At 54.6% G+C, this 113736-nt stretch carries 110 protein-coding genes, 4 tRNA genes and 4 pseudogenes (1 of these 118 cut by a window edge); 71 read left to right on the forward strand and 47 right to left on the reverse strand.

Translation table 11 applies throughout. The annotated features are described in order from the left end of the window. Positions 1-23 precede the first annotated feature (23 nt). A tRNA-Val gene (locus AAIG26_RS07750) sits at positions 24-99 on the reverse strand. Between the two features lie 256 nt (positions 100-355). Here AAIG26_RS07750 and gltX point away from each other — a divergent pair. Further along, the gene (gene gltX, locus AAIG26_RS07755) at positions 356-1771 is read left to right on the forward strand and encodes a glutamate--tRNA ligase (protein ID WP_343180407.1); all 1416 of its coding nucleotides are present in this window, start codon (positions 356-358) and stop codon (positions 1769-1771) included. Positions 1772-1860: 89 nt separating this feature from the next. On the opposite strand, the gene AAIG26_RS07760 is transcribed toward gltX, so the two are convergent. The 5 genes from AAIG26_RS07760 to AAIG26_RS07780 all read right to left on the reverse strand — a co-directional run bounded on the left by AAIG26_RS07760 (position 1861) and on the right by AAIG26_RS07780 (position 7895). Next, positions 1861-2460 carry a nitroreductase family protein gene (locus AAIG26_RS07760; RefSeq protein ID WP_343180408.1) on the reverse strand — a complete coding sequence of 200 codons (600 nt, stop codon included), beginning with the start codon at positions 2458-2460 and terminating at the stop codon, positions 1861-1863. Positions 2461-2792: 332 nt separating this feature from the next. Further along, positions 2793-3035 carry a DUF1158 family protein gene (locus tag AAIG26_RS07765; protein WP_017458712.1) on the reverse strand — a complete coding sequence of 81 codons (243 nt, stop codon included), beginning with the start codon at positions 3033-3035 and terminating at the stop codon, positions 2793-2795. Between the two features lie 73 nt (positions 3036-3108). After that, positions 3109-5016: a methyl-accepting chemotaxis protein gene (locus AAIG26_RS07770; protein ID WP_045513846.1), complete on the reverse strand. Its 1908-nt coding sequence runs from the start codon at positions 5014-5016 to the stop codon at positions 3109-3111. 211 nt (positions 5017-5227) lie between these two features. Then, the gene (locus tag AAIG26_RS07775; protein WP_343180409.1) at positions 5228-6346 is read right to left on the reverse strand and encodes a YbdK family carboxylate-amine ligase; all 1119 of its coding nucleotides are present in this window, start codon (positions 6344-6346) and stop codon (positions 5228-5230) included. An 85-nt stretch (positions 6347-6431) separates the two neighbouring features. Then, a complete protein-coding gene (locus AAIG26_RS07780; protein WP_020454637.1) occupies positions 6432-7895 on the reverse strand; it encodes a PLP-dependent aminotransferase family protein in 1464 nt (487 codons plus the stop codon). Between the two features lie 232 nt (positions 7896-8127). On the opposite strand from AAIG26_RS07780, the gene AAIG26_RS07785 reads away from it, so the two are divergent. The 5 genes from AAIG26_RS07785 (at position 8128) to AAIG26_RS07805 (ending at position 11884) form a co-directional block, all read left to right on the forward strand. Then, the gene (locus AAIG26_RS07785; protein ID WP_045513853.1) at positions 8128-8976 is read left to right on the forward strand and encodes a transporter substrate-binding domain-containing protein; all 849 of its coding nucleotides are present in this window, start codon (positions 8128-8130) and stop codon (positions 8974-8976) included. A 45-nt stretch (positions 8977-9021) separates the two neighbouring features. Continuing rightward, positions 9022-9663 (forward strand): amino acid ABC transporter permease, encoded by a 642-nt coding sequence (locus AAIG26_RS07790; protein WP_045513856.1) that lies wholly within the window; start codon positions 9022-9024, stop codon positions 9661-9663. Positions 9664-9677: 14 nt separating this feature from the next. Beyond that, positions 9678-10343: an amino acid ABC transporter permease gene (locus AAIG26_RS07795; RefSeq protein ID WP_020454634.1), complete on the forward strand. Its 666-nt coding sequence runs from the start codon at positions 9678-9680 to the stop codon at positions 10341-10343. Continuing rightward, on the forward strand, positions 10336-11097 hold the full coding sequence (locus tag AAIG26_RS07800; protein ID WP_020454633.1) for an amino acid ABC transporter ATP-binding protein: 762 nt from the start codon (positions 10336-10338) through the stop codon (positions 11095-11097). Before AAIG26_RS07795 ends, AAIG26_RS07800 begins: the two co-directional genes overlap by 8 nt. A 280-nt stretch (positions 11098-11377) precedes the next feature. Beyond that, positions 11378-11884: a DUF4760 domain-containing protein gene (locus AAIG26_RS07805; protein WP_343180410.1), complete on the forward strand. Its 507-nt coding sequence runs from the start codon at positions 11378-11380 to the stop codon at positions 11882-11884. Between the two features lie 192 nt (positions 11885-12076). Here AAIG26_RS07805 and AAIG26_RS07810 read toward each other — a convergent pair whose 3' ends face one another. From AAIG26_RS07810 to AAIG26_RS07825, 4 genes are read right to left on the reverse strand one after another with little or no spacing between them, the layout of a single operon-like run. Then, positions 12077-12844 carry a GGDEF domain-containing protein gene (locus AAIG26_RS07810; RefSeq protein WP_045513869.1) on the reverse strand — a complete coding sequence of 256 codons (768 nt, stop codon included), beginning with the start codon at positions 12842-12844 and terminating at the stop codon, positions 12077-12079. Further along, positions 12838-13254 carry a DUF1987 domain-containing protein gene (locus AAIG26_RS07815; RefSeq protein WP_020454630.1) on the reverse strand — a complete coding sequence of 139 codons (417 nt, stop codon included), beginning with the start codon at positions 13252-13254 and terminating at the stop codon, positions 12838-12840. The genes AAIG26_RS07810 and AAIG26_RS07815 overlap by 7 nt, the downstream gene beginning before the upstream one ends. Then, positions 13247-13828 (reverse strand): SiaB family protein kinase, encoded by a 582-nt coding sequence (locus AAIG26_RS07820; RefSeq protein ID WP_238328383.1) that lies wholly within the window; start codon positions 13826-13828, stop codon positions 13247-13249. The genes AAIG26_RS07815 and AAIG26_RS07820 overlap by 8 nt, the downstream gene beginning before the upstream one ends. A 5-nt stretch (positions 13829-13833) precedes the next feature. Then, positions 13834-15042 (reverse strand): SpoIIE family protein phosphatase, encoded by a 1209-nt coding sequence (locus AAIG26_RS07825; protein WP_020454628.1) that lies wholly within the window; start codon positions 15040-15042, stop codon positions 13834-13836. Between the two features lie 517 nt (positions 15043-15559). Here AAIG26_RS07825 and AAIG26_RS07830 point away from each other — a divergent pair. The 3 genes from AAIG26_RS07830 (at position 15560) to AAIG26_RS07840 (ending at position 19761) form a co-directional block, all read left to right on the forward strand. Beyond that, complete coding sequence (locus AAIG26_RS07830) at positions 15560-15946, forward strand: hypothetical protein (RefSeq protein WP_045513878.1); 387 nt, start codon at positions 15560-15562, stop codon at positions 15944-15946. A gap of 464 nt (positions 15947-16410) precedes the next feature. After that, entirely contained in the window at positions 16411-17496 is a 1086-nt protein-coding gene (locus AAIG26_RS07835; protein WP_343180411.1) for a YncE family protein, read from the forward strand. A 51-nt stretch (positions 17497-17547) separates the two neighbouring features. Then, the gene (locus AAIG26_RS07840; RefSeq protein ID WP_343180412.1) at positions 17548-19761 is read left to right on the forward strand and encodes a TonB-dependent siderophore receptor; all 2214 of its coding nucleotides are present in this window, start codon (positions 17548-17550) and stop codon (positions 19759-19761) included. A gap of 8 nt (positions 19762-19769) precedes the next feature. On the opposite strand, the gene AAIG26_RS07845 is transcribed toward AAIG26_RS07840, so the two are convergent. Then, positions 19770-20666: a LysR family transcriptional regulator gene (locus tag AAIG26_RS07845; RefSeq protein ID WP_020454624.1), complete on the reverse strand. Its 897-nt coding sequence runs from the start codon at positions 20664-20666 to the stop codon at positions 19770-19772. A 96-nt stretch (positions 20667-20762) separates the two neighbouring features. On the opposite strand from AAIG26_RS07845, the gene AAIG26_RS07850 reads away from it, so the two are divergent. Beyond that, on the forward strand, positions 20763-21287 hold the full coding sequence (locus AAIG26_RS07850) for an N-acetyltransferase family protein (protein WP_343180413.1): 525 nt from the start codon (positions 20763-20765) through the stop codon (positions 21285-21287). Positions 21288-21310: 23 nt separating this feature from the next. On the opposite strand, the pseudogene AAIG26_RS07855 reads toward AAIG26_RS07850, so the two are convergent. From AAIG26_RS07855 to AAIG26_RS07870, 4 genes and pseudogenes are all read right to left on the reverse strand, one after another. Continuing rightward, positions 21311-21598 (reverse strand): annotated as a pseudogene (locus tag AAIG26_RS07855) (type II toxin-antitoxin system RelE/ParE family toxin). Between the two features lie 61 nt (positions 21599-21659). Further along, positions 21660-21899, reverse strand: coding sequence for a type II toxin-antitoxin system RelB/DinJ family antitoxin (locus AAIG26_RS07860; RefSeq protein WP_343180414.1), 240 nt, complete (start codon positions 21897-21899; stop codon positions 21660-21662). A gap of 76 nt (positions 21900-21975) precedes the next feature. Beyond that, the gene (locus AAIG26_RS07865) at positions 21976-23385 is read right to left on the reverse strand and encodes a glutamine synthetase family protein (RefSeq protein WP_343180415.1); all 1410 of its coding nucleotides are present in this window, start codon (positions 23383-23385) and stop codon (positions 21976-21978) included. A gap of 123 nt (positions 23386-23508) precedes the next feature. Further along, the gene (locus tag AAIG26_RS07870) at positions 23509-23982 is read right to left on the reverse strand and encodes an NUDIX domain-containing protein (protein ID WP_020454620.1); all 474 of its coding nucleotides are present in this window, start codon (positions 23980-23982) and stop codon (positions 23509-23511) included. Between the two features lie 158 nt (positions 23983-24140). On the opposite strand from AAIG26_RS07870, the gene AAIG26_RS07875 reads away from it, so the two are divergent. Next, on the forward strand, positions 24141-24401 hold the full coding sequence (locus AAIG26_RS07875; protein ID WP_017458690.1) for a DUF2534 family protein: 261 nt from the start codon (positions 24141-24143) through the stop codon (positions 24399-24401). Between the two features lie 294 nt (positions 24402-24695). After that, on the forward strand, positions 24696-26636 hold the full coding sequence (locus tag AAIG26_RS07880; RefSeq protein WP_045513896.1) for a methyl-accepting chemotaxis protein: 1941 nt from the start codon (positions 24696-24698) through the stop codon (positions 26634-26636). Positions 26637-26674: 38 nt separating this feature from the next. On the opposite strand, the gene AAIG26_RS07885 is transcribed toward AAIG26_RS07880, so the two are convergent. Further along, positions 26675-27061, reverse strand: coding sequence for a VOC family protein (locus tag AAIG26_RS07885; RefSeq protein WP_020454618.1), 387 nt, complete (start codon positions 27059-27061; stop codon positions 26675-26677). A 97-nt stretch (positions 27062-27158) separates the two neighbouring features. Here AAIG26_RS07885 and AAIG26_RS07890 point away from each other — a divergent pair, with 97 nt between their 5' ends. The 4 genes from AAIG26_RS07890 to AAIG26_RS07905 all read left to right on the forward strand — a co-directional run bounded on the left by AAIG26_RS07890 (position 27159) and on the right by AAIG26_RS07905 (position 31476). Further along, positions 27159-27929 carry a DeoR/GlpR family DNA-binding transcription regulator gene (locus AAIG26_RS07890; protein ID WP_343180416.1) on the forward strand — a complete coding sequence of 257 codons (771 nt, stop codon included), beginning with the start codon at positions 27159-27161 and terminating at the stop codon, positions 27927-27929. Positions 27930-28036: 107 nt separating this feature from the next. Continuing rightward, positions 28037-29434 (forward strand): phenylalanine transporter, encoded by a 1398-nt coding sequence (gene pheP, locus AAIG26_RS07895; protein ID WP_097407714.1) that lies wholly within the window; start codon positions 28037-28039, stop codon positions 29432-29434. A gap of 117 nt (positions 29435-29551) precedes the next feature. Further along, on the forward strand, positions 29552-30532 hold the full coding sequence (locus tag AAIG26_RS07900; RefSeq protein ID WP_097407716.1) for a LacI family DNA-binding transcriptional regulator: 981 nt from the start codon (positions 29552-29554) through the stop codon (positions 30530-30532). 74 nt (positions 30533-30606) lie between these two features. Then, on the forward strand, positions 30607-31476 hold the full coding sequence (locus AAIG26_RS07905) for a DMT family transporter (protein WP_343180417.1): 870 nt from the start codon (positions 30607-30609) through the stop codon (positions 31474-31476). On the opposite strand, the gene AAIG26_RS07910 is transcribed toward AAIG26_RS07905, so the two are convergent. Further along, positions 31465-32262: a PhzF family phenazine biosynthesis protein gene (locus AAIG26_RS07910; protein ID WP_343180418.1), complete on the reverse strand. Its 798-nt coding sequence runs from the start codon at positions 32260-32262 to the stop codon at positions 31465-31467. The genes AAIG26_RS07905 and AAIG26_RS07910 overlap by 12 nt on opposite strands. Before the next feature lie 66 nt (positions 32263-32328). Continuing rightward, positions 32329-33753 carry an MFS transporter gene (locus AAIG26_RS07915; protein ID WP_343180419.1) on the reverse strand — a complete coding sequence of 475 codons (1425 nt, stop codon included), beginning with the start codon at positions 33751-33753 and terminating at the stop codon, positions 32329-32331. Between the two features lie 108 nt (positions 33754-33861). On the opposite strand from AAIG26_RS07915, the gene AAIG26_RS07920 reads away from it, so the two are divergent. Further along, the gene (locus AAIG26_RS07920; protein WP_343180420.1) at positions 33862-34734 is read left to right on the forward strand and encodes a helix-turn-helix transcriptional regulator; all 873 of its coding nucleotides are present in this window, start codon (positions 33862-33864) and stop codon (positions 34732-34734) included. On the opposite strand, the gene AAIG26_RS07925 is transcribed toward AAIG26_RS07920, so the two are convergent. Together AAIG26_RS07925 and AAIG26_RS07930 are read right to left on the reverse strand one after the other, a co-directional pair. After that, on the reverse strand, positions 34731-35096 hold the full coding sequence (locus AAIG26_RS07925; RefSeq protein WP_020454610.1) for an MmcQ/YjbR family DNA-binding protein: 366 nt from the start codon (positions 35094-35096) through the stop codon (positions 34731-34733). The genes AAIG26_RS07920 and AAIG26_RS07925 overlap by 4 nt on opposite strands. Next, positions 35086-35676: a TetR/AcrR family transcriptional regulator gene (locus AAIG26_RS07930; RefSeq protein ID WP_045513910.1), complete on the reverse strand. Its 591-nt coding sequence runs from the start codon at positions 35674-35676 to the stop codon at positions 35086-35088. The genes AAIG26_RS07925 and AAIG26_RS07930 overlap by 11 nt, the downstream gene beginning before the upstream one ends. A gap of 177 nt (positions 35677-35853) precedes the next feature. Between AAIG26_RS07930 and AAIG26_RS07935 the strand changes: the two genes are divergently transcribed. Next, positions 35854-36969 (forward strand): MBL fold metallo-hydrolase, encoded by a 1116-nt coding sequence (locus AAIG26_RS07935; protein WP_170956388.1) that lies wholly within the window; start codon positions 35854-35856, stop codon positions 36967-36969. Between the two features lie 38 nt (positions 36970-37007). After that, the gene (locus AAIG26_RS07940; protein WP_045513916.1) at positions 37008-37349 is read left to right on the forward strand and encodes a RamA family antibiotic efflux transcriptional regulator; all 342 of its coding nucleotides are present in this window, start codon (positions 37008-37010) and stop codon (positions 37347-37349) included. A gap of 41 nt (positions 37350-37390) precedes the next feature. Here the strand turns inward: AAIG26_RS07940 and AAIG26_RS07945 are convergent, their stop codons facing one another. Then, on the reverse strand, positions 37391-37783 hold the full coding sequence (locus AAIG26_RS07945; protein ID WP_020454606.1) for a YfeC-like transcriptional regulator: 393 nt from the start codon (positions 37781-37783) through the stop codon (positions 37391-37393). 1 nt (position 37784) lies between these two features. Continuing rightward, positions 37785-38144, reverse strand: a complete 360-nt coding sequence (locus tag AAIG26_RS07950) for a YfeC-like transcriptional regulator (RefSeq protein WP_044489437.1) — start codon at positions 38142-38144, stop codon at positions 37785-37787. Positions 38145-38364: 220 nt separating this feature from the next. Here AAIG26_RS07950 and AAIG26_RS07955 point away from each other — a divergent pair. The 3 genes from AAIG26_RS07955 (at position 38365) to AAIG26_RS07965 (ending at position 40960) form a co-directional block, all read left to right on the forward strand. After that, positions 38365-38440: transfer RNA gene (locus AAIG26_RS07955), tRNA-Ala, on the forward strand. 40 nt (positions 38441-38480) lie between these two features. Beyond that, positions 38481-38556, forward strand: a tRNA-Ala gene (locus tag AAIG26_RS07960). Positions 38557-38764: 208 nt separating this feature from the next. Next, positions 38765-40960 carry an EAL domain-containing protein gene (locus tag AAIG26_RS07965; protein WP_097407725.1) on the forward strand — a complete coding sequence of 732 codons (2196 nt, stop codon included), beginning with the start codon at positions 38765-38767 and terminating at the stop codon, positions 40958-40960. 39 nt (positions 40961-40999) lie between these two features. On the opposite strand, the gene AAIG26_RS07970 is transcribed toward AAIG26_RS07965, so the two are convergent. Then, a complete protein-coding gene (locus AAIG26_RS07970; protein WP_020454603.1) occupies positions 41000-42187 on the reverse strand; it encodes a NupC/NupG family nucleoside CNT transporter in 1188 nt (395 codons plus the stop codon). A 353-nt stretch (positions 42188-42540) separates the two neighbouring features. Here AAIG26_RS07970 and AAIG26_RS07975 point away from each other — a divergent pair, with 353 nt between their 5' ends. Next, positions 42541-43779 (forward strand): Nramp family divalent metal transporter, encoded by a 1239-nt coding sequence (locus AAIG26_RS07975; protein ID WP_044489435.1) that lies wholly within the window; start codon positions 42541-42543, stop codon positions 43777-43779. A 41-nt stretch (positions 43780-43820) separates the two neighbouring features. Here the strand turns inward: AAIG26_RS07975 and ypeC are convergent, their stop codons facing one another. Beyond that, positions 43821-44141 (reverse strand): DUF2502 domain-containing protein YpeC, encoded by a 321-nt coding sequence (gene ypeC / locus AAIG26_RS07980; protein ID WP_017458671.1) that lies wholly within the window; start codon positions 44139-44141, stop codon positions 43821-43823. Between the two features lie 123 nt (positions 44142-44264). Further along, a complete protein-coding gene (mgrA, locus tag AAIG26_RS07985; RefSeq protein WP_045513936.1) occupies positions 44265-45263 on the reverse strand; it encodes an L-glyceraldehyde 3-phosphate reductase in 999 nt (332 codons plus the stop codon). Between the two features lie 172 nt (positions 45264-45435). Here mgrA and AAIG26_RS07990 point away from each other — a divergent pair, with 172 nt between their 5' ends. Then, entirely contained in the window at positions 45436-47094 is a 1659-nt protein-coding gene (locus tag AAIG26_RS07990) for a thiamine pyrophosphate-binding protein (protein WP_343180421.1), read from the forward strand. On the opposite strand, the gene AAIG26_RS07995 is transcribed toward AAIG26_RS07990, so the two are convergent. Then, positions 47095-48330 carry an ion channel protein gene (locus AAIG26_RS07995; protein ID WP_160269296.1) on the reverse strand — a complete coding sequence of 412 codons (1236 nt, stop codon included), beginning with the start codon at positions 48328-48330 and terminating at the stop codon, positions 47095-47097. A 179-nt stretch (positions 48331-48509) separates the two neighbouring features. Between AAIG26_RS07995 and glk the strand changes: the two genes are divergently transcribed. Further along, positions 48510-49475: a glucokinase gene (glk, locus tag AAIG26_RS08000; protein ID WP_020454598.1), complete on the forward strand. Its 966-nt coding sequence runs from the start codon at positions 48510-48512 to the stop codon at positions 49473-49475. On the opposite strand, the gene AAIG26_RS08005 is transcribed toward glk, so the two are convergent. Next, positions 49472-50200, reverse strand: coding sequence for a LytTR family DNA-binding domain-containing protein (locus AAIG26_RS08005; RefSeq protein WP_020454597.1), 729 nt, complete (start codon positions 50198-50200; stop codon positions 49472-49474). The two genes, glk and AAIG26_RS08005, sit on opposite strands and share 4 nt — an antisense overlap. A 12-nt stretch (positions 50201-50212) precedes the next feature. Next, positions 50213-51898, reverse strand: a complete 1686-nt coding sequence (locus AAIG26_RS08010) for a sensor histidine kinase (RefSeq protein WP_071925212.1) — start codon at positions 51896-51898, stop codon at positions 50213-50215. 390 nt (positions 51899-52288) lie between these two features. Here AAIG26_RS08010 and alaC point away from each other — a divergent pair, with 390 nt between their 5' ends. Next, entirely contained in the window at positions 52289-53530 is a 1242-nt protein-coding gene (alaC, locus tag AAIG26_RS08015) for an alanine transaminase (RefSeq protein ID WP_045513945.1), read from the forward strand. Between the two features lie 74 nt (positions 53531-53604). Here the strand turns inward: alaC and ypdK are convergent, their stop codons facing one another. The 3 genes from ypdK to AAIG26_RS08030 form a co-directional block, all read right to left on the reverse strand. Then, complete coding sequence (ypdK, locus tag AAIG26_RS08020; protein ID WP_099458783.1) at positions 53605-53676, reverse strand: membrane protein YpdK; 72 nt, start codon at positions 53674-53676, stop codon at positions 53605-53607. Positions 53677-54218: 542 nt separating this feature from the next. Further along, on the reverse strand, positions 54219-54350 hold the full coding sequence (locus AAIG26_RS08025) for a hypothetical protein (protein WP_313626395.1): 132 nt from the start codon (positions 54348-54350) through the stop codon (positions 54219-54221). Positions 54351-54410: 60 nt separating this feature from the next. Then, positions 54411-55052, reverse strand: coding sequence for a hypothetical protein (locus AAIG26_RS08030; protein WP_343180422.1), 642 nt, complete (start codon positions 55050-55052; stop codon positions 54411-54413). A gap of 295 nt (positions 55053-55347) precedes the next feature. Here AAIG26_RS08030 and AAIG26_RS08035 point away from each other — a divergent pair. From AAIG26_RS08035 to hutH, 4 genes and pseudogenes are all read left to right on the forward strand, one after another. Then, positions 55348-55530 (forward strand): annotated as a pseudogene (locus AAIG26_RS08035) (hypothetical protein); the annotation flags it as partial. Between the two features lie 155 nt (positions 55531-55685). Next, positions 55686-55781: pseudogene (locus AAIG26_RS08040) on the forward strand (hypothetical protein); the annotation flags it as partial. A gap of 27 nt (positions 55782-55808) precedes the next feature. Then, positions 55809-56153 (forward strand): annotated as a pseudogene (locus AAIG26_RS08045) (hypothetical protein); the annotation flags it as partial. Beyond that, positions 56150-57676 carry a histidine ammonia-lyase gene (gene hutH, locus AAIG26_RS08050; protein WP_343180423.1) on the forward strand — a complete coding sequence of 509 codons (1527 nt, stop codon included), beginning with the start codon at positions 56150-56152 and terminating at the stop codon, positions 57674-57676. The pseudogene AAIG26_RS08045 and the gene hutH, both read left to right, overlap by 4 nt. 233 nt (positions 57677-57909) lie before the next feature. On the opposite strand, the gene hutG is transcribed toward hutH, so the two are convergent. Genes hutG through hutU form a run of 3 tightly spaced genes read right to left on the reverse strand, consistent with a single transcriptional unit; the run spans position 57910 to position 61637 of the window. Beyond that, positions 57910-58710, reverse strand: a complete 801-nt coding sequence (gene hutG / locus AAIG26_RS08055; RefSeq protein ID WP_097407733.1) for an N-formylglutamate deformylase — start codon at positions 58708-58710, stop codon at positions 57910-57912. Then, positions 58703-59911: an imidazolonepropionase gene (hutI, locus tag AAIG26_RS08060; protein WP_343180424.1), complete on the reverse strand. Its 1209-nt coding sequence runs from the start codon at positions 59909-59911 to the stop codon at positions 58703-58705. Before hutI ends, hutG begins: the two co-directional genes overlap by 8 nt. Before the next feature lie 49 nt (positions 59912-59960). Beyond that, positions 59961-61637 (reverse strand): urocanate hydratase, encoded by a 1677-nt coding sequence (gene hutU, locus AAIG26_RS08065; RefSeq protein ID WP_020454589.1) that lies wholly within the window; start codon positions 61635-61637, stop codon positions 59961-59963. Between the two features lie 483 nt (positions 61638-62120). On the opposite strand from hutU, the gene AAIG26_RS08070 reads away from it, so the two are divergent. Genes AAIG26_RS08070 through AAIG26_RS08090 form a run of 5 tightly spaced genes read left to right on the forward strand, consistent with a single transcriptional unit; the run spans position 62121 to position 67032 of the window. Further along, the gene (locus tag AAIG26_RS08070; RefSeq protein ID WP_343180425.1) at positions 62121-63218 is read left to right on the forward strand and encodes an ATP-binding cassette domain-containing protein; all 1098 of its coding nucleotides are present in this window, start codon (positions 62121-62123) and stop codon (positions 63216-63218) included. Continuing rightward, entirely contained in the window at positions 63215-63859 is a 645-nt protein-coding gene (locus AAIG26_RS08075) for an ABC transporter permease subunit (RefSeq protein WP_343180426.1), read from the forward strand. The genes AAIG26_RS08070 and AAIG26_RS08075 overlap by 4 nt, the downstream gene beginning before the upstream one ends. Before the next feature lie 3 nt (positions 63860-63862). Next, on the forward strand, positions 63863-64543 hold the full coding sequence (locus tag AAIG26_RS08080) for an ABC transporter permease (protein WP_343180427.1): 681 nt from the start codon (positions 63863-63865) through the stop codon (positions 64541-64543). 33 nt (positions 64544-64576) lie between these two features. Then, a complete protein-coding gene (locus AAIG26_RS08085; RefSeq protein ID WP_045513091.1) occupies positions 64577-65458 on the forward strand; it encodes an ABC transporter substrate-binding protein in 882 nt (293 codons plus the stop codon). A 14-nt stretch (positions 65459-65472) separates the two neighbouring features. Beyond that, positions 65473-67032 carry an aromatic amino acid ammonia-lyase gene (locus tag AAIG26_RS08090; RefSeq protein ID WP_233500402.1) on the forward strand — a complete coding sequence of 520 codons (1560 nt, stop codon included), beginning with the start codon at positions 65473-65475 and terminating at the stop codon, positions 67030-67032. 377 nt (positions 67033-67409) lie between these two features. On the opposite strand, the gene AAIG26_RS08095 is transcribed toward AAIG26_RS08090, so the two are convergent. Beyond that, positions 67410-67964, reverse strand: a complete 555-nt coding sequence (locus AAIG26_RS08095) for a HutD family protein (protein ID WP_343180428.1) — start codon at positions 67962-67964, stop codon at positions 67410-67412. Continuing rightward, positions 67961-68722: a histidine utilization repressor gene (gene hutC, locus AAIG26_RS08100; RefSeq protein ID WP_020454582.1), complete on the reverse strand. Its 762-nt coding sequence runs from the start codon at positions 68720-68722 to the stop codon at positions 67961-67963. Before hutC ends, AAIG26_RS08095 begins: the two co-directional genes overlap by 4 nt. 110 nt (positions 68723-68832) lie before the next feature. Here hutC and AAIG26_RS08105 point away from each other — a divergent pair, with 110 nt between their 5' ends. Further along, the gene (locus AAIG26_RS08105) at positions 68833-70200 is read left to right on the forward strand and encodes a formimidoylglutamate deiminase (RefSeq protein WP_343180429.1); all 1368 of its coding nucleotides are present in this window, start codon (positions 68833-68835) and stop codon (positions 70198-70200) included. Positions 70201-70320: 120 nt separating this feature from the next. On the opposite strand, the gene AAIG26_RS08110 is transcribed toward AAIG26_RS08105, so the two are convergent. Both AAIG26_RS08110 and AAIG26_RS08115 read right to left on the reverse strand, forming a co-directional pair. Beyond that, positions 70321-70392: transfer RNA gene (locus AAIG26_RS08110), tRNA-Arg, on the reverse strand. A 75-nt stretch (positions 70393-70467) separates the two neighbouring features. Then, on the reverse strand, positions 70468-71409 hold the full coding sequence (locus AAIG26_RS08115) for a formate/nitrite transporter family protein (protein WP_343180431.1): 942 nt from the start codon (positions 71407-71409) through the stop codon (positions 70468-70470). Between the two features lie 306 nt (positions 71410-71715). On the opposite strand from AAIG26_RS08115, the gene mlaA reads away from it, so the two are divergent. Next, the gene (mlaA, locus tag AAIG26_RS08120; protein ID WP_017458648.1) at positions 71716-72471 is read left to right on the forward strand and encodes a phospholipid-binding lipoprotein MlaA; all 756 of its coding nucleotides are present in this window, start codon (positions 71716-71718) and stop codon (positions 72469-72471) included. Positions 72472-72534: 63 nt separating this feature from the next. Here the strand turns inward: mlaA and fadL are convergent, their stop codons facing one another. Continuing rightward, complete coding sequence (gene fadL / locus AAIG26_RS08125) at positions 72535-73896, reverse strand: long-chain fatty acid transporter FadL (protein ID WP_020454579.1); 1362 nt, start codon at positions 73894-73896, stop codon at positions 72535-72537. A gap of 378 nt (positions 73897-74274) precedes the next feature. Between fadL and AAIG26_RS08130 the strand changes: the two genes are divergently transcribed. The 4 genes from AAIG26_RS08130 to sixA all read left to right on the forward strand — a co-directional run bounded on the left by AAIG26_RS08130 (position 74275) and on the right by sixA (position 78871). Then, a complete protein-coding gene (locus AAIG26_RS08130; RefSeq protein ID WP_020454578.1) occupies positions 74275-74559 on the forward strand; it encodes a YfcZ/YiiS family protein in 285 nt (94 codons plus the stop codon). A 162-nt stretch (positions 74560-74721) separates the two neighbouring features. Beyond that, positions 74722-76029 carry an acetyl-CoA C-acyltransferase FadI gene (fadI, locus tag AAIG26_RS08135; protein WP_343180432.1) on the forward strand — a complete coding sequence of 436 codons (1308 nt, stop codon included), beginning with the start codon at positions 74722-74724 and terminating at the stop codon, positions 76027-76029. Further along, positions 76029-78176 carry a fatty acid oxidation complex subunit alpha FadJ gene (fadJ, locus tag AAIG26_RS08140; RefSeq protein ID WP_343180433.1) on the forward strand — a complete coding sequence of 716 codons (2148 nt, stop codon included), beginning with the start codon at positions 76029-76031 and terminating at the stop codon, positions 78174-78176. The genes fadI and fadJ overlap by 1 nt, the downstream gene beginning before the upstream one ends. Positions 78177-78385: 209 nt before the next feature. Continuing rightward, positions 78386-78871: a phosphohistidine phosphatase SixA gene (gene sixA, locus AAIG26_RS08145; protein ID WP_020454575.1), complete on the forward strand. Its 486-nt coding sequence runs from the start codon at positions 78386-78388 to the stop codon at positions 78869-78871. A gap of 58 nt (positions 78872-78929) precedes the next feature. On the opposite strand, the gene smrB is transcribed toward sixA, so the two are convergent. Next, complete coding sequence (gene smrB / locus AAIG26_RS08150) at positions 78930-79481, reverse strand: endonuclease SmrB (protein WP_020454574.1); 552 nt, start codon at positions 79479-79481, stop codon at positions 78930-78932. A 166-nt stretch (positions 79482-79647) separates the two neighbouring features. On the opposite strand from smrB, the gene prmB reads away from it, so the two are divergent. Genes prmB through AAIG26_RS08180 form a run of 6 tightly spaced genes read left to right on the forward strand, consistent with a single transcriptional unit; the run spans position 79648 to position 84184 of the window. Continuing rightward, positions 79648-80580, forward strand: coding sequence for a 50S ribosomal protein L3 N(5)-glutamine methyltransferase (gene prmB, locus AAIG26_RS08155; RefSeq protein WP_044489696.1), 933 nt, complete (start codon positions 79648-79650; stop codon positions 80578-80580). 37 nt (positions 80581-80617) lie between these two features. Beyond that, a complete protein-coding gene (aroC, locus tag AAIG26_RS08160) occupies positions 80618-81703 on the forward strand; it encodes a chorismate synthase (protein ID WP_343180435.1) in 1086 nt (361 codons plus the stop codon). 2 nt (positions 81704-81705) lie between these two features. Next, the gene (gene mepA / locus AAIG26_RS08165; RefSeq protein WP_045513066.1) at positions 81706-82530 is read left to right on the forward strand and encodes a penicillin-insensitive murein endopeptidase; all 825 of its coding nucleotides are present in this window, start codon (positions 81706-81708) and stop codon (positions 82528-82530) included. Continuing rightward, a complete protein-coding gene (locus AAIG26_RS08170; RefSeq protein ID WP_020454570.1) occupies positions 82530-83342 on the forward strand; it encodes a sulfite exporter TauE/SafE family protein in 813 nt (270 codons plus the stop codon). The genes mepA and AAIG26_RS08170 overlap by 1 nt, the downstream gene beginning before the upstream one ends. After that, positions 83339-83878, forward strand: coding sequence for an elongation factor P hydroxylase (locus AAIG26_RS08175; protein WP_343180436.1), 540 nt, complete (start codon positions 83339-83341; stop codon positions 83876-83878). Before AAIG26_RS08170 ends, AAIG26_RS08175 begins: the two co-directional genes overlap by 4 nt. 27 nt (positions 83879-83905) lie before the next feature. Next, on the forward strand, positions 83906-84184 hold the full coding sequence (locus AAIG26_RS08180) for a YfcL family protein (protein WP_020454568.1): 279 nt from the start codon (positions 83906-83908) through the stop codon (positions 84182-84184). Positions 84185-84227: 43 nt separating this feature from the next. On the opposite strand, the gene mnmC is transcribed toward AAIG26_RS08180, so the two are convergent. Beyond that, a complete protein-coding gene (gene mnmC / locus AAIG26_RS08185; RefSeq protein ID WP_343180437.1) occupies positions 84228-86228 on the reverse strand; it encodes a bifunctional tRNA (5-methylaminomethyl-2-thiouridine)(34)-methyltransferase MnmD/FAD-dependent 5-carboxymethylaminomethyl-2-thiouridine(34) oxidoreductase MnmC in 2001 nt (666 codons plus the stop codon). 156 nt (positions 86229-86384) lie between these two features. Here mnmC and fabB point away from each other — a divergent pair, with 156 nt between their 5' ends. From fabB to AAIG26_RS08200, 3 genes are all read left to right on the forward strand, one after another. Continuing rightward, a complete protein-coding gene (gene fabB, locus AAIG26_RS08190; protein WP_020454566.1) occupies positions 86385-87599 on the forward strand; it encodes a beta-ketoacyl-ACP synthase I in 1215 nt (404 codons plus the stop codon). Between the two features lie 370 nt (positions 87600-87969). Continuing rightward, positions 87970-89151, forward strand: a complete 1182-nt coding sequence (locus tag AAIG26_RS08195) for an MFS transporter (RefSeq protein ID WP_045513060.1) — start codon at positions 87970-87972, stop codon at positions 89149-89151. 120 nt (positions 89152-89271) lie between these two features. Further along, positions 89272-90702, forward strand: coding sequence for a 6-phospho-beta-glucosidase (locus AAIG26_RS08200; protein ID WP_343180438.1), 1431 nt, complete (start codon positions 89272-89274; stop codon positions 90700-90702). A 31-nt stretch (positions 90703-90733) separates the two neighbouring features. Here AAIG26_RS08200 and flk read toward each other — a convergent pair whose 3' ends face one another. Continuing rightward, complete coding sequence (flk, locus tag AAIG26_RS08205; RefSeq protein ID WP_072051661.1) at positions 90734-91741, reverse strand: flagella biosynthesis regulator Flk; 1008 nt, start codon at positions 91739-91741, stop codon at positions 90734-90736. Between the two features lie 111 nt (positions 91742-91852). Between flk and pdxB the strand changes: the two genes are divergently transcribed. The 15 genes from pdxB (at position 91853) to hisP (ending at position 106058) form a co-directional block, all read left to right on the forward strand. Then, a complete protein-coding gene (gene pdxB / locus AAIG26_RS08210) occupies positions 91853-92989 on the forward strand; it encodes a 4-phosphoerythronate dehydrogenase PdxB (RefSeq protein ID WP_343180439.1) in 1137 nt (378 codons plus the stop codon). A gap of 64 nt (positions 92990-93053) precedes the next feature. Then, positions 93054-94067, forward strand: a complete 1014-nt coding sequence (locus AAIG26_RS08215) for an aspartate-semialdehyde dehydrogenase (protein ID WP_343180441.1) — start codon at positions 93054-93056, stop codon at positions 94065-94067. Then, positions 94067-94879, forward strand: a complete 813-nt coding sequence (gene truA / locus AAIG26_RS08220) for a tRNA pseudouridine(38-40) synthase TruA (RefSeq protein WP_017458628.1) — start codon at positions 94067-94069, stop codon at positions 94877-94879. The genes AAIG26_RS08215 and truA overlap by 1 nt, the downstream gene beginning before the upstream one ends. Before the next feature lie 27 nt (positions 94880-94906). Further along, on the forward strand, positions 94907-95566 hold the full coding sequence (locus tag AAIG26_RS08225; RefSeq protein ID WP_020454559.1) for a DedA family protein: 660 nt from the start codon (positions 94907-94909) through the stop codon (positions 95564-95566). 103 nt (positions 95567-95669) lie between these two features. Next, on the forward strand, positions 95670-96584 hold the full coding sequence (gene accD / locus AAIG26_RS08230; protein ID WP_343180442.1) for an acetyl-CoA carboxylase, carboxyltransferase subunit beta: 915 nt from the start codon (positions 95670-95672) through the stop codon (positions 96582-96584). Positions 96585-96654: 70 nt separating this feature from the next. Next, on the forward strand, positions 96655-97926 hold the full coding sequence (folC, locus tag AAIG26_RS08235; protein ID WP_343180443.1) for a bifunctional tetrahydrofolate synthase/dihydrofolate synthase: 1272 nt from the start codon (positions 96655-96657) through the stop codon (positions 97924-97926). Next, positions 97916-98617, forward strand: a complete 702-nt coding sequence (gene dedD / locus AAIG26_RS08240) for a cell division protein DedD (RefSeq protein WP_020454556.1) — start codon at positions 97916-97918, stop codon at positions 98615-98617. Before folC ends, dedD begins: the two co-directional genes overlap by 11 nt. A gap of 210 nt (positions 98618-98827) precedes the next feature. Further along, the gene (cvpA, locus tag AAIG26_RS08245) at positions 98828-99316 is read left to right on the forward strand and encodes a colicin V production protein (RefSeq protein WP_020454555.1); all 489 of its coding nucleotides are present in this window, start codon (positions 98828-98830) and stop codon (positions 99314-99316) included. A gap of 180 nt (positions 99317-99496) precedes the next feature. Continuing rightward, positions 99497-101014: an amidophosphoribosyltransferase gene (purF, locus tag AAIG26_RS08250; protein ID WP_017458622.1), complete on the forward strand. Its 1518-nt coding sequence runs from the start codon at positions 99497-99499 to the stop codon at positions 101012-101014. A gap of 92 nt (positions 101015-101106) precedes the next feature. Next, the gene (locus AAIG26_RS08255; RefSeq protein WP_020454554.1) at positions 101107-101688 is read left to right on the forward strand and encodes a UbiX family flavin prenyltransferase; all 582 of its coding nucleotides are present in this window, start codon (positions 101107-101109) and stop codon (positions 101686-101688) included. 274 nt (positions 101689-101962) lie between these two features. After that, the gene (gene argT, locus AAIG26_RS08260; protein WP_017458620.1) at positions 101963-102745 is read left to right on the forward strand and encodes a lysine/arginine/ornithine ABC transporter substrate-binding protein ArgT; all 783 of its coding nucleotides are present in this window, start codon (positions 101963-101965) and stop codon (positions 102743-102745) included. A gap of 266 nt (positions 102746-103011) precedes the next feature. Then, complete coding sequence (hisJ, locus tag AAIG26_RS08265) at positions 103012-103794, forward strand: histidine ABC transporter substrate-binding protein HisJ (RefSeq protein ID WP_343180636.1); 783 nt, start codon at positions 103012-103014, stop codon at positions 103792-103794. A gap of 83 nt (positions 103795-103877) precedes the next feature. Beyond that, entirely contained in the window at positions 103878-104564 is a 687-nt protein-coding gene (locus AAIG26_RS08270) for a histidine ABC transporter permease HisQ (protein ID WP_097400372.1), read from the forward strand. Further along, positions 104561-105277, forward strand: coding sequence for an ABC transporter permease (locus AAIG26_RS08275; RefSeq protein WP_020454550.1), 717 nt, complete (start codon positions 104561-104563; stop codon positions 105275-105277). Before AAIG26_RS08270 ends, AAIG26_RS08275 begins: the two co-directional genes overlap by 4 nt. Positions 105278-105284: 7 nt before the next feature. Further along, a complete protein-coding gene (gene hisP / locus AAIG26_RS08280; RefSeq protein ID WP_017458616.1) occupies positions 105285-106058 on the forward strand; it encodes a histidine ABC transporter ATP-binding protein HisP in 774 nt (257 codons plus the stop codon). A 6-nt stretch (positions 106059-106064) separates the two neighbouring features. Here the strand turns inward: hisP and AAIG26_RS08285 are convergent, their stop codons facing one another. From AAIG26_RS08285 to yfcG, 4 genes are all read right to left on the reverse strand, one after another. Continuing rightward, positions 106065-106616: a hypothetical protein gene (locus AAIG26_RS08285; protein WP_343180444.1), complete on the reverse strand. Its 552-nt coding sequence runs from the start codon at positions 106614-106616 to the stop codon at positions 106065-106067. A 66-nt stretch (positions 106617-106682) separates the two neighbouring features. Next, on the reverse strand, positions 106683-107174 hold the full coding sequence (locus AAIG26_RS08290; protein ID WP_020454548.1) for a GNAT family N-acetyltransferase: 492 nt from the start codon (positions 107172-107174) through the stop codon (positions 106683-106685). Positions 107175-107242: 68 nt separating this feature from the next. Beyond that, a complete protein-coding gene (locus AAIG26_RS08295; protein WP_343180445.1) occupies positions 107243-108139 on the reverse strand; it encodes a TIGR01777 family oxidoreductase in 897 nt (298 codons plus the stop codon). Positions 108140-108259: 120 nt separating this feature from the next. Further along, positions 108260-108889, reverse strand: a complete 630-nt coding sequence (gene yfcG, locus AAIG26_RS08300) for a GSH-dependent disulfide bond oxidoreductase (protein WP_097407092.1) — start codon at positions 108887-108889, stop codon at positions 108260-108262. Between the two features lie 139 nt (positions 108890-109028). On the opposite strand from yfcG, the gene yfcF reads away from it, so the two are divergent. The 3 genes from yfcF to yfcD are packed head-to-tail and all read left to right on the forward strand — an operon-like array spanning position 109029 to position 110880. Beyond that, positions 109029-109673 carry a glutathione transferase gene (gene yfcF / locus AAIG26_RS08305; RefSeq protein WP_020454545.1) on the forward strand — a complete coding sequence of 215 codons (645 nt, stop codon included), beginning with the start codon at positions 109029-109031 and terminating at the stop codon, positions 109671-109673. A 55-nt stretch (positions 109674-109728) separates the two neighbouring features. Then, positions 109729-110280: a phosphodiesterase gene (yfcE, locus tag AAIG26_RS08310; RefSeq protein WP_020454544.1), complete on the forward strand. Its 552-nt coding sequence runs from the start codon at positions 109729-109731 to the stop codon at positions 110278-110280. Between the two features lie 54 nt (positions 110281-110334). Beyond that, positions 110335-110880 carry an NUDIX hydrolase YfcD gene (yfcD, locus tag AAIG26_RS08315; RefSeq protein ID WP_343180446.1) on the forward strand — a complete coding sequence of 182 codons (546 nt, stop codon included), beginning with the start codon at positions 110335-110337 and terminating at the stop codon, positions 110878-110880. Here yfcD and AAIG26_RS08320 read toward each other — a convergent pair whose 3' ends face one another. Then, a complete protein-coding gene (locus tag AAIG26_RS08320) occupies positions 110881-111900 on the reverse strand; it encodes a LacI family DNA-binding transcriptional regulator (protein WP_020454542.1) in 1020 nt (339 codons plus the stop codon). A gap of 233 nt (positions 111901-112133) precedes the next feature. Here AAIG26_RS08320 and AAIG26_RS08325 point away from each other — a divergent pair, with 233 nt between their 5' ends. The 3 genes from AAIG26_RS08325 to AAIG26_RS08335 form a co-directional block, all read left to right on the forward strand. Beyond that, the gene (locus AAIG26_RS08325; protein ID WP_343180447.1) at positions 112134-112577 is read left to right on the forward strand and encodes a PTS sugar transporter subunit IIA; all 444 of its coding nucleotides are present in this window, start codon (positions 112134-112136) and stop codon (positions 112575-112577) included. An 81-nt stretch (positions 112578-112658) separates the two neighbouring features. Further along, on the forward strand, positions 112659-112931 hold the full coding sequence (locus AAIG26_RS08330) for a PTS sugar transporter subunit IIB (protein ID WP_020454540.1): 273 nt from the start codon (positions 112659-112661) through the stop codon (positions 112929-112931). A 52-nt stretch (positions 112932-112983) separates the two neighbouring features. Beyond that, positions 112984-113736, forward strand: the 5' portion of a protein-coding gene (locus AAIG26_RS08335) for a PTS ascorbate transporter subunit IIC (protein ID WP_020454539.1). 639 nt of this gene lie beyond the right edge of the window; only the first 753 of its 1392 coding nucleotides appear in the window; the start codon lies at positions 112984-112986; its stop codon lies beyond the right edge, outside the window.

Consider the following 113736-nt stretch of genomic DNA (forward strand, 5'->3'; position numbering starts at 1 on the left):
ACACTGCGGAAGCCACAAAATCGTGGTGGGTGATGACGGGATCGAACCGCCGACCCCCTCCTTGTAAGGGAGGTGCTCTCCCAGCTGAGCTAATCACCCCCGCTGTGTGGAGTCGCATTATAGGGAGAGTTGAAAATGAGTCAACGCATTTTCAAAAGAAATTGTTCGTTCGTCGTAAAATTAGACAAACCGCTGCGTAAAGCGTCGCGAGAGCATGATTTCTAAACAAAATAGCCTGATAACCCCCTCATTGCGGCAACAACATTGAGGAATCAGCCCACAGTGATAGAATATCGCCCACTTTCATTTTAGCTATTGCCGACGGTCGGCATCTTTATAAACGTAAGGCCATTTCATGAAAATCAAAACTCGCTTCGCGCCAAGCCCCACCGGCTACCTGCACGTTGGCGGCGCGCGCACTGCTCTTTACTCCTGGCTATTTGCACGTAATCACGGCGGTGAGTTTGTGCTGCGTATTGAAGACACCGATCTCGAGCGCTCCACTCCGGAAGCAATTGAAGCCATCATGGATGGCATGAACTGGCTGAATCTGGAGTGGGACGAAGGCCCGTACTTCCAGACCAAACGCTTTGACCGCTATAACGCGGTTATCGATGAAATGCTGGAAGCGGGCACCGCCTACAAATGCTACTGCTCGAAAGAACGCCTTGAGCAGCTGCGCGAAACGCAGATGGCAAATAATGAAAAACCACGTTATGACGGCCGTTGCCGCCACGATCATTCGCACCATGCTGATGACGAGCCGTGCGTCGTGCGTTTTGCCAACCCGCAGGATGGTTCTGTTATTTTTGACGACCAGATTCGCGGCCCGATTGAGTTCAGCAACCTCGAACTCGACGATCTGATCATCCGCCGTACTGATGGATCTCCAACCTATAACTTCTGCGTTGTGGTTGATGACTGGGATATGGAAATTACCCACGTTATTCGTGGTGAAGACCATATCAACAACACGCCGCGTCAGATCAACATTCTGAAAGCGTTGAACGCACCGGTTCCGGTATACGCGCATGTGTCGATGATTAACGGCGACGACGGTAAAAAACTCTCCAAACGCCATGGCGCGGTCAGCGTAATGCAGTATCGCGACGATGGTTACCTGCCGGAAGCGCTGCTTAACTACCTGGTACGTCTGGGCTGGTCGAGCGGCGATCAGGAGATCTTCTCCCGCGAAGAGATGATCAAGCTGTTCTCTCTTGGCGCGGTAAGCAAATCCGCGAGTGCGTTCAACACCGACAAGCTGCTGTGGCTGAACCATCACTACATCAATTCGCTGGATCCCGAGTATGTGGCGACGCACCTGCAGTGGCACATTGAGCAGGAAAATATCGACACCCATACCGGTCCGCAGCTGTTTGAGCTGGTGAAACTGCTCGGCGAGCGTTGCAAAACGCTGAAAGAGATGGCGGCAAGCTGCCGTTATTTCTATGAAGAGTTTGACGAGTTCGACGCCGATGCGGCGAAAAAACACCTGCGTCCGGTTGCGCGTCAGCCGCTGGAAGTGGTGCGTGACAAGCTGGCTGCTATCACCGACTGGACGGCGGAAAACGTTCACCACGCGATTCAGGCGACCGCCGATGAGCTGGAAGTGGGCATGGGCAAAGTGGGTATGCCGTTGCGCGTTGCCGTGACAGGTGCGGGTCAGTCTCCGGCGCTGGATGTCACCGTTCACGCCATTGGCCAGGCGCGCAGCATCGCGCGTATCAACAAAGCGCTGAGTTTTATTGCTGAGCGTGAAAGCCATCAGTAAGTTTTACCTGCTGTAAATAAAAAGCCGCCTTTATTAAGGCGGCTTTTTTATGGCTGTCAGCTTACTGCACGCAGCGTGAATTCCGTGGATTAACGGGCAACCACAAAGCGTTTGGCGTCATCCATAAAGGCTTTATCGCCAGCCGGGGCCACGATCGAACCGAAGTTCATATGGCCGCGCAGTTTCCAGTTCGCCGGAATACCCCAGGTGCGCTGCACATCGGCGTCAACCAGTGGGTTATAGTGTTGCAGGTTCGCGCCGATGCCTTTCTCGGTCAGCGCCAGCCACACGGCGTACTGTGCGATACCGGTGCTGTGTTCAGACCATACCGGGAAGTTATCGGCGTAAGCCGCAAACTGCTCCTGCAAGCCTTTCACCACATCCTGATCTTCAAAGAACAGCACGGAACCCTCCGCTGCGGCAAAGCCGTCCAGCTTGTCGGAAGTGGCTTTAAAGCTCTCTTCCGGCACGATTTTTCTCAGCTGCTCGCGAGTCAGCTCCCAGAACTGCACATGTTCTTTACCTAACAGGATCAGCGCGCGGGAACTCTGTGAGTTAAACGCCGAAGGTGCCTGACGAATCGCTTCTTTGATGGTTTCAATGACCACATCTTCTGCCACCGGCAGATCTTTACCCAGGGCATAGATAGTGCGGCGTTGTTTTGCTAAAGCGAGAAAATTGTCTGACATAGTCACTCCTGAAGTTGGCTGTACATCCGCTACGTTGTTACCTGCGGACTGTGGAAACAAAGCGCTAAAAAGTTTCTGTAATGGGTTCATGGTTAACCTGGCCTGCAACGAAAGTTTTGATTAATTTTACGGCCAACCTGCGGGCCAGTTCCGTTTGTAATGGGCTGTTTTGCCCTGATGAAACGAATGATAGGCCGGTGACGGGGAAAGAAAAAGCTGAACTATTTGCGCGTAGTGTTCAAAAAATTAGAATGACTTTTGAATAGTTATCGAGGGTAAAAGGCGGGGAGATTCCCCACCTTACACGCGCAGGGAGGGGGAACAGCGCGTTTTCAGGCAGCGAGCCAGCGCTTCCAGATAAAGCGCACAACAAAAAACTCCACCGTGCCGAGCAACAAAAACCACAGGCAGTAAAGAATGATATAAAGCTGCGTCAAATCCAGCAGGTGGAAGCGCTGCACCAGGCTTTGCGCCAGTTGCAACCCAAGCGCAGGGGCAGGAAGCAGCAGCACAGAGAGAAAAGCCATCAGCAGAATACCTGCCAGCGTAAGCAGCGGTTCGAGCGAGTGTTTCATAAGCGTTAATCGAAGGTGAAAAGCCGCATTGTCGGGGAAAGCTGCGCGCTGTGCAACGTCCCCCGACAGGTCTTTACGCTACCACGAAGCGGTCAACCAGCGTCGCCATGGTTTCCGATTGTTGATCCAGCATCTGGCTGGCGGTCGCCGCACTGGCGACCAGCCCGGCATTTTGCTGGGTTACCTGCTCCAGTTGGTTCAGGGCTTGATGCACCTGCGACACGCCCAGTGACTGCTCGCTCGCCGCACGCGCAATATCGCTGACAAACGCCAGCATCTGCCCGGTATGGGCTTTTGCCGATTGCAGCGCGCGGTCAGAAGCCTGCACCAGCGTGACGCCTTGCTGGATCTGCTCCATGTTTTTGCTCACCAGCTCGCGGATCTGGTGCGCGTCGTTGGCACACCGTTGCGAAAGGTTACGCACTTCGCTCGCTACCACGGCGAAACCTTTGCCCAGCTCACCGGCGCGTGCAGCTTCCACTGCCGCATTCAGCGCCAGCAGGTTGGTCTGAAACGAGATTTCGTCGATTGAACTAACGATATTCGAGATCTGCTCGCTGGAGCCGCGAATGGCAGTCATGCTCTGGCTGGCTTCACCCGCCACCCGGCTTGCTTCCTGCACCTGTTGCTCCATCTCTTGCGTCAGCCGTTTAGCCTCATTCGCGTTATCCGCCGTCTGGTTCACCGCCGTGGCGATCTGCTCCATGCTGGCCGCGGTTTCTACCAGCGAGGCAGCTTGTTCATCCGTTCGTGAGGCCAGATCCTGGTTCCCACTGGCAATCTCGGAACTGGCGCCGCGCAACACGCCCGCACCGTGTTTTATCTCGCTGACAATATGCTGAATATTCTCGATGGCCTGGTTGTAAGCGCGGTTCAGCAACGACAGCTCGTCGCTTCCCGGCACGTCCAGACGCTGGGTGAGATCGCCGTCCATTCCTTCAATGGTGGCCAGTGAATGGTGCAACTGGCGATGAATACTGCTGGCGACCAGCAGGGCGAAGAACAGCGCGATCAGCAGGGCTGCAATGCTTATCACCGCAAAAACAATCACATCACGCCAGGCGTTATCCGCCAGATCTTTTGCCGTTTGCAACAGGGTATTTGCCGCGGCATCTTCCACGGATTTCAGCGTATTGATGCGTGCCGTCTGGGCGTTAAACCAGTCGGTTGGGGCGACGCCAAAACCACCGGTCGCCACATGGTCAATTGCCTGCTGGCGCATCTCAAGCGCGCGCGTCACCTCCGGGGTTTGCAGTTGCGCCGTCAGCCGTTCATTGACGGCGGCAGTGCTGAACGCTCGCGTTGCCGCCAGCCAGGAAAGTTGCTTGCCAACCACTTCGTTCAGCTGACGGAACTGGCCGTCGGTAAACCGGTCGGCGGAAAACACGTTGGACATCAGCGCACGTTCCACGCCGGTTTGCTCTTTGGCATTCAGCACGCTGTAATATGCCGCCAGTTGATTCACAATTTCGCCGTTATCCGTCAGCTGACTAATTCCACCCACCACATTGAGTAAATCGCTAATAATGGTGCTGTACCAGGTCAGCGAGTCTGTACCGCTAACGCTGAGGGCATGAATTTGTTGGCGAAAATCCGTTATGCCTTGTTGATGCTGGCGGAATTGATCGAGCGCATGACGAATATCATTATTCGCCCGCTGGAGCGGGAATGCTTTTAACGCCTCGGCTAACTGGCTCAGGGCTTTATCAGAGAGAATATATTGTGCAGTTAACTCGGCATTAAATTGCTGTCCTTTGCTGCCGATATATCCTGCGCTCATGCCGCGCTCTTTTTGTAATTCATGAATAACGCCACCGGCATTTTTCGCCAGATCCGTTAAGGTAATGATGGTGCGCATCTGCTGGCCTGTTTCCACGCGTGCCAGGATGCCGCTGGTTGCTAACCATATGAGGGCAAACAATAAAGGCAGTAAAGCCAGTAATAATTTAAATTTCATTGATAAACGGTAAATCCATCTCATACAAATGCCTCATGTTCTCGTTTGCTTTAATTCGTTATCGGAGTAGGGGGCGGGGTCTTTATTTCTAACGCAGGGCTTGTTGATATTTATCAATTCTGTTGAATTCATCTACCACTTAGTGGTTATTATTTTGCGTAATAAGAAAAAATAACCTGCTGATGCGCAGGTTATTTATGTTGTGGTTAAGAATAATAACTAAAAAATTAATGCGTTAGCCTGCCGCCCAAATCTCAGCGTGTTTTTGCATTAATCCAATTAGCGAGCCGCCATCGGCAATAAATTCACGCATCATCTGTGCTTCGCTTTTTCCGCGTTTCACCACGTTTGCCAGTTCATCCAGGGCGCTACCCGCATTCAGTTTATCTGCCGACGGCGCGAGCTTCTCCAGCAGGCGAGTGAGATCGTCAGCAATGGTGTACCGCTCACCGGGGTGCACATCGGTAATCAGACCTTCCAGCCCGTAACGGCAGGCCTGAAAGCGGTTGAATTTATACAGTAAATAATCCTGCGGCTGATGTTTAAACGGTCGCTCGGCCAGCAGCCAGTGCGACAGCGCCTGGATAAACCCGGCCACATTAATGGCGTGCGACAGCGTCAGCGGCGTGTCCATGACCCGCACTTCAACGGTGCCAAAATGCGGGCTGGGGCGAATGTCCCAGTGCAAATCTTTGATGCTTTCAATCATTGAGGTGTAGCTCAGGCGGCGAAACAGCCCTTCAAACTCCTGCCAGTTCGCCACCCACGGCATCGGGCCATTATCCGGAAAGGAAGAGAAAATGTTCAGGCGCGACGACGCATAGCGGGTGTCGGTGCCCTGGATGTAGGGCGAGGCGGCGCTGAGCGCAATAAAGTGCGGCACAAAACGGGAAAGACCATGCAACAAATAGATCGCGTCGTCACCGTTGGTGCAGCCAACATGCACATGCTGGCCAAACACCGTCGCTTGTTGCATCAGATAACCAAACGTCTCCAGCGTGCGGCTATAACGCTCATCATTGCAGATCTCCTGGCGTTGCCACTTCTGAAAAGGATGAGTGCCGCCGCCGCATATCTGCACATGGTGCTCGGATGCAGCCTGTAAAATCACATGCTGCATGGCGGAAAACTGATGTGCCGCCTGGTTGATATCCCGGCACACGCCGGTGGCAATCTCCAGCATGCTTTCGGTGATGTCATGTTTGACCTCACCGGTACTTATCTGGTGTTTTACCGATTCAATCAGCCGTGAAGAGTCCTGGCTCAAATCGTAACCCGGCGGGTTAACGACCTGTAACTCCAGTTCAATGCCGAGCGTAAACGGTTCGGAAACATGAAAATCCGGCAGTGGCATAGCGTTCTCGCGATAAATGGGTTTGCTTCATTATGGAAGCGATTACTCATTCCTTCCTGCGAGGCGGCGACAACCGCTCAAAATATCAACACAGCTGCGCCAGTTGGCCGCGCAACACTTCCACGCCAGGGGCAATTGCATCCGGATTGATAGCGTGAAACCCCATGCGAAAGAAGTTATCCGGCGGCGCGGCATCAAGAAAATGCCGCGCGCCGGGCTCAATCAATACGCCCGCGTGGGCGGCGCGCCAGGTCAGTTGCTGGGTGTTGATCTGTTCTGGTGTGCGCAGCCAGAAGGCGTTGGCATGTTCGCTACCCTGCATCAACTGGCACTCCGGCAGAAACGTGTGTAGCGCGTTGTGCAGACAATCCCAGCGGCGGGCGGAGTCTTCGTGGTAGCGGCGCAAATGGGTTTCGTAATGCCCCTGCGCCAGAAAATGCGCCATCTGGTATTGAATATTGGTTGGCGGATGGCGGTACACCAGGCGGCGCAGCGCCCGCGCTTCATCAATGATTTCCGGCGCGGCAACCATATACCCCAGCCGTAACCCCGGCGACAGTGCTTTGGACAAGCTGCTGACATAAATCACGCGCCCGCTGCGATCGCTGGCTTTCAGCGCGGGCAGCGGGTTTTGCATAAAGTTACTTTCCGAGTCGTAATCGTCCTCAATCACCACTGCATCGTGGCGGGCAGCGTAATCGAGCAATTGCACGCGCCGCGCTTTGCTCATCGTCACGCCAGTCGGCACCTGGTGGCCCGGCGTCACATAGTAGTAGTCGCAAGGGGTTTCATTGAGCACCAGCCCTTCGCTGTCCACGTCGTGCGGCACGATTTGCGGCTCGCTTAATAAGAAGGTGTTAATGGCTTCGCGAAAACCCGGGTTCTCCACCGCCACGCGCGTCGCGGGCGACATCAGCAAACGCGTCAGCAAATAGAGCGCGTTTTGCGAGCCGAGCGTAATCAGGATCTCATCCGGTGCGGCAACGATGCCGCGTTTGGGCAACACGCGGGTGCGGATCTGCTCAATCAGCATCGGCACATCCTGGTCAATATGATCAATCACCCATGCCGGGTCGCGCACACCACCGTGCAGCCAGTTTGCCGCCGCGCGCCAGCTGGCAAGCGGGAACTGCTGCGTGTAGGGCTGCCCGTAGATAAACGGGTAGCGGTAGTGCATCCAGCCTGCTGGTTTAAGGATCGATTCCTGCTGGCTGGGGGTGATTTTCAGGCGGTTGCCCCAGTGTGGTGCAGCGCTCTCGCATTCAGGTGCAGGTGGCGTCGGGTTTTGTCCGCAGCGGTAGTAATCCGGGTGCAGGTAGTAACCGCTGCGCGGGCGGCTCACCAGGTAACCCTCGTTGACCAGGCCTTCAAACACCAGCGCGGTGGTATTACGTGAAACGTTAAGCTGGCTGGCAAGCTGGCGGCAAGAGGGCAGTGCGGTATCCGCCGGGAAAATCCCGCTCAGAATGGCGTTGATCAAACATTCGCGGACTTGCTCCTGCAATCCACGCTGGCCGTCAAAATTCACATTCAACAGGTGACGAATCATGCTGCACTCCTTCGGATATATCGCGTAATGCGATGGAGCAAATTCCATACCAGCTTCCTGTTAACTGACACACTCATTCGCCAGAACTGGCTCTATTCACAAAAGCGCAAGCCTCCCTATTGTAAAAACGCAGTCACGAAAAACACACGATGTCGTATTTAGGCATATATCTTGCAACGCTTCCGGCACACCTGGGATATACCGGTCTGGCACATTAAATAAGGGTGGAGAGATGAAAAACGTATTCGGCAAATATTGTCTTGCAGCCATGATCTCTTTGGCGTTTTCCTTACACGCAGTCGCAGCGGATTTACCCGAAATAGAAAAATCTGGCACCATGAAAGTGGCGACCGAGGACGATTACGCGCCATTCAACTTTATGAATAATGGCCAGACGGATGGTTTTAACAAGGATATGCTTGAGGAATTACGCAAGTACGCAAAATTCAATATTAACCAAAGTATCTTACCGTGGACGGGATTACTCGCTGCGGTTTCCACCGGCCAATACGATATGGCACTCACCGGTGCGGTAATTACCGATGAACGCCTCAATGTCTTTAATTTCACCCCGCCGTGGGCTTCTGCGCAGCACTATTTTGTCAAACGCGCCGACGATAAAACCTTAAATACCATTGCCGATCTCAGCGGTAAAAAAGTGGGCGTCCAGGCGGGCAGTGCGCTGCTGGCGCGTTTGCCGGAGCTGAAAGCGATGCTGGAGAAAGTGGGCGGAAAACTCGGACCGGTGGTGGAGTACCAGTCCTATCCGGAAGCCTACGCCGATCTGGCGAACAAACGCGTTGATTACGTCATTAACGTGGTGATTTCCGTCAACGATCTGGTGAAAGCCAAACCGAAGGTCTTTGCTAAAGGCCTGGCCGTTTCCGGTCCGGGCTACATGGCGTGGCCGATCCCGAAAAACTCACCTGAGCTGCTGAAATTTATGACCGGTTTTATGAACCATATGACTGAAACCGGCAAGCTCACTGAGCTGCAGAAAAAGTGGTTTGGCGAAACCTATGAACTGCCGAAAGAGCCGATCACCAGCGCCGAGCAGTTCCACAAGTTAGCCGGTTTGTAAGTAACCTGCGGCGGGCAACCGCCGCCCGTTTTCACAGGAGGGAACATGGACTTAATCTCATGGCAGTTATTGATTGAAGGCGCATGGACGACCCTCTGGATCTCAGGCGTGGCGATTGCGTTCGGGGTGGTTATTGGCCTGGTTATCGCCTTTATCCGCATGATGAAGATCCCGTTTATTGACCAGTTTCTGGTGGTTTACATCAGCCTGGCGCGTGCCACGCCGCTGGTAACGCTGGTGCTGTTTCTGTTTTTATCCCTGCCGACGCTCGGCATTAACCTGGATAAAACGCTGGCGGCGATTGTCGCGCTGACGCTGAACACCTCGGCGTTTAACGCGGAAATCTGGCGCAACGCTTTCCGAAACTTCCCCCGTGAACAGCGGGAAGCGGCGGAGTCTGTGGGGATGCGGCGCTGGACCTATTTCCGCCACATCATGTTGCCGCAAATGTGGATCGAAAGCCTGCCTGCGCTGGTCAACGAGATGTCGTTTTTGATCAAAGGCAGCCCGGCGATTGCGGTGATTGGCGTGGTGGATTTAACGCGCGTGACCAACCGGATCTCCTCTGTGACCTATGAACCGCTGTCGCCGATCCTCGCTGCGGCGCTGTTATACGTGATTATTATCGGTCTGTTGCTGAAGTTGCAGGGCGTAGCAGAACGCAAAGCGAAGCGCCTGGCGCGATAAAAGGCGGAGGATTTATGAATCAATGGGGAATTATTTGGGCCGCGCGTGAGAGTTTTTACAACGGCCTGCTGGCGACGTTAGAGTTATTTATTATTGCCGCCGTGGTTGGGTTATTGATCGGTGTGCTGTTTTGCTACCTGATGGAATATCAGAACCGTGTTGTTCATCGCCTGATTATTGCTTTTGTCAGCCTGATGCGGGCAATACCGTTTTTGATTCTGGCGTATCTGCTTTATTACGGTTTACCGCAGTTAGGTATCAGCATGGACGCCTGGACCGCAGGGTTATTAGCCCTGGTAATTTATCATGGTGCCTATTTCTTCGAAATATTACGCAGCCAGCGCAGAATATTCTCCTCAGGCTATATTGAAGCTGCCGTATCGCAAGGTTTTTCTCGTTATAAGATCTTCCTGCGCATTATTTTGCCGAATATTGTCTCTTCCGCGCTGCCCTTAATGGGCAATCAGTTGATTATTTGCCTGAAGGACACGGCGTTTCTGTGCATTATTACCGTGCAGGAGATCACCGCCGCCGCGAACAGTGTGCAGTCCACGTACTTTATTCCGTTTAACGCCTTTATTGTCGCCATTGCGCTGTACTGGGGCATCAGCATTCTGCTGGAGTTGCTGATTAAGCGGTTGAGCCATTACGGAGCGAAAAGAGGAATGACCCATGCCTGAAGCAAACGCGGTAAGCATCAAAAACCTGTCCAAACAGTTTGATAACGTGGAAGTGCTGCGCGATATCAATCTGACCGTAAAGAAGGGCACGGTGGTCAGCATTCTGGGGTCGTCCGGTTCAGGGAAATCGACGCTGCTGCGCTGTATGAACTGGCTGGAACAGCCGGATCGCGGTGAAGTACGCATCAGCGGGCAGCGCATCGGTGTGGATGAAAAAACCGGCAAAGCGATGTCGCATAAAGATCTCTCACACATCCGTGAACGGGTTGGCATGGTGTTCCAGAGCTTTAACCTGTGGCCGCATTTATCCGTGTTGCACAACGTCAGCGAAGCGCTGGTGCATGTGAAGGGGATGAAGCGTGAACAGGCGAATGAGATTGCCCACCGGCAACTGGAAAAGGTCGGCATGAACCATAAAGCCGATGTCTACCCGATAACGCTGTCCGGCGGGCAGAAGCAGCGCGTGGCGATTGCCCGTTCGCTGGCGATGTCGCCGGAGGTGATTTTATTTGATGAACCCACTTCAGCGCTGGATCCGGAACTGGTTAACGAAGTGCTGGGCGTGATGAAAGATCTCGCTGCAGAGGGTTACACCATGGTAGTGGTGACGCACGAGATGGATTTCGCCCGCCAGGTATCGGATGAAGTGGTGTTTCTGGAAAAAGGGCTGCTGATCGAGAAAGCACCGCCCGAGAAATTTTTCACCAACCCGGATTCGGACAGGGTGAGAAAGTTTTTGCAATCCAGTCGCTGAAGGCGGCAATTGAGAACCGAAAAAACAGACCGCTTATCGTTGTTTTCGAGCGGTGCCGCACTTTGAAATATCTGACAGGATTGTATTGGACTTGCCATTGCGAAGCGGCTACTGCGGTTATAAAATCACCACCTAAGTGAAATTTCACTCATTGTTAGGGTAACGCGTTCAGGGAGATTTATATGAAAAAATGTGATGAGTTCGACGGTTTCTGACAGACAACTTTTTTACAGGCGGAGCTCAGGCTCCGCTTTTTTTATCTAATGACAGGGAATTGTCTATGGAAATCAGTCCGACAGCGTGGCAAGTCATCAGCAATCTGCTTGTTTTTGGCGGTATTTGTACCGCTGTCCTTACCATCCGATTTAACGTGAAGATGGCCCGGAAAACCCAAACGGCGACCTTTCTTTTTGAAAGCAGAAAAGACAGTGAATACATTGATGGTCTGCATACACTTCGGCGCGTTCGCGACTCCGGGAAATCCTTCCGTTCATATGTGTTCCCTGTTGCAGAAAATCTTTCAAAGGATGAGAACTACGAAGGACGAAAAATACAATACATTCTTAATTTCTATGAGCGTATGGCGGTAAGCATAAGAGCAGGTATTTATGAGGAAAACATGCTTAAGCAGGCCTCATACACGACGGTAATAGACACCTACGAAACCGCTGAGCCGCTGATTAAGGCGTTACGGGAAAAACTGCGTACTTCTCTTACTTATCAGGAGTTCGAATGGTTGCATAAACGCTGGAAAAACAAGCCGCTTAAGAACAATAAAACAATCTGACAAGCCCCTGGCAAATTGACTCAGTTATCTTCATTTTTCTGCGATGCCCGCGCCTGGGCTGCTGTTTTCGCGAACGTTGGCCCGGTAAGCGTCGGTTACAACAGAGCAAGACAGGCAGAAAGCCTGCCGCAAAGCACAATGTGTTACTGCGGATCGTTGCACTCTGCCGAACGTAGTCAAACGTCCGTCCCCTTAATGCTGAACATTTTCCGATGAAAGCCCCATTTTCACCTGAGGGCGAAAAAAATCCTCATGCAGCGCCACCTGGTTACGCCCGCGTTTTTTCGCGTGATACAGCGCGGTGTCGGCCGTGCTATACAGCGTCTCGAAATCGCTGTCTTTATGCCCCAGGCTGACACCAAAACTGGCGGTTACCAGTTGCTGGGGGAGCACTTCCAGTGGCGAGGCGTTCAGCGACGAGTGAATATAACTGGCCGTGATCATCGCCTCTTCAACACGCGCTTTGGGCAGAACAATGGTGAATTCCTCGCCACCAACGCGACCGATCGCCGCGCTTTGCGGCACGGCGCGGCGAATACGCGCCACCAGTGCGCAAATCACGCGGTCGCCCATCGGGTGACCGTACTCATCATTAATGCGTTTGAAATGATCGATATCGAGCAGGATCAGCGCCACATGGCCGGTGGTCAGACCCTGGTTAATGTGATTAATGATCGCGCTGCGGTTAAACACGGCGGTCAGCGGGTCGTGCGTCGCCTCATATTCAAGGCGCGCCGCCAGCTGTTGCAACTGCTCATTCATGCGATTCAGTTCGCGCTCAGCGCGATCACTGCGCGAAATCAGGCGATACGATTCACGGATCAGGCGCTGGTAGTTTTTCGCCACCGCCCACAATTTTTCACGGCAGGCATCCGCCGTCAGCCTGTCGTCGGCAGCGGCCAGACGAGCATCTTCGAGGACGGAATAGTCCTCCTTGAATAGCTCATTGATATCTAGCATGCGTTAATGTCCGGGATAAGAAAAACGGTCAGCGACGGGAAATCGATGCGTAGCTCCTGGCCAAACTCCTCGGAGATATCGTCTTCCGCGTCATAGTACCAGTGCAGCTCACACACCGCGCCGTCTCGGGCGTAATCATTCAGGCTTTCGAACAGCGTAAATAACAGCTTTGTGCTGGAGCTGTTGAAGTAGCTCAGCGCCACATGTAGCTGGAGTGGGGCGTCCGTCTGCTGGCCACTCTGCAACCAGCCTTCCAGCGCATCCATCAATGGGCGGAAAAACGCGGCGGCATTCTCCGGGTAGGCTTCGCCTTTCAGCATCAGGCGTTGGGCGGCAAAATCAAATTTCACCTCCGGCGTCGCGGCGGTGGCGGGCAATTCAATAGCCGGCGTCAGTGTCATATCAGTCATGGCAGAACGTTGCCTTTAAGTGAAAGGCGGACAGCGAACCCGCCGCCAGAGGGTGAATGCGATATTCCAGCGGCAGGCTGGTATCCCGCGCCATGGTCAACAAACCGATGTTCGCGCCTTTACTGGTCGCCGGGGCTTCACTGCGCAGCCCCTGTTTCCAGGCATCGCGGATCTCCGCCTGCGACATACCGCGCAACACATCGAGATTTGTCTGCAATAACGTAGATGCTTCCGGCCCCACCAGGTTTGCGGTTTCGAGATAATAGTGAGTTTGATCCATATGAAAGCAGACCGAACCGAAGCGCAGCTCTTGCTGTTCAGTCGATAAATAGCGGTCATCTGAGGAGTAACGCACAATGTTTTGCCCCATCTCGATAAAAGCCGAGAACAGCTTTCTGCGCGTTACCGCTGAGGATTCGTGTTTATCCAGCCATGTGCGAATGACTTCACCCAGCGAAACAATATGCTGCTGGGAAAAATAGCCCGTATAAAAAAGCTCAACGGCGTTTTGCCGTTGCAGCGTAAAAAGGGGCAACAGAACGGCTTCTTTGACCTGCAGGTCGTTTATTTGCATGTTGTTCACCAGCGAAAACCAAACCACGTCATGTCATCGCGCGAGGCTTGCTGCCCCTGCCAGGCTTTCAGCGCCGCGAGCAGGGCGTCGGAAAGTGCAGGCATTGGCAGCGTGCGGTTTTGCGCTAACAGTGACTGAATACGTTTTTTGCCAAACATTACATTGCGCGGGCCGCCTGGCTGGTCGGTCGCGCCATCAGAAACAATCAAGAACGTGTCGCCACGACGTAATGGAGCCTGGTAGCGCTGCCACTGGTAATCCACTGGCGTGTCGGTGTAACCCACACCTTTGCGGCAGCTTTCAAGCGTTGTTGCGCTGTCTTTTTCCGCGCTGAGTACGAAAGCGTGCATCCGCGCGCTCGCCCAACTGACCTGCTCATGTTGCGTGTCGACAAACAGAACAAGGGCGTCACAGCCATCGTTGGACTGGCTGCGATCGGCAGAAGGATGCACCTGGCTGAGCGTCTGTTTGATATGTTGATTAATCAGGCTGAGCAGTTGTTCCGGCGCGTTCGCTGGGGCGAGGCTGAGCGCTTTTTCCAGCGCCGAGGAGAAAATAAAAGTCATAAACGCGCCGGGAACGCCATGCCCGGTGCAATCCGCCAGCACCATCAACCAGCCATTTTCCACGCGCTGAAAAGCGTAGATATCGCCGCCAACACAGTCACGCGGGTGCCAGTGCAGGCACCAGTCATCAAGCGTTTTTTCAATGGTGTTACGCGAGCGGCTCAGCATCGATTCCTGAATAATGCGGGCATATTCAAGGCTTTGCATAATTTGCAGATGCTGCTTGGCCTGTAAGTCCGAGACCGTGCGGATAAGATCTATGCCCAGGCCAATACCGATATATTGCCCCTGCTGGGTGAGGATAAACCCTTCGGTGACGGCTTTGTCGCCAGTTTCGATCACCCGCTCGGACAAATATTCGAGACCGCAATCGGCATCGACGATCAGCGGGTTTTTATCCATAAACGCGATGCAGCTTTTCTGGTCATACAGCTCATGGAAAAACGGACGGCTCATCTGCGACAGAAAAATATGCCGGTTAATCATGCCAATAGGACGGTTATTTTCCAGCACCGGCAGGCCAATTAACGATTTGTGTTCATTGAACAGCGACATGACCTGCACGTTATTGGCATCCGGGGTCACGTGCGGGACGGCAAGGCGCAAGATACCAGCATTAAGCTGTCGTGAAGCGAGCGGTATATCCATGATTCAAACAGCATCCCGATATAAGAATAATCTTAGGTTAAGGCGGATTTGTGACGGTTTGATTTCAATTAAGTAAGCCGATGAATAACGGGAGATTATTGCTCCCTAAGCAAAACCACAGTCATATCTGCGGCGGCGGGCGGAGAGGCGGTAAAAAAAAGCCCGCACTTGTCAGGCGGGCAAATAATACTGGAAGCAATGTGAGCAATGTCGTACCAAATACCTGAGTGATTTGCTCAACTATTCGGTAATGCGAAAGATAATCTTTATCATCTTTGCGGTCAACCCCAAATTTTGTGCGACTTCACCGGCTTAATGCATTGAGTTTAAAAAATTCGCGCCAGCTCACATCATCAACAAAATTACATTCCTTCTGGCGACGTGGATAAGCCCGATGGAAGCGCTTTGTACTGTCTCTTTTTTGCTAATGATGCCGGTCAAACAGTGATCCCTGTTAATGCTTTTGTCAGGTTTTGTCATTACTATCTCTGCGGCTAAAACAGATAACGAGTAAGTGATGACCCTCTTCTGGTGTGTAGTGCCAATATTGCTGCTATTTTTCGGCAAAGCGTGGAGTTCGGCGAAAATTCGCGAGTATTACAGCCGTTCGCAGCGTGCGCTCGAGGCGACGGTTGCCGCTGAGATGGATAATCAGCAACCCTCCTGGATAAACGATGCCGATCAGCGTGCGCAATTTAGCGCCTCGCTGTGCGAACAGTGCCTGAAAAAAGAGGTGCCCGACTGGTTTCTGGAGAGCATTGCCGGTAACGAAGAGGGAATGGGGTTTCTTACCCGGCACGCCGCGCTGATGGAAACCTTTGGCGCGCCATTTTGCGATCAGGTGCAGGCTGCCGCTGAACTGGTTGACAGCGCCTGGCAACGTTCAAAATTGCGCGGCTACTAAGGTACACCCGCTAATATCAATAGCTGTTTTCGCCGTCGATGCCTTATGTAGTGCATCTGCCGCTTGTCCTTTGCTTAACGCCTGCGAAGGCGCAGCGTAAACGCTGCCGGCAGGCAGAATGATGATGCCGCAATTCCGGTACTGCCGGTCAGTTCCTGCTTTCACGCCGTATTCATACCCGCCGTTTTTCACTTTTTAACACGCCTCTTTTACTCGACAGGGAAGTGAAACGATAGTGCTTGCCTGAAAGTCAAGAATGCGTATAGTTCTCATTCTCTTTGGTGTTTGTGGGCGCAGCAAGGATCTTCCCCCGCAATAACAGTGAGCGTGAAGGCTGACAGGGAACACTGAAAAGCCGTGACGAGCTGCGCCGGGCCGCATCTGCCCTCATCAAACGATCGCGCACAGGATGCGTGGCGTGGGCGCTCGTCTGCCCTGATGACATTAACGGTAAAGGATCCCCCATGAAGATGAAAACGTCCGTGCTGGCTCTGCTGGCGGCGATGGCGCTTGCCGGTTGCAGCGCACATACCACCACCAGCGCACAGCCTGTGGCACCGGCAGCAAAACCTGCGGCGGCGCAGTTACCAGAGAGCGTGGTGAAACGCGAACTGGCGAGCGGTCTGTATGAAATGGCGATCAGCCCGCAAGGCGATGCACTGTATGTTTCCAGCGCGGAAGGCTTTAAAGATGTGCAGGGCGGAGTGGTATACAAGCTGGATCCGAAAACACTACAAACCCTCGGCGCGACCCACACCGATCTGAAAAACTTTGGCATGGCTATCTCCCCGGATGGCAAAACCGTGTATGTCACCAATTCGCTGGACGGCGGCGTGAGCGCCATCGACACCAGCACCGGCAAATTGCTTACCCGTACCCTGTTCCCGGAACGCAACGAGAAAGGCCAGCCGTACGGCGCGCGTGAAATTGTGCTGCATAACGGCAATTTATATATCGGTGCCGTTGCCGATCCGGCGCTGGTGTGGGTGGTTGACGCGAAGACCCTGAAGGTAAAAGCGCGTATCAAAAACGCGGGCAAATGGGTGACCGGTCTGCACTTCTCTGCGCAGACGCAACGTTTGTACGTGGCGAATGGCGGTGGCGAAATCCTGGTGGTCAATCCGCGCAATAATCGCATTAAGCAACGCTGGAAACCACTGGGCGACAAACCGGCGCTGCTGTTGAATATCGCTGAAGATGAGGCTACCGGCCGCTTGTTCGTCACCGACAATTCAAAAGCCAAAACCACGCTGGTGCTGGATATCCACAGCGGCAAAATTGTGAAACAGCTTGAGGGCGATGCGCTGGCGGTGAAATTCAATGCCAGACGTCATGAAATCTACATTACCCGGCGCGAGTCCGGCAAAGTGCTGAGCCTTGATGCAACCAGCTATGCGGTAAAACAGCGCTGGGATCTGCCGCCGCATCCAAACAGCCTGCTGCTTTCCGCCGATGGTCAGACGCTGTTTGTCACCGTCAAACAGGCATTCAACAAAGATCACTCCACCAGTGGCCCGGATAGTGTCGTCAGGATCGATCTGAACAAGTAATGATACTGGCCTGGAAACGGGCCATTTCTTTTTTTATTTCAATAGCTAACGATGATGAATAACCGCAAAAAACATTCAATACCTTTGCGCAAGACCGTGCTTGCACTGGCCATTGGCGCGGCCGCACATAGCGCACAGGCGGCGACGGCTGACGCCAGCGTTAAACCGACTCACGAAGAGACCATGGTCGTGCAGTCCGCCACCGGCAGTGATTTCAGGCCCGGCGGCAGTGAACTGGTGCCCGCATTTCTGGACGGACAAGTGGCGCATGGCGGCCGCCTTGGCGTGCTGGGCGAGCAAAAAGCGATGGATGTGCCGTTTAACGTTATCGGTTACACCTCGAAGCTGGTGCTGGATCAACAGGCGAAAACCATCGCTGAGGTGGTCAGTAACGATGCGGGCGTGCAGGTCGGGCAGGGTTACGGCAACTTCGCCGAAACGTACCGTATTCGCGGCTTCCAGCTTGATGGTGACGACATGTTGATGGGCGGTCTGGCGGGCATTGTGCCGCGCCAGATTGTCGATACCCAGATGCTGGAGCGCGTGGAGATTTTTAAAGGTTCGAATGCGCTGATGAACGGTTCTGCGGGTTCGGGAGTCGGCGGGATGATTAACCTCGAACCGAAACATGCCGACGACACACCGCTCACCCGCGTGGGCGTCGATTACACCACCCGCTCGCAAGTCGGCGGTTCGCTGGATGTGGGGCGTCGCTACGGTGATAACAACCAGTTCGGCGTGCGCATGAACTTGCTGCATCGTGAAGGGGATGCCGCGGTGAAAGATGATCATCGCCGCACGACGGCGGCATCGATTGGTCTCGATTACCGTGGCGAGCGCTTGCGCACGTCGCTGGATCTCGGTTACCAGAACAAAACGGTTCACGGCGGCGAAATGGGCGTTAATATCAGCGCCGTCGACTTTATTCCGACGCTGCCGGATACCCGCAAAAACTACAGCCAGCGCTGGGCGCACAGCGATATTGAGAACGAATTTGGCCTGGCGCGCGCCGAATACGATCTGACCGATGACTGGACAGCTTACGGCGCGTTCGGCGGCCAACATGCTCATGAAGACGGCACCTACGGCGCGCCTAAACTGTTCAATAAAAACGGTGACGCGACCTTCAGCCGCATGGATACGGTGCGGATTTCCGACTCCTGGAGCGGCATGGCCGGGTTGCGCGGTAACTTCGATACCGGTTTTGTTTCCCATAAAGTGAACGTCGGTTATTCGGCGAATATCAAGCGCGATCGCGTGGCCTGGACCCAGTCCGATCAAAAAAATCTGCCGGTGGTGAATATTTATGATCCTTCGGCTATTCCGCTGCCGGACAATTTGACCCATAGCGGCAACTACAGTGACCCGCTGACAACCGCGCGCTACCGCTCGCAGGGTTATACCCTGAGCGACACGCTCGGCGTATTTGAGGACCGGCTGCTGTTTACCGTGGGCGCGCGTCACCAGAAATTGTGGGTGCGCAACTACAGCAATGCCACCGGTGCGGAAACCACCACTGCGCGTTATACCCAGGATCGCTGGATGCCGACGTACGGCGTGGTCTATAAGCCGTGGGATGTCGTCTCTTTCTACGCCAACCATACCGAAGCGTTGCAGCCAGGCGGCGTAGCGCCGAAGACAGCGGAAAATCGCTATCAAAGCGTGGGGATTGCGCATTCTAAACAGAACGAAATCGGCGTGAAAACGGACTTTGGTCGCATCGGCGGTACGCTGGCGCTGTTTGAAATCAAAAAGCCGACCGGCATTCTTAACAGCGCGACCAATGTTTACGGGCTGGATGGTGAGCAGCGTAACCGCGGCGTGGAGTTGAATCTGTTCGGTGAGCCGGTGTTCGGTCTGCGTCTGAATGGCAGCGCGACCTGGCTGGATGCCGGGTTGACGAAAACCAAAGATGGTATCAATCAGGGTAACCGGCCGATTGGTGTGGCAAAGTTCTACGGCGTGATGGGGGCCGAGTATGACATCAAACCGGTCGATGGCCTGACCGCCACGGCACGAGTGAACTATACCGGCTCGCAATATGTAAACACCGCCAATAGCCGCAAACTCGACAGTTACACCACACTCGATCTTGGCCTGCGCTACCGTATGCAGCTGAATGCGGAGAAAAACGAGATGGTCTGGCGCGTGGGCGTGGATAACGTCACCAACGAGAAATACTGGGCCAGCGTAGAAGACAACGGCACCTATATTTACCAGGGCGATCCGCGTACCGTAAAAGTCTCAATGAGTTACGACTTCTGATAGGTGTTTTATCCGGCGGGCGTGATGCCCGCCTGTTGCAGGCTTTTCAATACTTCCCGCATCCCACGGCTCACCACTTTATCCTGACGCATCACCAGCGCTAACTGGCGCTGGAGCGGCGGCTGCACCGGTTGTACGCGCAGGCCCTGGCGGTCCTCTTCAGCCTGAACCGCCACGCCGGGCACGATGCTGTAACCCAACCCGGCGCGCACCATGCGTTTTATCGCTTCAATACTGCCCAGCTCCATCACTGGCGCGAGGGTGACACCACCTGCGCTAAACCACTGTTCTATGAGCAGGCGCGTGCTGCTGCCGGATTCGAAAATAATCAGCGGCAGGGGGGCAAGCGTTGCCGGTGTTGGCAATAAAACGCCGTCAGCGTCGTGGGCTGCGATCGCCACAAATTCTTCGGTAAATAGCGGTGAAATCGCCAGATTACGTCCGTTGGCGGGCAGCGTCACAAGGCCGATATCGATACGGTTTTCTTCTACCGCGCGCACGATATCACTGGTGTTGCCGGTGCGCACCCCGACTGACAGTAACGGGAACTCGCGGTGCAACTTTTGCAGCAGCGGCGGCAACAGATGAATACAGGTCGTCGCGCCGGTGCCTATCGTCACGCTGCCGCTGACCGCGTGCTGATGCTGTGCCACCGACTGCACCGCGGCGCTGACGGCATTTTCGATCTCTGCACAATGCGCCAGAAAGGTTTCTCCGGCGGCGGTGGCACGCAGACCACGCCCGGAACGTTCAATCAGGCGAACGTGCAGGGCCTGTTCAAGCTGGCGGATTTGCAGGCTGACGGCGGGTTGCGAAATGCCTAGCACCTCTGCGGCGGCGGTAAAACTGCCACGGGCAAGCACCAGCTTAAACGTCGCTAACTGGTCAAAGCTGAAGTGGGGCATGGCAAAGTTTTCCTTATAACGGTGATAAGCGCAGCCTGGTGCCGTGCGGGCGGCGTTACCGGTAGCCTGTAGATATCATCAAACGGGGAACAGTTTATGGAAATTATTGACGCGCAAGAACACCATCTTAGCGCGATTGTGCAGATTTATGCTTATCATGTGATGCACGGTAACGCCACGTTCGAAACCGAAGCGCCGGACATGGATGAAATGCGTACGCGGCTGGCGAAAACCCGCCACAATGGCTTGCCGTGGTATGTCGCCGTGCATGAAGGGCAGGTTCGGGGCTACTGCTATTTATCGCGTTATCGCGAGCGACGGGCGTATCAGTACACGCTGGAAGATTCCATCTATGTTGATGACAACTTTCGCCAGCAAGGCGCAGGCAAAGCGCTACTCGCCCGCGCGGTAGTCTGGGCGGAGCAAAACGGTTACCGCCAACTCATCGCCAATGTTGGCAACAGCGAAAATGAAGGTTCATTACGGCTGCACAGCCGCGCCGGTTTCGTGATTATCGGCACGCTGAAAAGCGTCGGTATGAAGCACGGGCGCTGGCTCGATACGGTACTGATGCAGCGCCCGCTGGGGGAGGGGGATGGCACGCTTCCGCAGCCCGGGTAAGCGAGCAGCCCGCGCAGCGCGGGTTATTTCAGGCGCTTTTCTGCGATGCCATACACGGTGTGGCGTTCGCGTTTTCCGACAGAGACAACGAACACCACAATCCGTCCATCGGTCAACTGGTAGACGAGGCGATAACCTGAAGCGCGCAGTTTGATTTGGTAGCTATCAGGTCAATGGCTGAGTCTGTTTGCTTCAATCCTCGGTGCTTTAACCACCTGAGCAATTTTCTTTTTAAACTGCTCGCGAACAGGGCTGCCTAACTTTCGCCACTCTTTTAACGCGCGTTCATCGAAATCCAGTTGATAAACCATACAACCTCCTTGTTTGCTAAAAGCGGCCTTTCCCTGGCCGCATTGATGTATCAGCGTTTCATCACAAATCGTCCAGCGTCACACGAACCGGTTTCGGATCACGTAAACGCTCACGCACGATTTCGATCAATTGGCGATCCTCATCATTAAGCAGTGTGCGCTGAAACGGTAGCTTGCCGTTCTCGGCAACATACTCGAGCGTCTGTCGCAGGAGCTCGGAAGGTGTTACGCCAGGTTTTTCCAGAGCGGCAAAGGAACGCGCTTTTAAATCGTCATCGATACGAACATTCAAATTGCTCATGGATTTACCCCTGTCATTACGTTTGTAATGACGAAATGGCTAGGTTAAGACCTTGATGCAACCGCAGCCAGGCAGATCAGGACAATTCTTCTGCTGTCACAATGCGCTCAAACGCATTCAGTTCCGCCAGCTTGCCGTGATACCACTGATCGCAAAATGCGCTGCCTAAATGGTCTGCCAGGTAAGCGCACTGGCGAAACGCCTCCAGCGCAGGTTGCTGGAACAATGGCAGATCGGGCGAGGCGTGGGTGAAGTTGGCCAGCGCCTCATCATCAATACGCTCCAGGACGTATAACATACCCGTCAGTAACGTCGCCATCACCAGATAAGGGTTGGCGTCCGCGCCCGCCAGGCGATATTCGATCCGCCGGTTGCGCGCATCAGAGCAGGGAATGCGCAGTGCGGCGTTGCGTTTGTTGTAACCCCAGGAGTGAAAAAGCGGTTCGTCCAGATTCTTACGCAACCGCCTGAACCCATTAACGCCCGGCGCCATGATCGCCAGCGACGCGGGCATCAGTTCCAGCATGCCGGCAAGGGAGAGCCGCACCATCTCATTGGGTGCCTCTGCCGGGCTGGCAAACACATTGTCGCCATTCGCGTCATTAAGGCTGACGTGAAAATGCAGGCCATTACCGGCCAGTTCTGAGAAGGGTTTCGCCATAAAATTGGCCTGATAGCCGAATTTCCCGGCCACGGTGCCGGTAAGTTTGCGCAGCGCCAGCACCTGCTCGCAACTATCCACCACGTTGTGCGAATGGCACATGTTCAGCTCAAACTGTCCGGCCTCGGCTTCGCTAACGATGCCGGATAAGGGAAGACGTTGCGCTGCCGCCATACTTTCCAGCTCTTCAATAAACGCAGAGTAGGCCGACGGCACGGCCAGATGAAAACAGCCCTGCGGGCGGTTTTGCTGTGCAGCGGGGTCAACAAGGTAGAACTCCATTTCCGCTGCCACCACCGGGTAAAGACCATGCTGGTGAAACTGACGCAGCACATTTTGCAATATGACTCTTGGCTCCAGCGGCCAGGGCATATTATTGCTGTCGAGCATGGTTAATAATAATTGCGCGTTATGGCGCGGATCGTGCGCGCTCGGGCGTAGCGTGCCGGAAACGGGTAAGCATACATTATCAGGCTCTTCGTTAATAAGTCTGTCGGGTGAAGAGGTGATTATTTTCCCTTCGCGATCCATGGCGTAAACAGATTGCGGAAAATAACAACCCGAGCTTAGCGAAAATAAGTTTTCGACGGCGACTCTTTTTCCGCGGAATGTGCCATGGGTATCGTTAAGATATATATCAACGTGTTTTGTTTGCGGGTGTTCGTTCAGATACGCCTTGATTTCATGAGAAAAATTCTGCTGAAGCTGTCTGATCTCCTGATCCACCATCAACACAGATCGCGAATGCAACGGTGTTGGAAATGTTGTGGTGGTAAAAAAGGTGCGGATATTTTTCAGCAGCGGAATAGTCATCAGCGAGTTCATATTTTTTCTTTCTGTCAGGCCTTTTGGCGGTGAACTCAGCATAAAAGAGCGCTTTTTATTTTGATATAAACGCCGCGTAAAAAGGAAATACGCGGCGATAAAAATAGTATAAAAATGGCGCGTTTAAAGCGTGGAAGGCATTTTTAGCAGCGGCGAGGGCGCGCTATCCGCGAAATGCGTTTTTACCCAGTCGAGTGTTTTGCGCTGGCCTGGAAAAGTGAGCAATTCGTGGGCATCGGCAAAGCTGACCCAACGGTATTCGCTGTGCTCGTGGTTAAGCGTTATCTCGCAGGCTTCATCGACGTACGCAACAAACACCGGCACGACGGTGATGGCGTCGCGGTGCGCTTCGTAAAACTGCTCGCAGCAGTCGGCGGAATAGAGTTCGCTAAGCTGCAAGCCTGTCTCTTCCTGAGCTTCACGCAGTGCGGTTTGCCAGGCCGTTTCACCGTGTTCAATGCCGCCTGCAATCTGGCACCACAGGCCGTTAAGCATTTTACCACTGCGTTTAAGCAGCAGAACGCGCCAGCCCGCTGCGGAGTTGCACAGCACAAACAGGGCTATCGAAAAGCAGCGTATCGGGATTTCCTTACTCATTGTTTTCTCCGTGTTAATGGCTAAAGCAGCAATATCAGGGGCTCGACAGGGCTTGTTATGGTTTCGCGCAAATGGCCTTTTTCCTGATTTTTCACAACAACCAGGCAGCAGATCGGTTACACTCGCGGCACAGAAAAGCCACATGACAGGAGGTTTGTATGCTGGAAAAATTACGTACCCGCGAGGGGAAAAAATTTATCATTGCGGTGGTGATTGTATTCCTGGTTGCCGTCAGCGTCATTTCGAAAGTGACCTTCGAGGGCGTTGAAGATCAGTACAATTTGCCGATGGAATCCTGGACGGTAACGATGTTTATCATGCAGGGCGCATGGGTTGCTATCTACAGCCTGATGTTCACCATCATTGGATCGTTGCCGTTTGGTTTTTATTTCCTCGGCCCGAAAGACGATCGCGGCTAATCCTTCCCGCCCTGGCGTGCTGTCGGGGCTGCCTCTCTTGCGCCTTAATCGAAATCGTGATCTCTCGCGTCCTCAGCGTAAAGTTCTGCAGTAAGCCACAGTGACCGATTGGTTAACTGCCACTACATTCATTGGCCTGTACAGGCTGCTGTTTCTCGCTTTAAGAAGCGTTTTTACCGCGCAATAACACATTCGCCAACAATTAAAGATCAAAAAATAACCGCCGATAGAGATCTCACAGGGAGTTCGTGCTGAAAGGAAGATGACGTAAAGGCTGACTCCAGGAGAGCCGTAATGGCCAGAGAACGTGTGACCAAAAAAATGAGCACCCGCGCGCAAATGTTGCTGACGGGGGCCATCACCATCACCCTCGGTTTTGTGGTAACTATCGGGGTACTGAGCTGGCAGTCCAGCAGTGAACAAAAACACCTCGCCGAACAATATCTGCAAAAAATTGCGGAAAGCCAGGCGCTGACTATCCAGCAACAACTGAACTATGCCCGCGATGTGGCGCATAACCTCGGTCACAGCATGATTGCCTTGCCAGAAGCCGGGATCACTGACCGCCAGGCGGCAGATAAACTGCTGATCTCCGCCCTGCGCGATAATCCGGACTATCTCTCTATCTCGGTTATTTTTGAAGAAAACGCCTTTGACGGTCGCGATGCAGAGTTCGCCGACAAACCCGATCAGGCACCGAAAGGCCGCTATGCCTTTTTTGTCGACCACGATCAATCCGGTAATTTTAAGCTCCACCCGCTGATCTCGATCTTTACGCCAGGCCAGGGTGATTACTATCTGCTGCCGCAAAAAAGCCAGAAAGACACGTTAATTGAGCCTTACAGCTACGCCTATAACGGCGTGCCGACGCTGCTGACCTCAGTGGCGGCACCGATTGTCAGTGGTGGCAAACTGCATGCGGTTGTGACATCGGATATTTCGCTGGCCTCATTGCAGCAGAAAGTGAATCAGATCAAACCGTGGGAAGGGGGCGGCTATGCGGTGCTGCTCTCTACCGCCGGAAAGGTGATTTCTTACCCGGATAAAAACCTGACCAGTAAGCCTTACCCGGGTAAAACAGAGGGCTTCACCAGTAAAGTCGTGGAACAAGATGATCCGATCCTCGGCGAAAAAGCGCTGATCACCTGGCAGCCAGTCTCTATTGGCAACAGTACCGATAACTGGTATCTCGGCGTCGTTGCGCCGGTGAGTTCGGTGATGGCGGCGGCCAACCGTCAACTGATGTACGCCATTGTTCTGGGGGTTATCAGCATCCTGTTGGTGTGTGCGCTGCTCGGCCTGATCTTCAGCCGTAAAGTGTTGAAGCCGATTGGTGGCGAACCGCTGGAAGGGGCGAATATCGCGCTGGCGGTCGCGGACGGCAAACTCGATAACGCCATCCCGGTGAAAGGTAACGATCGCAGCAGCCTGTTCTATGCCCTGCATACCATGCAGGCGCAGTTACGGCAGATTGTCGGGCAGATCAAAGAAGCCAGTGACTCGGTGCGTCAGGGAGCCGGGGAGATTGTCAGCGGCAACATTAACCTCTCTTCGCGTACTGAACAGCAGGCCGCGGCGCTGGAACAGACCGCCGCCAGTATGGAGCAGTTTAGCGCCACGGTGAAACATAACGCCGCCAACGCCCACCAGGCGACGGCGCTGACTGCCAATGCCACGCAGATTGCCAGCCGGGGTGAAACGCTGGTCGGCCAGGTGGTCGAAACGATGGCGAAAATTGACGACAGTGCGAAAAAAATCGGCGATATCACGGCGATCATTAACAGCATTGCTTTCCAGACTAATATCCTGGCGTTGAACGCCGCGGTAGAGGCGGCGCGTGCCGGTGAGCAAGGGCGTGGTTTTGCGGTGGTGGCGTCTGAAGTGCGCAACCTGGCGCAGCGCAGCGCCGATGCGGTGAAAGATATCGGTGCGTTGATTGAGGAGTCCGGCAAACGCGTCGAAGCCGGGGTGCAACTGGTGAATGATGCCGGTCACACCATGCAGGAGATGACGCAGGCGGTGAATTCCGTGCAGACCATCATCAATGAGATTGTCAGCGCCTCGGATGAGCAGGCCAAAGGCATTAGCCAGGTGACAATTGCCGTCAATGAAATGGACGGGGTCACGCAACAAAACGCCTCGCTGGTGCAGCAAATGGCCGCGGCGGCAACGTCACTTGAAGATCAGGCGCAGCAACTGGCGCAGACGGTGCATCAGTTCCGCCTCGACGCGTAACCTGAACAGGGAGTCTGGCAACAGGCTCCCTGCCTTTTTTAGCCGGCAACCAGTTCAATACGGTTATTATCCGGATCCAGAATCACGGCTTCGTAAAAACCATCCCCCGTCCACCGCGCGGCGCTGGCTAACCGGCCCTGCTGACGGGCTTTTTCCGCCATCTTATCCACCGCCCCGACATCTCCGACATGAATAGCGATATGCGCCCAGCCGACAAACTCTGCGGCGTTTGGCGCATCAGCCAGCTCCGGCACGGTCATAAGTTCAATGGTTGGCCCGTTGTGCAGCGACATAAAATAGGATGCAAAACCGGGGCGGTTTTGACTGACATATTTCTCATTGCTGGTGGCGGAAAAAAAGTCGCGCCAGAATGCGCGCTGTTCGTCGAGATGGCGTGTCCAGAGTGCGACATGGGCAATGTTCAAGGTGACCTCCAGGGCGTAGGGGATGTGAATTGACAGCGTAATTCATTTGCACGATTATGCTCATTGTTGCTCTATGTGAGTTTTATAAAGAGGATTTATGCTCGATTATGCAGCTTTCCCCGATCAACGACAAGATCTGATCCGCCAGCGTCTGCAGACGCAGGGACGGGTAGTCTGTGCGGAGTTAGCCGTTGAATTACAGGTTTCAGAGCACACCATTCGCCGGGATTTGCAGGAGCTGAGTAAAGCGGGGATCTGCAAAAAGGTGTATGGCGGCGCGGTGTTGCAGCTGGCAACCGCCGGGAGTTTTACGGAAAGGAAAGAGCAGGACCGGGCAAAAAAAAACCTCCTCGCGCAGCGCTGCGTGCAGCTGCTCAAACCTGGTACCTGCGTATTTATCGATACCGGCACTACCAATCTTGAGCTGGCGAAAGCATTGCCGCCAGCGCTAAACCTGACGGTAGTGACGAATTCACCGGAAATCGCCGTTGCCGCGAGTAAACATCCGCATTGCGACGTGATTATGCTGGGCGGACTGGTGCAGCGCAGCACCGGCGGTTGCGTGAGCGGCCCGGCCATCAGCCAGCTTAATGGGATCATTTTCGATCAGGCGTTTATCGGCGGCTGCGCGATGTCGCCGGAGATGGGGCTGACCGGGTTTGATTACGCCGACTGCGAATTTAAAAAGGCGGTGATCGCCCAAAGCAACCAGGTGGTGGTGGCCTTAACGGCAAATAAGATCCCGGGCGTGGCCCGCTACATTGTTGCCGCCAGCCAGCAGATTGATGTGCTGGTGGTCGAAACCGATCTCAGCAAAGCGTTGCATCAAGCCTTTCGCGCAGAGAATATTGAAATCCTGACGGTTTAAACGCAACCGGCCGTTTTGCGCTTTGCCGCTCAGGGTTGATTTCTTGCCAGCCCACAGCGGAGATGTTAAAAGGTGCCCCTTTAAATGAAACCACAAAGGGGAAGGACGTGAAAAACGCGTCACAGGCGGCGGGAAGCAGCACCGATGCCACGTCGGAAGCAGGGCCAGCACTACAACGAGGTTTAAAAAACCGTCACATTCAGCTGATTGCGCTGGGCGGCGCGATCGGCACCGGGCTTTTTCTGGGTATTGGCCCCGCGATCCAGATGGCCGGGCCTGCCGTGTTACTGGGCTACGGCATTGCCGGGGTTATCGCTTTTCTGATTATGCGCCAGCTCGGTGAAATGGTGGTTGAAGAGCCGGTGTCCGGTTCATTTTCCCATTTCGCCTACAAATACTGGGGACCGTTCGCCGGTTTCCTCTCTGGCTGGAACTACTGGGCGATGTTTGTGCTGGTGGGAATGGCGGAACTGACCGCCGCCGGTATCTACATGCAGTACTGGTTCCCGGACGTGCCGACCTGGATTTGGGCCGCCGCTTTCTTTGTCATCATCAACGCCGTCAACCTCGTCAATGTGCGCTTGTACGGCGAAACCGAGTTCTGGTTTGCGCTGATTAAAGTGCTGGCAATTATCGGCATGATTGGCTTTGGCTTGTGGATGCTGTTTACCGGCCACGGCGGTGAGCGCGCCAGCTTCGATAACCTCTGGCGCTATAACGGCTTTTTCGCCACCGGCTGGCACGGGCTTATCCTCGCGCTGGCAGTGATTATGTTCTCATTTGGCGGCCTGGAGCTGATCGGCATTACCGCCGCGGAAGCCAGCGAGCCGCACACCACCATTCCGAAAGCGGTTAACCAGGTGGTGTACCGCATTTTACTTTTCTATATCGGCTCACTGGTGGTGCTACTGGCGCTCTATCCGTGGATTGACGTCAAAGCTAACAGCAGCCCGTTTGTGATGATTTTCCACGAACTTGACAGCAATCTGGTGGCATCGGCGCTCAATTTCGTCATCCTGGTGGCGTCCCTGTCGGTGTATAACAGCGGTGTCTATTCTAATAGCCGTATGCTGTTTGGTTTGTCGGTACAGGGCAACGCGCCGGCCTTTTTGACGCGCGTCAGCCGCCGTGGTGTGCCGGTGAATTCGCTGTTTCTCTCGGGGGCTATCACCTCGCTGGTGGTGTTGGTTAACTATCTGCTGCCGCAAAAAGCCTTCGCCATGCTGATGGCGCTGGTGGTGGCGACGCTGCTGCTGAACTGGATCATGATTTCACTGGCGCACCTGAAATTCCGCGCGGCGATGCGCCGCAAAGGGCGCGATCCGCAGTTTAAAGCGCTGCTCTTTCCGGCGGGTAACTATCTGTGCATTGGCTTCATGCTGATGATCCTCGTTTTGATGTGCACGATGGACGATATGCGCCTGTCAGCGGTGTTGCTGCCGGTATGGATTGTGTTCCTGTTTGTCGCTTTCAAACTGCTGCGTCGTACGCCGAAGCGCGGGTAATTCGCGCGACTCCCTACCAGATCCGGTGGGCTGCGGCCTGCCGGACGGGTGATGATGTCTATGTCTCAACTGTGATAGCCTCGGATCTTATGGCCAATCGCAGAATATATTGTTGTTATGTCCATTCAGAAAATTGCCAGGATGGCGGGCGTTTCCGTAGCAACGGTTTCACGTGTGCTGAATAACAGCGAATCCGTGAAACCGAAAAATCGTGAACGCGTATTGCAGGCCATCAAGGCGTGCCAGTACCAACCCAACTTATTAGCCCGCCAGTTGCGCACCGCGCGCAGCTCAATGATTCTGGTGTTGGTCTCTAACATTGGTAACCCGTTTTGCGCCGAAGTGGTGAAGGGCATCGAAGAAGAGGCGGAAAAAAACGGGTACCGCATCCTGTTGTGTAACTCCGGTGCGGACATGGCGCGCTCGCGCTCAGCACTCAAATTGCTGTCGGGCAAGATTGTTGACGGCATCATCACCATGGATGCGTGTGCGAAATTGCCGGAGCTGTCCACCATGATTGGCGCCGCGCCCTGGGTGCAATGCGCCGAATACGCCGATAACGGCGACGTCTCCTGCGTGGGCATTAACGATGTCGACGCCGCCCGCTGCGTGATTGACCGCTTAGTTGAGCGCGGCTGCCAGCGCATTGCCATGATTAACCACGATCTGAGCTATAAATATGCCCGGCTGCGTGAACGCGGCTACCGGAGCGGTTTACAGGCAAAACGCCTGCGCTATGAAAATGTGGCGTACGCCCGCGATTTGAGTTTCAGCGCCGGGAAAACCGCGATGCAGCAACTGCTTAATGCGCCGCAACGCCCGGACGCGGTGTTTGCCGTTTCCGATACGCTGGCCGCCGGGGCGCTGCTGGCGATCCATGAAGCCGGGCTGACAATGCCGCAGGATATCGCGGTGGTCGGTTTCGATGGCACTGAACTGGCAGAAATGGTTACGCCGCCGCTCAGCACTATCGAGCAACCTTCACAGGCGATGGGGCGCGAAGCCGTCCGGCTGTTGCTGAACCGCATTGATAACCCGGACAGCCCGCCAGAAAGCGTAATCATGGACTGGCGTTATATTTCCCGCGCCAGCGCCTGACATTTCAGGCATGATGTGTGTAAAGATTTCGCCAGCCGTCGCGCTGGCTTTTTTATTGCTCAGGGAGCCTTGCCATGACCCGGCAACGACAAGCTGATTTATTTCTGGTTCTGACCACACTGATCGCCGCCTGCGGGTGGATTTTCTCGCGCGAAGCCATTAGCGGAATGCCGGTTTTCGCCTTTCTTGGGCTGCGCTTTTTTGGCGCGGCGCTGGTGCTGCTGCCGTTTTGCCGCGGGCAACGCATTGCGCTGGAAAAAGTGCGCCAGGTGGTGATAAGCGGCGTATGGATGGCGCTCAACCTTTGTCTGTGGATCTGGTCGGTATCGACCACGCCATCGCTGGGCGAGGGGGCATTTATCATGAGCCTGTCGATGCTGTTTGTGCCGCTGGTGGCCTGGGTGATGCTAAAAAACCGTCCGGCGCGCGCCTACTGGGAGTGTTTGCCGGTCGCCATTATTGGGTTAGCGCTGCTGAGCCTGCACATGCCCATCACGTTTCATGCCAGCCAGGGCTGGTTTTTGCTGACGGCGTTCGTGCAGTCGATCTATTTTTGCTACACCAGCCGCTGTGCCAGAGAAGTGCCGCTGCTGCCGCTCACGGCGGTACAGCTTGCAATCACCGGTATTGCCGGGCTGGTGATTTCTGCGCTGTTTGAGTCCTGGACTCAACCCTTTACCAGCACCACGGCGATGTGGCTGGCGGCGAGCATTTTAATTGCCACAAGCCTCAGGTTTGGCCTGCAGCTGCAAGGGCAAAAATATGCTGCCGTCGCCAGCGCTGCCATCATTATGGTGCTGGAACCCTTACTGACGGTGATTGCCGCTTCGATTTGGTACGGTGAGCGCTTACCGCTGCAAAAAATCCTTGGCGGCGTGTTGATCCTGCTGGCGCAGATTTGGTTCCGCTGGCGGATGATTGTGCGTCTACCGTCAAAGCCGTAACGTGCCGGCCAGCACCGTATGCGCACCGCCACCGATCAGCACGCGTCCATTTTCCCTGAGCGCCAGCGCTAAAACGCCGCCGCGCGGTGAGGCCTGGAAGGCGGTAAGCGAGCGCTTACCCAGCCGCGCCGACCAGTAGGCCGCCAGCGCACAGTGCGCAGAGCCGGTCACCGGATCTTCATTCACACCCACCCACGGGGCGAAGTAGCGCGAGACGCAATCATACTCATCCTGACCGGGCGCGGTGACTGCCACGCCGCGGCCTGGCACGGCGCGAAGCGCCGCAAAATCAGGCGTGAGTGCGTAAACTAATTGCGCATCCTCGACCACCACCAGTTGCTTCGCGCCGAACAAACCGTAACCACTCACCTGTTCATGCGCCAGTCCGAGTGCCTTGAGTAATTCCGCTGGCGCTTCGGGCTGCATGTGCGGCGTCAGTAGCGGGAAATCAAGCTCAATGCCCTGCGCTGCGGCGGTTGCCGTCAGCGGGCCGGAAAGGGTGTGAAAGGTGATGGCGTCGCCTTCGGCAAGCCGCCCGTTCTGGCGCAGAATATGTGCGGTTGCCAGCGTGCCGTGGCCGCATAAATCGACTTCGGCCTGCGGCGTAAACCAGCGCAGGTTATTGTCCGCAAGGTTTAAAAACGCGGTTTCGGATACCGCCATCTCTTCGGCTATCTGCTGCATTAATGCGGCAGATAGCCCCTGCGGTGTCATGCATACCGCTGCCGGGTTACCGGAAAAAGGACGCGTACTGAACGCGTCCACCTGGTAAATATCAAGTTCCACTACGGCGCTCCCTTTGTTAACAAGGAGATAACATTATCCCCTTTTTACGCCTGCGGATAGCGCGAATCAGGAGTTAGCCGGGCAGCGCGGCGCCAGTTGATGGCGTGCGCTCACTGCCGCTGCGGCCAGTACCAGCATCATCACCACTTCTGTTGCCAGAAAACCACTCAGCGCCGTGCTGTAGTTGCCTTGCGACTGGCCGACAAGATGCAAAAACAACCCACCGAGCACCGCCGGACCCAGGCCGAGTGTCGCTTGTTGCAACGTGCTAAGCAGGGCGCTACCTGCGCCCGCATCCTGGGTGGTGATATCGCGCATGCCGATGCGGTAAAAGCTATTTACGATCAGCGCCTGGCCATAGCCAATCAGCGCGGTAGACGGCGCGAGCGCCAGCGCACCCACCGTCCGCCCGGAAAGCTGCAGGGTAGCAATTAATGCCAGCAGGCCACTGACCTGGATTATCAGCCCGGTGAGCAAAATGGTACGCATGGTATAGCGACCAATCATTTTGGGCGCATACCAGGCAGAGACAAAATAGGCGACGCCCAGCGCGACAAAGCTGTTGCCCGACTGGTACGGCGTCATGCCCATTCCGGCTTGCAACGTGAGCGCCATACAGAACATAAAACCCGACCACGCGCTAAAGAACAGTAACGCAATCAGCAGACCGAAACGGATGCTGTGCAGCTTGAGTAAGCGTGGCGGTAGCAGCGGGATTAAACCCGCTTGCTGCTGTTTTAATGCGCTGGTGCGCATCCACCATGCCAGCGGAATCAGCGCCAGCAGCGCGGCTTTTGTTTCCCACGGCCAGTGCAGCTCCGGGCCAAGCGCCAGCGGGAACAGCAGGCAGCAGAGGATCATCGCAAGGGCGATCGTGCCTTGCCAGTCAATGCGCGTGCGCGTTTCGTTTTGCGTTTCCGGCACATAGCGGCGGCTGAGCGCCAGCACCAGAAGGCAAATGGGCACATTGATAAAAAAGGCGTTACGCCAGCCAAGACCGGCGATATCGGTTGAGACCAGCCAGCCGCCGCCCATCTGCCCGATGATAAACGCCACGCCGCCAATACCGCCGTAGAGACTGATGGCGCGCGCGTGGGCTGTGCCTTTTAGCGTGACATGCAACGTTGCGAGGATCTGCGGCACAATCAACGCCGCACCCATGCCTTGCAGTGTTCGCGCGCCAAGCAATGCGGAGACCGAATTTGCCAGCCCGCACAACAGCGAAGCGATACCAAACAGGGCAACGCCCCATAGAAACACACGCCGGCGACCGAGGTTATCCCCCAGTTTACTGCCCATCGCCAGACAGACGGCGAAAGCCACGCCGTACAGCGCGACAATCAGCGCCAGCTGTGTGGCGGTGGTGTGCAGCGACAGGGTGATGGAGTCGAGCGCGACATTGGTAATTGAGGTGTCAATCAATGGCAGCATCTGCCCGGTCAGCAGAAGGATCAGGCCTGCCCGGCCCGGAGAAACAGCAGACGTTTTCATGGGAACTCCATTGCGTCATTCATCGGATGGACGTAGCATCGCTTAACAGAAAAACGGGTACCAGTTCTTGCCTATACTGGTACTGGCACTACCATGCTGGAGATGGTTATGACGACGATGGTCGAAAAGATCCCGGAACTGACGGTGCTCGATGAGAACCGCAAACAGCTTGGTGCGTTTTTACGTGCGCGGCGGGAAAGCCTCGATCCGCAGCGGCTGGGGCTGCCGCGCAGTACGCGTCGGCGCACGCCGGGGCTGCGGCGTGAAGAGGTGGCGCTGCTGGCGGATGTGGGTGTCACCTGGTATACCTGGCTCGAACAGGGCAGGGATGTCAATCCCTCCGCTACCGTGTTGCAGGCGATTGCCGCTGCTTTGCAGTGTTCGCCAACGGAAACCCGCCATCTGTTTTTGCTGGCCGGGCTAACGCCAACGGAAGCGCTGAATACGCCGCAATGTGAAGGCATCAGTGAAGGCACCCGGCGTTTGCTGGATAGCCTGCTGCCGCAACCGGCCAGTATTCAGAAAACCAACTTTGACATTGTGGCGTGGAACGCCGGTTTTGAGCGCCTGATGGGGGTTAATTTCAGCGAAATCCCCGACGATGATCGCAACTGTATTTATCTTTATCTCACCCACCCGCAATGGCGTACCCGGCTCGGCTATGATGAGAGCGTGTTACAGACCTTTGTCGCCTATTTCCGCGCGGCCATGGCCGAGCACCGGGGCGATGCGGTGTGGGAAGCGAAGCTGGCGCGGTTTTGTGCGGCTTCTGCGGAATTTGAAGCGTTGTGGCGCAAGCATCTGGACGTGCGCGGTGTGGAAAATAAGGTAAAAATCTTTAACCATCCGCAGTTAGGCGAGTTTTCACTTCAGCAAATGTACTGGTACTCAGCACCGCGTAACGGCTCGCGGCTGCTGGTTTATCTGCCGGTGGATGAGGCCGGTGAAAAGGCGTTGAACTGGCTGGCGGAAAACGCTTAAGGGCGCAGACGTTTTTGATCTTTGCGCGGCAAGCCGTCGACCACGCGGTTCCATGATTCCTGAATCAGGAAAGCGAGCAGCGATTCGTCGATGTCATCGCCAGCGAATACCGAAATCCAGTGTTTTTTGTTCATGTGATACCCCGGCTCAATGCTGGGGTAGATCTGCTGGTTGAGCAGCGATTTTTGCGGCTCGGCTTTCATCGTCACCATCGGCCTGCCGTGCGCGGTGGTGGTCATCATAAAAATCTTCCCGCACACTTTGAACACGTCATGTTCCGGGCCAAACGGCCAGCAATGTTCGGTGAAGGGCAGTTCGAGCGCAATACGGTGCGCGCTCGCTTGCAGGGTTTTACTGTCCATTATTTTCCTCAATGGCCAGCGCACGCCACATGGCTTCGAAGCCAAGGCGCTTAAACTCGGTGATGCGAGAAGCATCCCGGCTGGCGAAAGTGATCGTGGTGTCCGCCATCGACAGGAAAATCGCATCGCCAAAAGGGGAGTATTCATCGGTCAGAAACACCGGCCGTACCGAACGATGGCATAACTCATGCAGCTCCGGAAAAATTTCCGCGACTTGCTGGCGGGTTGCGTCGGTGAGTTTGTCGCTGACAGCAATCTGGCGTACGGCGCAGTGGCCATTCGGGTGGCGGATGCCCCAGTCGATATAGCTGTTCCAGATGCATTGCGTGTGGTGTCTGGAGTCGTTGATCGAGAGATCGATATTCGCCAGCATGGTGCCGCACAGATCGCTTTTCAGATGCAGGTAAAGTGCGTTGAGCAGATCGTCTTTGGTGGCGAAGTAGCGAAACAGCGTCCCTTCCGCAACACCCGCATTGCGGGCGATTAACGCGGTGGAGGCAGCAATCCCCGACTGTGCAATGGCTTCGGTAGCCGCTTCCAGTAACGCCAGTTTTTTATCTTCACTCTTTGGACGAGCCACTACACTTTTCCTCTCACATTGTAAAAACCACGATTGAAACATGCCCTCTGTAACGCTGCAACGTCGAATGTCATAGAAAAAAAATGATCTTGACGGTTGAGTGTTGTTTTCTATAATGAGTGCTTACTCACTCATAATCAAGTTTAACCAGCGTCGTATCTACGGAATGGATCGATTTTGTCGGGTCAGGATATGAAGCGTCTCATTTTCAGCGTGGTTCTTGTTATGCTCGTTGCCTCTGCCGCAAGTTTACCTTTTGTTCTGAATGCCGGATTTGGCCAACTCCCGCAGGGCGAACAGCTTACTGAAGTCGAAAAATCACCGCATTATCGTGACGGGAAGTTTCAAAACCAGTTGCCGACTCCCGGTTTTACCGGAAAGAAAAATATGCTGGCAGCATGGTGGGATTTTCTGGTCACTAAACGCGAGAACGCGCGTCCACAGCAACCGTTACCGACGGTGAACACTGATCTGGCCAGCCTGCCGCTTGAACAGGATACGCTGGTGTGGATGGGGCATTCGTCCTGGTATTTGCAACTGGCGGGCAAGCGCATTCTGATCGATCCGATCCTGAGTAATTACGCGGCGCCATTTTCATTTCTCAATAAGGCGTTTGCCGGTAACGATCTCTGGACGGCGCAAAATATGCCGGAGATCGATCTGCTGATTATTTCGCACGATCACTATGACCACCTGGATTACGCCACTATCAAGGCGCTGATGCCGAAAATCAAAAAAGTGGTGACGCCGCTCGGTGTGGGCTCGCACCTGCGTTACTGGGGAATGGATCCGGCAATCATTCAGGAAGCGGACTGGCAGCAGAAAGTGGTGGTGAGCGACGATTTGGCTGTGCACGTTTTACCCGCGCGCCACTTTTCCGGGCGCGGTCTGAAACGTAATCAGACATTATGGGCCAGCTTTATGTTCACTACTGCCACGCAAAACGTTTATTACAGCGGCGATAGCGGCTATGGCCCGCATTTCAAAGCGATTGGTGAACAGTTTGGCGTGGTTGACCTGGCGATTATGGAAAATGGTCAGTACGACGAAGACTGGAAGTACATTCATATGATGCCGGAAGAGACTGCGCTGGCAGCGCAGGAACTTAATGCTCGCGCGGTTCTGCCGGGCCATGCGGGGCGTTTTGTGTTGGCAAAACATACCTGGGACGATCCGTACAAACGGCTGGCGGCAGCAAGCCGGGACAAAAGCTATCGCTTACTGACACCGAGGCTGGGCGAACCGGTGCTTGCGGCTGACACTGCGCAAGTTTTCCGCGCCTGGTGGGAATAAACCCGTTTATTAATCGAAGAGCAGAGGGGGATCGCAGTATGACTATTTCCGCTCAGGTTATCGACACCATCGTCGAGTGGATCGACGACAATCTCCATCAACCATTACGTATTGATGATATTGCAGCGCATGCGGGCTATTCCAAATGGCATCTGCAACGGCTTTTCTTGCACTATAAAGGGGAGAGTCTGGGGCGCTATATTCGCACGCGCAAATTATCTCTCGCTGCGCGCGATTTACGTAATACCGATCAGAAGGTTTACGACATTTGCCTGAAGTACGGTTTTGATTCGCAGCAGACGTTTACGCGCATCTTTACCCGCACCTTTAATCTGCCGCCGGGTGCGTACCGGCGGGAGAATCATCAGCATACCCATTGATGGAAAACAGATAAAAAATCGGCCTGCATAAGGCCGTTTTTTTATTCTGCCAGCGTTTTCTCAATGCCTAAACGGCTTAAAAGCCCGCTAATACCTTCGCGCGCCAGCAGCGTCGAAAGCTGTTTTTGTTCCTCTGCGGTCATATTTTGCAGTACTTTGATAATTTCATGCAGCGCGCTATTTCCGCTGGCGTAAACAGGCGCGGGTTCGGCAATAGAATAGGAAGAATTATGATGGCGCATAGAGGGCGTTTTCATAATGAAACTGCGCACCTCTTTCGTAATGTGAATCAGCCTGGCTCGACCGCCTTTTACACCGGGTAACGGTTCTGTTGTCCAACCTTGCTGGCGGATCCAACGATTTACCGTCTGTCTGGCGACGCCGAGAAACTCCGCTAATTCTTCGGTGGTCATTTTGTTAGGTAATTTCATCATATTATTTTTGATCGCGGAGCCCCAGACGTTGCAACAAGCCGGTAATGCCGTCGCGTAATAAAAGCGAAGAGAGTTGTTTTTGCTCCGCGTCTGTCATCTCTTTTGCCAGCCGGATTAATAATGCCTCGAGTGAGGTATCGCTGGCGGTAAGTGTGGCTTTTGGTTGGTCTTCAGTGCGCTGTGCGCTGCGAATAAATGCGCGGACTTGTTCATTTACATGGACCAGACGGGCTTTACCTCCTTGTACGCCGGGTTTTGGTGATGTAACCCAGCCTTCTTTGCGCACCCATTTATTGATGGTTTGTCGGCTATATCCTGTAAGGCTTGCCAACTCTTCTGGCGTCATTCGTTCCTTGAGCATGTAATTTCCCGAATTGTTGTAAGGGTAATTAATGGTTTATGTTATAGCACCATTTTAGGGGAAAATGTGACATGTTTAACTACTGGCTGCGAGGGCGTTCGCAATGTCTTTCATTTGCATGCTTTTTCAGCGATTGAATAATGCGGCGCGATTTTGCCGTTGACACCTGGCAAGGGAATTCATATTATGCCGCCCGTCAACACGACACGCTTTACGCGATGGGGCTATAGCTCAGCTGGGAGAGCGCTTGCATGGCATGCAAGAGGTCAGCGGTTCGATCCCGCTTAGCTCCACCAAATTCCGCACCCAACGGAATTGGCGCATAAGGCATATTGTGGGGCTATAGCTCAGCTGGGAGAGCGCTTGCATGGCATGCAAGAGGTCAGCGGTTCGATCCCGCTTAGCTCCACCAAAATTCAAACCCTCGCGTTTACGCGGGGGTTTTTCGTTTTATTCCGCGCTGTGTTAATTCTTTCTGCTATACATTAATAAGCAAACATCCGGTGAAGCGTCAGTAATGGCGGTTATTCGAGCCGCTGCTTACTTGATTCGCTTAATAAATAAACCTATTATCTCGGCTCTTCATTTTTTGACCAGCCCAGAGCATTTCATTAATACTGATGAAACATAATCTATACAGTGCGATAAGAAAATTCTTCCTCGCGTTAATTTTATGCCTGGTAGCTACCTCTCTTTCCCGTTTTATTTCTCCTGTTACTCTTGTTGACGCCAGTGAGGTTTATCTTGCGTGGTTGCCGTTAAGTGTAGCGCTGGCAATAATTTTTTTATTCGGACGGCACGGAATACTGCCTGTTATTATTGGTTTTGCTCTGGTAAATGAGGCTTTTTTTCATTTATCTTTTGCCGAGGCAGCAGTGCTTTTGTTTTGTCAGTTGTTTTTTGTGTTTCTGTTCTGCGGTGTGGTTCGCTGGCAACTAGGCTCCCGCTGGCGGTATAGCCTAACAAACAGAGCTAAAGACATGGGCACTCGTATCCTGTGGTTAGGTGTTATTGCTCCCATAGGTATAAAAATTTCGATGTATACTGCTGGCGTTTGGTTTAACTATCCATTTAGTTTGTCTAATTATTTTGGCCCTGCATCAGTTATTTATTCTATCATCGATATTCAAAGCCTTATTTGCTCTGCGATTATTTTTACCACCTGTGCCTATTACTTTTTACGGATGATCCTCAATCCACGGTTTGCCCGTGCATTATGGTTAAGAAGCATTGAACCGTGTTTTTCAAAAAAGAATCGTGTATTTACATTAGGTTGGATTTTTTCGCTGGTCGTTATTGTTACTATTTTATGTATTCCATATAAAAATGATTACATTGCTGGCTATTTAGTGCCTATTGTTTTTATTCTTTTCACCTTTGGCATCAGCAAGTTAAGTACAACGTTGTTGTTATTAAGCTGGGATATTGCGGCGTTTATGCTACTGGCATACAACGATAATTTCCTGCATGGCGTGCGTTCCGATTATTCCCTGGCATTTGTCATGTCCGTTTTTATCAGCTTCACCATCTGCATGCTTTATATGATGCGCGTTTTTAACCGTAGCGAGTGGTTGAAAGCGCGCTGGGAGGTGCAGGCGATGAGCGATCCCTTAACGGGTTTGCCCAATTTGCGCGCGCTTGAACAACAGATGGAACAGCAGCCAAACAGTGTGGTGTGCTGTCTGTATATGAAAAATCTGGAGTTCCTCAGCCGCCATTTTGGCCTGATGATGCGTGTTCATGTGAAACGCAGCATCACCCACGAACTTCAGCCTCTGTTACATAACGGTGAACGTTTTTTCCAGCTTCCGGGCAGCGAGTTATTGTTAATACTCAATGGGCCGGAAATATTATCGCGCTTACAACATATGCTGGATTACCTGAACAGTCGCCGTATTTACTGGAACAATACCGCCCTGGATATTGAGTTTGGCGCGTCCTGGGGGGAATTACAGGGCTCGGGCGAAGAACTGCACCACACGTTGGGCCAGTTAAGCTGGCTTTCAGAACAAGCTAGTGCGGATCATCAGGTTCTGGCTCTTACAAACAGCTTGCAAGAGGTTACCGACCAGACTACGGAGCGCGTGTTACAGCTAAACAAGGTGAAGTGTGCGTTGGATGAAAATGGCATCGTTCTCTATGGACAGCCGATTGTGAATGCCGAAGGACGCGGCTACCAGGAAGTCCTTACACGGTTGGTTGTTGATGGCGAATTTATTACGCCAGATGTTTTTATTCCCGTTATTGCCCAGTTCAACCTTGGTGCACGGTTTGATATGCAGGTTATAGAGTGCCTGCTCCAGTGGATGCAGGCGCATCCAGAGCCTGGCGATTCGGCACGTTATTCTGTGAATTTAATGCCGCTTACACTGATGCAAAAAGAGTTTGCTACACAATTTCTGGCTCTTTTCGCGCGTTATGCCGTCTCTCCGCGGCAGGTAATTATTGAGATAACGGAAGAGCAGGCCTTCTCTAATTCAGAAGCGAGTATCCAAAATATGAAGCAGTTGCGAAAAGCAGGATTCAAAATCGCGATTGATGACTTTGGCACTGGCTATGCCAACTTCGAACGTTTAAAAGGGCTTCAGGCGGATATCCTCAAAATCGATGGCTGTTTTATCCGGGATATTTTACAGGACAAGCAGGATGCGATGATCGTCAAAGCGATATGCGAACTGGCGAAGGCCAAATCGCTGACTGTTGTTGCGGAGTATGTGGAGAATGAAGCGCAGCGCGAGTTATTGCTGAATGCTGGCGTCGATTATTTGCAGGGCTATTTGCTGGGTAAACCGCAGCCGCTGGCTAAAGCTGAATAAAAAACCGGGGAAATCCCCGGTTTTTTTAGCCTATGACAATCAGATAACCAGCGCGGCGATAGCCGCAGACAGCACGCTCACCAGCGTGGAGCCGTACACCAGTTTCAGACCGAAACGGGAAACCACGTTACCTTGTTCTTCATTCAAGCCTTTGATCGCACCGGCGATAATGCCGATAGACGAGAAGTTCGCGAAGGAAACGAGGAACACGGACAGGATGCCTTCTGAACGCGGAGAGAGGTTAGCTGCGATTTTCTGCAGATCCATCATCGCCACAAATTCATTCGAAACCAGTTTGGTGGCCATGATACTGGCAACCTGCAGCGCTTCGTGAGCCGGTACGCCCAGCACCCAGGCAATCGGATAAAAAATGTAGCCCAGAATGCCCTGGAAGGAGATGCCCAGCACAGCGGCGAACAGTGCGTTCAGGCCGGAAATCAGGGCGATAAAACCAATCAGCATTGCCGCAACAATAATGGCAACTTTGAAGCCCGCCAGAATGTATTCACCCAGCATTTCAAAGAAGCTCTGGCCTTCGTGCAGCTTCGCCATTTGCAGGTTTTCTTCGCTCTCATCCACGCGGTACGGGTTGAGAATCGACAGCACAATAAAGGTACTGAACATGTTCAGCACCAGCGCCGCAACAACATATTTCGGCTGGAGCATGGTCATGTACGCACCGACGATGGACATCGAAACAGTCGACATGGCGGTCGCTGCCATGGTGTACATGCGGTTGCGGGACATTTTGCCGAGAATGTCTTTGTAAGCAATGAAGTTTTCAGACTGCCCCAGAATCAGGGAGCTAACAGCGTTAAACGACTCCAGTTTGCCCATGCCGTTCACTTTGGACAGCACCGTACCGATGGCGCGGATAATGATCGGCAGCACACGAATGTGTTGCAGAATGCCAATCAGAGCAGAAATGAAGACAATCGGGCACAGCACTTTCAGGAAGAAGAACGCCAGACCTTCATCATTCATTTTACCGAAGACGAAGTTAGTACCTTCGTTGGCGAAACCGAGCAGTTTTTCGAACATCTCGGAGAAGCCTTTTACGAAGCCGAGGCCAATATCAGAGTTCAGGAAGAACCAGGCCAGTAAAACTTCAATCACCAGCAGTTGAATAACAAAACGAATGCGGATCTTCTTGCGATCGCTGCTTACGAGCAGGGCAAGCAGCGCCACAACAGCAAGCGCCAGGACAAAGTGCAAAACGCGGGACATATTTGCTCCAAATATGAGACGGGTAGGAATTTCGTGCACATTCTATGTAACAAGACAAAAGAAAACGAGATCAAACACACACTATATTAATGACCTGTGACCAGACTCAAAATTAGTGATCCAACATACATTTCTGTTATGTTAAGTAAAAGCGTGAAAAGTTGCGTCATACTGCTAGACTCTTAACATAACGCTGCGGCAAATGCTGTTGTCGCCGTCACCATCCTTGACATTCAACCCTTCTATTGTTTCTGGCTATCAGAGAAATCAGGTAAACCCATTTAAATGAACTTGATAATCATTCTCATTTTGGTAGCATAAAACATAGCAAAGGCTATATTTAGGGGCAATAAATGAACAGTAGTCGCGTTGAGAATAGTAATGGGCGTGCAGCGCGCAAATTACGGTTTGCCTTAATGGGACCGGCGTTTATTGCTGCTATCGGTTATATCGACCCGGGCAACTTCGCCACCAATATTCAGGCGGGCGCCAGTTTTGGCTACCAACTGCTGTGGGTGGTGGTCTGGGCCAATATTATGGCGATGTTGATCCAGCTGCTTTCCGCCAAACTGGGGATTGCCACCGGGAAGAACCTCGCAGAGCAGATCCGCGATCACTATCCGCGCCCGCTGGTATGGTTCTACTGGGTGCAGGCGGAAATTATCGCCATGGCAACCGATCTGGCGGAGTTTATCGGTGCCGCCATCGGGTTTAAGCTCATCCTCGGCGTTTCGTTACTGCAAGGTGCGGTGCTTACTGGCGTGGCGACATTCTTGATTTTGATGTTACAGCGGCGGGGGCAAAAACCGCTGGAGAAAGTGATAGGCGGCCTGCTGCTGTTTGTCGCTGCGGCTTATATTGTTGAGCTGGTTTTTTCTCAGCCGAAACTGGCCCAGCTGGCGCAAGGCATTGTGATCCCGAGTTTGCCGGGTAGTGAAGCCGTGTTCCTCGCAGCTGGCGTACTGGGCGCGACTATTATGCCGCATGTCATTTATCTGCACTCGTCTCTGACGCAGCATCTGCACCAGGGCACTCAGCGCGAGCGTTATTCCGCCACCAAATGGGATGTGGGTATCGCCATGACTATCGCCGGATTTGTAAACCTGGCGATGATGGCGACAGCGGCAGCGGCGTTCCATTTTAACGGTCATACCGGTGTTGCCGATCTCGACCAGGCTTACCTGACGCTTGAGCCGTTATTAAGCCATGCCGCAGCGACCATTTTTGGTCTTAGCCTGGTAGCGGCGGGGCTCTCTTCAACGGTCGTGGGGACGCTGGCCGGGCAGGTGGTGATGCAGGGGTTTGTGCGTTTTCATATACCTCTGTGGGTGCGGCGCACCATCACCATGATGCCGTCGTTTATTGTTATCTGGCTGGGGCTGGATCCGACGAGGATCCTTGTCATGAGCCAGGTGCTGCTGAGTTTCGGCATCGCGCTGGCGCTGGTGCCACTGCTGATTTTCACCAGTAACCACAAATTAATGGGCGAGTTAGTCAATACGCCAATGGTTAAACGGGTTGGCTGGGTGATTGTGGTGCTGGTGGTCAGTTTGAATGGCTGGCTGTTAATCGGCAGTGCGGCAGGTCTGTAAATAGCATGAGAAAAAGGAGCGCTCGCGCTCCTTTTTTTGAATTAGTGGTGATGTCCCCGGCCATGGCCACGATGATCGTCGCGGTCGCGCCAGCCTTCACGGTAACCGCGTTCATACGCGTTCTGTTTGTCCCAGCCGCGATGCCAGCCGCGATCATGTTTATACCAGCGGTTGCCGCGCCACTCATAGTTGCGGCCCCAGTAGTCACGGTCGCGCCAGCGGCCGCCGTCCCAGTAGTTACCGTAATTATCGCGATCGCCAATTTGTAATTTCACAGATGGCAACAGGGTGATTTCGCCAGCATTTGCGACCAGCGGCGCAGAAGCCATTAACACAGCTGCCAGAATCAGTGACCTGAACATACTCTTCTCCTTCACGATCGGGCCGAAACGGCCTGTTACAACAATATTACGGGGCGGCTAAACCCCGTATTATTGGCGGAACTCCTAAATCATGAATGGCAGCATTTTTTGCTAAATTTGCGGTTATTTTGCGCCACTGAGAATGGCGTCGATCTCATCGCTTTCAGTCGTGGTGAAATGGCGGTTTGCCAGCATGCCGACCGCATCGTCAAGCTGGCTGGCTTTACTGGCACCAATCAGCACCGAAGTGACGCGATCGTTACGCAGCACCCAGGCCAGCGCCATCTGCGATAACTTCTGTCCGCGCCGTTCCGCCACTGCATTCAGCGCACGAACGGTCGCGAGCTTTTCATCGGTAATCTGCTCCGGATTGAGAAAACGGCTGCCGCTGGCGGCGCGGGAATCGGGGGGAATGCCGTGCAGATAACGGTCGGTTAGTTGCCCGCCAGCCAGCGGTGAGAACGCAATACTGCCGACGCCTTTTTCCTGCAATACATCGAGCAATTCGGCTTCGACCCAGCGTTCAAAAAGTGAGTATTTCGGCTGATGGATAAGACACGGTGTTCCGAGATCATTAAGGATATCGATAGCTTCGCGCGACTGCGCTGCCGGGTAGTTGGAAAGCCCGACGTACAGGGCTTTGCCCTGGCGCACAATATGATCCAGTGCGCGCATGGTTTCTTGCAGCGGCGTCTCGGGATCCGGGCGATGGTGGTAGAAGATATCAACATACTCCAGCCCCATGCGGCGCAGGCTCTGGTCAAGACTGGCAATCAGATATTTACGTGACCCCCAGTCGCCGTAAGGCCCGTCCCACATGGTATAACCGGCTTTACTTGAGATAATCAGTTCATCACGATAGGGCAGGAAATCCTCCTGCAAAATCCGGCCGAAATTGCGCTCTGCGGAGCCCGGCGGCGGCCCGTAGTTATTGGCCAGATCAAAATGGGTAATACCCAGATCAAAGGCATGCCGCAACAACTGGCGGCTATTTTCCAGCAAAGTGGTATCACCGAAGTTGTGCCACAACCCAAGCGAAATTGCCGGCAGCTTTAACCCGCTCTCGCCGCAGCGATGGTAGTGCATCTTTTCATAGCGTGCGGGATCGGCCAGATAAACCATGCAGTTACTCCTTTTTATTAGCGTAGCGTTAGTGTATGCGTTTACATTCACTGAGCTTACACCGCCAGGTACCGTAAAGCTTGCTTTCCACTTTCTCTCTGACGCGTATCCTGGACTCTCATCACAGTTCTCCAATACTCAGGTAAGTGTCAGTATTTGGAGACGTAGCGCAATGCAAAACGATTATTCAGTTGCCGACTACCTACTGGACAGGCTTGCTGGCTGCGGTATTCATCATCTTTTCGGCGTACCGGGCGACTACAATCTGCAGTTTCTTGATCACGTTATCCAGCATCCGGCGGTGCTTTGGGTGGGCTGTGCTAATGAACTGAATGCCGCTTATGCTGCTGATGGTTACGGGCGTTGTCAGGGAGCGGGCGCGCTGCTAACCACCTTTGGCGTGGGGGAGTTAAGTGCGATTAATGGTGTCGCGGGCAGCTTTGCGGAATATGTGCCGGTGTTGCAGATCGTGGGGGCACCCTGTCGCAGCGTACAGCAACGTGGTGAACTTTTGCACCACACGCTGGGTGACGGTGATTTCAGCCATTTCTGGCGCATGTATGAACCTATCAGCGCTGCGCAGGCGGTGTTAACGGCAGAAAACGCCTGCTATGAAATTGACCGTGTGATCCGCACGATGCTCAGTGAATCTCGCCCCGGTTACCTGATGTTGCCCGCCGATGTGGCAAAAATGGCGGCAACGCCGCCTGTAAACGTTATCACTCCCGCACCGCTTCAGCCTAATGAAGGGCGTCTGGACAGCTTTCGCCGACGTGTACAGGCGATGCTCAGCGAAAGCCCGCGAGTTGCGCTACTGGCGGATTTTCTCGCTCACCGCTTTGGTGTACAGAAAATGTTGCAGTGCTGGATGAAGGATGCACCCATTCCGCACGCCACGTTGTTAATGGGCAAGGGCTTGTTTGATGAAACGCAGCCTGGGTTTGTCGGCACGTACAGCGGTGCCGCCAGCCCGCCGCAGGTGCGGGAGGCGATCGAGCGTGCCGATGCGGTAATGTGTGTCGGCGTGCGTTTTACGGACACCATCACCGCCGGGTTTACCCAGCAGTTACCTGTGGAGCGCACGATTGATATCCAGCCCTTTGCGGCGCGGGTAGGAGAAGAGTGGTTCAGCGGGATTACGATGCAGGAGGCGGTAAATATCCTGATTTCGGTTTGTCGCAATAACCCACGCTGCGTGCTCGATCCTGTTGCCGTGCCCTCCGCTAATTCGCCGCATCACTCCGGCATTTTAAATCAGCATACATTCTGGCAAACACTGCAGGCTTTTATTCGCCCCGGTGATATTTTACTGGCCGATCAGGGAACCGCAGCTTTTGGCGCGGCGTCTCTGCGTCTGCCAGCCGGGGTTGAAATGCTGACGCAGCCGCTGTGGGGATCGATAGGTTATTGTCTGCCCGCCGCGTTCGGCGCACAAACCGCCTGCCCGCAGCGGCGGGTCATTTTGCTTAGCGGCGACGGTGCGGCGCAGCTCACCATACAGGAGCTGGGGTCCATGCTGCGTGACGGGCAACGGCCGATCATTTTATTGCTCAATAATGACGGTTACACGGTGGAGCGGGCGATCCACGGTGCGCATCAGCGTTATAACGATATTGCACGCTGGAACTGGACACATATTCCGCATGCGCTCAGCCATGACTGCCAGGCCGAATGCTGGCGTGTTAGTGAAACGGTGCAACTGGTGGAAGCACTGGAAGCCGCTTCACATCACCACCGGCTTGCGCTGATTGAAGTGATGTTGCCGCAAGCCGATTTGCCGGATCTGCTGCGTGATGTCACCCATGCGCTGGAAACGCGTAACAGTGAGTAGTTACTTACTGCGCCGGGGGACAATCATCATCGGTTTTCCGGCCAGCACTAACCAGGCGGGCAGGATCACGATACACAGCAACGGTAGCAAGGTGGTATCCGGCACGACAACGGCCGCCAGGAACAGGCTCAGCCAGCCGTCGCGTGTTACAACCAATACCAGCCCTAATACGGCACAGGAAACGGTGACCGCAGCCGGAACGGCGTCGACATGTTCATGCAGCATTAAGCCTAATGCCACGCCGACAAACACCGCCGGAAAAATACGCCCACCGCGAAAACCGCAGGCTGCAGCGATCACCAGCGCGGCGAGCTTCACCAGGGCAAACAACAGGTAATCGGTAACGGTATAGGTATGGGCAAATGCAAGCTGCTGCATCTCATCCAGCCCCTTAAATAAGGTAACGTGGCCGCCAGCCATGCCCAGAAGGCCAAGCAGGAAGCCGCCAATCCCCAACGTCATCACCGGGTTGTTCAGGCGATGCATTAAGTGATGCAGACGCGGTAAACACCAAACAGCCACCATTCCCAGCGCAATGGCGAACAGCGTCACGACCGCACCGCTAAAAATATCAACGATATGCATCTGCGGATAATGGGGAATGGGCAGCGTGAAATGCGGTGGCGAAAAGAGGCTGGTGGTTAGCGCGCCTGCTGCAGCAGCCATCAACGGGGCGAACAGGCGATCCCACAGCGGCACGTCTTCACTGGCTTTCAGGGTTTGCGAGAAGATAAGCGCCGCCGCCACAGGCGTGCCAAACAGTGCGCCGAGCGTGCCGGCGGAGGCAAGGATTGTCCAGTCCAGCGGCGCAACGCGCGGGAAAATGCGCGCGCCAAGTGCAACGGCAAGGGCGATATTCAGCACCATCACCGGTTGTTCCGGGCCAAGACTTACGCCGCCCGCCAGACCGAGGATCATTGCCAGCGTCAGCCCCGGCAGCGCGTTGACCGCAACCGGCGAACCAATCAGCGGCACCGTCGCCGGATCCGGCCCGCCATGACCGGTGCTGAAACGGATAACCAGGCCTACAGCAACGCCGGTGAGTGTCAAAACAATCAGTATCCACCAGGGGGAATCAGGTGAGATGCCGAGCCGCCACGGTATGCCGCTCCACAACACGGTTTGCAGCAGGGCGGCGATTTTCATCACCAGCGCTAATATCAGACCCGACGCGACACCAATAGTGAGCGCAGGCAGCGCCAGTAACAGCAGCGTTCTCGCACGCGGATGGAGCATCTTTTTATCCTTGCAACGAAGCCTGGTCACTCAGGATGCAACCGGGCTGAAACCTTTAAGGTAATCTGTGACGAAGATCGATAATCCTGGGGCACTCATGATATGGTCGTTGTCGTTACAGCGCCTTGAATTTACAGTGTGCCAAAGATTTATTCTGACTTTAGCGGAGCCGTAAAAGAATGACAAAGTATGCTTTAGTGGGAGACGTGGGTGGCACGAACGCGCGCTTAGCGTTGTGTGATGTCGATAGCGGTGACATCTCCCGGGCCAAAACCTACTCCGGCCTCGATTATCCAAGCCTGGAAGACGTGGTGCGTGTTTATCTGAAAGAGCACGACGTCACGGTTGAAGACGGCTGTATTGCCATCGCCTGCCCGATCACCGGTGACTGGGTGGCAATGACCAACCACACCTGGGCGTTTTCGATTGCCGAAATGAAGAAAAACCTCGGTTTCGCTCATCTGGAAATCATTAACGATTTCACTGCCGTATCAATGGCGATCCCGATGCTTAAAGCGGAACACTTGATTCAGTTTGGTGGTTCCGCGCCGGTTGAAGGTAAACCGATCGCCGTTTACGGCGCAGGCACCGGGCTTGGCGTTTCGCATCTGGTGCATGTGGATAAACGCTGGGTGAGCCTGCCGGGCGAAGGCGGCCATGTCGATTTCGCGCCAAACAGCGAAGAAGAGGGGATTATCCTCGAAGAGTTACGTGCGGAAATCGGCCACGTTTCCGCTGAACGCGTGCTCTCCGGTCCCGGTCTCGTTAACCTCTACCGCGCGATCGTCAAATCAGATGGTCGCTTGCCGGAAAATCTGCAACCGAAAGATGTGACTGAACGCGCGCTGGAAGACAGCTGCATTGACTGCCGTCGCGCGTTGTCACTGTTTTGCGTCATTATGGGGCGTTTTGGCGGCAACCTGGCGCTCAATCTCGGCACTTTCGGCGGCGTTTACATTGCCGGTGGTATTGTGCCGCGCTTCCTCGATTTCTTTACCGCTTCCGGTTTTCGCGGTGGTTTCGAGGACAAAGGGCGCTTTAAATCCTACGTCCAGGATATCCCGGTATTTCTGATCGTGCATGATAACCCGGGGCTGTTGGGCTCTGGCGCTCATCTGCGCCAGACGCTGGGTTACGTGCTTTAAAGATTCATTAACTGACGAAACTCTTTAACTTTGCTGCGGCTGACGGGCACCTGAAACTCCAGGTCCCGCAGCCGCAAAATATAGGTATTGTTAAACCAGGGTTCGATCTCACGGATTTTATCCAGATTCACGCAGTAAGAGCGGTGGCAGCGAAAGAAGTGCGCCGCCGGCAGTTTGCTGCAAAACTCAGTGATGTTCATCGGCATCACGTAAGATTCCCGCTTCGTATAGACGAACGTCATCTTCTCATGCGCTTCCGCATAATAGATATCATGAATACTGGTGACGATAATGCGCTCGTCTTTCACCAGATTAATGGTTGCGTTTTCCCGTGGCTGCGGGCTGGCAACCGGGCCAGATTGTTGCTGCCAGGCTGTTTCCAGTTTTTGCAGCATGCTGATGATGCGCGACTCCTGGTACGGTTTCAGAATGTAGTCGAACGCTTCCAGTTCAAAAGCCTCCACCGCATGCTCTTTCCAGGCAGTGATAAAGACGATAAACGGCTTATGGGCAAACTGACTGATATTCTGTGCCAGCAATACGCCATCCAGAGAGGGGATATTAATATCGAGAAAAATGGCGTCGACTTTGTTGTGCTGTAAATATTTCAGCACGTCGAGACCATCGTCGAAAGTGCCGACAATTTCCATCTGGCTATGCGCTTTTATAAGCCAGCTCAGCTCCTGTTGCGCCAGGATCTCATCTTCAACAATGATGACTTTCATACAGCTCTCCTGTTAAGGCAACAATGCAGCGGGAGACGGTTGGCGCTGCACAAAAAACGCGATCTCCGTGCCCGGCGTTAAACGGCGGATATGCAGCCCTTCGCCGTACAGCAGCTTCACGCGCTGATGCACGTTCAGCAGGCCAATTTTGTTGCCGGGCATCTCATCGGCTTCAACGCGGGCAATCATCTGCGGATCGATACCGTTGCCCGTATCGCGCACTGCGATACGCACGCGGTTGCCACACTCTTCCACACTGATGGTGACCACGCCTTTGCCTTTACACGGTTGAATGCCATGCACAATCGCGTTTTCAACCAATGGCTGGATCAGCAGGCTCGGGATCACACAACTGACCTCTTCATCGATGTCATAAATCACCGTCAACTTGTCGCCAAAACGGGCCTGCTCAATGGCGATATAGTCTTTGATTTGATAGAGCTCTTTTTTGATATCAATGAGCTCATCATCTTTTAATTCAATGTTATAGCGCAGGTAACGCGACAAATTGAAAATGAGCTGCCGGGCGGTGTCCGGATTCAGGCGAATCGACGACGAGATAGCATTCAGGGCGTTAAACAGGAAATGCGGGTTGATCTTACTTTGCAACGCGCGCAGTTCCGCTTTGTTCGCCATCTCCCGCAGCTGTTCGGCGCGGGAAACTTCCAGTTGTGTTGAGATAATCTGTGATAAGCCAACGGCCATATCCTGTAATGAGGAGGTGATCTGGTGCGCATGGCAGTAATAGATCTTCAGCGTGCCGGTCACGATGCCCTGTTCACGCAGCGGGATCACCAGCATCGAGTGGATCTCCGGCGTGCGGTGGGCTTCATCATTGTTTTTAATGATAATTTCGCCGGTGTTCATCGCCTGGCGAGTGGTTGGGCTGATAATATCGTCGCTGTCGCGGTAATTATTTTCCCCCACGCCAACGTAAGCCAGCACGTGATCGGTATTGGTGATAGCTACGGCATCGGCTTTGATATCCCGGCGAATAATGTCACACACTTTGCGCAGGGACTCGCTATTCACATTGCGGAACAGCGGCAGTGTTTTATTGGCAATATCCAGCGCCAGCTTCGCCTGACGACCGGCAATCGCCTCTTTTTCCCCTTCCACGCTTTGCACCAGCAGTACAATAAAGCCGATGCAGACGCTGCCGAGGATCATCGGCACCCCAATTTTGGACACAATATCGAGGCCAAGCGCGGTAGTCGGTGCCCACAGCACCACCAGCGTCATGGTCAGGCTTTCGCAAATCATGCCGCCGATGATGCCCACGCGCCAGTGCTGCGCTTTGGGCACTTTGCGGTTAATCATCCCGGACATCACGCCGGCAATAATGCTGGTGATAAAGCAGGGGATCGCCGTCACGCCGCCAATATCAATCAGATAGCGGTGCACCCCGGCAATCACGCCGGTGATAATGCCGACCCACGGGCCGAACAAAATCCCGCCGGACATCACCGCGATAATACGCACGTTAACCAGCGAACCTTCCACCGGCACGCCGGACCAGGTACTGAACAGGGCAAACATCGAGAAGATGGCCGTCACGCCCAGCAGCTCTTTTGGCGAGTGCGCCGTTTTATGCAGCAGTTCGCGGAACAAGCGGATGCGGATCAAGAAAAACAGGCAGATCAGCATGAGCGCCGCTCGGTCAAAGACGGCCAGCAGCATGTCGAATATTTCGTGCACGGGGGACTCATATGAATAGCGTCAAAAAGCTATGATAAAAAACCGCGGCCCAGATGACCAGCCGCAGTATTCATTCGCTGAATGAGGAAAGACCACTTTTCCAAAAGGGGATTGAAAAGATCTGAAAGAAATGATGCGTCAGTGCGCTAACTGGTGAATTTTTAAGGTAATTTTATCTTTATTTTATTGTTAAAATATATGATGGATTTTTCTATAAGAGGATAATCTGGCTTTCCCTTTCCTAAATTAAACTTCCCCTTTTATGGCGTTGCGTTATTTTTGCGCTTACCTCTCGACAGCGAGATTTTTTTCGGGCTATGTTCTGAATACGCCGCAAATGCGGCGACGTCGCTCGGACGGTCCGGGCGCTAACGTTACTCCGAGGAATCTATGGCTGACTTCAGTCCTGAACGCCGTTTTACGCGCATCGATCGTCTCCCCCCGTATGTTTTTAATATCACCGCTGAACTGAAAATGGCTGCGCGACGCCGCGGCGAAGACATTATTGATTTCAGTATGGGCAACCCGGATGGCGCGACGCCGCCGCATATCGTTGAGAAACTCTGTACCGTCGCGCAACGCCCGGATACGCACGGTTACTCCACGTCACGCGGCATTCCACGTCTGCGCCGGGCGATTTCCCGCTGGTATCAGGATCGTTATCAAGTGGATATCGATCCGGAAACCGAAGCGATTGTTACCATCGGCTCGAAAGAGGGGCTGGCGCATCTGATGCTGGCGACGCTGGATCACGGTGATACCGTGCTGGTGCCGAACCCGAGTTATCCGATTCATATTTACGGTGCGGTGATTGCGGGAGCGCAGGTACGTTCTGTGCCGCTGGTGGAAGGTGTTGACTTCTTCAATGAGCTGGAGCGCGCGATCCGCGAAAGTTACCCGAAGCCGAAAATGATGATTTTAGGCTTTCCGTCTAACCCGACGGCGCAGTGCGTTGAACTGGAGTTCTTTGAAAAAGTGGTCGCGCTGGCAAAACGCTACGATGTGCTGGTGGTTCACGATCTGGCCTATGCCGACATTGTGTACGATGGCTGGAAAGCGCCGTCAATCATGCAGGTGCCGGGCGCGCGCGATGTCGCCGTTGAGTTCTTCACGTTGTCGAAAAGTTACAATATGGCGGGCTGGCGTATCGGCTTTATGGTCGGTAATCCGGTGCTGGTCAACGCACTGGCGCGGATCAAAAGTTATCATGATTACGGCACCTTTACGCCGCTCCAGGTGGCTGCGATTGCTGCGCTGGAAGGGGATCAGCAGTGTGTGCGCGATATTGCTGCTCAGTATAAACGCCGCCGCGATGTACTGGTTAAAGGGTTGCATGAAGCGGGCTGGATGGTAGAAATGCCGAAAGCATCAATGTATGTGTGGGCGAAAATTCCGGAACCGTATGCGGCGATGGGCTCGCTGGAGTTTGCCAAAAAGCTGCTGCAGGAGGCGAAAGTGTGTGTCTCTCCGGGTATCGGCTTTGGTGACTATGGCGATACGCATGTGCGTTTCGCGCTGATTGAGAACCGCGATCGTATCCGCCAGGCGGTACGCGGTATTAAGGCCATGTTCCGCGCCGACGGGCTGCTTCCGGCAGCGCAAAAAAGTGCGGCGGAAGATCTGGAACCGTAACTGTTCCTTGCCCGGCTGGCAAAACAAAAAAGGAGCCTTTTGGCTCCTTTTTTGTACAGCACGATATGCTCAGGTTAGATCATCAGGGCGAATGTGCCGGCCCACACAATAACCATCACCGAAATGCCCATAAAGAAATATTTCACGTTCATCGCTCCGCACACCTAAGTATGCATTCATGACCATTCAGGACTGAGTATAGAGAGGTGAAACTACGCCACATCGAAAATGAGAATTATCTCTATTTCGGCCACAGCTCCATCTCAGAATTTCGGGTGAATTCCTCACCAAACGGGGCTAATGTACGCTTAATTTTTAGGCCTTACAAGAGCCTTTTTTCTATTTATTTTTAGTAACTTACAATGTGTCGGGCTTTGGCGACACAATACTTTCACTGCTAAATAAATTGCTATTGAGCGACGATAAAAATGGTCTGCTGAAACGGTTCATTTCCGCTTGAATAATAAGGCTAATTTTTTGAAGCAGGTCACAACTTGTGCAATTAGACCGAAGACAAGCGTCGGCGTGTTTCTGCGATGACATGCATAAAAAAATAATCCGCAGGGAAAAAATCCCGTTACGGAAAGAGGGCGTTGGGGAAGCTTGCGGAAGGTACGATGCGATTATTAAAAAAGCGCAAGCTGTGCCTGCGCTTTGCCTTTAAAACCGTTACGGCAAACTCCTGCGTTTAGCCGATAGGGCTTGAGGTGATCCGGCGACTGCGGCATTTCGGGCAGTAATCCGGCGTACCGAAACCAGTACGGCTGGTCCATTCGTGTTTGCAGTCCAGACATTTCGCCCGGTAAATTGTTGGTGCCATTTGTTCTTACCTCTCAACATCGCTAAGGTTTGCTGTTACGTAATCTGTCGGTGTGTCAGTTTAAATTCGTGCAATTTCAGCCTGCAGAGATTTGACACGTGAAATATGGGATTTGATATCTGAAAGATCGTTTTCCAGCTTTTCTTTATCTTCCCTGCTGGCCGCCGCTATTTCGTCTTCCACTTTCATTATTTGCTCTTCATTTTTTTGCAGATCTTTTGCCAGCATGGTTAGCATATTTTCTTTTTTAGCAAGATGTGAAGAGAGGCGAGATTTGCATTGTGCGACATAATTTGGGTCGCTTCCTTGTGCGCGGATCTGCTCTTTTTCTCTTAGCGCACGCTCTTTCGCTGGCAGCTCATTTTGTAAGCATCTGCGACGTTGCTGATCGTCAGTGCTGTTGATTTCACTGCGGATTCGGCGGATTGCATCCTGCAGGGTCGCGATATCATTGGCTATTTTATTGCGCCAGACATCGGTTGGGTGATGGGCTATTTCATTTTCAAGGTTCTTTTTGACTTTAAGAAACATCTCCGCGCTGGTAACGGCCGATTTTTCAATAATAAATTTAAAAGCATTTGTGGCTGTCGCAACAATGGATTTGCCCGCAACTTCCGCAATACCTGCTATTTTTCCCATCAGATCGTCATTTTCGATGACTTTTTCTTTAAACGTCTTTTTGATGTTATTCCATGAAAACATATGCCCTCCTTATTTATTTTCGTTTTATCTTACTCTTGTTTATTTAACACTTAATACTTCTTATTTTAAAAAATTTTAATTGCCATTAGGTCGGGATTAAATTTTAAAAAATTAGATAAACAGGCATTGATATAGATGAATATACTTTTTTTATGCGATAAGGGAGGGGGAAATAAAGATTCAATGCGGTTGAGTATGTTATCGCTACTGAAAAAAACGCCGGGGTACAAGTCATAAGTTATGCCAATAAACGTCTATACAACCCATCACGGCTCTGACATTTCATCGACGCCGGGTGGCCTCGGCTGATGAGTGCCGCCTGTTGTACCGCAACGAGCACGATCCCTGCCTGCTTATTCGCGGTCATGGATGGTCAATCTTACATACTGTCCTCCCCGCCAGCCTGCTTTTCCTGGGCAGCCGTTACCGGTTACAGGGGCATTTCGGCTTCGGATCATTTGCGTCAGTAAAAGCGTGATTGCTGGCGCACTATAATAAAATTGTATCTTTTCTGTTAAATCCTGCCTTGCGCGTAATTGTATAGGCAAGTATATATGTTTACACATCAGGACATGTCCTCAGGAGAGAACACCGATGCCGCACACCCTCAATCGCCAGCAGACCTCTAAAGGCATGGAGCTGAATACGAAAAGCTGGCTCGCCGAAGCGCCATTGCGCAATAACCTTGATCCCGATGCTGCCGAAAACCCGAACTTACTGGTGGGGTATGGCGGCATTGGTGGTAACAAACCTTATTCTGGCGCGGTGGCAAACCCGAACCGCGAAACCGAAGCGATGCGCGACGGTTCTGATGCCGTATCCAACTGGCCGATGTTTAACACTGCCAGCGGCGCGACCCTGGCCTCGCTGCACCACTGCGGTGGCATGCGGATGGGATTTTCCCGGCATGCAGGGGTGATGAATGTTTGTAATGGCACAAATGAAGCGGTGGCACGCATTGCGCGCGTGCTGCCTCACGATCCGACAACTGGCGTGATGCGTCACGCTGAGGCTGAGTATGAGATTGCGATTGAGTGCGCCGCAGCGCAGGCGCTCAATCTTCCGATGATTGCTGTAATGCAGGGGCAGGGCAAAGCATGAAAAATTTCACCCTTATTCCGGGCCAACTCACCCTCGCGCAGCTGCGCGAAATCTACAGCCAGCCGCTTCATCTGTCGCTGGATGATGGCGCGTTTGCGGCCATTAATGAGAGCGTTGCCTGCGTCAACACCATTATGGCGGAAGGCCGCACCGCCTATGGCATCAACACGGGCTTCGGTTTGCTGGCGCAGACGCGTATCGCGACGGAAGATCTGGAGAATTTGCAACGCTCGCTGGTGCTGTCTCACGCCGCAGGCGTTGGCGAACCGCTAGATGACGCGCTGGTTCGCTTAATTATGGTGCTGAAGATCAACAGCCTGGCGCGCGGTTTTTCCGGCATTCGCCTGCAGGTGATCCAGATGCTGGTGGCGATGGTTAACGCGGAGGTTTATCCGTGGATCCCGGCGAAAGGCTCGGTGGGCGCATCCGGGGATCTCGCACCGCTGGCGCATATGTCGCTGACGCTGCTCGGCGAAGGCAAAGCGCGCTGGCAGGGGGAATGGTTACCGGCGAGTGAAGCGCTGAAAAACGCCGGGCTGGAGCCAATTACGCTGGCGGCAAAAGAGGGGCTGGCGCTGCTGAACGGTACGCAAACCTCCACCGCCTTTGCTTTGCGCGGCCTGTTTGAAGCCGAAGATCTGTTCGCTTCTGCCGTGGTTTGCGGTGCGCTGACCACTGAGGCGGCGCTCGGTTCGCGTCGTCCCTTCGATGCGCGTATTCATGACGTTCGCGGCCAGCGCGGGCAGATTAACGCGGCGGCGTTATATCGCCATCTATTAACCGATGACAGCGCCATTTCCCAGTCTCACCACAACTGCAATAAAGTGCAGGATCCTTACTCCCTACGCTGTCAGCCGCAGGTGATGGGCGCATGCCTGACGCAACTGCGTTTTGCCGCGGAAGTGCTGTTAACTGAAGCAAATGCGGTTTCCGATAACCCGCTGGTGTTCGCCGCCGAAAACGAAGTGATCTCCGGGGGGAATTTCCATGCGGAACCAGTCGCGATGGCCGCCGATAATATTGCGCTGGCGATTGCGGAGATAGGCTCGCTGGCGGAGCGCCGTATTGCCCTGCTGATGGACAGCCATATGTCGCAACTACCGCCGTTCCTCGTGAAAAATGGCGGTGTTAACTCTGGCTTTATGATTGCCCAGGTCACCGCAGCGGCGCTGGCAAGTGAAAACAAAGCGTTATCGCATCCGCACAGTGTGGACAGTTTGCCCACCTCGGCAAACCAGGAAGATCACGTTTCTATGGCACCGGCTGCCGGGCGTCGTCTGTGGGAAATGGCGGCGAACACGCGCGGCGTCATTGCTGTCGAGTGGCTTGCCGCCTGTCAGGGGCTGGATATGCGCGAAGGCTTAACCAGTAGCCCGCTGCTGGAACAGGCCCGCCATCTGCTGCGCGAACAGGTTGCGCATTATGAGAAAGATCGTTATTTCGCGCCGGATATTGAACGTGCGATTGCTCTGCTGGCGGAACGCCATCTGACGACATTGCTGCCAGCAATAGTGTCTTGCTGAAGAAGAGAGGCATTGCTGGTCATTCGGATGCGGCGGGCTTTGCCTGTGAAATTGAATACATTTTTGCTGTTATAAAACGTAAGGAGCCCCTGTAAGCCAGCATAATGTTTTGGTGTCAGGGGCTGGCGTCACGCCAGGAATGGATTAAGTGTTAAGCGGTGGCGGGAAATAAAGGCTCAACGACACGGGAATGAATCCCCTCATGAAGGGATGCTTGCGCATCCCTTTTAATGTTAACGGGACAGTCGTTGCTTACCCCAGTCGAGCGCGGTGTTGATCAGGGAAGTCAGTAGCTGGCGGAACGCTTCACTCTTCTCTTCAGAGAAAGCAAAACTCGTCTCATCCATGTAGCAGCACTGCGCCACTTCCAGTTGTATCGCATGGATGTTCTGTTGCGGTGCGCCGTAATGGCGGGTGATATACCCGCCTTTGAAGCGACCGTTGAGCACTTTCGTGTAGCGCGGAAATGCCTCGCAGCATGCCAGTAATGCGGCGCTCAGTTCCGGCGCGCAGCTTGCGCCATCGGCAGTACCGAAGTTCAGATCCGGCAGTTTGCCGTCAAACAAACGCGGAACCACCGATTTGATGGAGTGTGCATCCCACAGGAGCGCGTAACCGAAAGTGTCGCGCAACCGCGCCAGTTCCTGCGCCAGCGCCTGGTGATAAGGCTGCCACACAGTATGCAAAATAGCGGCTTTCGTGGCGTCATCCGGCGCTTTACCCGCTTCGAACAGCGACTCGCCGTCAAAAAAGGTGTCCGGAAACAGGCCGGTGGTCGCGGTAGCGTATAACGGTTTATCATCTGCCGGGCGGTTTAAATCCACCACATAGCGGGAATAATTAGCGCTCAGCACGCTGGCGCCAAGCTCGCGAATCGGCTGATACAGCAGCGGAATATGCCAGTCCGTATCCTCCAGACGTCGTGCCCGCGCGGTGAGGCCGCTGGCAATTTCCGGTGTCAGTTGCGTGCCGGGATGGGGCATGCTGACCAGTAGCGGCAGCCGACCCTGATGTAATTCGAATCCGTTAGTCATGCCAGACTTCCTCCCCCTGATAGATAACCTGTTTTGACAGTGTTCCTCCCAGCCAGTAGCTGAGTTCTGCCGGATGAGCCACATCCCACGCGACAAAGCTGGCTTCTTTACCCGCCTGGAGCGTACCGCAGCGTTCACTGATACCTAATGCACGGGCGGCATGACAGGTCACTCCCGCCAGCGCTTCTTCAGGCGTCAGACGGAACAACGTGCAGGCCATGTTCATCATCAGGCGCAGCGACAGCACGGGCGACGTACCGGGGTTCAGATCGCCGGAAATGGCCATCGGCACCTGATGCTTACGTAATAGCGCCACCGGTGGCGGCTGGCTCTCGCGTAAAAAGTAAAACGCGCCCGGCAGCAGAACGGCAGTGGTGCCGTGCTGCGCCATCAGCACGATATCTTCTTCGCACAAATACTCGAGATGATCGGCGGAAAGCGCACTGTAGCGGGCGGCCAGCCCTGCGCCGTGCTGCAGTGAAAGCTGTTCGGCATGCAGTTTTACCGGTAAGCCAAGCTGCTGCGCTTTGCGGAAAACCCGCTCCACTTGCGGCGGTGAAAAGGCCAGATGTTCACAAAAAGCATCAACCGCATCGACCAGCCCTTGTGCGTGCCAGGCGGGTAGCCAGTGCTGGCAAATCTCGTCGATGTAGTCGTCAGCGCGCCCCTGATACTCGCCCGGCACTGCATGCGCTGCGAGACAGGTGCTGAAGATGGTGAGCGGCATTTCTGCGCCAAGCGTGCGGATCACCCGCAACATTTTGCTTTCATCGGCAAAGCTGAGGCCATAACCGGATTTGATCTCAAGCGCCGTAACGCCTTCTTTGCGCAGTGCGTCAATGCGCTTGCGGGCGCTTTCCAGCAGTTGTTGCTGGCTGGCGTTGCGGGTGGCATTCACGGTACTGATAATGCCGCCGCCTGCTGCGGCGATTTCCGCGTAGCTCGCGCCGTTGAGTCGCATCTCAAATTCCTGGCTGCGATCGCCGCCAAACACGCTATGGCTATGGCAATCGATCAACCCAGGCGTAACCAGCCGCCCCTGCAAATCCACTTCACGATCGACCACATCATCCGGCTGCGTTCCCTCTTCGCCCAGCCATGAAATCTGCGACCCGTTGGTGATCAGCGCGCCGCGAGGGATCAGGTTGTATTTGCCCGCTTCCATGGTGGCAATCTGGCAGTGACGCCATAAAATGCGCATCCGCGTTCTCCCGTCATGGTTCGGCGCGGCAATCACCGCGCCGTCGGTTTTACTTTGCAATCATCGGTAAATTGAGGCCGTGCTCTTTGGCACAGGCGACCGCTGAATCATAGCCTGCGTCAGCATGGCGCATCACGCCCGTCGCCGGATCGTTATGCAGTACGCGGGCAATACGTTCTGCCGCTTCATCCGTGCCATCACAGACGATAACCATCCCCGAATGTTGCGAGAAGCCCATGCCGACGCCTCCGCCGTGGTGCAGAGAAACCCAGGTTGCGCCGCTGGCGGTGTTGAGCAACGCGTTCAGCAAAGGCCAGTCGGAAACTGCATCGGAGCCATCTTTCATCGCTTCGGTTTCGCGGTTTGGGCTGGCAACGGAGCCGGAGTCCAGGTGATCGCGGCCAATGACAATTGGTGCGGAGACTTCGCCGCGACGCACCATTTCATTAAACGCCAGCCCCAGACGTGCGCGTTGCCCCAGACCAACCCAACAGATACGCGCAGGTAAGCCCTGGAAACTGATGCGCTCTTTCGCCATATCCAGCCAGCGGTGCAGATGCGCGTCATCCGCGATCAGCTCTTTTACCTTTTCATCGGTGCGATAGATATCTTCCGCATCGCCGGAGAGCGCGGCCCAGCGGAATGGCCCAATACCGCGGCAGAAGAGCGGGCGAATATAGGCGGGCACAAAACCCGGGAAATCGAAGGCGTTGCTGACGCCCATCTCTTTCGCCATCTGGCGAATATTGTTGCCATAGTCGAAGGTCGGAATGCCCTGCTGCTGGAAGGCGAGCATTGCTTTAACGTGCTCGGCCATTGAGGCTTTCGCAGCCTGAGTCACCACTGCCGGTTCACTCTTCGCGCGTTCGCGATACGCTTCCCACTGCCAGCCAATCGGCAAATAGCCGTTTAGCGGATCGTGGGCGCTGGTTTGATCGGTCACGAGATCGGGGCGAACGCCGCGTTTAACCAGTTCCGGTAAAACTTCTGCCGCATTGCCGTGCAGCGCCACAGAGATGGCTTTGCCTTCACGGGTGTAGCGTTCAATACGCGCCAGTGCATCGTCTAAATCTGTTGCTTGCTCATCCACATACCCGGTACGCAGGCGGAAATCGATGCGGGATTGCTGGCACTCAATATTCAGCGAGCAGGCGCCCGCCAGCGTGGCGGCCAGCGGCTGCGCGCCGCCCATGCCGCCCAGACCTGCGGTCAGCACCCAGCGGCCAACCAGCGAACCGTTATAGTGCTGGCGACCCGCTTCGACGAAGGTTTCATACGTACCCTGAACGATCCCCTGGCTGCCGATATAGATCCAGGAGCCTGCGGTCATCTGGCCGTACATCGCCAGCCCTTTAGCGTCCAGCTCGTTAAAGTGCTCCCAGTTGGCCCAGTGGGGAACCAGGTTTGAGTTAGCGATCAGTACGCGCGGTGCATTGCTGTGGGTTTTAAACACGCCGACCGGTTTGCCGGATTGCACCAGCAGCGTTTCGTCATCATTGAGCTGTTTTAGCGCTTCAACCATTTTGTCAAAGCACTCCCAGTTACGCGCTGCCCGTCCAATCCCACCATACACCACCAGTTCTTTCGGGTTTTCCGCAACATCGGGATCAAGGTTATTCATCAGCATGCGCAGCGGCGCTTCAGTCAGCCAGCTTTTCGCATTCAATGTCGTGCCGCGCGGCGCTCTGATCTCAACATCACGATAACGGGATAATTCACTACTCATGCGGTTTACCTTCTCTGTTTGATAGCGGAATACATGCTTACTGACGTTGCGATGCTGCTGTATACGTCTTGTATATACATGATAAGCACATAAGGTGCCAGTTTAATCAATTTATTTATTTCACATATAAAACAATGCGTTGTTATTGATGGCTTTTTTGATCGTAGTGAAAGAAGGGGTATTGGTGCATTTTTTTGCACTGCTATTGTGCTTTAAAGCGTTGAGATGATCATTTTTAGTGCATCTCTGCGCTGTTTTAAAGCGAGCGTGTGGGGAAATGAAGCTGAGGGAATTCGTTTTGTTGTGCTGGATTTATTAACAATGTTTTTATATCTATTTGTTTTTAATTGGTTTTATTTAAATGATCAATGTTGCGATGACGTTATGGCACATGGCTTGCTAGTTGTACATACAAGGATATACAAAAGTTTTTTTGCATTGCCGTCACAACGGGACGGCAAACGATGACCATAAGGCGTAACGATGATTACTTTCAACAATGTGACCAAGCATTATCACGACGGTACCGTCGTGGTCGATGGCCTGAACCTTGTCGCGCCAGGAGGCAAAATTACTGTGCTTGTGGGGCCGTCTGGTTGCGGAAAAACCACCTCATTACGCATGATCAACCGGCTGGTGGAGCCCTCATCCGGGACGATTTTGCTCAATGGCGAATCCACCGCTCAGATGGATGTTGTGCAATTGCGCCGCCGTATTGGTTATGTGATCCAGAATGCCGGCTTGTTCCCGCATAAAACCATCATCGATAACATCGCCACTACCGCGATCCTTAATGGCGCGGCGAAAAGCAAAGCCAGGGCCAGAGCGGCAGAATTACTGGAAGTGGTCGGTCTGGCGCCGCAACTGGCGAAACGCTACCCGTGGCAACTCTCCGGTGGCCAACAGCAGCGCGTCGGCGTGGCGCGTGCACTGGCTGCCGACCCGGAATTTATGCTGATGGACGAACCCTTCAGCGCCGTTGACCCTGTGGTGCGTGAACAGTTGCAGGAAGAGTTTCTGCGCATTCAGAAAGAGGTCAGCAAGACCATCATTATGGTCACGCACGATATTGATGAAGCAATGAAACTGGGTGATTGTGTTGCGGTGCTGAAACCTGGCGGCAAGCTGGCGCAACTGGCGACGCCGGGCGAACTGCTGAATGCGCCGCAGAGCGAATTTGTCGCCGATTTCATTGGCCGCGACCGCGGTTATCGCAAACTCAGTTTCCACACCTCCGCACCGCTGACGGCGTTGCAGGCGGAACCGGCTATCGAAATGGGCGCGTCACTTGCGCAGGCACGCAATATCAGCGCACAACGTTGGCTGCTGGTGACGCAGCAGGGCAGAGCCTGCGGCTGGTTTGACACGCATCAGCAGGTAACGGTGATAGCGCCGGAAAACGTGAACCTTGGCGCGACGTTTTCTCCGCAGGGCGGCACGCTGCGCCAGTTGCTGGATTCGGCGCTCAGTTCTCCCTGCCATCGCGCCGTGGTGGTCGATGAACAGCTTGCCCCGCTGGGATCGCTGGCGCTGGACAATGTGCTGGATGCCTGCAAGTCGCTGACGCAGGAGGCGCTATGAGATTTGACTGGCTGTGGGGGCAAAGCGACAGGATCCTCAGCTTGCTGCTCTGGCACTGCTATTTGTCGATTACGCCGATCCTGATCGGCCTGCTGCTGGCAATACCTGTCGGCTGGGCCGTGAACAACCTGCCAAAAGTGAAAGGTCTCATCCTGAATCTGTTTGGCCTGCTGTACACCATTCCGTCGCTGGCGCTGTTTGTACTGCTGCCGCCGCTGCTGAATACGCAAATTCTCGACCCAATCAACGTGGTCGTGGCGCTGACTATCTACAGCTTTGCGCTGCTGGTCAGAACCGTGTGCGACGGGCTGGATTCCGTGGCCGAAGATACCCGGCAGTCTGCTTTTGCGCTGGGGTACAAACCGCTACATCAATTTTTGCAGATCGACCTGCCGCTTGCTGTACCGGTGATCGGCTCCGGGCTGCGCGTGGCCGTGGTTTCGAATGTCAGCATCGTGTCGGTTGCCGCGCTGATTGGCGCGCCACAGTTAGGTTCGCTGTTTACCCAGGGGTTTCAGCTTCAGTTTCTCACCCCGATTATCGCCGGGATTGTGCTGTGCATCGCGCTGGCCTTCATTCTGGATTGCCTGGTGGTGGCGATAACCCGCTCTTTAAGCCGCTGGCAACCGCAAAGGGGATAACTGATGAGTGAATGGTTTTTCGATCTCAGCCACTGGTACGGCGACGACGGCATTGTGCCGCTGCTGTTGCAGCATATCGGTTACAGCGCGGCGGCGCTGGCGATTGCCGTCGCCATTGCGTTTCCGGTCGGCTGCTACACCGGCCATACCGGGAAAGGGGAGGCGCTGCTGATTGGTACCACCAACGCCCTGCGTTCGTTGCCCTCTTTTGGTCTGATTATTTTGCTGGTGATCCTGCTGGCGGGGTATTTCGAATCGGATTTGGCCTTTGTTTTACCCTGCATCATCGTGCTGGTGGTGCTGGCGCTGCCGCCAGTGGCGCTGGGCGTACATGCGGGTATCCGTTCTGTCGATCCCAGCGTGCATGACGCGGCAAAAGGGATTGGTCTGACGCCGCTTCAGGTGCTGTTGCAGGTTGAATTGCCCTGCGCAATGCAGCTGATCCTCTCCGGGATTCGCAGTGCCGCGCTGCAAATTGTCTCTACTGCGACCATTGCGGCCTACGTTTCACTCGGCGGCCTGGGACGATTGATTATCGACGGGCGTGCCGCCAACGACTTTGCGCAGATGACCGCCGGGGCCATCCTCGTCGCGCTGCTGGCATTGATCATTGATCTCTTTTTTTCGCTTTCAGGGAAAGTCGTGGTTTCACCGGGCATCACCCGGAAAACCAAAAACCAGTGATGTTGAGTCCTTTAATTACAGAAGGTTAATAAGATGATTAAGAAACGCTATTTAACGTTGTTCAGTGCCGCACTGCTGTCTGTCGCTTCTTCTGTCTGGGCTGCGGATGCCGGCCAGAAAGTGATTATTGGTTCGGCGGATTTTCCGGAAAACCAGTTGCTGGCGACCATTTACGCCGGGGCGCTGGAAGCGCAAAACATTCCGGTCGAGAAAAAACTCAACATTGGTAGCCGTGAAGTCTATATCCCGGCTCTGCTCGACGGTTCCATCACCGTGATCCCTGAGTACAGCGGCGCGCTGTTAAGCTATCTGGATGCGAAAAACGACGCGCACAGTTCGGAAGATGTGGCGAAAGCGCTGGCCGCTAAGCTGCCGGAAAAAGTGAAAATGCTGAACACGTCCACGGCGCAAAACAGCGATGTGCTGGCGGTAACGAAGAAAACCGCCGACAAGTACAAACTGAAAACCATCGACGATCTGAAACCTGTCGCCGGGCAGTTAGTGCTTGGTGGTCCGGCGGAGTGGAAAACCCGTCATGAAGGCGTTCCCGGCTTGCGTGAAGTTTATGGCCTGAATTTCAAAACCTTCAAAGTGCTGGATGTCGCTGGTCCGCTGACGCTGACGGCGCTGAAAAATAACCAGATTCAGGTGGCTGATCTGACCTCCACTACGCCGGAAATCAAAAAAGATCACCTGGTTGCGCTGGAAGATCCGAAACACCTGTTTGCCGCGCAGAACATTGTGCCCATAGTCGCCAGCAGCACACTGAACCCGACCATTGAAAGCACGCTGAACAAAATCTCCGCGCAGCTCACCACCGAAGATCTGATCGCCATGAACGAGCAACTTGCAGAGTTCGCCAGCATTGATGATGTGGCGCACCAGTGGCTGGTTAAACACCAGTTGAGCAAGTAAGGAACGGCTGCGAGATGACGACAACAATCCGTTCTTCCATGCCGCATATGGATGCGGTCACCTTAGGCAGGGATGCCACGACCATTGATGAGCTGGTGCGCATTGCCGATGGCGCCCAGGTTGTTCTGGCTGATGATGCGCTGGCGCAAATGGATAAGGTCAGCGGTTATATTCACAAAGCGATTGCTGACGGGAAGGTGATTTATGGTCTGACAACCGGCGTGGGAGACCTGGTGACCGAGCGTCTCTCTGCGGATCAAATTGCCAGCGTGCAACTCAATATGCTGCGTAGTCACGCCTGCGGGATGGGGCCGGATTTGTCGGTGCGGGAAGTGCGGGCGATGATGGCGGTGATGCTGAAATCGCTGTTGCAGGGCTACAGCGGCGTCAGTTCTGAACTGGCGCAGCGTATGTGCCTGATGCTGAACCGGCAGGTGACGCCGTGGTCGCCTGCCAGCGGTTCCGTGGGGTATCTGATTGCTACCGCGCATATCGGCTTATCGTTATTTGGCGAAGGGCAGTGCTGGTATCAGGGGGAGTTGTTGCCCTCCACCGACGCGCTGGCAAAAGCGGGCATTGCGCCGCGCATTCCCGGCCCGCGCGAAGGACACGCGCTGATCAGCGGCACCTACGAAATTACCGCACTGGCTTGTCTGGCAGTGCGGGATTTCGAGCAGTTGCTGCCGGTCGCGGATATGGCAGGCGGCATGTGTCTCGAAGCGCTGAAAGGCAACACCCGCGGCTATGACGCGCGTCTGCACGCTCTGCGTCCGCATGACGGGCAACAAGAAACAGCGCAGAATTTGCGCCGTTTACTGCACGGTAGCGAGATCCTTCAGCGTTACCGCGATCACCGGGTGCAGGATGCGCTCAGCTTACGCTGCATCCCGCAAATCCATGGCGCGGTGCGCGATCAACTGGCGCATTGTCGTCATATCGTTACTACCGAACTCAATTCGGTGACCGACAACCCGGTGTTTTTGATTGAAGACGATGCGCTGGTGATTTTGCCGGGCGGTAACGGTCACGGTGCGCCGCTGGCGCTGGCACTCGATGCGCTGGCAGTGGCTATTGCGCAACTGAGCACGGCGTCGCAGGCGCGTTCTGACCGTATTACCAACGTCCATCTCAGCGGCTTACCGGCATTTCTGGTCGGCAAAAGCGGAGCCAATTCCGGGATGATGATCCCGCCGTATGTCGCCGCCGCGCTCGCCGGGGATAATCGCAGCCTGGCGGCACCCGCCAGCGTACATACGGTTTCCACCTGTGCCGGGCAGGAAGATCATATCAGCATGGGCGTCTCTTCGGCGCGAAAAGCGATGCAGGCGGTGGCAAACGCGGTGGATATCGTGGCTATCGAGCTGCTGTGCGCTTGTCAGGCGATTGAATTTCATCGCCCGCTGCGCGCCTCGGTGGGGACAGAACTGACGCTCTCGCGGGTGCGCCAGCAGGTCGCGTTTCGTGAAACCGATACGCCGCTGTACACGGATATGCATGCCGTCCGGGATCTGATTGCGGATGGCGAACTGAGCCGCCAGCTTGCTTTACTGATAAAGGAGGGGGCTGATGAGTGAAGCTAATCGCCTGCTCAAGAGAAAATGGAGACTGGAGCTGTCGCGTGTGTAGGCAGGCATAGGGTGCGCTTTGCGATTACCTGGCGCACGCCTCGTCTGTTGCGTGCGCCAGGGAAATCCCTGTCGATGCGGCTCGATGTATGAATGGTGAAGAGGTGCCCTGCAGGGCTGATTAGCCAGCAGGTTCAGCCTGATGAACGGGAAGCACAGGCTAAGCATTGCGTGATAAATCACCCAGACCGCGCTGCTGGCGGTGGTCAAGTTCGTAGCTGTGCTGGCCCGCGACGCGTGCGGGAGCGATTTATGAGCGGGTTAATTGCCGATAATGAAGAGGGCTGGCGGCGTTTCAGAAGGTCGACGCCGCAGTTTAGCCGGTGTTAACGGGATGTCAGCGTCACGCAGGCGAAAAGCGTGTCGCTGCCTGCGTTGACGGTAACCGTCGCCGGGTTATCAAGCAGCAGGCTGTCGTAATGTTGCAGCGTATGGCGTTCGCCCCCGACGATGACGTCAAGACGATGTCCGGCATTGAACAGCAGCATTGCTCCCTGCCGATGTTGCCATGTGCCAGCGCGCTGCCAGCGCACCGTTGCCAGGGTGGTTTCATGGCGATAAATCACGTTGAAATCAAGTAACGGCCCGCCGACAACCTCGCAGAACACCGCGCTGTCGCCGTTGAAATCCGTCGCCTGAAACGGTGGAATTAACGCGCTGCGCTGGTCATCAATCGTCAGAAACATGCCTTCGCCTTCCAGTACACTGATGTTTCGCAGGTAACCGGAGAAACGTGAGAACGCCCCGTCTTCGCGGATTGTCGCAACCGATATGCGCCAGTCATACTGGTCGCTGGCGGGAAAACGGCACACTTCGCGGGTGACACCCTGGCCATTTTTCCAGCGCATCTCAGCGTAGCCGCTATAAGGCAGCAGCCTCATTTGCGCATACTTCCTTCCAGACGGTAACGTGAACCCGGATAGACCAGGCGCACGCTGGTGACGATTTTCTTGTCCTGACGACCGGTCCAGGTGCGGCGGTTTACTTGCAGGCAGGGGGTGTGTTCATCTATTTCCAGGTAAACGCACTCGCTGCGGGGCACGTTCACCGCCTCGATAATATGCTCACCTTCGACAATCGGTGCGATGGAAGAGAGATAGGCATTCGGCGTGATACGGGTAAAATCCTGCTGCAGATAGTCTGGCACAATCAGCGCATTCACCAGCCTGTCTTCCAGCATCACCGGAACGCCGTCTTCATAATGGCAAATCAACGAATGGAACAGGCGGCTGCCTTTCGGCAGATTAAAAGCCAGTGCTTGCTGAGCATCTGCATGCTGCTGGGTCAGTTCCAGCACTCTGGCATGATGGCGATGGCCGCGGCTGGCAATCTCATCGGCAATGTTGTTGATTTCCAGCAGCGCCGACTGCCCACGGACTTCGGCGACAAAGGTGCCAATGCCCTGCATACGCACCAGCAGCCCTTCGGCGGTCAGTTCACGCAGCGCGCGGTTAATGGTCATCCGGCTGTAGCCAAACTGGCTAACCAGCTCGCTTTCTGACGGCACGCGGTAGTTCACCGGCCAGGCGCCGCTGTGGATATTGGTTTTAATCATGCTCTTCACCCTTTCATAGAAAGGGGCGGGCTGATCAAGACGAGTCTCGCCTGCGGCTGCTTTAAAAATATCGCTTTGCTCCATGAACCCTTTCCTCGGCCGGATAACCGTTGAAGTTTACTCTACACCTATTTGGATGTATATATATAAGCATGTATATACATATCAAATAACGGCAGGCGGTGAGGGGATATATGACGGTATATTTCGCGGCAAAAGCATTGTTGCCGCAGGGCTGGGCGGAGAATGTTCGCATCACGGTTTCCCCGCAGGGCATCATCACCGCGCTCGAAAGCGGTAGTCAGCCAGACGACACGGCGATTCGCCTGGAGGGTTTTTTGGTGCCGGGCATGCCAAACCTGCATTCGCACGCTTTTCAGCGTGCAATGGCCGGGCTAACCGAAGTGGTGGGCGATCCGGCGGACAGCTTCTGGACATGGCGCGATTTGATGTACCGGCTGGTGGATAAAATTACCCCCGAACAGCTGGAAACCATTGCCAGCTATTTGTACATCGAAATGCTGAAGGCCGGTTATACCTCCGTTGCCGAATTTCACTATTTGCACCACGATCGTGGCGGAAAACCTTACGCACAGCCAGCCGAGCTGGCGATGCGTATTTCGCAGGCGGCGAAAACGGCGGGTATTGGCCTGACATTACTGCCGGTGCTTTACAGTTTCTCCGGTTTTGGTGGGCAGCCAGCGACCGCCGGGCAGAGCCGCTTTATTCACGATACGGAAGGCTACCTTGCACTGCATGCCACGCTGACGTCGCAGCTTGCTGCTGAGCCGATGCAGCGTACCGGGCTGTGCTTCCACTCGCTGCGAGCCGTTACGCCGGAACAGATGCAGAGCGTGCTTAAAGCCTGTCCACAACCACAACCGGTGCATATTCATATTGCTGAGCAGCAAAAAGAGGTTGATGACTGCTTGGCCTGGTCTGGATTGCGGCCGGTGGAGTGGCTTTATCAGCATATGCCGGTGGATGAACAGTGGTGTCTGATCCATGCCACGCATATTACGCCGCAGGAAACCCAACAGATTGCCGCTTCCGGCGCAGTGGCGGGCCTGTGCCTGACCACTGAAGCCAATCTTGGCGATGGTATTTTCCCGGGGCCGGACTATCTTGCGCAGCAGGGGCGCTGGGGAATTGGCTCCGACAGCCATATCAGCGTCAGCGTCAGCGAGGATTTGCGCTGGTTTGAGTACGGGCAACGGTTAAACAAACGGCGGCGCAACTTACTGTCTTTGCCGGATGAGCCTTATATTGGCAATGTACTGTATCAGGGGGCATTGCAGGGCGGACGCCGTGCGCTGGGGCAGGCGATTGGTCAACTGGCGGTCGGCGATCGCGCGGATATGCTGTTGCTCGACAGCCGCGATCCCTTCCTTGCAGCCGCAGGCGATCGTGAACGTCTGAACCGCTGGATTTTCGCCTGCTCAACAAACCCGATAAAAAGGGTAATGGCGGGAGGACGCTGGGTGATTGAAGAGGGTCGTCACGCACAGGAGGAGCAGGTGACCTCTGCATTTATTAAGGTGATGCAGCAACTGGTGGCGTAACACTAAGCAGCAGGACGTTGATAAGAACCAATGGCGGTTGGCAGACGCAGGAAGTGATTTAACTTACTGAATCTGTAGGGTAATGACGACTTTGAACGATGTTCGCAGGAAGTGGGATATTGTCCCCTGCAGGAATCGAACCTGCAACTAGCCCTTAGGAGGGGCTCGTTATATCCATTTAACTAAGGGGACAAAGCGGCGGGAGTATAACGTTATTTACGTCTCGCGTTAAGCTCACATGCCGCCAAGTGATTAAACTGTCGCCGTTTAAGCCCCTTTTTCTGCGCCGTCGCGTTGCTGTTTTTGCTCGTCGGTGCGGGCTTTGGCTTCGGCTTTACGCGCGTTGATCATATCGTTACGGATCTGCGCGTGGCTAAGCAGAGCAAAAATAAAGGTGCCGCCGCAAATATTCCCGGCGAGTGTCGGCAGGGCGAACGGCCAGATAAATTCGCTCCAGTGCAGCGTGCCGTTAAACACCAGATAGAAAATCTCCACCGCACCGACCACGATATGCGTGGTATCCGCCAGCGCGATAAGCCAGGTCATTAAAATGATCACCACAATTTTCGCCGCGCCCGCTGAAGGGAACATCCACACCATGGTGGCGATGATCCAGCCGGAGATAATGGCGTTGGAAAACATCTCCAGCGGCGTGTTCTTCATCACCTCCATGCCGATTTTGACAAAAGCATCGCGGGTGGCTTCATCGAATATGGGCATATACTCGAACGCCCAGGCGGCAATAGCCGTGCCAACCAGGTTCCCGAGTAACACCACGCTCCATAAGCGCGTCATCAGGCCAAAGTTAACCCAACTGGGTTTTTGCATCACCGGTAATACGGCCGTGACGGTGTTTTCGGTAAACAACTGCTGGCGCGCCATAATGACAATAATAAAGCCAAAGGTGTAACCGAGGTTCTCCAGCAGAAAACCGCCGGGAATGTCGTCGAGTTGTACGTGAAAAATCCCTTTTGCCAGCAGCGACGCGCTCATCGATAAACCCGCCGCAATCGCTGACCAGAACAGCGCCATCGCGTCGCGTTCCAGCTCTTTTTCGCCGTCCTGGCGAATATGCTCATGAATCGCCATGGCGCGTGAGGGCAGGCGTTCTTCATCAAGTTCTATTTTCTTCCCACTCTTCTTCTCGTCGCTCTCCACTTGTATGTCATCGCTGTGTTTATCGATTTTCTCTTCTTTAATATTGTCCACGATGGCCTCGCTTGGTGATGGCGGCAAAATTTAAGCGTAGCGGTTTTCACGCTTATTCCGTGACGGCATCGTCCTAAATTGCGCGAAAAGCAATAATGGCAATACGATATTGAGGAAGTTTGTATAGAATTGTTAACGAGCCGTAAAGGTGAGTTCGGTTAGGCTGAGTGAGAGTTGTTCGCCGCGTGGACATCAGAATATGTGCTGATACAATGCGTTGCGCATTGTCTGCGCAAAACGGATTTCCGCGTTTGCGTTATTCAAAAATGGCATTCAGCGATGACCATTTTCTTCAGGGAGACACCTATGAAATTCCGCCTGTCGGCGCTTGCGCTGGCTACCACTGTGCTGGTCGGTTGTGCCAGTTCCGGTAAAGATTCGCAGGGACGTTCAGACCCGCTGGAAGGGTTCAACCGCACCATGTACAGCTTCAACTTCAATGTGCTGGATCCGTATGTTGTCAGGCCCGTTGCCGTTGTCTGGCGTGATTACGTGCCGCAGCCAGCGCGTAATGGTCTGAGCAACTTCACCAGCAACCTTGAAGAACCGGCGGTGATGGTGAACTTCTTCTTACAAGGCGATCCGTACCAGGGGATGGTTCACTTTACACGCTTCTTCCTGAACACCCTGCTGGGGATGGGCGGCTTGATGGATGTCGCGGGTGCCGCGAACCCGAAATTGCAGCGCGTTGAACCGCACCGTTTTGGTAGCACGCTGGGGCATTACGGCATGGGTTACGGCCCTTATATGCAACTGCCGTTCTATGGCAGTTTCACGCTGCGTGAAGACGGTGGTGATATGGCCGATACGCTCTATCCGGTGCTGTCGTGGCTGACATGGCCGCTGTCGGTGGGCAAATGGACGGTTGAAGGCATTGAATCGCGCGCGCAACTGCTGGATTCAGACGGCCTGCTGCGCCAGTCTTCCGATCCGTACATTCTGGTGCGTGAAGCCTACTTCCAGCGCCACGACTTTATCGCCAACGGTGGTAAGCTGAAACCGCAGGAAAACCCGAACGCGCAGGCGATAGAGGGCGATTTGAAAGATATCGACTCGCAATAAACCCAGCCCAGCAAATAAAAAAGGTGAGCACGGCGCTCACCTTTTTTTATGTCTGATGGTTTATCAGAACGCGTAGTTGAAGTTCGCGCCGTACAGCCATGCACGACCTTCAGAGCTGAAGGTATACGGGCCTTCGGTGAATTTAACTTTCTGACCGTGCATATAAGAAACGCCGACGTCGACGGACGCATCTTTATTAAATGCATAGGTCGCACCGGTGCTCAGCCAGAGGCGATCCTGATCCGGGATGGAGATGGAGCGTTTGTCTGCCGGAACCGGGCTGTCATCGAAGGCGATACCGGCGCGGAAGGTCCAGTTATCATCCATATAATAGGTAGTACCCAGCGCGATACGGTAGGCGTCTTTAAAGCTTTCATCTTTATAGAACAGCGTCTGGCCGTTGTCGCCGGTCGCTTTCAGCTCCTGGAACTGGCTCCAGCTGGTGTAAGTCAGGCTGTAGTGAATGGCCCACTGCGGGTCAACACGGTTATAACCCGACACTTCCCACATTTCCGGCAGGTGCAATGAGAGCGAACCGTTGGTGGTGGCACCGCCGGTACCGTATGGCAAGTTAAGATTGAGCGCCGCATTGATCGGGTTCAGCGCTGCGGGCAGACTGCTCTTATAATCGCCGTCGAAGTCGACTTTGACTTCAGAGCGATAGGTGAAAGCGTAGCGGTTGTTTTTATCCAGCTCGTAGAGAATACCGGCGTTCCAGCCAAAGCCCCACTCATCGCCTTTCAGATGGGCGATTTGCGTATCGCGGCTAATACCGCCAGCCTGCGCGGCGAGTCGCTGTGCATCTTGTGGTGACAGGCGACCGGATTGCACCAGCCCAGGCAGACCTGCGCCGATGATTTGCGGCAGGTCACCCGCGTAGCGCTCCACTTTCGCACGTGCATAAACGGCATCGAAACCGAGGCCGAAGCTCCAGTGGCTATCCAGACGATACGCGCCGCTCAGGTTGAGGTTCAGCGTTTCGAGATCGGTTTTACCGCCCATTGAACCGGCTGCATAGCTGTTGTTGAACTCGGTGGCCAGCCCGTAGTTAGAGGTCACGGACGCGCCCCAGCCAAATTGATCGTTAATCGGTGCCACGAAGTGCAGGTTCGGGATCCACGCGGTCGGGGCGATGTTGTCCTGGCTGGCATTGTTACCAATGGCAGAACGGCCCTTTACGTTAACATCCGGATCGACAAACACCGCACCACCAGAGAAGGTTGGGCGATCGAACATGGTGATCAGCGCCGGGTTGCGGCTGACGCTGCCTGCGTCATCAGCAATGGCGCCTTCACCGGAATAAGCCCGGCCAAGGCCAGAGGATGAAAACTCGTTGAGTTGAAAGCCTGCGGACCAGGCCTGGGTAGAAACGATTGCCACTGCGACTGCCAACGCAGACTTGGTAAACCGGGTTTTCTGGCTCATGACCATAACCTCATTCGAAATCGATTTATTTTTATACAAACTTTGTTACGCGGGGTAACAGGAGCGCGAAGTGTAGGGTCTGAGGTACATCTGAGAAATCAGACCAGTGGCGAGAGTATAGGTCTGACCAGAGGAAATGTTGCAAGTATGTATATAAGATTTTTCAATTGTGATCTTCGAAACGGGATCTGCGCAGCAAAATTGCCCCCGGTGTTAATCAGTCGATTAGATGATTTTTGTTTTAGATCATTTTTAAGTGTGATTTCGGTCACTTATCACCGCTTGCGGAATTAACGACTGGAGCCACATTCCCTCGCGGCGTAAAATATGCGCAACGTTTATCTGGCACCTTGGGTGCGAATTCAGAGGAAATCTACCATGAGTAAATGCAGTGCTGATGAAACCCCGGTTTGCTGCTGTATGGATGTTGGCACCATTATGGACAACTCCGACTGCACCGCCTCTTACAGCCGCGTGTTCGCTAAACGCGCCGATGCGGAAGAAACCCTGGCTGCGCTGAGCGCCAGAGCCCGCAGCGTGGAATCCGATCCTTGCCAAATCACTTCCACGTTCACGGAAGTGGCAGACGGTGTGCGCCTGGATATCGATTTTGTCTTCGCTTGCGAAGCTGAAACGCTGATTTTCCAGCTCGGTCTGCGTTAATTATCCCACCAACGCTCCCGTCCAGCGGGGGCGTTTTGTTAAGTATCTCTGTGCCTTAGCTCCCATTTTTTTCTCCCTCCCATTGGCTAAATGTAAAAAATTGGTTAAGACTGTTATCAGGTCAGACCACTTAATGCATTACGCTGTTAACAGGGGAGTGTTATGAAGGCATTACCGCTTGTCACCCGCCAGGGCGACCGCATTGCCATTGTCAGTGGGTTACGTACCCCTTTTGCCCGCCAGGCGACCGTCTTCCACGGCGTGCCGGCCATCGATCTTGGCAAAATGGTGGTGGGAGAGATGCTGGCACGCAGCGAAATTCCCCCCGAAGTGATTGAACAACTGGTTTTTGGCCAGGTGGTTCAAATGCCCGAAGCGCCGAATATTGCGCGCGAAATTGTGCTTGGCACCGGCATGAGTGTGCATACCGACGCTTACAGTGTAAGCCGTGCCTGCGCGACCAGCTTTCAGGCGGTGGCGAATGTCACCGAAAGTCTGCTGGCGGGCACCATCCGTGCCGGTATCGCCGGTGGGGCCGATTCGTCTTCGGTGCTGCCGATTGGCGTCAGCAAAAAACTGGCGCTAACGCTGGTGGATGCCAACAAAGCGCGCAGCATGGGGCAAAAACTGAAACTCTTCTCGCGCCTGCGTCTGCGCGACCTGCTGCCGGTTCCTCCGGCGGTAGCGGAATATTCCACCGGCCTGCGCATGGGCGATACCGCTGAACAGATGGCGAAAACCTACGGTATCAGCCGTGAGCAGCAGGATGCGCTGGCGCACCGTTCACACCAGCTTGCCGCCCAGGCCTGGGCAGAAGGCAAACTGGCAGAAGAGGTGATGACCGCTTACGCACCGCCATTTCGTGACCCGGTCGAGAAAGATAACAACGTACGTACAAATTCGAGCCTGGCGGATTATGCAAAACTGCGCCCGGCGTTTGATCGCCAGCACGGCACGGTGACGGCGGCCAACAGTACGCCGCTTACCGATGGTGCCGCGGCGGTGATCCTGATGACGGAATCCCGCGCCAAGGAGCTTGGGCTGGTGCCGTTGGGATACCTGCGCAGCTATGCGTTTACCGCCATTGATGTGCGTGAAGATATGCTGCTTGGCCCGGCGTGGGCAACGCCGCTGGCGCTGGAGCGAGCCGGATTATCAATGGCGGATTTAACCCTGCTTGATATGCATGAAGCCTTTGCTGCGCAAACCCTGAGCAACCTGAAGCTGATGGCCAGCGAGCGTTTTGCCCGCGAGGTACTGGGACGTTCACAGGCAACCGGCGAAGTGGATGACAGCAAATTTAACGTGCTTGGCGGCTCTATCGCTTATGGGCATCCGTTTGCCGCTACCGGCGCGCGTATGATCACTCAGACCCTGCATGAGCTGCGCCGTCGTGGCGGCGGTTTTGGTCTGGTCACGGCCTGTGCCGCGGGCGGTCTGGGTGCGGCAATGGTTCTGGAGGCAGAGTAATGACCACAACATCGGCATTTACCCTTAGTGTGCGTTCCGACAATGTGGCGGTAGTCGCTATTGATGTACCGAACGAGAAGATGAACACCCTGAAAGCGGAGTTCGCAACGGATGTTCGCGCCATTTTAAAACAGATCCGCGAAAACAAAGCGTTGCGCGGCGTGGTGTTTATCTCAGCAAAACCGGACAACTTTATTGCTGGCGCGGATATCAATATGATCGCCCGCTGCCAGACGGCGAAAGAGGCCGAAGAGCTCGCCCGTCAGGGGCAGCAACTGATGGCGGAAATCCACGCCCTGCCGATCCCGGTCATCGCCGCGATTAATGGCCCCTGCCTCGGCGGTGGGCTGGAACTGGCGCTGGCGTGCCATCGCCGGATTTGTACAAACGATGCCAAAACGGTGCTGGGATTACCGGAAGTGCAACTGGGTTTACTTCCTGGTTCTGGCGGTACGCAACGTTTGCCACGTCTGATCGGCGTGAGTACCGCGCTGGAGATGATTCTCACCGGTAAGCAGTTACGCCCACGGCAGGCATTAAAAGTAGGTCTGGTTGACGATGTGGTTCCGCCTTCCATTTTACTGGACGCCGCCGTCGGACTGGTTTCGCAGGGGCGTCCTGCCAGCCGCCATTTACCGGTGCGTGAACGCATTCTTGCCGGGCCGCTTGGCCGCACTTTATTGTTCCGCATGGTCGTGAAGAAAACCGAACAGAAAACCCAGGGGAATTATCCTGCTGCATCGCGCATTCTCTCGGTGGTTGAAACCGGCCTTGCCCAGGGGCGCAGCAGCGGTTATGACGCCGAGGCGCGCGCATTTGGTCAACTGGCGATGACGCCGCAATCGCAGGCGCTACGGCATCTCTTTTTTACCAGTACCGATATCAAAAAAGATCCTGGCAGCGTCGTCGAACCCGGCCCGCTTAACAGTGTGGGCGTGCTGGGTGGTGGGTTGATGGGCGGCGGTATCGCATTTGTCACGGCCAGCAAAGGTGGGTTGCCGGTTCGCATTAAAGATATTAATGCGAAGGGCATTAACCATGCGCTGAAATACAGTTGGCAACAACTGGATAAAAAAGTGCGCCGTCGTTACCTGAAACCCGCCGAGCGCGACAGCCAGATGGCGAAGATCTCCGGTTCGCTCGATTATCGTGGCTTTGCCCATCGCGATCTGGTGATTGAAGCGGTGTTTGAGGATCTTGCGTTGAAGCAGAAAATGGTCGCTGAAGTCGAAGCTAACTGCGCAGCGCATACCATTTTCGCCTCCAATACCTCGTCTTTACCGATCGGCGATATTGCTGCGCATGCGGCGCGTCCGGAAAAAGTTATCGGATTACATTTTTTCAGCCCGGTGGAAAAAATGCCACTGGTCGAAGTAATTCCGCATGCCGGCACCGATGAGCAGACCATTGCCACGACGGTGAAGCTGGCGAAAAAACAGGGCAAAACGCCGATCGTGGTGGCAGATAAAGCGGGCTTTTACGTTAACCGCATCCTCGCGCCTTATATAAATGAAGCGATGCGCCTGCTAAGCGAAGGGCAACGCATTGAAACTATCGATCAGGCGCTGGTGAAATTCGGTTTTCCGGTGGGGCCTATCCAGTTGCTGGATGAAGTGGGGATCGATACCGGCACCAAAATTATCCCGGTGCTGGAAGCTGCCTATGGAGAACGTTTTAGCGCGCCTGCAAGTGTGGTTAACGCAATCTTGAATGACGATCGCAAAGGCAGAAAAAATGAGCGCGGTTTCTATCTTTACCCGACGAAAGGGCGTAAAAGCAAAAAGCAGCCAGACCCATCGATCTACCGCTTAATCGGTGTTTCAGATGGCACGCAGTTACCGCGTCAGCAGATAGCAGAACGGTGCGTGATGTTGATGCTGAACGAAGCGGCTCGCTGCTTTGATGAACAGGTGATTCGCAGCGCGCGCGATGGTGACATTGGTGCCGTGTTTGGCATCGGTTTCCCACCGTTTTTGGGCGGGCCGTTCCACTATATGGATGCGCTGGGCGTAAGCGAAGTGGTGGCGACACTACAGCGGTTACAGGCGCAGTACGGCGAGCGTTTTGCTCCTTGCGAGCCGCTGTTACGCATGGCGGAACAAGGTGTAACTTTCTGGCCGACAAAAGAAACCGAACGTTTCAGTTAGTGTCTAAAAAAGTAATTCTGTTATACCTCATGGGCTTTACGGTTATTTAATAAACAGTGATTGACTATAGTTGCGCCATTGAGGTAAAAAACAGCGTTTCATTCAACGAATGGATCAGGCACAATGCCCGGCCATTAATATTTTCCGATGTCGTGAAATGATTTTGCGGTGAAAGTATTAATGATTCTGGTTAACAAAAGCGGTGCAATATGCAAGTTTTTATCATGCGTCACGGCGACGCTGCCCTCGATGCAGCCAGTGACTCGGTTCGTCCCTTAACCCCTTGTGGCTGTGACGAAACCCGTCTGATGGCAACATGGTTGAAAGGCCAAAAAGTGGATATTGAACGTGTTCTGGTCAGCCCTTTTTTACGTGCTGAACAGACGCTGGATAAGGTAGGGGAGTGTATGAACCTGCCTGACAACGTGGATGTCCTGCCGGAACTGACGCCCTGCGGCGATATCGGCCTGGTTAGCGCCTATTTGCAGGCGCTGGCAAACGAAGGTACTTCCGCCGTGCTGGTGATTTCTCACCTGCCGCTGGTCGGATACCTGGTGTCCGAACTCTGCCCGGGTGAAGCGCCGCCGATGTTTACCACCTCCGCCATCGCCAGCGTTACGCTGGATGAAGACGGTAAAGGTGTCTTTAACTGGCAAATGAGTCCCTGCAACCTGAAGATGCCAAAAGCTATCTGATTCGCCGGACCATGAAAGATAAAGAGCCGCATTGCGCGGCTCTTGTCGTTTCTGCGCTTCAGGGCAACTCCGGCGGCTGCCACTCTTCCACTTCTATAAGCACCAGTATCGCCGCATCGCCGCCATACTCTTTCGGGGCCTGGTGAAACGCCATCACATGCGGGTGCTGGGCCAGCCACAACGGTGTCTGCTGTTTGAGAATATGTTTGCCGTGGCCGTGCATCACGCAGGCGCAAAACACATGTTCGCGACGGCAGGCGGCAATCAACGCCCCCAGTTCCTGTTTCGCCTGAAGCTGGGTTAAACCGTGCAGATCAAGAAACAGCTCCGGGGCATAATCGCCACGGCGGATCTTTTTCAGCTCAAAATGGCTGACATCGTCGCGCACATATTTTACCGGGCCTTCGGTGTTTAACAGCGGCTGGAACTCATCAGAAAAATAGTGGCTGTTATCGGCTTGCTCCTGCAACAACCGTTTCTCCGGCACTTCAGTGATTTTTTTTCGTGCCGGGCGATGAACCACGGTGTCCTGCTTTATCTGGCGTGTACCGGCCATCAGTTGCCGGAACAGCGCCTGTTCCTCCTCGCTAAGCGATGGTTTCTTTTTCATCTGCGCATCTCATCTTTTCTTTTTTTCAGTGTACCCGACTCATTGCGCCAGCGGTGCAGCAAAATGCATTTTTACCCCGCGCAGGTGCGTGAGAATGCTGATTTATCGCCGTCTTCGTGGCAAACTAGCCGCCGAATTTAATGCGAGCATGCGCCTGGGGGATACCATGGATAAAATTTTCGTCGACGAAGCAGTGAACGAGCTGCACACCATTCAGGACATGTTGCGCTGGTCGGTAAGCCGATTTAGCGCCGCCAATATCTGGTACGGACACGGCACCGACAACCCGTGGGACGAAGCGGTGCAACTGGTGTTGCCAACGCTCTACCTGCCGCTGGATATCCCGGAAGATATGCGCACCGCGCGCCTGACCTCCAGCGAGCGTCACCGCATTGTTGAACGCGTGATCCGCCGCGTTAATGAACGTATTCCGGTGGCTTACCTCACTAATAAAGCCTGGTTTTGCGGCCACGAATTTTATGTTGATGAGCGCGTACTGGTGCCGCGTTCGCCGATTGGCGAGCTGATTAACAACCACTTTGCGGGTCTTATCGATGAACCGCCGAAGCATATTCTTGATATGTGTACCGGTAGCGGCTGTATCGCGATTGCCTGTGCTTATGCCTTCCCGGAAGCGGAAGTGGACGCCGTCGATATCTCCACGGACGCGCTGGCGGTAACCGAACACAATATCGAAGAGCACGGGCTTATTCATCACGTGACGCCAATCCGCTCCGACGTTTTCCGCGACTTGCCGAAAGTGCAGTACGACCTGATTGTGACCAACCCGCCGTACGTTGACGAAGAAGATATGGCAGATCTGCCTTCCGAGTATCGCCACGAGCCAGAACTTGGCCTGGCCTCCGGCAGCGATGGCCTGAAACTGACGCGCCGCATCCTCGCCTGCGCGCCGGATTACCTCTCTGACAACGGCATCCTGATTTGTGAAGTGGGTAACAGCATGGTACATCTGATGGAACAATATCCGGACGTACCGTTTACCTGGCTGGAGTTTGATAACGGCGGGGACGGCGTCTTCATGCTGACCAAAGCGCAGCTTATCGCCGCTCGCGAACATTTCAGCATCTATAAAGATTAAAACGACGCTCAACACAGACAACGACAACGGAGCCGTGATGGCAGGAAACACAATTGGACAACTCTTTCGCGTAACCACCTTCGGCGAATCGCATGGCCTGGCGCTCGGCTGTATTGTCGACGGCGTGCCGCCGGGCATTCCGCTGACCGAGGCGGATCTGCAACACGATCTGGACAGACGCCGCCCGGGGACATCGCGCTACACCACTCAGCGCCGCGAGCCGGATCAGGTGAAAATCCTCTCCGGTGTGTTTGAAGGCGTGACCACTGGCACCAGCATTGGTCTGCTGATTGAAAATACTGATCAGCGTTCGCAGGATTATGGCGCAATTAAAGATCTGTTCCGTCCGGGACATGCGGATTACACCTACGAGCAAAAATATGGCGTGCGCGACTATCGCGGCGGTGGCCGTTCTTCCGCCCGTGAAACGGCGATGCGCGTGGCGGCTGGCGCTATTGCTAAAAAATACCTGGCGCAGAAATTTGGCATTGTTATTCGTGGTTGCCTGACGCAGATGGGCGACATCCCGCTGGCGATTAAAGCGTGGGAGCAAGTGGAGCAGAACCCGTTTTTCTGCCCGGACCCCGATAAAATTGACGCACTGGATAAGCTGATGCGCGGCCTGAAAAAAGAGGGCGATTCCATTGGCGCGAAAGTGACCGTTGTCGCTGATGGCGTACCGGCAGGTCTTGGCGAGCCAGTGTTTGACCGCCTTGATGCGGATATTGCCCATGCGCTGATGAGCATTAACGCGGTGAAAGGCGTTGAAATTGGCGATGGCTTTGAGGTGGTAAAACTGCGCGGCAGCGAAAACCGCGACGAAATCACCAAACAGGGTTTTCAGAGTAACCACGCGGGCGGCATTTTGGGCGGTATCAGCAGCGGCCAGCAAATTGTCGCCACTATTGCGCTGAAACCCACCTCAAGCATTACCGTGCCCGGTAAGACGATCAACCGCTTTGGCGATGAGGTCGAAATGATCACCAAAGGTCGTCACGATCCGTGTGTTGGCATTCGCGCCGTACCGATCGCTGAAGCGATGCTGGCGATTGTCTTGATGGATCACTTCCTGCGTCAGCGCGCGCAAAATGCTGATGTAATAACCGATATTCCACGCTGGTAACCATGAAAAAAACGGCAATCGCCCTGTTTGCCCTGCTGGTGAGCGCAACTGCCATGGCGGCGACGCCATGGCAAAAACTGACCCATCCCATCGCCGGTAGCCCCCAATCTATCGGCGCGTTTTCCAATGGTTGCATCGTTGGCGCGCATGAGCTGCCGCTGCAATCGGATCACTACCAGGTGATGCGCACCGATCAACGGCGCTATTTCGGCCATCCGGATCTGGTGTTATTCATTCAGCGCTTCAGCACTCAGGTATACAACCTCGGGCTCGGTACGGTGCTGGTAGGCGATATGGGAATGCCAGCCGGTGGGCGCTTTAACGGCGGTCACGCCAGCCACCAGTCGGGGCTGGATGTTGATATCTTCCTGCAGCTTCCGAAAACGCGCTGGAGCGCGGCGCAATTGCTCAAACCGCAGGCGCTGGATCTGGTTTCCAGCGATGGCAAACAGGTGGTGCCCGCGCTGTGGAAGCCGGAAATCAGCAGCATGATCAAGCTGGCGGCAGAGGATAACGAGGTGACGCGTATCTTCGTTAACCCGGCTATCAAGCAGCAGCTTTGCCTGGATGCGGGTAGCGATCGTGACTGGCTGCGCAAAGTGCGCCCGTGGTTCCAGCATCGCGCGCATATGCATGTGCGCCTGCGCTGCCCGGCGGACAGCCTGGAGTGCCAGGATCAACCGCTGCCGCCGCCAGGCGATGGTTGCGGCGCGGAATTGCAAAGCTGGTTTGAACCGGCGAAGCCGGGTAGTTCAACACCTGAGAAAAAGACGCCGCCGCCGTTGCCGCCGTCCTGTCAGGCTTTACTGGATGAACACGCACTCTGATGGAACTCTTTCAACAACTGTTTATGGTGTCACCGCTGCTGCTGGTGACGCTTTTTTTTGTCGCGCTGCTGGCCGGGTTTATTGACGCGCTGGCGGGCGGTGGTGGGCTGCTAACCGTTCCGGCGCTGATGGCGGCGGGCATGTCACCGGCGCAGGCGCTGGCGACCAACAAATTGCAGGCCTGCGGCGGTTCGCTTTCGGCATCGCTCTATTTTATTCGCCGCAAAGTGGTGAATCTCGCCGATCAGAAGCTCAATATTTTGATGACCTTTATCGGCTCCACCACCGGCGCGCTGCTGGTGCAACATGTGCAATCCGATGTGCTGCGCCAGATCCTGCCAATTTTAGTTATCTGTATTGGCCTCTATTTCCTGCTGATGCCAGGGCTGGGCGAAGAGGATCGTCAGCGCCGCTTGTACGGCCTGCCTTTCGCGCTGGTTTCCGGCGGCTGTGTTGGTTTCTATGACGGTTTCTTCGGCCCGGGCGCAGGCTCGTTTTACGCCCTGGCGTTTGTCACACTTGCGGGTTTTAACCTGGCAAAGTCGACCGCTCATGCCAAAGTGCTGAATGCCACCTCCAACGTCGGTGGGCTGCTGCTATTTATTATTGGCGGCAAAGTGGTGTGGGGCACCGGTTTTGTTATGCTGGCCGGGCAATTTCTCGGCGCGCGCATGGGCTCGCGTCTGGTGCTCAGCAAAGGGCAAAAGCTCATTCGTCCGATGATTGTGATTGTCTCGGCGGTGATGAGCGCCAAACTTCTCTATGACAGTCACGGGCAGGAGATCCTCCAGTATCTGGGGGTGAATGTATGACGCATCACTATCAACAATTAATTGATATTTTCGACGGCTGTTTTGCCGACGATTTTAATACCCGTCTGATTAAAGGCGACGACGAACCGATCTATCTTCCTGCTGATGCGGATGTTCCTTATAACCGCATTGCCTTTGCCCACGGCTTTTATGCCAGCGCGTTACATGAAATTTCGCACTGGTGCATTGCGGGAGCCGAGCGGCGCAAGCTGGTGGATTTTGGTTACTGGTACTGCCCGGACGGTCGCGATGCGGCGACGCAGGGGAAATTCGAAGATGTTGAAGTCAAACCGCAGGCGTTTGACTGGTTGTTCTGCGTGGCGGCAGGTTTCCCGTTTAACGTCAGTTGCGACAATCTGGAAGGCGATTTCGAACCCGATCGCATCGTGTTCCAGCGCCGTGTACATGCACAGGTGATGGCGTATCTGGAGCAGGGCATTCCTGCACGTCCGGCGCGTTTTATTAAAGCACTACAGGATTATTACCAGACGCCGCCCTTAGCGGCAGCACAGTTTCCGTGGCCGGAAGACCTGTAAGGCCATTTTTTAAAATGAGGAAGAGAGATGATCGCGGAGTTTGAATCACGCATTCTGGCGTTAATAGATAACATGGTGGACCACGCCAGTGATGATGAGCTGTTCGCGGGCGGTTATCTGCGCGGCCACCTGACATTGGCGGTGGCGGAGCTGGAGAGCGGCGATGACCATGCGCCCGAAACCCTGTACGGCAAAGTGACCACCAGTGTGCAAACCGCTATTCAGGCGGGGGAATTATCGCCGCGCGATCAGGCGCTGGTGCTCGGCATGTGGGAAAACCTGTATCAGCAGGCGAAAGCGCACTAAGACGTTCTTTCCCTCTCCATTCAGGAGAGGGAAAACATCCACTTCATTTCACCGCTTTACCCTTCAATAACTTTCTGACCCATAAACGATTCGGGTTCATTGCCGCCAGAGTTTCACCGTCCAGCGGGATCGGTTCATTGCTCATTTGTGATGCCAGGATTTCTGCCGCCAGCGGCGCGCTGCAAAGACCTCGTGAACCGAGCGCTCCCAGCATAAACAGGCCGTCATAGACGGGCGCGCTGACGGCTGTTTCGCTGTGTTCTGCGAGGGTCGCATAGGCGCTAAGCGTTGCGTCGTAATCCGCCACGTTGCCAACCATCGGCAGGTGATCGCGCGTGGCGCAGCGCACGCCGCAGCGCGCCTCGCCCGCGCTGACGTCCACCGTTTTGGCCCATGAAGCCTGCGGGAAGCAGTCGAGCAACCGCTGGCGGTTCTGCTGCTGATCGGCTTCGCTGTAGGCGGTTTCCTGCTGACCGCGATGATAACTGGCGCCAATGCAGTGCTGCTGATTGTGCGGGTTTTGCGGCGTCAGATAGCCGTCATAACACAGCACCTGGCGTAACGGGCTGAGCTGAGGCGTGCTGGGAATATGGCTGACCTGGCCTGCCACCGGATACACCGGCAGTTTTTCCGTTTGCGCAAAGTGGTGAATGCGGTGCCCGTTAGCCAGCACCACGGCGGCATGCTGGCGTAACTCGCCGCCTTTGATATGCAACTGCCAGTAATTATCGCCAGCCGTTAATTGCTCGACATCATACCCATAGTGCACCTGCAAACCCTGTTCACAAGCCAGCGCGATAGCGGACGCCGTGAGCTGCGCCGGGCAAAGCCAGCCGCCTGCCGGGTAAGTGATGCCACCGCAGCCGGTTTCCACGCCGCAGAGCGCATCGACCTCATTAGCCTCAACGCGCCTGGCGAGTTCCGGGGGCAGATCCAGCGTCAGCATCTGTTCGATTTTATGCTGGCTTTTATCATCCCAGCCGAGTTGTGTCACGCCGCACCACTGATGGTCGAATTCAACAGGAAGCGCGTCGTACACGCGGCGGGCAAAGGTAAAAGCCGCCGGGAAGAAACGCGCCAGCGCCGGATCGTGCGCGCTGAGCAAAGGATAGAGTGCGCCCTGGCGGTTGCCGGATGCGCCTTCGGCAGGGGCGTTATCGGCGCAATACAGCGTGACCTGCCAGCCGCGACGCAGCAACGCCAGCGACAATAGTGCGCTGGCTACCCCGCCGCCAATTAGCGCCACTTCGCGCTTCTCTGTGCCGCTGCGGGCAAACCACGGCGCACGAACCGCTGGCATTTGCGGGTTCTCCATCACCCCGGTGAGCATTTCGCGTTTGCGGCCAAAACCTTTGCTTTTGCGCATGGTAAAACCCGCCTCTTGCAGACCGCGCCGGACGAAACCCGCCGAGGTAAAAGTCGCCAGCGTACCGCCAGGCCTTGCAAGACGCGCCATCGCCTGAAACAGATTGGGTGTCCACATGTCCGGGTTTTTGGCGGGCGCAAACCCGTCAAGGAACCAGGCATCGACGCTCTGGTTGAGCGAATCATCCAGCGTATCGGTCAGTTCGTTGATATCACCGAACCACAAATCGAGCGTCACACGACCGCCATCCAGCAACAGGCGGTGGCAACCGGCAAAGGGCAGCGGCCACTGTGCTTGTAGCTGTTCTGCCCAGTTCGCCAGTTCCGGCCAGTGGGCGTGCGCTTTGCGCAGATCGTCGCGGGTGAGCGGAAATTTTTCAAAACTGATGAAATGTAATCTTTCCAGGGTAGCGTCGGGGTTAACTGCGCGAAAGGCCGCAAACGCCTGCCAGAGGGTAAGGAAGTTCAGACCGGTGCCGAAACCGCTCTCCGCCACCACAAACAGCGGGCGCGGGTGGTCAGGAAAACGCTGTTCAAGACGGTTGCCGCCGAGAAAAACATAACGAGTCTCTTCCAGCCCGTTATCATTAGAGAAGTAGACATCGTCAAAATCTCGGGAAACAGGTGTACCCTCAGCGTTGAATTCCAGGTTGGCGGATTGTATAGCGGTTTGTTTCACGTAAGTTACTCGTCCATCAAGCAGTGTCACGATCTTAACGAGGGACAAAGAAAGGCGCAAATTTCCTCAGAAATTGTCTGATCGGACTTGTTCGGCGTACAAGTGTACGCTATCTTGCGACACGAAACTTAATTAGTGCGACTTTAGGGGTATTGAATGAAACGTGCAGTGATTACTGGCCTGGGCATCGTTTCCAGCATTGGTAACAACCAGCAGGAAGTCCTGGCATCCCTGCGTGAAGGACGCTCGGGGATCACATTCTCTCAGGAATTCAAAGATTCCGGCATGCGCAGCCACGTATGGGGTAACGTTAAACTGGACACCACTGGTTTGATTGACCGTAAAGTGGTTCGTTTCATGAACGATGCCTCTATCTATTCCTATCTCTCCATGCAGCAGGCGATTGAAGATGCCGGCCTGAAAGACGAGGTTTACCAGAACAACCCGCGCGTGGGCCTGATTGCAGGTTCTGGCGGTTCGTCTAAATCTCAGGTTTTCGGTGCTGATGCAATGCGCAGCCCGCGTGGTCTGAAAGCGGTTGGCCCGTATGTGGTCACCAAAGCGATGGCGTCTGCGGTTTCAGCGTGCCTCGCAACACCGTTTAAAATTCACGGCGTGAACTACTCCATCAGCTCCGCATGTGCCACTTCCGCACACTGTATCGGTAACGCGGTAGAGCAGATCCAACTGGGCAAACAGGACATCGTTTTTGCCGGCGGCGGCGAAGAGCTGTGCTGGGAAATGGCCTGCGAGTTCGACGCAATGGGCGCGCTCTCTACCAAATACAACGAAACGCCGGAAAAAGCGTCCCGTACTTACGATAAAAACCGTGACGGTTTCGTTATCGCAGGTGGCGGCGGTATGGTAGTGGTTGAAGAGCTGGAGCACGCGCTGGCGCGCGGCGCGCACATTTATGCGGAAATCGTTGGCTACGGCGCGACCTCCGATGGCGCAGACATGGTAGCGCCGTCAGGCGAAGGCGCAGTGCGCTGCATGAAGATGGCGATGCACGGTGTTGATACGCCGATCGACTATCTGAACTCCCACGGGACTTCCACGCCGGTTGGCGATGTGAAAGAACTGGGCGCTATCCGCGAAGTGTTCGGCAACAACAGCCCGGCGATTTCCGCGACCAAAGCGATGACCGGTCACTCTCTGGGTGCGGCTGGCGTTCAGGAAGCGATCTACTCCCTGCTGATGCTGGAGCACGGCTTTATCGCCCCGAGCATTAACGTGGAAGAGCTGGATGAGCAGGCTGAAGGCCTGAACATTGTCACTAAACCGATGGATGCCACGCTGACTACCGTGATGTCTAACAGCTTCGGTTTTGGCGGCACCAACGCCACTCTGGTGATGCGCAAACTGAAATAAGTTTGTCTGACCGTGAGAAGGGGAGCCTGAGGCTCCCTTTTTTATTGCCAGCGTTAAACCTTCTTCTGCGGGGCAGCAACGGGCTTTGGCTCTGTCTTGATTGTCGTTGAAGTGACATCTTAGCGAACTGGCAGAGGCTGTTTTACGGTTTCTGTCACGCGTCCTGGCGGCGAAAACAATTCCGCTTTTATTGCGGGGATTTTTATGCGTTGACAACCCGCTACGGTGACAGGCAAACTCCACCCGCAACATTATCCCCACGATAATGCGTAAGCGTTTAACGTTAACCAACGCGCCTTAATCCTGAAACTCAGGTAGAGGGGGCGTGGTACTTCCAAATCCCGCCTTACTCTGCGTTATGGAGTAATGCATGTCTGCAGAATCACAATCTGTTCGTTCTTCTTCAGCGAATGTCTCGCTGTTTCGCATCGCTTTCGCGGTGTTTCTTACCTATATGACCGTTGGGCTGCCGCTACCGGTGATCCCGCTGTTTGTTCACCAGCAACTCGGCTACGGCAACACGATGGTCGGTATCGCGGTCGGAATTCAGTTTCTTGCTACCGTCTTAACGCGCGGCTACGCCGGGCGGCTGGCGGATCAGTTCGGCGCTAAACGCTCAGCGTTGCAGGGAATGTTTGCCTGCGCGCTGGCGGGTGTGGCGTGGCTTCTCGCGGCGTTATTGCCGGTTGAACCGCTGGCGAAATTCGCGTTGCTGGTGGTGGGGCGTTTAATTCTCGGCTTTGGCGAAAGCCAGTTACTGACCGGAACGCTGACCTGGGGCATGGGGCTGGTTGGCCCGGCGCGTTCCGGCAAAGTGATGTCGTGGAACGGGATGGCGATTTATGGCGCACTGGCGGCAGGTGCGCCGCTGGGGTTATTGATCCACAGCCAGTTTGGTTTTGCGGCGCTTGCTGCGACCACTATCGCGTTACCGTTTGTTGCCTGGGCGTTTAACGGCAGCGTGCGCAAAGTCCCGGCACATGCGGGTGAGCGTCCCTCTTTGTGGAGTGTGGTTGGGCTTATCTGGCAGCCGGGCCTTGGTCTGGCATTGCAGGGCGTCGGCTTTGCGGTCATCGGTACCTTTGTTTCGCTCTATTTCGCCAGCAACGGCTGGGCAATGGCGGGCTTTACGTTGACCGCCTTTGGCGGTGCGTTTGTGCTGATGCGTATTCTGTTTGGCTGGATGCCGGACCGTTTTGGCGGCGTGCGGGTGGCGATAGCCTCGCTGATAGTTGAAACCGTGGGGCTGTTGCTGCTGTGGCAGGCGCACGACGCGTGGACGGCGCTGCTTGGCGCGGCGCTAACCGGCTGCGGTTGTTCACTGATTTTCCCGGCGCTCGGTGTGGAAGTGGTGAAACGCGTGCCGCCGCAGGTACGCGGTACGGCGCTTGGCGGTTATGCCGCGTTTCAGGACATCTCGTATGCCGTCACCGGCCCGCTGACCGGCCTGCTGGCAACCTCGCTCGGCTATCCCTCGGTGTTCCTCGCCGGGGCTATCTCGGCAGTGACCGGCATTATCGTGACGTTAATCGCTTTCCGCTCCCGTAAATAGCGCAGAAAACCACAGCAATAAAACTCTTTGCAACCGGTTTCACAAAACAAGCCCGCGATGATGTCATGTCATCGCGGGCTTGTTTATCCTTTGTTCACCATTGAGCGAAAGGAGAGAGATATGTCCGGGTTTAAAGCGGATTTTTTATGGGGTGGGGCTGTTGCCGCGCATCAGCTGGAAGGCGGCTGGCAGGAAGGCGGTAAAGGCGTGAGTGTTGCCGATGTAATGACCGCTGGCGCGCACGGCGTACCGCGTGAGATTACCGACGGCGTGCTGCCCGGTAAAAATTATCCCAACCATGATGCCATCGATTTTTACCATCGCTACAAAGACGACATTAAGCTGTTTGCCGAGCTGGGTTTTAAATGTTTTCGCACCTCCATTGCCTGGACGCGTATTTTCCCGAAAGGCGACGAGCTGGAGCCAAACGAAGCCGGGCTGCAATTCTATGACAATCTGTTCGACGAATGCCTGAAGTACAATATTGAGCCGGTGATTACCCTGTCTCATTTCGAAATGCCTTATCACCTCGTCACCGAATATGGCGGCTGGCGTAACCGTAAACTCATCGACTTCTTTGTCCGCTTCGCTAATGCCGTTTTCACCCGCTACCGCAGCAAGGTGAAATACTGGATGACATTTAACGAAATCAATAACCAGGCCAACTACCACGAAGATTTCGCGCCCTTTACTAACTCCGGCGTGAAGTACCAGCCTGGTGAAGATCGGGAAGTGATTATGTATCAGGCGGCGCACTATGAGCTGGTGGCGAGTGCGCTGGCGGTAGAGGCCGGACATAAAATCAACCCGGATTTTAAAATTGGCTGCATGATCGCCATGTGTCCGATCTACCCGTTAACCTGTGCGCCGGACGACATGATGATGTCGGTGGTGGCGATGCATCGCCGCTACTGGTTTACCGATGTGCATGTGCGCGGTTATTACCCGCAGCATCTGCTCAACTACTTCGCTCGCCGTGATTTCAAACTCGATATTACCGACGAAGATTTACAGATCCTCACGCGTGGCCGCGTCGACTATATTGGCTTCAGTTACTACATGTCTTTCGTGACCAAAGCGAAAGAAGATAACCCGCAGCTGGATTACGACGAAACCAAGAGCCTCGTGCCGAACCCGTATGTCAAAGCGTCAGACTGGGGCTGGCAAATCGACCCGGTTGGTCTGCGTTACTCCCTGAACTACTTCTACGACATGTATCAGTTGCCGCTGTTTGTGGTGGAAAACGGCTTTGGCGCGATTGATAAGCCTGAAAGCGACGGCGTGGTCAATGATCAGTACCGCATTGACTATATGCGTAACCACATCAGTGAAATGAAAAAAGCGGTGGTGGAGGATGGCGTTGATTTAATGGGCTACACCCCGTGGGGCTGTATCGATCTGGTTTCGGCGGGCACCGGCGAAATGAAAAAACGTTACGGCTTAATCTACGTCGATAAAGACAACGACGGCAACGGCACGCTGGCGCGCAGTCGCAAGAAATCGTTCTGGTGGTATCAGGACGTGATCAAACATAACGGTGACAATCTGTAAAAGCGAATCCCCTCCAGCGGAGGGGATTTTTTTAACTGAGCAGCCAGAAAAGAAACGCCACGATCAGCAGGGCGATAAAGAAGAAACCCGGACGGGTGGAGATCGCTTTTACCGTCTCTACAATCGGTGCCACGAAGGGGCTGTAAATCGGCTGAATATCACGCACTTCAATCATCCCCGACGCCCGTTCCGTGCGGCGCAAGAACACATGGTTCAGAATATCCTGTACCTGCGCGGTGGTTAACACCGTCTGCGGCGTCGCTTGCCATGTCTGCTGCGCGTACTCGGTGATACTGCGCATCTCGTTATTATCCAGCGGCTGCTTCAGCACCGTCTGGATAACATGCAGCGTTGGCGCGGGATGCGTGCTCAATGTCTGACGCGCCTGTAGCCAGGTCATCAGCGGCGTAAAATGTTTTGCCGGGATCAGTTCGCCGCTTTTCACGCCGGACAGCTCCAGCATCGATTGCCAGATAAGTTTGCCCGATTCACCGGTAGCTGCGGTCAGTTTGATAACCGCCTGGTTGAGCGAGTTATGCTCCGCGGGCAGCAGCGGGCGCTCGGTAGAAGGGCGCTGTTGCGGCTGCGGAATCGTGATCTGGTTGTTTTGCAGCATCGTCAGCACCGTTTTCAACTGCTGCGGTGTCAGCTGGCTTAGCGCCGTCTGTCCGAACTGCTGGCGAATAAAATCACTCACCGCCTGGCGATTATTCCCCTGGCTTAACAGCTCCGTCAGCTGTGAAACCATCTGGCGAGTTGTGTGGTTCTGCGTTGCCGTCTCTACGCGCTGGTTGAGGTTCTGTTCCGCCGCCGGAAAATGGCGGGAAAGCAGCGGCGTGTCGTTCTTCAGCCCTAAATCATGCTTAACGCCCGCCCAGACTTCCGCGCTCTGCTGTTGGGTCAGCGCAATCAGGCGAATAACCAGACGCTCAAGCACAGTGCGCTGCATCGTGGATAACGGTTGCTCGCCGATATTATTGGCGGCTGGAGCTGGCTCTTGCCCGGGAGGGCGCGCGGGGGCACCCTGAATGGGTTGAATCATGGTTTCCTCTTACTCTCGCGTGGCGGTGGCGGCATTGCGGGTATGCCCGGCCGCGAGATTATGGCACACTTGCGCGCTCAACTCCCGTTCTCAAACAGGTACTGAAGCGTGAAAATCCTTGTTGATGAAAATATGCCTTACGCCCGCGATCTTTTTAGTCGCCTTGGCGAGGTAAAAGCGGTTCCCGGTCGCCCGATTCCCGTGGCGGAACTGGCTGATGCGGACGCCTTAATGGTGCGCTCTGTCACGAAGGTGAATGACGGTTTATTACAGGGCACGGGGATCAAATTTGTCGGCACGGCGACGGCAGGGACCGACCATGTTGATGAGGCGTTTTTGCAACAGGCGGGGATTGCCTTTTCCGCCGCGCCAGGCTGCAACGCGATTGCGGTCGTTGAATATGTTTTCTCCTCGTTGTTGATGCTGGCGGAGCGCGACGGCTTTGCGTTACAGGATCGCACCGTTGGTATCGTGGGTGTCGGCAATGTGGGCGGTCGCCTGCAGGCGCGACTGGAAGCGTTCGGTGTTCGTACATTGCTATGCGATCCGCCGCGCGCCGATCGTGGCGACGACGGGGATTTCTGCAGCCTGGACGAGCTGGTGCGCGAAGCCGATGTGCTGACATTCCATACGCCGCTGTTTAAAGAGGGGCCGTATAAAACGCTGCACCTGGCGGATGATGCGCTGCTTTCGCGCCTGCAGCCTGGCACTATTCTGATAAATGCCTGCCGCGGGCCGGTAGTGGATAACGCCGCGCTGTTACAACGTTTGCAGGCCGGGCAGGCGCTGAGCGTAGTGCTGGACGTGTGGGAGCCGGAGCCGGATCTGAATGTCGATTTGCTTAACCTTGTCGATATCGGGACGGCGCATATCGCCGGTTACACCCTTGAAGGCAAAGCGCGCGGCACCACGCAGGTGTTTGAAGCCTTTAGCGATTTTCTCGGCAAGCGCCAGCAAGTGGCGCTCGACACGCTGCTGCCCGCACCGGAATTTGGCCGCATTACGCTGCATGGCCCGCTTGATCAGTCAACGCTAAAAAGGCTGGTGCATTTGGTGTATGATGTGCGCCGCGACGATGCGCTGCTGCGAAAAGTAGCGGGCACGCCGGGTGAGTTTGACAAGCTGCGCAAAAATTACCTTGAGCGCCGTGAATGGTCATCGCTGTACGTGCAGTGCGATGACGCCAGCGCCGCCGCGCTGCTGCAACAGCTTGGTTTCAACGCCACGCATAACCCGGCACGTTAATGTCATCTTAATGCTCCCTGCCGAATAGTGCGGCGGGGACGCTTTTTTCCTGGAGTAAATCACCATGTCTGAAGGCTGGAATATTGCCGTTCTCGGCGCCACGGGCGCTGTCGGAGAAGCCTTGCTCGAAACGTTAGCGGAGCGCCAGTTCCCGGTTGGCGAAGTGTATGCGCTGGCCAGAAGCGAAAGTGCCGGTGAAAACCTGCGTTTTGCCGGTAAAACCGTGCGTGTGGAAGATGCCGCCGGGTTTGACTGGACGCAGGCGCAACTGGCCTTTTTCGTCGCGGGAGCACAGGCTTCTGCCACCTATATTGAAGAGGCGACCAACGCGGGTTGTCTGGTAATCGACACCAGCGGTCTGTTTGCTCTGGAACCGGATGTGCCGCTGGTGATGCCGGATGTTAACCCGTTCGTACTGGCGGATTACCGTAATCGCAACATTATTGCCGTGCCGGATAGCCTCACCAGCCAGTTGCTGGCGGCGCTAAAACCGCTGATTGATGAAGGTGGTTTATCACGCGTGAGCGTAACGTGCTTGCTGTCCGTTTCCCGTAACGGCAAGCAGGCGGTGGACGCGCTGGCCGGGCAGAGCGCCAAGCTGCTGAACGGTATCCCGATTGATGAAGACGACTATTTTGGCCGCCAGTTAGCGTTCAACATGCTGCCGCTGCTGTCAGACAGCGAAGGTAGCGTGCGTGAAGAGCGGGTTATCATCGATCAGATGCGCAAAATTTTGCAGGACGAAGGGCTGATGATCTCCGCGAATTGCGTCCAGTCGCCGGTCTTTTACGGCCACGCGCAGATGGTGAGTTTTGAAGCGATTCGTCCGCTGGCGGCGGAAGAGGCGCGCGACGCATTCAGCCGCTTTGAAGATATCGTGCTCTCTGAAGCGGGAGATTTCCCGACCCAGGTCGGCGATGCCTCCGGCCAGGTGCACCTTTCTGTCGGTTGCGTGCGTAACGATTACGGTATGCCGGAGCAGGTGCAGTTCTGGTCGGTTGCCGATAACGTACGTTTTGGCGGTGCGCTGATGGCGGTGAAAATCGCGGAAAAATTGGTTCAGGAGTATCTGTACTGATGCAGGACGAGCTGAAAGCGCCGGTCTACAAAATTGCGCTTGGCATTGAGTATGACGGCAGCAAGTATTACGGCTGGCAGCGTCAGCAGGAAGTACGTAGCGTGCAGGAGAAGCTGGAGAAAGCGCTCTCGCAGGTGGCTAACGAGCCCATTAACGTGTTCTGCGCCGGGCGTACCGACGCAGGCGTACATGCGACCGGCCAGGTGGTGCATTTTGAAACCACGGCGCTGCGCAAAGACGCGGCCTGGACGCTGGGTGTAAATGCGAATTTGCCTGGTGACATCGCGGTACGTTGGGTCAAAGATGTGCCGGATGATTTTCATGCGCGTTTTAGCGCCACGGCTCGCCGTTACCGCTACGTCATCTACAATCATCGTTTGCGCCCGGCGGTGCTCGGTCACGGTGTGACGCACTATCACCAGCCGCTGGACGCGGAGCGCATGCACCGTGCGGCGCAGTGTCTGCTCGGTGAAAACGACTTTACCTCGTTTCGCGCGGTGCAGTGTCAGTCGCGCACGCCGTGGCGCAACCTGATGCATATCAACGTCAGTCGTTACGGTGCTTATATTGTGGTCGATATCAAAGCCAATGCCTTTGTACATCATATGGTCAGGAATATTGTCGGCAGCCTGATGGAAGTAGGCGCCCACAACCAGCCGGAGAGCTGGATAGCAGAGTTGCTGGCGGTAAAGGACAGAACGCTGGCGGCAGCAACGGCGAAAGCGGAAGGGCTCTATCTGGTGTCGGTGGATTATCCCGCGCGCTTTGAGCTTCCCGCTGCGCCAATGGGCCCGCTGTTCCTGGCGGACTAGTCGCAATTTAAAAAGGCATAACCAGACATGGACTTAATACACTTCCTTATTGATTTCATCCTGCATATTGATGTGCACCTGGCGGAGCTGGTAGCGCAATACGGCGTCTGGGTTTACGCCATCCTGTTCCTGATCCTGTTTTGCGAAACCGGTCTGGTGGTGACCCCGTTTTTGCCGGGCGACTCGCTGTTGTTTGTCGCCGGTGCGCTGGCATCGCTTGGCACCAACGATCTGAATGTCCATATGATGGTAGTGCTGATGTTGGTCGCCGCGATTGCGGGCGATGCGGTGAACTACACCATTGGGCGTCTGTTCGGCGAGCGTTTATTCAGTAATCCGGATTCAAAGATTTTCCGTCGCAGCTATCTCGATAAAACGCATCAGTTTTATGAGAAGCACGGGGGTAAAACGATTATTCTGGCACGTTTTGTACCGATCGTGCGCACTTTTGCGCCTTTTGTTGCGGGCATGGGGCATATGTCCTATCGCCACTTCGCGCTGTTCAACGTGGCCGGCGCGCTGCTGTGGGTGTTACTGTTCACCTACGCAGGCTATTTCTTTGGCACCATTCCGGCGATTCAGGAGAATCTTAAGCTGCTGATTGTGGGAATTATCGTGGTGTCTATACTTCCCGGAGTGTTTGAAGTTATTCGTCACCGTCGCGCCGCGTCGCGACAGGCAAAATAAGAAGTCAGTGGCGGTTCGACCACTTTTTTATCCCAAGTTGCGAACCGTTATGTTTTAATGTGCACCATTTATGGGCTACCAGGTTCATGTATAAAGGTTATCAATGAGCTGGATTGAAAGAATTAAGAGCAACATTACCCCCACCCGTAAGGCGAGCATTCCTGAAGGCGTGTGGACAAAATGCGACAGCTGCGGCCAGGTGCTGTATCGCGCCGAGCTGGAGCGTAACCTTGAGGTCTGCCCGAAATGTGACCACCACATGCGGATGTCAGCGCGTAATCGCCTGCATAGCCTGCTGGATGAAGGTTCACTGGTAGAACTGGGTAGCGAACTTGAGCCGAAAGATGTGCTGAAGTTCCGCGACTCCAAAAAATACAAAGACCGTCTGGCGACAGCGCAGAAGGAAACCGGCGAGAAAGACGCGCTGGTGGTGATGAAAGGCACGCTTCACGGCATGCCGGTTGTGGCCGCGGCGTTCGAGTTCGCCTTTATGGGCGGCTCCATGGGTTCGGTTGTCGGCGCGCGTTTTGTGCGTGCGGTCGAGCAGGCGCTGGAAGACAACTGCCCGCTTATCTGCTTCTCCGCTTCCGGCGGTGCGCGTATGCAGGAAGCGCTGATGTCACTGATGCAGATGGCGAAAACCTCTGCCGCGCTGGCGAAAATGCAGGAGCGCGGTCTGCCGTATATTTCCGTGCTGACCGACCCGACAATGGGTGGCGTTTCTGCAAGCTTTGCGATGCTGGGCGATCTGAACATCGCGGAACCGAAGGCGTTGATTGGTTTTGCCGGTCCGCGTGTTATCGAGCAGACCGTGCGTGAAAAACTGCCGCCGGGCTTCCAGCGCAGCGAGTTCCTGATCGAAAAAGGCGCAATCGATATGATTATCCGCCGTCCGGAACTGCGCCTGAAGCTGGCGCGTATTCTGGCGAAGCTGATGAATCTGCCGGCGCCGGAACCGGAAGATACGCTGACGGGCACGGTGATGCCGTCACCGACCGATCAGGAAGGCGAAGCCTGATAATACCGAAGGGCAGAGCCAACAGGCTCTGCCCTTTTGCTTTTCAAACCGTACATTATTAACGGGCATCATGGACACAAAACGCATTCCGCAAGCCACGTCGCCCCTGGCCGCGTGGCTTTCTTATCTGGAAAACCTGCACAGTAAAACCATCGATTTGGGCCTTGAGCGCGTAAGCCAGGTGGCGGCGCGTCTTGATGTGCTCCGTCCCGCGCCGTTTGTCTTTACCGTTGCCGGAACCAATGGCAAAGGCACGACCTGCCGCACCCTGGAATCTATCCTGCTGGCTGCGGGTTATCGCGTCGGCGTTTACAGTTCGCCACATCTGGTGCGTTACACCGAACGCGTGCGCGTACAGGGCGATGAGCTGCCCGAGAGCGCACATACTCATTCGTTTGCCGAAATTGAAGCGGTGCGTGGCGATATTTCGCTGAGTTACTTTGAATACGGCACTCTGTCGGCGCTGTGGCTGTTTAAACAGGCGCAGCTCGATGTGGTGATCCTCGAAGTCGGCCTTGGTGGTCGCCTGGATGCGACCAATCTGGTCGATGCCGATGTCGCCGTTGTCACCAGCATTGCGCTTGATCATACCGACTGGCTGGGGCCGGATCGTGAAAGTATTGGCCGCGAAAAAGCGGGGATCTTCCGCGCCGGGAAACCGGCGGTGGTGGGCGAACCGGACATGCCGTACACCATTGCCGGGGTGGCGCAGGAAAAAGGCGCGCACCTGCTGCGTCGCGGCGTGGATTGGCAGTATGAGGTGGACGCTGATAGCTGGTGTTTTCGCGATGCACAGGGCGAGCTGAAGGGATTGCCGCTACCGCAGGTACCGCAGCCGAATGCCGCAACGGCTGTAGCCGCGCTGCGTGCCAGCAAGCTGGCGGTGAACGAGCAGGCTATCCGCGACGGTATCGCCGGGGCGATTTTACCCGGACGCTTCCAGATTGTGAGCGAGTCGCCGCGTCTCATCCTCGATGTCGCGCATAATCCTCATGCGGCAGGCTATCTTGCCGGGCGTCTTTCCGCACTACCGAAAACCGGGCGCGTGCTGGCGGTGATTGGCATGCTGCATGATAAAGACATCGCCGGAACGCTTGCCTGTCTGGAGCCGGTGGTCGATAGCTGGTATTGTGCCCCTCTGGAAGGGCCGCGCGGTGCGACAGCGGAACAACTGCTGGAACATCTGCAAACCGGTCGTGCATGGCCGGATGTCGCGCAGGCCTGGCAGGCGGCAATGGCGGACGCCGATGCCTGCGATACCGTGCTGGTGTGTGGCTCGTTCCACACGGTGGCGCATGTCATGGAAGCGATGGAAAAAGCGGGGAGAACCGGTGGCAAGTAAGTTTCAGAACCGTTTGATGGGTACCATTGTGCTGGTCGCGCTCGGGGTGATTATTCTCCCCGGGCTGCTCGACGGGCAGAAAAAGCATTACCAGGATGAGTTCGCGGCAATTCCGCTGGTGCCGAAACCCGGCGATCGCGATGAGCCCGATATGATGCCTGCGGCAACGCAAGCGTTACCGGCGCAGCCGCCGGAAGGGGCTGCGGAGGAGGTGCGTGCCGGGAACGCGGCAGCGCCATCGCTGGATCCGTCGCGCCTGGCGGTGAACGGCAGCCCGGACCCGGAAGTGAGCAGTACGCCGGCAGAACAGCCAAAGCCAAAACCGGTCGAGAAGCCGCAGCCAAAACCGCAACCGCAGCAGCAGGCGCAACCGCCAGCCGCGCGTGAGCAGCAGACGGCGGCCAGCGACGCGCCGGTGAAAGCGCAGGAAGATAAATCCGCGCCGACCGGTAAAGCGTATGTGGTGCAGCTGGGCGCGCTGAAAAACGCCGATAAAGTGAATGAAGTGGTGGGCAAATTACGTGGCGCGGGGTATCGCGTTTACACGTCGCCGACAACGCCGGTTCAGGGTAAAATCACCCGCATTCTGGTGGGACCGGATGCATCACGGGACAAGCTAAAAGATTCGCTTGGCGAGCTTAAACAGATCTCGGGTTTAAGCGGCGTCGTTATGAACTATAGCGCGAATTAATGACCCAACCTTGCCTCACTTGTTGAGGTAAGCGGGCGAGGGAAGCCAGTAATTACCACGCCCGAAGAGGCCAAAGTTCCGATGGCGTTGAATATTTTTTCAGCGCCATTTTTATTTCCGCGCGGGAAGGAAATCCCTACGCAAACGTTTTCTTTTTCTGTTAGAATGCGCCCCGAACTGGACGACAGGGCGTAAAATCGTGGGACACATATGGTCTGGATTGATTACGCCATCATTGCGGTGATTGGTTTTTCTTGTCTGGTAAGCCTGATCCGCGGCTTTGTTCGTGAAGCGTTATCGCTGGTGACATGGGGCTGTGCTTTCTTTGTCGCCAGTCATTACTACACTTACCTGTCTGTCTGGTTCACGGGCTTTGAAGACGAACTGGTGCGCAATGGCATCGCCATCGCGGTCCTGTTTATCGCGACGCTGATTGTTGGCGCTATCGTTAACTATGTGATCGGTGCGCTGGTGGAGAAAACCGGCCTGTCGGGTACTGACAGGGTGTTGGGGATCTGTTTTGGCGCGCTACGCGGCGTGCTGATCGTCGCCGCCATTCTGTTCTTTCTGGATACCTTTACAGGCCTGTCGAAAAGTGACGACTGGCAGAAGTCGCAGCTTATCCCGCAATTCAGCTTCATCATAAGATGGTTCTTTGACTATCTGCAAAGCTCGTCGAGTTTCTTGCCCAGGGCATAAGCCCTGAGATGTGGCTTAGAGTTTGGTGTATTAGGCTATTTTACTCGCCATTTTGAACCTGGGCAGTGCTCACAATCCTCGCGTACTACGTGTACGCTCCGGTTGTTGCGCGCTGTCCGTGTTCAAACTGTTTTCGACAATTACGCCTACTAAACCAAACTCTTAACGAGGAAAAGACGTATGTGCGGTATTGTCGGTATCGCCGGTTTTATGCCGGTAAACCAGTCGATTTATGACGCGTTGACGGTGCTTCAGCACCGTGGGCAGGATGCTGCGGGCATCATCACAATTGATGCCAATAACTGTTTCCGTCTGCGTAAAGCGAACGGCATGGTGAGTGATGTATTTGAAGCCCGCCATATGCAGCGTATGCAGGGCAATATGGGTATTGGTCACGTACGTTATCCCACGGCGGGCAGCTCCAGTGCTTCAGAAGCGCAGCCTTTTTACGTTAACTCCCCGTACGGCATTACGCTTGCGCACAACGGCAATCTGACCAACGCGCATGAGCTGCGTAAAAAGCTGTTCGAAGAGAAGCGTCGCCACATTAACACCACCTCTGATTCTGAAATCCTGCTCAATATCTTTGCCAGCGAGCTGGATAACTTCCGCCACTATCCGCTGGAAGCAGACAACATTTTTGCCGCCATTGCCGCTACTAACCGCCAGATCCGCGGTGCGTACGCTTGTGTGGCAATGATCATCGGCCACGGCATGGTTGCGTTTCGCGACCCGAATGGCATCCGTCCGCTGGTGCTGGGCAAACGCGAGATCGGCGATGGCCGCACCGAGTATATGGTCGCCTCTGAAAGCGTGGCGCTGGATACGCTGGGCTTCGAATTCCTGCGTGATATCGCGCCGGGCGAAGCGGTATATATCACTGAAAAAGGCCAGTTGTTCAGCCGTCAGTGCGCGGACAACCCGGTCAGCAACCCGTGCCTGTTCGAATACGTTTACTTTGCACGCCCGGACTCCTTCATCGACAAAATTTCCGTCTACAGCGCGCGTGTCAACATGGGCACCAAGCTTGGCGAAAAAATTGCCCGCGAGTGGGAAGATCTGGACATCGACGTGGTAATTCCGATTCCGGAAACCTCCTGCGATATCGCACTGGAAATCGCCCGTATTCTCGGCAAACCGTACCGCCAGGGGTTTGTGAAAAACCGCTATGTTGGCCGCACCTTTATCATGCCGGGCCAACAGCTGCGCCGTAAGTCTGTGCGCCGCAAACTGAACGCCAACCGTGCCGAGTTCCGCGATAAAAACGTGCTACTGGTGGATGACTCCATCGTACGTGGCACCACTTCTGAGCAAATTATCGAGATGGCGCGTGAAGCGGGTGCGAAGAAGGTTTATCTCGCTTCTGCCGCCCCGGAAATCCGTTTCCCGAACGTCTACGGTATCGATATGCCAACGGCAAATGAGCTGATTGCCCACGGTCGTGAAGTGGACGAAATTCGCCAGATCATCGGCGCTGACGGGCTGATTTTCCAGGATCTTAACGATTTGATTGACGCGGTGCGTGCCGAAAACCCGGATATTCAGCAATTTGAATGCTCGGTATTTAACGGTGTCTACGTCACTAAAGATGTCGATCAGCAATACCTCGATTATCTCGACTCCCTGCGTAATGACGATGCCAAAGCAGTGCAGCTTCAGAACGAAGTGGAAAGTTTAGAGATGCATAACGAAGGTTGATCCTTCCGCGCCCCTTGCTCTGAGGGGCGCAATCTGTTGCAACGCCCTCTATAATCAGGCAAAGTTCGTGCGTGCAAAAAGGGGCAACAATCATGAAACGACTCATTGTGGGGATCTCTGGCGCCAGCGGTGCCATCTACGGCGTGCGCTTGCTGCAGGTGCTGCGTGACGTGGCGGAAGTGGAAACCCATCTGGTTATGAGTCAGGCCGCCCGACAGACCCTCTCTCTGGAAACCGACTACTCGCTGCGCGATGCGCAGTCGCTGGCGAACGTGGTGCATGACGCGCGCGATATCGCTGCCAGTATCTCTTCCGGCTCGTTTAAAACCGCAGGCATGGTGATTTTGCCATGCTCGATCAAAACCCTTTCCGGCATTGTGCACAGTTATACCGACAGCCTGCTGACGCGTGCGGCGGATGTGGTGCTCAAAGAGCGCAGACCCCTGGTGCTGTGCGTGCGTGAAACACCGTTGCACCTTGGGCACCTGCGTTTGATGACGCAAGCGGCGGAACTGGGAGCGGTAATTATGCCGCCGGTTCCGGCGTTTTATCATCGCCCGCAAAGTTTGCAGGAGGTGGTTGATCAGACGGTTAACCGCGTGCTGGATCAGTTCGATATTGAATTACCCCACGACCTTTTTACCCGCTGGCAAGGGAGCGATGTCGCAAAATAGTGCGTCGCTTACCGGCATGCGCTTTTTTGGGGCAATTCTGCAAGCGCGATCATATCCTCAACATTTAATCCTCTTTTCGCTGTGTTAGCACTGCGGTTCGTTCAGCAGAGCTGCTATCTTTCATTATTAAGTAAGTTTGCAACGTTTTATTAACATATTTAACGCGGTGTTTTTTAACGCCCGGGAAAGTGGCATAAGACGTGCAAGGTAACTGTCAGCAACACACACAACACAACGTAATACAAAATAAAAACAGAACACTTGAGGGTAATGTATGAAGAAGACGGTTCTCGCTCTGTCTTTACTGCTGGGCCTGTCGGCGACGGCCAGCGTTTATGCAGCGCTTCCCCAGACGGTACGCATCGGTACGGATGCGACCTACGCGCCGTTCTCATCGAAAGATGCGAAAGGGAACTTCGTGGGTTTTGATATCGATCTCGGCAATGAAATGTGCAAACGCATTCATGTGAAATGCACCTGGGTGGGCAGCGATTTCGACGCGCTGATCCCGTCGCTGAAAGCGAAAAAAATCGATGCCATTATCTCTTCTCTGTCGATTACCGAAAAACGTCAGCAGGAGATCGCCTTCTCTGACAAGCTCTACGCCGCAGATTCCCGCCTGATCGCCGCTAAAGGCTCGCCGATTCAACCGACGCTGGAGTCGCTGAAAGGCAAGCATGTTGGCGTGCTGCAAGGATCAACGCAGGAAGGTTACGCCAATGACAACTGGCGCAGCAAAGGCATTGATGTGGTGGCTTATCAGAACCAGGATCTGATTTATTCTGACCTCGCCGCAGGTCGTCTGGACGCTGCGTTCCAGGATGAAGTCGCCGCCAGCGAAGGCTTCCTGAAACAGCCCGCCGGGAAAGATTTTGCTTTTGCTGGCCCGTCAGTAAAAGACAAAAAATACTTTGGTGACGGCACCGGTATCGGCTTGCGTAAAGATGATACCGAGCTGAAAGCCGCTTTCGACAAAGCGTTTGCCGAACTGCGCAAAGACGGCACCTACGACAAACTCGCCAAGAAATACTTCGACTTTAACGTCTACGGCGATTAAGACTGGCCGACCCGTTATGCCGGGTCAAAAGGGAAAACTGTGCCATGCCGGAAAATCGGCATGGTGCAGAGATACGGTGAATGCTCCAGAACAGTGCGTCGAATGCTCCGTAATGGTGCATGAGTGCATAGTTAAGCATTCAGAATGCAAATAAAAGCCATTGGACAGCCATAATTTTTTGCCTTAACGGGGCATAAAGTGGCACGATAGCGGCACCGTATTGTGATGAGAATTCCCTTAGGGAAGACAGTCTGTTGAGGATAATGATGAAAAAACTGGTGTTATCTCTTTCTCTGGTGCTCGCTCTCTCCAGCGTTTCCAACGTGTTCGCCGCCATTCCGCAAAAATTACGTATCGGTACCGATCCGACCTATGCGCCATTCGAATCGAAGAATGCGCAGGGGGAATTAGTGGGTTTTGATATCGATTTGGCAAAAGAGCTCTGTAAACGCATTAATACGCAATGTGTGTTTATCGAAAACCCACTCGACGCGCTGATCCCGTCTCTGAAAGCGAAAAAAATCGATGCCATTATGTCGTCGCTCTCCATTACGGAAAAACGCCAGCAGGAAATTGATTTTACCGACAAGCTCTACGCGGCAGATTCCCGCCTGGTGGTAGCGAAAGATTCTGATGTTCAGCCGGAGCTGGACAAACTGAAAGGCAAACGCATTGGCGTACTGCAAGGCACCACGCAGGAAACCTATGGCAACGTACATTGGGCGCCGAAAGGCGTAGAAATTGTCTCCTATCAGGGGCAGGACAATATTTACTCCGACCTGACCGCAGGCCGTATCGACGCCGCGTTTCAGGATGAAGTGGCCGCCAGCGAAGGTTTCCTGAAAACCCCGCAGGGCAAAGCTTATAAATTTGGTGGTCCCCCCATTAAAGACGAAAAACTGTTTGGCGTCGGTACCGGTATGGGCGTGCGTAAAGGCGACACCGAATTGCGCGACGCGCTGAATAAAGCCTTTGCAGAGATGCGCGCTGACGGGACTTACGAAAAGCTGGCGAAGAAATACTTTGATTTTGATGTTTACGGTGGTTAACACCACGCGTGATTAACGTGCGGCCCCTCCCGCTGCGGGAGGGGAAGAGACACGGCAACACCACACACGACAGGACTGGCTGCATGCTGTACGGGTTTTCTCAAGTTATTTTACAAGGCGCGCTGGTCACGCTGGAGCTGGCGCTCAGTTCCGTGGTGCTGGCGGTGCTGATTGGCCTTGCGGGCGCGGGCGCGAAGCTCTCGAAAAACCGGCTTCTCGCGCTGATCTTTGAAGGCTATACCACGCTTATCCGCGGTGTGCCGGATCTGGTGCTGATGCTGCTTATTTTTTACGGCCTGCAAATTGCGCTCAATGGCATTACTGATGCGCTGGGTATGGAACAGCTGGATATTGATCCGATGGTGGCGGGTATCATCACGCTCGGCTTTATCTACGGCGCCTATTTCACTGAAACCTTCCGCGGTGCTTATATGGCAGTGCCGAAGGGGCACATTGAAGCCGCAACCGCCTTCGGTTTTACCGGTCGCCAGACTTTCCGCCGCATCCTGTTTCCGGCGATGATGCGTTACGCGCTGCCGGGCATTGGCAATAACTGGCAGGTGATCCTCAAAGCCACTGCGCTGGTCTCGTTGCTGGGGCTGGAAGATGTGGTTAAAGCTACTCAGCTCGCCGGGAAAAGCACCTGGGAGCCTTTCTATTTCGCTATTGTCTGCGGCGTCATTTATCTCATTTTTACAACGGCTTCCAATGGCGTACTGCTTCTGCTCGAACGTCGCTACTCGGTGGGTGTGAAGAGGGCTGACCTGTGATCGAGATTATTCAGGAGTACTGGAAATCCCTGCTGTGGAGCGATGGCTATCGCCTGACCGGCGTGGCTATCACGCTGTGGTTGCTGATCTCCTCGGTGGTGATGGGCGGCGTGATGGCGGTATTTCTGGCTATCGGGCGCGTTTCCAGCAACAAATTTATCTGTTTCCCGATTTGGTTATTCACCTATGTGTTTCGCGGCACGCCGTTGTATGTGCAGTTGCTGGTGTTCTACTCCGGGATGTACACGCTGGAAGTGGTGAAGGGTACCGAACTGCTGAACGCCTTTTTCCGCAGTGGCCTTAACTGTACGGTGCTGGCGCTCACGCTCAACACCTGCGCCTATACAACCGAGATTTTCGCCGGGGCGATCCGCTCTGTGCCGCACGGTGAAATTGAAGCGGCGCGCGCCTATGGTTTTTCCTCGTTCAAAATGTATCGCAGCATTATCCTGCCCTCGGCGTTGCGCATCGCGCTGCCCGCTTACAGCAACGAGGTGATTTTGATGCTGCACTCCACCGCACTGGCATTTACTGCCACCGTGCCGGATCTGTTGAAAATTGCTCGCGATATTAACTCTGCGACCTACCAGCCGTTTACCGCGTTTGGTCTTGCCGCAGTGCTGTATCTGATTATCTCTTATGTGCTGATAAGCCTCTTTCGTAAAGCGGAAAAGCGCTGGCTTCAGCATATGAAACCTTCTTCGACGCACTGAGAACACGATGTCTGAGAATAAATTAAACGTTATCGATCTACACAAGCGCTACGGCGAGCATGAAGTGCTGAAAGGGGTGTCGTTGCAGGCGAACGCTGGTGATGTGATTAGCATCATTGGCTCCTCCGGCTCCGGTAAAAGTACGTTTCTGCGCTGCATTAACTTTCTCGAAAAACCGAGCGAAGGCTCGATTGTGGTTAACGGACAGAATATCAATCTGGTGCGCGACAAAGACGGCCAGTTAAAAGTCGCCGACAAAAACCAGCTGCGTCTGCTGCGTACCCGTCTGACGATGGTGTTCCAGCACTTCAATTTGTGGAGCCATATGACGGTATTAGAAAACGTCATGGAAGCGCCCATTCAGGTGCTCGGTCTGAGCAAGCAGGAAGCCCGCGAACGTGCGGTGAAATACCTGGCGAAGGTCGGCATTGATACGATGCAGCAGCAAAAATACCCGGTGCATTTATCCGGTGGTCAGCAGCAGCGCGTCTCCATTGCCCGTGCGCTGGCGATGGAGCCGGAAGTGTTGCTGTTTGATGAGCCCACTTCGGCGCTGGATCCGGAACTGGTGGGCGAAGTGCTGCGCATCATGCAACAGCTGGCGGAAGAGGGGAAAACAATGGTGGTGGTGACCCATGAAATGGGGTTTGCCCGCCATGTTTCCACGCACGTTATCTTCCTGCATCAGGGCAAGATTGAAGAGGAAGGCACACCGGATGAATTATTCGGCAATCCGAAAAGCCCGCGTTTGCAGCAGTTCCTCAAAGGTTCGCTGAAATAAAGTGCCTTAACGGGAAGGTGGCGAGACAGGCCACCATCCCTGCGGGATGCCGTTCGCTGAGATAAAACGATAGTGGGTAAACACGGCGCCCCTGGCGCTTACGCGTTTTTCCAGCTGCACTTTCTGTGCGCCGGGGACAACGATGGCATCGCGTGTACACAGCTCAATCGGACGCTGAAGCCACTCGTCATAGAAACGTAACCCGGCTTCGCAGTGCTTACTCTTACTTACCGGTGGACCAGGGTGACCAATCGAGAAAGCCACTTCACTGTGCACCATCTCGTTTGCGCTATAGCGCACCCACGCTTCCGGCACATTCCACAACGTCATCTCTGCGAACAAAACAAGGCCCAAAAACGTCAGTAGCCGGGTTTTGTTGCGGGTGACTTTTTTCCTGCTACACCATGTCGCTAATAACGCCACCAGCACGGCAATTGCCAGCATCACCCACGTGTCGGGCGCGCCCGCTTGCAGGTAGACTTTATGGCTAAGCCTGCTGGCAAACAGTATCCAGATAATCCATATCGTGAACAGTACAAGATAAAGCCAAAACCGCATTTTGCCGGAGTTCATCCCGTCCGTATCCCTCTTTTTTAACGTGCCTGTCAGCGCCGCGTGTAAGCCTTATTTTTCACGCCGGTAAACCCAGTCGTCATAATACTCGCCATGGAGCAGATACACTTTTTCCAGCACTTGTACGCGGGTAAAACCGCTCTTTTCCAGCACTCGTACGGAACCCTGATTGTCCGCCAGTACCCACGCATTCAGCGCATTCACTTTACCCTGTGAAAAGACGTAATCGCAGAGCGCTTGCAGGGCTTCGGAGGCGATGCCGCGCCCCTGGGCTGCTGGCGCAACCGAATAACCAACATCGGCTTCGTGTGGGTTATGCTGGCTGATACGCAGGCCGATATCGCCAACCGCGCTGTGTTGGTCACGAATGATAAAGGCGTTGCTGTCCCGCAGGCGATCGTCAAACAGGGTGCGGATTTGTGCCCTTGAGGCGATTTCGGCCATATAGCGCATCACGCTGTCGTTTGAACGCAGCTGCAGAAAAAACGGCCAGTCGGATTCCAGAAATGAAGAGAGCGTAAAGCGGGGCGTGTGCAACGTCATGAAATCGCCTTTGCGGTGGTAAGGCGTTTTAGCTTACCACCGCCAGCGACGTACGGATGCCACGAAAATTAGGAGGGAACCACATCCCCCAGCGCCTCTTCCAGATCGTACCAGCGGAAGGCAAAACCGGCGGCTTCGAGGCGTTTTGGCAGCGCGCGTTGGCCGCCAAGCACCAGCACCGCAGATTCGCCCATCATCAGGCGTACGGCAAACGCCGGGGCGCGCATGATGGTTGGGCGGTGCAACACATGACCGAGCGTATGCGAGAACTGCTCATTACGAACCGGATAGGGTGAAACCATATTGAACGGCCCGCGCAGATCGTTATCCAGCAGCCAGAGTATGCCGTTAACCATGTCGTCTATATGGATCCACGCCAGATACTGGCGACCATCGCCAATCGGGCCGCCAAGGCCAAGACGAAACAGCGGCAGCAGCTTAGCGAGAATGCCGCCTTTCGGTGCGAGCACCACGCCTGTGCGCAGCAGGCAAACTCGGGTGCGATCGCTTTGCGCTTCACAGGCGATTTGCTCCCAGCGGGCGCACAGCTTATGAGTAAATTCGTTGTGGGGCGGCTCTTCCTCTGTGACCACCACTTCACCGAGATCGCCGTAGTAACCGGAAGCTGAACCGGAAATCAGCACCTGCGGCGGTGTGTCACTGGCGTTGATCAGATCGACTATCCGCTGGGTTATCTGCCAGCGGCTGTTGCACAGACGCTGTTTTTGCTCCTCGCTCCAGCGCTTATCGGCAATGGGTTCACCGGCCAGATTGATCACCGCATCGATATCATCCAGGTTGCTCAGCTCGTTCAGCCCTTTTAACAGGCTGACGCGCGCATCAAGCAACTGTTGTGCTTTGGCGGGGTTGCGCGTTACCACCGTCACACTGTGTTTTAGCTCCAGCAGGCGGGGGATCAGATGACGACCAATCAGGCCAGTTCCGCCGGTAATCAGTATCTTCATGCTTCCCTCCAGGATGTGTGTGCTTTTCCTCAGCATATGTGACTCAGCAAAACCCGCATGCGATGGCGGGCACATTTTGCATCAAATTTTTCAGCAATGTGAAGAGGTTACCCGCAATGCTTATACTTGTTGCGCCTTCTGAAGCGCCCGCTCAGTCGCCGGGCGAGTGCGAATGCGCTCAAACCAGTTAAATACCGCCGGGTAATCCTCCAGATCGACGCGCTGGCGTGCGTGGGCATTGATCCACGGCCAGGCGGCAATATCGGCAATGCTGTAATGCTCGCCTGCCAGCCACGGTACGCGCTCAAGACGCTTATTCAGCACCTGATATAAACGCTGGGTTTCTACCTGGTAGCGCTCAATAGCATAGGGCACCGGCTGCGGCGCAAAGTGGTTAAAGTGGTGGTTCTGTCCGAGCATTGGCCCCAGCCCGCCAACCTGCCAGAACAGCCATTGCAGCGTAAGATGGCGCTCGCGGAGTTCACCGCTAAGCAATTTTCCCGTTTTTTCCGCCAGATAAAGCAGGATCGCCCCGGATTCGAATATGCTAAGCGGCGCACCGCCATCGGCGGGCAGATGGTCGACAATGGCGGGAATTTTGTTGTTAGGTGAGATGGTCAGAAAATCGGGGCGAAACTGATCGCCTTTGCTGATATCCACACGGATCAGGCGATATTCCAGCTCCGCCTCTTCCAGAAAAAGCGTTATTTTATGACCGTTTGGTGTGGGCGCAAAATAGAGGTCTATCATCAAAGCTCCCGTTAAGCGGAAAAGAAACGTCTGAGTTTGAGTATAGGTGTTACCTCTGATGCGTGAACTTTCATCAAGTGACAGTGCGCACAGGACGTTATATTTTGAAGAAAAATCCCAACTACTGAACGAGGATGTTATGAGCGAACCGGCTATTACCTTATGGTCTGACGCAGAGTATTTTTCCCCGTATGTGCTGTCGGCCTATGTCGCACTACATGAAAAAGGACTGCCCTTTACCCTGAAAACCGTTGATCTCGATAGTGGTGCGCAACGTGCGCCGGACTGGCCGGGTTTCAGCCTGACGCAACGTGTGCCGGTGCTGGAGATTGAAGGGTTTGAGCTCAGTGAATCCACGGCGATTGATGAATATCTGGAGGAGCGCTTCGCCCCGCCGGAGTGGGAACGTATTTATCCGCTTGATCTGCAAAAACGTGCGCGCGCCCGGCAAATTCAGGCCTGGCTGCGCAGCGATTTGATGCCTATCCGCGAAGAGCGTTCGACAACGGTGGTGTTTGCCGGCGCCAAAAAAGCGCCGCTCAGTGCTGCCGGGCAGGCGAGCGCCGCCAAGCTGTTCGCGATTGCCAGTGAGCTGCTGGCGCACGATAAACCGAATCTGTTTGGCGAATGGTGTATCGCTGATGTTGACCTGGCATTGATGCTGAATCGGCTTGTGTTGAACGGCGACAACGTCCCGGAGCGGCTGGCGGATTACGCTACCTTCCAGTGGCAACGCTCGTCGGTCCAGCGCTTTGTTGCACTTTCCGCTAAGCGCGCGGGCTGATAAGCCCGACAACTTCCGTTATTATGGGGCGTTTTCTTCCACATGAGGTGCAGTGATGAAACTGATGTTTGCATCGGATATTCATGGGTCGTTGCCCGCGACGGAACGCGTACTGGAACTGTTCGCGCAAAGTGATGCCCGCTGGCTGGTGATCCTTGGCGATGTGCTGAATCACGGCCCGCGCAATGCCTTACCAGAAGGCTACGCGGCAGCGCAGGTGGCGGAACGTTTGAACGAACAGGCCAGCCGGATTGTTGCCGTGCGCGGCAACTGCGACAGTGAAGTGGATCAGATGCTACTGACGTTCCCGATTACGGCGCCCTGGCAGCAGGTTTTACTGCCTGAACGCCGCCTGTTTTTGACGCACGGTCATCTCTTTGGCCCGGATGACGAGCCGCCGCTGGCGGCGGGCGATGTGCTGGTCTATGGTCATACGCATATTCCGGTTGCTGAGAAACGGGGCGATATTTTCCACTTCAACCCCGGTTCGGTCAGTATCCCAAAAGGCGGGTTCGCGGCCAGCTACGGCATGCTGGAAGAGGACGTATTGCGCGTTATCACACTTAATGATCAGCGGGTTATTGCGCAGATCACGATTAATCCGTAAGTTACCTTTCAACCGAAACGCGCCAACAGAGCGCCCTAAAGAGAAGATTTCCCGATGGTGGAACAGAGTCATTTTGCAGGCATGGAGTGGGTGGATATTGTCAATGAAGACAATGAGGTGATAGCGCAGGCCAGCCGGCAGCAAATGCGGGCGCAATGTCTGCGTCACCGCGCAACCTACATTGTGGTGCATGATGGGATGGGCAAAGTGCTGGTACAGCGTCGCACAGAGATCAAAGATTTTATGCCCGGTATGCTGGATGCCACCGCCGGTGGTGTGGTGCAGGCAGGGGAAAACCTGCTGGATTCCGCGCGCCGCGAAGCGGAAGAGGAGTTAGGTATTGCGGGTGTGCCGTTTGCCGAGCATGGCCAGTTTTACTTTGAAGATGAACACTGTCGGGTCTGGGGCGGGCTGTTCAGTTGCGTTTCCCACGGTCCATTCGCGTTACAGGAAGAAGAGGTCAGCGAAGTATGCTGGATGACGCCGGAAGAGATCACCGCCCGCTGCGACGAGTTCACCCCTGATTCACTGAAAGCGCTGGCGCTGTGGATGACGCGCAATGCCAGCAATGAAGTGGAAATAGCGCAGGAAACGGAATAACTAGCAGCTATCCCGCAAGCAAAACGTCGGTGCAATCGGCGTTTTGTTTTCCCAGGTTTCATCATTCAGTCGCGCCAGCAGCGCGCGTCCTGCTTCAATACCAATCTTGCGATGCGGCACGGAAATTGTCGTTAACGGTGGCACACATACCCGGCTGACATCGCTGTCGCCGAAGCCGACGATCGCTAAATCGTCCGGAACCTTAATTCTGCGCCGCTGGCACTCGTAAAGCGCGCCGCAGGCCAGCTCATCCGAGACACACACCAATGCGTCCAGTTCCGGCCACGCCAGCAGAAATTCCGGTAATTGTGCCGCTCCCGTAGAAAAGATGGGCGGTGCGGCGGCATTGATCACCCTGTTTGGTGAAAGATGGTGACGTAGCATCGCTTTATACCAACCCTGCAAATGTTGCTGAAAAATCCACTGCTCCTGGTTGGCACACAATAAGCCGATATTCTGATAACCGCGCTGCACCAGCATTTGCGTCAGTTCGAACATTGCCGCAACGTTATCAATACCGATATTCATATCAATGGGATCGGCGCGCACTGCGCCGATTTCGATTACCGGAATAGAGGCGTTTTTCAGCCAGTGGCGTACGGTATCGCTATGTTCGACGCTAAGTAAAATGGCCGCGGCCAGATTGGAGGCGAGCAGCGTTTCCAGCAGCTTCTCCTCCTGCTCCAGCCGGTGCTGTGATTCGGCGAGCATGATTTGATAGCCCGCAGGTTGTAACACCTGCTGCAAACCGGCGAACATTTCCGAGCAGCCGGATTCGGCAAGGCTCGGCACCACCATGGCAATCGTCCACGATGAGGCGGAAGCCAGCGCGCTGGCCGCGAGGTTAGGCATGTACCCCAGTTCCTGCACGGCAGCTTCAATTTTCTCGCGCAATTTATCTGAAACCTGCTCCGGGGTACGTAATGCCCGGGAGACGGTCATGGTGCCGACGCCCGCCAGTTGCGCCACATCGGCAAGGGTGACTTTTCCTGTGCTCCGACGTTTTCGGGTTATTGTCATTCCGTTTCCTGAAAGCCCTGATAGCTCAGGCGCTGAGTTATGAGTCATCTCAAGGGAGTATACGCCGGAAATGCCTGCTTTTTCTGCGAATTCCCCTGCGTTTTCATATCTGATAGCGCTATCACATTTTTCGATCATTCCTGTTGGTAGCGCTATCTTTGCGACTATCATCACGGATAAGCGCTGCAGAGTTGCATAAAGTTTGCCCATCTCATCCCGATAAGGAGTGCGAAGTGTTAAACCAATGGCTTAACGACAAAACTATTCAGGTGTTAGAAAGCGTGGAAAACTGGCCGCAAGCGCTGGAGATTTGCGCCAGACCGCTGCTCGCGTCCGGCACCATTACGCCGGAGTATGTGACGGCCATTGTCGCGCAACATCATAAACTGGGACCGTATTATGTGCTGGCACCAGGGCTGGCCATGCCGCATGCCAGGCCAGAGGAAGGGGCAAAAGGCTTAGGCCTGTCATTATTAAAATTGTCTCAAGGGGTGAATTTTGGATCTGAAGAATCCGATCCGGTTGACACCATTATTATGTTGGCCGCACCGGATAAACACAACCATATTGAAATGATCGCCGCGCTGGCAGAGTTATTTTCCAGCGATGAAGATATGGCACAATTACATCGTGCAAACACTCTGGAGGAAATTAAAAACATTATTCATCGTTTCTGATTTTTATTTTATTTCACCAGTGATGAAACATTGCCTGCTATGGGCGATGCGGTTGTACTCTACTCAAAAAAGGTAAACACAATGAAAATAATGGCAATTTGCGGATCCGGCCTGGGCAGTAGTTTTATGGTCGAAATGAATATTAAAAAAGTGCTTAAAAAATTAAATATTGAAGCGGAAGTCGAACATTCCGACCTCTCATCTGCCACACCAGGTGCCGCCGATGTGTTTGTAATGGCAAAAGATATTGCAGCCAGCGCCAGCGTGCCGGAAAACCAGTTGGTTGTGCTTAATAACATTATTGATATCAATGAACTGGAAGCGAAAATCAGCGCTTTCTTCGCCAGCCGTTAACATCAACCGGATGCAGCGCACCACGGTGCGACATGCATAAAGCGAGGTGGATATGTTTATCCTTGAAACGCTAAACTTTGTTGTTGATATTTTGAAAGTCCCGTCAGTATTGGTGGGGTTAATTGCGCTGATTGGCCTGGTTGCGCAGAAAAAATCTTTTTCGGATGTCGTTAAAGGTACGGTGAAAACCATTCTTGGTTTTATCGTACTCGGCGGCGGTGCAACGGTATTAGTTGGGTCGTTAAATCCGTTAGGCGGTATGTTTGAGCACGCTTTTAATATTCAGGGGATTATTCCGAATAACGAAGCGATTGTTTCAATTGCGCTTGAAAAATATGGCGCGTCTACAGCGCTGATAATGGCGTTCGGTATGGTGGCGAATATTATTGTCGCGCGCTTTACGCGGCTGAAATACATTTTCCTTACCGGACATCACACCTTTTATATGGCCTGCATGATTGGGGTGATCCTCACCGTTGCCGGATTTGAAGGTATCGGTTTGGTGTTTACCGGTTCGCTGATTCTCGGCCTGGTGATGGCGTTTTTCCCGGCGATTGCACAGCGTTATATGAAGCGGATCACCGGCAACGACGATATCGCTTTTGGTCATTTTGGTACGCTGGGCTACGTGTTATCCGGCTGGATCGGCAGTAAATGCGGTAAAGGGTCACGTTCAACCGAAGAGATGAACCTGCCGAAAAACCTGAGCTTCCTGCGAGACAGTTCCATCTCTATCTCGCTGACAATGATCATTATTTATATGATCCTCGCTGTATGCGCCGGGCGTGAGTATGTTGAGGGACAA

This window comes from Kosakonia sp. PSU_27 (assembly GCF_039409795.1).
Classification (GTDB): domain Bacteria; phylum Pseudomonadota; class Gammaproteobacteria; order Enterobacterales; family Enterobacteriaceae; genus Kosakonia.

Coding starts and splice junctions, on each gene's coding strand:
- AAIG26_RS07945 (WP_020454606.1), bottom strand. CDS start 37,783: ATGATGAAATTACCTAACAAAATGACCACCGAAGAATTAGCGGAGTTT.
- AAIG26_RS07890 (WP_343180416.1), top strand. CDS start 27,159: ATGCTCGATTATGCAGCTTTCCCCGATCAACGACAAGATCTGATCCGC.
- AAIG26_RS08270 (WP_097400372.1), top strand. CDS start 103,878: ATGCTGTACGGGTTTTCTCAAGTTATTTTACAAGGCGCGCTGGTCACG.
- AAIG26_RS07950 (WP_044489437.1), bottom strand. CDS start 38,144: ATGCTCAAGGAACGAATGACGCCAGAAGAGTTGGCAAGCCTTACAGGA.
- folC (WP_343180443.1), top strand. CDS start 96,655: ATGGACACAAAACGCATTCCGCAAGCCACGTCGCCCCTGGCCGCGTGG.
- AAIG26_RS08075 (WP_343180426.1), top strand. CDS start 63,215: ATGAGATTTGACTGGCTGTGGGGGCAAAGCGACAGGATCCTCAGCTTG.
- AAIG26_RS07830 (WP_045513878.1), top strand. CDS start 15,560: ATGACCCTCTTCTGGTGTGTAGTGCCAATATTGCTGCTATTTTTCGGC.
- AAIG26_RS07790 (WP_045513856.1), top strand. CDS start 9,022: ATGGACTTAATCTCATGGCAGTTATTGATTGAAGGCGCATGGACGACC.
- AAIG26_RS07970 (WP_020454603.1), bottom strand. CDS start 42,187: ATGTCCCGCGTTTTGCACTTTGTCCTGGCGCTTGCTGTTGTGGCGCTG.
- hutC (WP_020454582.1), bottom strand. CDS start 68,722: ATGGAGCAAAGCGATATTTTTAAAGCAGCCGCAGGCGAGACTCGTCTT.
- mgrA (WP_045513936.1), bottom strand. CDS start 45,263: ATGGTTTATCTGGCCGATCCCGCACGCTATGAAAAGATGCACTACCAT.
- AAIG26_RS07820 (WP_238328383.1), bottom strand. CDS start 13,828: ATGCAAATAAACGACCTGCAGGTCAAAGAAGCCGTTCTGTTGCCCCTT.
- yfcG (WP_097407092.1), bottom strand. CDS start 108,889: ATGATAGACCTCTATTTTGCGCCCACACCAAACGGTCATAAAATAACG.
- prmB (WP_044489696.1), top strand. CDS start 79,648: ATGGATAAAATTTTCGTCGACGAAGCAGTGAACGAGCTGCACACCATT.
- AAIG26_RS07850 (WP_343180413.1), top strand. CDS start 20,763: ATGGAAATTATTGACGCGCAAGAACACCATCTTAGCGCGATTGTGCAG.
- AAIG26_RS07900 (WP_097407716.1), top strand. CDS start 29,552: ATGTCCATTCAGAAAATTGCCAGGATGGCGGGCGTTTCCGTAGCAACG.
- cvpA (WP_020454555.1), top strand. CDS start 98,828: ATGGTCTGGATTGATTACGCCATCATTGCGGTGATTGGTTTTTCTTGT.
- fadI (WP_343180432.1), top strand. CDS start 74,722: ATGAAGGCATTACCGCTTGTCACCCGCCAGGGCGACCGCATTGCCATT.
- AAIG26_RS07805 (WP_343180410.1), top strand. CDS start 11,378: ATGGAAATCAGTCCGACAGCGTGGCAAGTCATCAGCAATCTGCTTGTT.
- AAIG26_RS07840 (WP_343180412.1), top strand. CDS start 17,548: ATGATGAATAACCGCAAAAAACATTCAATACCTTTGCGCAAGACCGTG.
- hutI (WP_343180424.1), bottom strand. CDS start 59,911: ATGCGCATTTTATGGCGTCACTGCCAGATTGCCACCATGGAAGCGGGC.
- AAIG26_RS08170 (WP_020454570.1), top strand. CDS start 82,530: ATGGAACTCTTTCAACAACTGTTTATGGTGTCACCGCTGCTGCTGGTG.
- AAIG26_RS07925 (WP_020454610.1), bottom strand. CDS start 35,096: ATGGACAGTAAAACCCTGCAAGCGAGCGCGCACCGTATTGCGCTCGAA.
- AAIG26_RS07905 (WP_343180417.1), top strand. CDS start 30,607: ATGACCCGGCAACGACAAGCTGATTTATTTCTGGTTCTGACCACACTG.
- AAIG26_RS08085 (WP_045513091.1), top strand. CDS start 64,577: ATGATTAAGAAACGCTATTTAACGTTGTTCAGTGCCGCACTGCTGTCT.
- yfcE (WP_020454544.1), top strand. CDS start 109,729: ATGAAACTGATGTTTGCATCGGATATTCATGGGTCGTTGCCCGCGACG.
- AAIG26_RS08005 (WP_020454597.1), bottom strand. CDS start 50,200: ATGAAAGTCATCATTGTTGAAGATGAGATCCTGGCGCAACAGGAGCTG.
- mepA (WP_045513066.1), top strand. CDS start 81,706: ATGAAAAAAACGGCAATCGCCCTGTTTGCCCTGCTGGTGAGCGCAACT.
- AAIG26_RS07965 (WP_097407725.1), top strand. CDS start 38,765: ATGAAACATAATCTATACAGTGCGATAAGAAAATTCTTCCTCGCGTTA.
- AAIG26_RS07875 (WP_017458690.1), top strand. CDS start 24,141: ATGCTGGAAAAATTACGTACCCGCGAGGGGAAAAAATTTATCATTGCG.
- ypeC (WP_017458671.1), bottom strand. CDS start 44,141: ATGTTCAGGTCACTGATTCTGGCAGCTGTGTTAATGGCTTCTGCGCCG.
- accD (WP_343180442.1), top strand. CDS start 95,670: ATGAGCTGGATTGAAAGAATTAAGAGCAACATTACCCCCACCCGTAAG.
- AAIG26_RS08030 (WP_343180422.1), bottom strand. CDS start 55,052: ATGTTTTCATGGAATAACATCAAAAAGACGTTTAAAGAAAAAGTCATC.
- AAIG26_RS07825 (WP_020454628.1), bottom strand. CDS start 15,042: ATGGATATACCGCTCGCTTCACGACAGCTTAATGCTGGTATCTTGCGC.
- AAIG26_RS07760 (WP_343180408.1), bottom strand. CDS start 2,460: ATGTCAGACAATTTTCTCGCTTTAGCAAAACAACGCCGCACTATCTAT.
- yfcF (WP_020454545.1), top strand. CDS start 109,029: ATGAGCGAACCGGCTATTACCTTATGGTCTGACGCAGAGTATTTTTCC.
- AAIG26_RS08105 (WP_343180429.1), top strand. CDS start 68,833: ATGACGGTATATTTCGCGGCAAAAGCATTGTTGCCGCAGGGCTGGGCG.
- AAIG26_RS07835 (WP_343180411.1), top strand. CDS start 16,411: ATGAAGATGAAAACGTCCGTGCTGGCTCTGCTGGCGGCGATGGCGCTT.
- sixA (WP_020454575.1), top strand. CDS start 78,386: ATGCAAGTTTTTATCATGCGTCACGGCGACGCTGCCCTCGATGCAGCC.
- AAIG26_RS07795 (WP_020454634.1), top strand. CDS start 9,678: ATGAATCAATGGGGAATTATTTGGGCCGCGCGTGAGAGTTTTTACAAC.
- AAIG26_RS07815 (WP_020454630.1), bottom strand. CDS start 13,254: ATGACTGATATGACACTGACGCCGGCTATTGAATTGCCCGCCACCGCC.
- AAIG26_RS07845 (WP_020454624.1), bottom strand. CDS start 20,666: ATGCCCCACTTCAGCTTTGACCAGTTAGCGACGTTTAAGCTGGTGCTT.
- hutH (WP_343180423.1), top strand. CDS start 56,150: ATGAAAAATTTCACCCTTATTCCGGGCCAACTCACCCTCGCGCAGCTG.
- AAIG26_RS07940 (WP_045513916.1), top strand. CDS start 37,008: ATGACTATTTCCGCTCAGGTTATCGACACCATCGTCGAGTGGATCGAC.
- hutU (WP_020454589.1), bottom strand. CDS start 61,637: ATGAGTAGTGAATTATCCCGTTATCGTGATGTTGAGATCAGAGCGCCG.
- AAIG26_RS07995 (WP_160269296.1), bottom strand. CDS start 48,330: ATGCTCCATCCGCGTGCGAGAACGCTGCTGTTACTGGCGCTGCCTGCG.
- AAIG26_RS08215 (WP_343180441.1), top strand. CDS start 93,054: ATGTCTGAAGGCTGGAATATTGCCGTTCTCGGCGCCACGGGCGCTGTC.
- AAIG26_RS08175 (WP_343180436.1), top strand. CDS start 83,339: ATGACGCATCACTATCAACAATTAATTGATATTTTCGACGGCTGTTTT.
- fadJ (WP_343180433.1), top strand. CDS start 76,029: ATGACCACAACATCGGCATTTACCCTTAGTGTGCGTTCCGACAATGTG.
- AAIG26_RS08195 (WP_045513060.1), top strand. CDS start 87,970: ATGTCTGCAGAATCACAATCTGTTCGTTCTTCTTCAGCGAATGTCTCG.
- hisJ (WP_343180636.1), top strand. CDS start 103,012: ATGAAAAAACTGGTGTTATCTCTTTCTCTGGTGCTCGCTCTCTCCAGC.
- AAIG26_RS07865 (WP_343180415.1), bottom strand. CDS start 23,385: ATGAACTCGCTGATGACTATTCCGCTGCTGAAAAATATCCGCACCTTT.
- truA (WP_017458628.1), top strand. CDS start 94,067: ATGCAGGACGAGCTGAAAGCGCCGGTCTACAAAATTGCGCTTGGCATT.
- glk (WP_020454598.1), top strand. CDS start 48,510: ATGACAAAGTATGCTTTAGTGGGAGACGTGGGTGGCACGAACGCGCGC.
- AAIG26_RS08295 (WP_343180445.1), bottom strand. CDS start 108,139: ATGAAGATACTGATTACCGGCGGAACTGGCCTGATTGGTCGTCATCTG.
- fabB (WP_020454566.1), top strand. CDS start 86,385: ATGAAACGTGCAGTGATTACTGGCCTGGGCATCGTTTCCAGCATTGGT.
- fadL (WP_020454579.1), bottom strand. CDS start 73,896: ATGAGCCAGAAAACCCGGTTTACCAAGTCTGCGTTGGCAGTCGCAGTG.
- aroC (WP_343180435.1), top strand. CDS start 80,618: ATGGCAGGAAACACAATTGGACAACTCTTTCGCGTAACCACCTTCGGC.
- yfcD (WP_343180446.1), top strand. CDS start 110,335: ATGGTGGAACAGAGTCATTTTGCAGGCATGGAGTGGGTGGATATTGTC.
- AAIG26_RS07775 (WP_343180409.1), bottom strand. CDS start 6,346: ATGCCACTGCCGGATTTTCATGTTTCCGAACCGTTTACGCTCGGCATT.
- AAIG26_RS07975 (WP_044489435.1), top strand. CDS start 42,541: ATGAACAGTAGTCGCGTTGAGAATAGTAATGGGCGTGCAGCGCGCAAA.
- purF (WP_017458622.1), top strand. CDS start 99,497: ATGTGCGGTATTGTCGGTATCGCCGGTTTTATGCCGGTAAACCAGTCG.
- AAIG26_RS07870 (WP_020454620.1), bottom strand. CDS start 23,982: ATGAGTAAGGAAATCCCGATACGCTGCTTTTCGATAGCCCTGTTTGTG.
- hutG (WP_097407733.1), bottom strand. CDS start 58,710: ATGACTAACGGATTCGAATTACATCAGGGTCGGCTGCCGCTACTGGTC.
- AAIG26_RS07920 (WP_343180420.1), top strand. CDS start 33,862: ATGACGACGATGGTCGAAAAGATCCCGGAACTGACGGTGCTCGATGAG.
- AAIG26_RS08285 (WP_343180444.1), bottom strand. CDS start 106,616: ATGCGGTTTTGGCTTTATCTTGTACTGTTCACGATATGGATTATCTGG.
- AAIG26_RS08330 (WP_020454540.1), top strand. CDS start 112,659: ATGAAAATAATGGCAATTTGCGGATCCGGCCTGGGCAGTAGTTTTATG.
- AAIG26_RS08025 (WP_313626395.1), bottom strand. CDS start 54,350: ATGGCACCAACAATTTACCGGGCGAAATGTCTGGACTGCAAACACGAA.
- smrB (WP_020454574.1), bottom strand. CDS start 79,481: ATGAAAAAGAAACCATCGCTTAGCGAGGAGGAACAGGCGCTGTTCCGG.
- AAIG26_RS07770 (WP_045513846.1), bottom strand. CDS start 5,016: ATGAGATGGATTTACCGTTTATCAATGAAATTTAAATTATTACTGGCT.
- AAIG26_RS07990 (WP_343180421.1), top strand. CDS start 45,436: ATGCAAAACGATTATTCAGTTGCCGACTACCTACTGGACAGGCTTGCT.
- AAIG26_RS07780 (WP_020454637.1), bottom strand. CDS start 7,895: ATGATTCGTCACCTGTTGAATGTGAATTTTGACGGCCAGCGTGGATTG.
- AAIG26_RS08320 (WP_020454542.1), bottom strand. CDS start 111,900: ATGACAATAACCCGAAAACGTCGGAGCACAGGAAAAGTCACCCTTGCC.
- AAIG26_RS08070 (WP_343180425.1), top strand. CDS start 62,121: ATGATTACTTTCAACAATGTGACCAAGCATTATCACGACGGTACCGTC.
- AAIG26_RS08200 (WP_343180438.1), top strand. CDS start 89,272: ATGTCCGGGTTTAAAGCGGATTTTTTATGGGGTGGGGCTGTTGCCGCG.
- AAIG26_RS07860 (WP_343180414.1), bottom strand. CDS start 21,899: ATGAGCAATTTGAATGTTCGTATCGATGACGATTTAAAAGCGCGTTCC.
- AAIG26_RS07785 (WP_045513853.1), top strand. CDS start 8,128: ATGAAAAACGTATTCGGCAAATATTGTCTTGCAGCCATGATCTCTTTG.
- argT (WP_017458620.1), top strand. CDS start 101,963: ATGAAGAAGACGGTTCTCGCTCTGTCTTTACTGCTGGGCCTGTCGGCG.
- alaC (WP_045513945.1), top strand. CDS start 52,289: ATGGCTGACTTCAGTCCTGAACGCCGTTTTACGCGCATCGATCGTCTC.
- AAIG26_RS08095 (WP_343180428.1), bottom strand. CDS start 67,964: ATGAGGCTGCTGCCTTATAGCGGCTACGCTGAGATGCGCTGGAAAAAT.
- gltX (WP_343180407.1), top strand. CDS start 356: ATGAAAATCAAAACTCGCTTCGCGCCAAGCCCCACCGGCTACCTGCAC.
- AAIG26_RS08090 (WP_233500402.1), top strand. CDS start 65,473: ATGACGACAACAATCCGTTCTTCCATGCCGCATATGGATGCGGTCACC.
- AAIG26_RS08225 (WP_020454559.1), top strand. CDS start 94,907: ATGGACTTAATACACTTCCTTATTGATTTCATCCTGCATATTGATGTG.
- AAIG26_RS08080 (WP_343180427.1), top strand. CDS start 63,863: ATGAGTGAATGGTTTTTCGATCTCAGCCACTGGTACGGCGACGACGGC.
- AAIG26_RS08180 (WP_020454568.1), top strand. CDS start 83,906: ATGATCGCGGAGTTTGAATCACGCATTCTGGCGTTAATAGATAACATG.
- AAIG26_RS07810 (WP_045513869.1), bottom strand. CDS start 12,844: ATGCTAGATATCAATGAGCTATTCAAGGAGGACTATTCCGTCCTCGAA.
- AAIG26_RS07880 (WP_045513896.1), top strand. CDS start 24,696: ATGGCCAGAGAACGTGTGACCAAAAAAATGAGCACCCGCGCGCAAATG.
- AAIG26_RS07800 (WP_020454633.1), top strand. CDS start 10,336: ATGCCTGAAGCAAACGCGGTAAGCATCAAAAACCTGTCCAAACAGTTT.
- AAIG26_RS08290 (WP_020454548.1), bottom strand. CDS start 107,174: ATGACGTTGCACACGCCCCGCTTTACGCTCTCTTCATTTCTGGAATCC.
- AAIG26_RS08130 (WP_020454578.1), top strand. CDS start 74,275: ATGAGTAAATGCAGTGCTGATGAAACCCCGGTTTGCTGCTGTATGGAT.
- AAIG26_RS07765 (WP_017458712.1), bottom strand. CDS start 3,035: ATGAAACACTCGCTCGAACCGCTGCTTACGCTGGCAGGTATTCTGCTG.
- hisP (WP_017458616.1), top strand. CDS start 105,285: ATGTCTGAGAATAAATTAAACGTTATCGATCTACACAAGCGCTACGGC.
- AAIG26_RS08255 (WP_020454554.1), top strand. CDS start 101,107: ATGAAACGACTCATTGTGGGGATCTCTGGCGCCAGCGGTGCCATCTAC.
- AAIG26_RS07915 (WP_343180419.1), bottom strand. CDS start 33,753: ATGAAAACGTCTGCTGTTTCTCCGGGCCGGGCAGGCCTGATCCTTCTG.
- mlaA (WP_017458648.1), top strand. CDS start 71,716: ATGAAATTCCGCCTGTCGGCGCTTGCGCTGGCTACCACTGTGCTGGTC.